This window comes from Polynucleobacter sp. KF022 (genome assembly GCF_027924105.1).
Lineage (GTDB): Bacteria > Pseudomonadota > Gammaproteobacteria > Burkholderiales > Burkholderiaceae > Polynucleobacter.
The window spans coordinates 910683-1026025 of the sequence record NZ_AP026972.1 but is presented as its reverse complement, the minus strand read 5'-3'; the positions used below and the strand labels follow the sequence as shown (position 1 = coordinate 1026025).

The 115343-nt window shown below is 45.2% G+C and carries 108 protein-coding genes and 7 tRNA genes (2 of these 115 cut by a window edge); 55 read left to right on the top strand and 60 right to left on the bottom strand.

The window, feature by feature from the left end:
• From PKF022_RS05340 to PKF022_RS05270, 15 genes are all read left to right on the top strand, one after another.
• A protein-coding gene (locus PKF022_RS05340) for an NADH-quinone oxidoreductase subunit B (protein ID WP_011902891.1) crosses the window boundary here: on the top strand, nucleotides 1-367 show its 3' portion. 116 nt of this gene lie to the left of the window's left edge; 367 of the gene's 483 nt are visible here — the last part of the coding sequence; the start codon falls outside the window, past its left edge; the stop codon is at nucleotides 365-367.
• Between the two features lie 3 nt (nucleotides 368-370).
• Nucleotides 371-970, top strand: coding sequence for an NADH-quinone oxidoreductase subunit C (locus PKF022_RS05335; RefSeq protein WP_281776101.1), 600 nt, complete (start codon nucleotides 371-373; stop codon nucleotides 968-970).
• 3 nt (nucleotides 971-973) lie between these two features.
• Entirely contained in the window at nucleotides 974-2227 is a 1254-nt protein-coding gene (locus PKF022_RS05330) for an NADH-quinone oxidoreductase subunit D (RefSeq protein WP_215350019.1), read from the top strand.
• 22 nt (nucleotides 2228-2249) lie between these two features.
• On the top strand, nucleotides 2250-2756 hold the full coding sequence (nuoE, locus tag PKF022_RS05325; RefSeq protein ID WP_216232018.1) for an NADH-quinone oxidoreductase subunit NuoE: 507 nt from the start codon (nucleotides 2250-2252) through the stop codon (nucleotides 2754-2756).
• Nucleotides 2753-4051: an NADH-quinone oxidoreductase subunit NuoF gene (nuoF, locus tag PKF022_RS05320; RefSeq protein ID WP_281776100.1), complete on the top strand. Its 1299-nt coding sequence runs from the start codon at nucleotides 2753-2755 to the stop codon at nucleotides 4049-4051. Before nuoE ends, nuoF begins: the two co-directional genes overlap by 4 nt.
• A gap of 32 nt (nucleotides 4052-4083) precedes the next feature.
• Nucleotides 4084-6399: an NADH-quinone oxidoreductase subunit NuoG gene (gene nuoG, locus PKF022_RS05315; protein ID WP_281776099.1), complete on the top strand. Its 2316-nt coding sequence runs from the start codon at nucleotides 4084-4086 to the stop codon at nucleotides 6397-6399.
• An 8-nt stretch (nucleotides 6400-6407) separates the two neighbouring features.
• Nucleotides 6408-7481, top strand: coding sequence for an NADH-quinone oxidoreductase subunit NuoH (nuoH, locus tag PKF022_RS05310; protein WP_216232021.1), 1074 nt, complete (start codon nucleotides 6408-6410; stop codon nucleotides 7479-7481).
• An 11-nt stretch (nucleotides 7482-7492) separates the two neighbouring features.
• Nucleotides 7493-7984: an NADH-quinone oxidoreductase subunit NuoI gene (nuoI, locus tag PKF022_RS05305; RefSeq protein ID WP_215350009.1), complete on the top strand. Its 492-nt coding sequence runs from the start codon at nucleotides 7493-7495 to the stop codon at nucleotides 7982-7984.
• A 21-nt stretch (nucleotides 7985-8005) separates the two neighbouring features.
• Nucleotides 8006-8653 (top strand): NADH-quinone oxidoreductase subunit J, encoded by a 648-nt coding sequence (locus PKF022_RS05300; RefSeq protein ID WP_281776098.1) that lies wholly within the window; start codon nucleotides 8006-8008, stop codon nucleotides 8651-8653.
• Nucleotides 8650-8958, top strand: a complete 309-nt coding sequence (nuoK, locus tag PKF022_RS05295; RefSeq protein WP_215358970.1) for an NADH-quinone oxidoreductase subunit NuoK — start codon at nucleotides 8650-8652, stop codon at nucleotides 8956-8958. Before PKF022_RS05300 ends, nuoK begins: the two co-directional genes overlap by 4 nt.
• 2 nt (nucleotides 8959-8960) lie before the next feature.
• Nucleotides 8961-11021 (top strand): NADH-quinone oxidoreductase subunit L, encoded by a 2061-nt coding sequence (gene nuoL, locus PKF022_RS05290; RefSeq protein ID WP_281776097.1) that lies wholly within the window; start codon nucleotides 8961-8963, stop codon nucleotides 11019-11021.
• A gap of 24 nt (nucleotides 11022-11045) precedes the next feature.
• On the top strand, nucleotides 11046-12512 hold the full coding sequence (locus PKF022_RS05285) for an NADH-quinone oxidoreductase subunit M (protein ID WP_216232025.1): 1467 nt from the start codon (nucleotides 11046-11048) through the stop codon (nucleotides 12510-12512).
• Between the two features lie 10 nt (nucleotides 12513-12522).
• Nucleotides 12523-14022, top strand: a complete 1500-nt coding sequence (nuoN, locus tag PKF022_RS05280; RefSeq protein WP_281776096.1) for an NADH-quinone oxidoreductase subunit NuoN — start codon at nucleotides 12523-12525, stop codon at nucleotides 14020-14022.
• 112 nt (nucleotides 14023-14134) lie between these two features.
• On the top strand, nucleotides 14135-14734 hold the full coding sequence (locus PKF022_RS05275; RefSeq protein ID WP_216232027.1) for an NUDIX hydrolase: 600 nt from the start codon (nucleotides 14135-14137) through the stop codon (nucleotides 14732-14734).
• Nucleotides 14735-14799: 65 nt separating this feature from the next.
• Complete coding sequence (locus tag PKF022_RS05270; protein ID WP_281776095.1) at nucleotides 14800-15285, top strand: DUF1178 family protein; 486 nt, start codon at nucleotides 14800-14802, stop codon at nucleotides 15283-15285.
• A 67-nt stretch (nucleotides 15286-15352) separates the two neighbouring features.
• Here PKF022_RS05270 and PKF022_RS05265 read toward each other — a convergent pair whose 3' ends face one another.
• Nucleotides 15353-16873, bottom strand: a complete 1521-nt coding sequence (locus PKF022_RS05265; RefSeq protein ID WP_281776094.1) for a CoA-acylating methylmalonate-semialdehyde dehydrogenase — start codon at nucleotides 16871-16873, stop codon at nucleotides 15353-15355.
• A gap of 163 nt (nucleotides 16874-17036) precedes the next feature.
• Between PKF022_RS05265 and PKF022_RS05260 the strand changes: the two genes are divergently transcribed.
• Together PKF022_RS05260 and PKF022_RS05255 are read left to right on the top strand one after the other, a co-directional pair.
• Nucleotides 17037-18158, top strand: a complete 1122-nt coding sequence (locus tag PKF022_RS05260; RefSeq protein ID WP_281776093.1) for an NADH:flavin oxidoreductase/NADH oxidase — start codon at nucleotides 17037-17039, stop codon at nucleotides 18156-18158.
• Between the two features lie 29 nt (nucleotides 18159-18187).
• The gene (locus PKF022_RS05255) at nucleotides 18188-19162 is read left to right on the top strand and encodes a tripartite tricarboxylate transporter substrate binding protein (RefSeq protein ID WP_281776092.1); all 975 of its coding nucleotides are present in this window, start codon (nucleotides 18188-18190) and stop codon (nucleotides 19160-19162) included.
• Between the two features lie 9 nt (nucleotides 19163-19171).
• Here the strand turns inward: PKF022_RS05255 and PKF022_RS05250 are convergent, their stop codons facing one another.
• Nucleotides 19172-20482, bottom strand: coding sequence for an amidase (locus tag PKF022_RS05250; RefSeq protein ID WP_281776091.1), 1311 nt, complete (start codon nucleotides 20480-20482; stop codon nucleotides 19172-19174).
• 77 nt (nucleotides 20483-20559) lie between these two features.
• Between PKF022_RS05250 and PKF022_RS05245 the strand changes: the two genes are divergently transcribed.
• Together PKF022_RS05245 and PKF022_RS05240 are read left to right on the top strand one after the other, a co-directional pair.
• A complete protein-coding gene (locus PKF022_RS05245) occupies nucleotides 20560-21222 on the top strand; it encodes a SprT family zinc-dependent metalloprotease (RefSeq protein ID WP_281776090.1) in 663 nt (220 codons plus the stop codon).
• A 50-nt stretch (nucleotides 21223-21272) separates the two neighbouring features.
• Complete coding sequence (locus PKF022_RS05240; RefSeq protein ID WP_281776089.1) at nucleotides 21273-22364, top strand: tartrate dehydrogenase; 1092 nt, start codon at nucleotides 21273-21275, stop codon at nucleotides 22362-22364.
• Between the two features lie 8 nt (nucleotides 22365-22372).
• Here the strand turns inward: PKF022_RS05240 and dnaQ are convergent, their stop codons facing one another.
• The 5 genes from dnaQ to PKF022_RS05215 form a co-directional block, all read right to left on the bottom strand.
• Nucleotides 22373-23083, bottom strand: a complete 711-nt coding sequence (dnaQ, locus tag PKF022_RS05235) for a DNA polymerase III subunit epsilon (RefSeq protein WP_281776088.1) — start codon at nucleotides 23081-23083, stop codon at nucleotides 22373-22375.
• On the bottom strand, nucleotides 23083-26181 hold the full coding sequence (locus tag PKF022_RS05230) for an efflux RND transporter permease subunit (RefSeq protein WP_281776087.1): 3099 nt from the start codon (nucleotides 26179-26181) through the stop codon (nucleotides 23083-23085). The genes dnaQ and PKF022_RS05230 overlap by 1 nt, the downstream gene beginning before the upstream one ends.
• Nucleotides 26178-27491, bottom strand: a complete 1314-nt coding sequence (locus tag PKF022_RS05225; RefSeq protein ID WP_281776086.1) for an efflux RND transporter periplasmic adaptor subunit — start codon at nucleotides 27489-27491, stop codon at nucleotides 26178-26180. Before PKF022_RS05225 ends, PKF022_RS05230 begins: the two co-directional genes overlap by 4 nt.
• Before the next feature lie 111 nt (nucleotides 27492-27602).
• Entirely contained in the window at nucleotides 27603-28055 is a 453-nt protein-coding gene (gene rnhA, locus PKF022_RS05220; protein ID WP_281776085.1) for a ribonuclease HI, read from the bottom strand.
• Nucleotides 28056-28064: 9 nt separating this feature from the next.
• Nucleotides 28065-28853, bottom strand: coding sequence for a class I SAM-dependent methyltransferase (locus tag PKF022_RS05215; protein WP_281776084.1), 789 nt, complete (start codon nucleotides 28851-28853; stop codon nucleotides 28065-28067).
• Between the two features lie 36 nt (nucleotides 28854-28889).
• Here PKF022_RS05215 and gloB point away from each other — a divergent pair, with 36 nt between their 5' ends.
• From gloB to PKF022_RS05180, 7 genes are all read left to right on the top strand, one after another.
• Nucleotides 28890-29699 carry a hydroxyacylglutathione hydrolase gene (gene gloB / locus PKF022_RS05210; protein WP_281776083.1) on the top strand — a complete coding sequence of 270 codons (810 nt, stop codon included), beginning with the start codon at nucleotides 28890-28892 and terminating at the stop codon, nucleotides 29697-29699.
• Entirely contained in the window at nucleotides 29699-31135 is a 1437-nt protein-coding gene (locus PKF022_RS05205; protein WP_281776082.1) for a transglycosylase SLT domain-containing protein, read from the top strand. Before gloB ends, PKF022_RS05205 begins: the two co-directional genes overlap by 1 nt.
• 33 nt (nucleotides 31136-31168) lie before the next feature.
• A complete protein-coding gene (locus PKF022_RS05200) occupies nucleotides 31169-33052 on the top strand; it encodes a propionate--CoA ligase (protein ID WP_281776081.1) in 1884 nt (627 codons plus the stop codon).
• 245 nt (nucleotides 33053-33297) lie between these two features.
• Nucleotides 33298-34485 (top strand): glutamine-hydrolyzing carbamoyl-phosphate synthase small subunit, encoded by a 1188-nt coding sequence (carA, locus tag PKF022_RS05195; RefSeq protein WP_281777476.1) that lies wholly within the window; start codon nucleotides 33298-33300, stop codon nucleotides 34483-34485.
• A complete protein-coding gene (gene carB, locus PKF022_RS05190) occupies nucleotides 34485-37748 on the top strand; it encodes a carbamoyl-phosphate synthase large subunit (RefSeq protein WP_281776080.1) in 3264 nt (1087 codons plus the stop codon). The genes carA and carB overlap by 1 nt, the downstream gene beginning before the upstream one ends.
• 58 nt (nucleotides 37749-37806) lie before the next feature.
• Nucleotides 37807-38283: a transcription elongation factor GreA gene (greA, locus tag PKF022_RS05185; RefSeq protein ID WP_281776079.1), complete on the top strand. Its 477-nt coding sequence runs from the start codon at nucleotides 37807-37809 to the stop codon at nucleotides 38281-38283.
• On the top strand, nucleotides 38283-38756 hold the full coding sequence (locus PKF022_RS05180) for a DUF4149 domain-containing protein (protein WP_281776078.1): 474 nt from the start codon (nucleotides 38283-38285) through the stop codon (nucleotides 38754-38756). Before greA ends, PKF022_RS05180 begins: the two co-directional genes overlap by 1 nt.
• 28 nt (nucleotides 38757-38784) lie before the next feature.
• On the opposite strand, the gene PKF022_RS05175 is transcribed toward PKF022_RS05180, so the two are convergent.
• Entirely contained in the window at nucleotides 38785-39411 is a 627-nt protein-coding gene (locus tag PKF022_RS05175) for a YhbY family RNA-binding protein (RefSeq protein WP_281776077.1), read from the bottom strand.
• 126 nt (nucleotides 39412-39537) lie between these two features.
• Between PKF022_RS05175 and PKF022_RS05170 the strand changes: the two genes are divergently transcribed.
• From PKF022_RS05170 to glmM, 4 genes are all read left to right on the top strand, one after another.
• Nucleotides 39538-40212 (top strand): RlmE family RNA methyltransferase, encoded by a 675-nt coding sequence (locus PKF022_RS05170; protein ID WP_216231854.1) that lies wholly within the window; start codon nucleotides 39538-39540, stop codon nucleotides 40210-40212.
• Nucleotides 40213-40347: 135 nt separating this feature from the next.
• The gene (ftsH, locus tag PKF022_RS05165; protein WP_281776076.1) at nucleotides 40348-42225 is read left to right on the top strand and encodes an ATP-dependent zinc metalloprotease FtsH; all 1878 of its coding nucleotides are present in this window, start codon (nucleotides 40348-40350) and stop codon (nucleotides 42223-42225) included.
• 22 nt (nucleotides 42226-42247) lie between these two features.
• Complete coding sequence (gene folP / locus PKF022_RS05160) at nucleotides 42248-43123, top strand: dihydropteroate synthase (protein ID WP_281777475.1); 876 nt, start codon at nucleotides 42248-42250, stop codon at nucleotides 43121-43123.
• A 17-nt stretch (nucleotides 43124-43140) separates the two neighbouring features.
• On the top strand, nucleotides 43141-44484 hold the full coding sequence (glmM, locus tag PKF022_RS05155; RefSeq protein ID WP_281776075.1) for a phosphoglucosamine mutase: 1344 nt from the start codon (nucleotides 43141-43143) through the stop codon (nucleotides 44482-44484).
• A gap of 14 nt (nucleotides 44485-44498) precedes the next feature.
• Here glmM and PKF022_RS05150 read toward each other — a convergent pair whose 3' ends face one another.
• Together PKF022_RS05150 and PKF022_RS05145 are read right to left on the bottom strand one after the other, a co-directional pair.
• Nucleotides 44499-46595, bottom strand: coding sequence for a TonB-dependent receptor (locus PKF022_RS05150; RefSeq protein WP_281776074.1), 2097 nt, complete (start codon nucleotides 46593-46595; stop codon nucleotides 44499-44501).
• 82 nt (nucleotides 46596-46677) lie between these two features.
• Nucleotides 46678-47046, bottom strand: a complete 369-nt coding sequence (locus tag PKF022_RS05145) for a hypothetical protein (RefSeq protein WP_281776073.1) — start codon at nucleotides 47044-47046, stop codon at nucleotides 46678-46680.
• A 60-nt stretch (nucleotides 47047-47106) separates the two neighbouring features.
• On the opposite strand from PKF022_RS05145, the gene PKF022_RS05140 reads away from it, so the two are divergent.
• A tRNA-Pro gene (locus tag PKF022_RS05140) sits at nucleotides 47107-47183 on the top strand.
• Between the two features lie 38 nt (nucleotides 47184-47221).
• Nucleotides 47222-47298, top strand: a tRNA-Arg gene (locus PKF022_RS05135).
• A gap of 247 nt (nucleotides 47299-47545) precedes the next feature.
• Here the strand turns inward: PKF022_RS05135 and PKF022_RS05130 are convergent.
• Entirely contained in the window at nucleotides 47546-47680 is a 135-nt protein-coding gene (locus tag PKF022_RS05130) for a hypothetical protein (RefSeq protein WP_281776072.1), read from the bottom strand.
• Nucleotides 47681-47797: 117 nt separating this feature from the next.
• Here PKF022_RS05130 and PKF022_RS05125 point away from each other — a divergent pair, with 117 nt between their 5' ends.
• Genes PKF022_RS05125 through PKF022_RS05115 form a run of 3 tightly spaced genes read left to right on the top strand, consistent with a single transcriptional unit; the run spans nucleotide 47798 to nucleotide 49698 of the window.
• Nucleotides 47798-48481, top strand: coding sequence for a DUF3313 domain-containing protein (locus PKF022_RS05125; protein ID WP_281776071.1), 684 nt, complete (start codon nucleotides 47798-47800; stop codon nucleotides 48479-48481).
• Nucleotides 48482-48490: 9 nt separating this feature from the next.
• Nucleotides 48491-48754: a hypothetical protein gene (locus PKF022_RS05120; protein WP_216231848.1), complete on the top strand. Its 264-nt coding sequence runs from the start codon at nucleotides 48491-48493 to the stop codon at nucleotides 48752-48754.
• A gap of 50 nt (nucleotides 48755-48804) precedes the next feature.
• The gene (locus PKF022_RS05115; protein ID WP_281777474.1) at nucleotides 48805-49698 is read left to right on the top strand and encodes an alpha/beta hydrolase; all 894 of its coding nucleotides are present in this window, start codon (nucleotides 48805-48807) and stop codon (nucleotides 49696-49698) included.
• A 60-nt stretch (nucleotides 49699-49758) separates the two neighbouring features.
• Here PKF022_RS05115 and PKF022_RS05110 read toward each other — a convergent pair whose 3' ends face one another.
• The 4 genes from PKF022_RS05110 to wrbA all read right to left on the bottom strand — a co-directional run bounded on the left by PKF022_RS05110 (nucleotide 49759) and on the right by wrbA (nucleotide 52461).
• Nucleotides 49759-49944: a hypothetical protein gene (locus tag PKF022_RS05110; protein ID WP_015420997.1), complete on the bottom strand. Its 186-nt coding sequence runs from the start codon at nucleotides 49942-49944 to the stop codon at nucleotides 49759-49761.
• A gap of 89 nt (nucleotides 49945-50033) precedes the next feature.
• Nucleotides 50034-51449, bottom strand: a complete 1416-nt coding sequence (locus tag PKF022_RS05105) for an FAD-binding oxidoreductase (protein WP_281776070.1) — start codon at nucleotides 51447-51449, stop codon at nucleotides 50034-50036.
• A 2-nt stretch (nucleotides 51450-51451) separates the two neighbouring features.
• Nucleotides 51452-51835, bottom strand: coding sequence for a DUF2069 domain-containing protein (locus PKF022_RS05100; protein WP_281776069.1), 384 nt, complete (start codon nucleotides 51833-51835; stop codon nucleotides 51452-51454).
• A gap of 17 nt (nucleotides 51836-51852) precedes the next feature.
• On the bottom strand, nucleotides 51853-52461 hold the full coding sequence (wrbA, locus tag PKF022_RS05095) for an NAD(P)H:quinone oxidoreductase (protein ID WP_281776068.1): 609 nt from the start codon (nucleotides 52459-52461) through the stop codon (nucleotides 51853-51855).
• A gap of 22 nt (nucleotides 52462-52483) precedes the next feature.
• On the opposite strand from wrbA, the gene PKF022_RS05090 reads away from it, so the two are divergent.
• The 4 genes from PKF022_RS05090 to PKF022_RS05075 all read left to right on the top strand — a co-directional run bounded on the left by PKF022_RS05090 (nucleotide 52484) and on the right by PKF022_RS05075 (nucleotide 56198).
• Nucleotides 52484-53332, top strand: a complete 849-nt coding sequence (locus PKF022_RS05090; RefSeq protein WP_281776067.1) for a YhjD/YihY/BrkB family envelope integrity protein — start codon at nucleotides 52484-52486, stop codon at nucleotides 53330-53332.
• Nucleotides 53333-53412: 80 nt separating this feature from the next.
• Entirely contained in the window at nucleotides 53413-53868 is a 456-nt protein-coding gene (locus PKF022_RS05085) for a CBS domain-containing protein (protein ID WP_216231843.1), read from the top strand.
• A 43-nt stretch (nucleotides 53869-53911) separates the two neighbouring features.
• The gene (aroC, locus tag PKF022_RS05080; protein ID WP_281776066.1) at nucleotides 53912-55027 is read left to right on the top strand and encodes a chorismate synthase; all 1116 of its coding nucleotides are present in this window, start codon (nucleotides 53912-53914) and stop codon (nucleotides 55025-55027) included.
• A gap of 13 nt (nucleotides 55028-55040) precedes the next feature.
• On the top strand, nucleotides 55041-56198 hold the full coding sequence (locus PKF022_RS05075) for an MFS transporter (protein ID WP_281776065.1): 1158 nt from the start codon (nucleotides 55041-55043) through the stop codon (nucleotides 56196-56198).
• Between the two features lie 15 nt (nucleotides 56199-56213).
• Here PKF022_RS05075 and PKF022_RS05070 read toward each other — a convergent pair whose 3' ends face one another.
• From PKF022_RS05070 to PKF022_RS05050, 5 genes are read right to left on the bottom strand one after another with little or no spacing between them, the layout of a single operon-like run.
• Nucleotides 56214-57008 carry a peptidylprolyl isomerase gene (locus tag PKF022_RS05070; RefSeq protein ID WP_281776064.1) on the bottom strand — a complete coding sequence of 265 codons (795 nt, stop codon included), beginning with the start codon at nucleotides 57006-57008 and terminating at the stop codon, nucleotides 56214-56216.
• Nucleotides 57009-57054: 46 nt separating this feature from the next.
• On the bottom strand, nucleotides 57055-57339 hold the full coding sequence (locus PKF022_RS05065) for a BolA family protein (protein ID WP_281776063.1): 285 nt from the start codon (nucleotides 57337-57339) through the stop codon (nucleotides 57055-57057).
• Nucleotides 57336-57884: a septation protein A gene (locus tag PKF022_RS05060; RefSeq protein WP_281776062.1), complete on the bottom strand. Its 549-nt coding sequence runs from the start codon at nucleotides 57882-57884 to the stop codon at nucleotides 57336-57338. Before PKF022_RS05060 ends, PKF022_RS05065 begins: the two co-directional genes overlap by 4 nt.
• A gap of 23 nt (nucleotides 57885-57907) precedes the next feature.
• Nucleotides 57908-58321: a peptide-methionine (R)-S-oxide reductase MsrB gene (gene msrB / locus PKF022_RS05055; RefSeq protein ID WP_216231837.1), complete on the bottom strand. Its 414-nt coding sequence runs from the start codon at nucleotides 58319-58321 to the stop codon at nucleotides 57908-57910.
• A 32-nt stretch (nucleotides 58322-58353) separates the two neighbouring features.
• Nucleotides 58354-59820: a protein adenylyltransferase SelO gene (locus tag PKF022_RS05050; protein WP_281776061.1), complete on the bottom strand. Its 1467-nt coding sequence runs from the start codon at nucleotides 59818-59820 to the stop codon at nucleotides 58354-58356.
• Nucleotides 59821-59875: 55 nt separating this feature from the next.
• Between PKF022_RS05050 and PKF022_RS05045 the strand changes: the two genes are divergently transcribed.
• The gene (locus PKF022_RS05045; RefSeq protein WP_216231835.1) at nucleotides 59876-60358 is read left to right on the top strand and encodes a PaaI family thioesterase; all 483 of its coding nucleotides are present in this window, start codon (nucleotides 59876-59878) and stop codon (nucleotides 60356-60358) included.
• 2 nt (nucleotides 60359-60360) lie between these two features.
• On the opposite strand, the gene PKF022_RS05040 is transcribed toward PKF022_RS05045, so the two are convergent.
• Both PKF022_RS05040 and PKF022_RS05035 read right to left on the bottom strand, forming a co-directional pair.
• Nucleotides 60361-61218 (bottom strand): NRDE family protein, encoded by an 858-nt coding sequence (locus PKF022_RS05040; protein ID WP_281776060.1) that lies wholly within the window; start codon nucleotides 61216-61218, stop codon nucleotides 60361-60363.
• Nucleotides 61219-61226: 8 nt separating this feature from the next.
• Nucleotides 61227-62234, bottom strand: coding sequence for a folate-binding protein (locus PKF022_RS05035; RefSeq protein WP_281776059.1), 1008 nt, complete (start codon nucleotides 62232-62234; stop codon nucleotides 61227-61229).
• A gap of 20 nt (nucleotides 62235-62254) precedes the next feature.
• On the opposite strand from PKF022_RS05035, the gene mltG reads away from it, so the two are divergent.
• The 6 genes from mltG to PKF022_RS05005 all read left to right on the top strand — a co-directional run bounded on the left by mltG (nucleotide 62255) and on the right by PKF022_RS05005 (nucleotide 67223).
• Entirely contained in the window at nucleotides 62255-63301 is a 1047-nt protein-coding gene (gene mltG, locus PKF022_RS05030; RefSeq protein ID WP_281776058.1) for an endolytic transglycosylase MltG, read from the top strand.
• Nucleotides 63302-63309: 8 nt separating this feature from the next.
• Nucleotides 63310-63951 (top strand): dTMP kinase, encoded by a 642-nt coding sequence (tmk, locus tag PKF022_RS05025; protein ID WP_281776057.1) that lies wholly within the window; start codon nucleotides 63310-63312, stop codon nucleotides 63949-63951.
• Nucleotides 63948-65069, top strand: coding sequence for a DNA polymerase III subunit delta' (locus PKF022_RS05020; protein WP_281776056.1), 1122 nt, complete (start codon nucleotides 63948-63950; stop codon nucleotides 65067-65069). The genes tmk and PKF022_RS05020 overlap by 4 nt, the downstream gene beginning before the upstream one ends.
• 30 nt (nucleotides 65070-65099) lie before the next feature.
• Entirely contained in the window at nucleotides 65100-65891 is a 792-nt protein-coding gene (locus tag PKF022_RS05015) for a TatD family hydrolase (protein ID WP_281776055.1), read from the top strand.
• Nucleotides 65888-66595: an ankyrin repeat domain-containing protein gene (locus PKF022_RS05010; RefSeq protein WP_281776054.1), complete on the top strand. Its 708-nt coding sequence runs from the start codon at nucleotides 65888-65890 to the stop codon at nucleotides 66593-66595. The genes PKF022_RS05015 and PKF022_RS05010 overlap by 4 nt, the downstream gene beginning before the upstream one ends.
• 70 nt (nucleotides 66596-66665) lie before the next feature.
• Entirely contained in the window at nucleotides 66666-67223 is a 558-nt protein-coding gene (locus tag PKF022_RS05005) for an ion channel (RefSeq protein WP_281776053.1), read from the top strand.
• Between the two features lie 2 nt (nucleotides 67224-67225).
• Here the strand turns inward: PKF022_RS05005 and PKF022_RS05000 are convergent, their stop codons facing one another.
• The 4 genes from PKF022_RS05000 to hyi form a co-directional block, all read right to left on the bottom strand.
• Nucleotides 67226-68023 (bottom strand): DUF3108 domain-containing protein, encoded by a 798-nt coding sequence (locus PKF022_RS05000; RefSeq protein ID WP_281776052.1) that lies wholly within the window; start codon nucleotides 68021-68023, stop codon nucleotides 67226-67228.
• Between the two features lie 206 nt (nucleotides 68024-68229).
• Nucleotides 68230-68799, bottom strand: coding sequence for an HNH endonuclease (locus tag PKF022_RS04995; protein ID WP_281776051.1), 570 nt, complete (start codon nucleotides 68797-68799; stop codon nucleotides 68230-68232).
• A gap of 83 nt (nucleotides 68800-68882) precedes the next feature.
• Nucleotides 68883-69470, bottom strand: coding sequence for a YqiA/YcfP family alpha/beta fold hydrolase (locus tag PKF022_RS04990; RefSeq protein ID WP_281776050.1), 588 nt, complete (start codon nucleotides 69468-69470; stop codon nucleotides 68883-68885).
• A gap of 9 nt (nucleotides 69471-69479) precedes the next feature.
• Nucleotides 69480-70262, bottom strand: a complete 783-nt coding sequence (hyi, locus tag PKF022_RS04985) for a hydroxypyruvate isomerase (protein WP_281776049.1) — start codon at nucleotides 70260-70262, stop codon at nucleotides 69480-69482.
• Between the two features lie 154 nt (nucleotides 70263-70416).
• Here hyi and PKF022_RS04980 point away from each other — a divergent pair, with 154 nt between their 5' ends.
• Complete coding sequence (locus PKF022_RS04980) at nucleotides 70417-71016, top strand: hypothetical protein (protein WP_281776048.1); 600 nt, start codon at nucleotides 70417-70419, stop codon at nucleotides 71014-71016.
• Nucleotides 71017-71105: 89 nt separating this feature from the next.
• Here the strand turns inward: PKF022_RS04980 and PKF022_RS04975 are convergent, their stop codons facing one another.
• The 5 genes from PKF022_RS04975 to gltX form a co-directional block, all read right to left on the bottom strand.
• Nucleotides 71106-71510: a hypothetical protein gene (locus PKF022_RS04975; protein ID WP_281776047.1), complete on the bottom strand. Its 405-nt coding sequence runs from the start codon at nucleotides 71508-71510 to the stop codon at nucleotides 71106-71108.
• A 235-nt stretch (nucleotides 71511-71745) separates the two neighbouring features.
• Nucleotides 71746-71822 (bottom strand) — tRNA-Asp (locus PKF022_RS04970).
• A 52-nt stretch (nucleotides 71823-71874) separates the two neighbouring features.
• Nucleotides 71875-71950, bottom strand: a tRNA-Glu gene (locus PKF022_RS04965).
• Nucleotides 71951-71982: 32 nt separating this feature from the next.
• Nucleotides 71983-72058 (bottom strand) — tRNA-Ala (locus PKF022_RS04960).
• 79 nt (nucleotides 72059-72137) lie between these two features.
• Entirely contained in the window at nucleotides 72138-73535 is a 1398-nt protein-coding gene (gene gltX / locus PKF022_RS04955; protein ID WP_281776046.1) for a glutamate--tRNA ligase, read from the bottom strand.
• 65 nt (nucleotides 73536-73600) lie between these two features.
• Between gltX and PKF022_RS04950 the strand changes: the two genes are divergently transcribed.
• On the top strand, nucleotides 73601-74566 hold the full coding sequence (locus PKF022_RS04950; RefSeq protein ID WP_281776045.1) for an Hsp33 family molecular chaperone HslO: 966 nt from the start codon (nucleotides 73601-73603) through the stop codon (nucleotides 74564-74566).
• Nucleotides 74567-74572: 6 nt separating this feature from the next.
• Here PKF022_RS04950 and ftsB read toward each other — a convergent pair whose 3' ends face one another.
• From ftsB to PKF022_RS04930, 4 genes are read right to left on the bottom strand one after another with little or no spacing between them, the layout of a single operon-like run.
• Nucleotides 74573-74878: a cell division protein FtsB gene (gene ftsB, locus PKF022_RS04945; protein WP_216231820.1), complete on the bottom strand. Its 306-nt coding sequence runs from the start codon at nucleotides 74876-74878 to the stop codon at nucleotides 74573-74575.
• An 18-nt stretch (nucleotides 74879-74896) separates the two neighbouring features.
• Nucleotides 74897-76183, bottom strand: coding sequence for a phosphopyruvate hydratase (eno, locus tag PKF022_RS04940; protein ID WP_216231819.1), 1287 nt, complete (start codon nucleotides 76181-76183; stop codon nucleotides 74897-74899).
• Nucleotides 76184-76224: 41 nt separating this feature from the next.
• Complete coding sequence (kdsA, locus tag PKF022_RS04935; protein WP_281776044.1) at nucleotides 76225-77088, bottom strand: 3-deoxy-8-phosphooctulonate synthase; 864 nt, start codon at nucleotides 77086-77088, stop codon at nucleotides 76225-76227.
• Between the two features lie 9 nt (nucleotides 77089-77097).
• A complete protein-coding gene (locus PKF022_RS04930) occupies nucleotides 77098-78759 on the bottom strand; it encodes a CTP synthase (protein ID WP_281776043.1) in 1662 nt (553 codons plus the stop codon).
• Between the two features lie 13 nt (nucleotides 78760-78772).
• Here PKF022_RS04930 and PKF022_RS04925 point away from each other — a divergent pair, with 13 nt between their 5' ends.
• On the top strand, nucleotides 78773-79060 hold the full coding sequence (locus PKF022_RS04925) for a superinfection immunity protein (protein ID WP_255532745.1): 288 nt from the start codon (nucleotides 78773-78775) through the stop codon (nucleotides 79058-79060).
• A gap of 209 nt (nucleotides 79061-79269) precedes the next feature.
• Nucleotides 79270-81855: a bifunctional aconitate hydratase 2/2-methylisocitrate dehydratase gene (locus PKF022_RS04920; protein WP_281776042.1), complete on the top strand. Its 2586-nt coding sequence runs from the start codon at nucleotides 79270-79272 to the stop codon at nucleotides 81853-81855.
• A 90-nt stretch (nucleotides 81856-81945) separates the two neighbouring features.
• Here the strand turns inward: PKF022_RS04920 and PKF022_RS04915 are convergent, their stop codons facing one another.
• The 3 genes from PKF022_RS04915 to PKF022_RS04905 are packed head-to-tail and all read right to left on the bottom strand — an operon-like array spanning nucleotide 81946 to nucleotide 87446.
• The gene (locus PKF022_RS04915) at nucleotides 81946-82701 is read right to left on the bottom strand and encodes a spermidine synthase (protein WP_281776041.1); all 756 of its coding nucleotides are present in this window, start codon (nucleotides 82699-82701) and stop codon (nucleotides 81946-81948) included.
• Between the two features lie 11 nt (nucleotides 82702-82712).
• Complete coding sequence (gene purL / locus PKF022_RS04910) at nucleotides 82713-86750, bottom strand: phosphoribosylformylglycinamidine synthase (protein ID WP_281776040.1); 4038 nt, start codon at nucleotides 86748-86750, stop codon at nucleotides 82713-82715.
• Nucleotides 86751-86771: 21 nt separating this feature from the next.
• A complete protein-coding gene (locus PKF022_RS04905; RefSeq protein ID WP_281776039.1) occupies nucleotides 86772-87446 on the bottom strand; it encodes an ATP-binding cassette domain-containing protein in 675 nt (224 codons plus the stop codon).
• A gap of 2 nt (nucleotides 87447-87448) precedes the next feature.
• Here PKF022_RS04905 and PKF022_RS04900 point away from each other — a divergent pair, with 2 nt between their 5' ends.
• Nucleotides 87449-88120 carry an arylesterase gene (locus PKF022_RS04900; protein ID WP_281776038.1) on the top strand — a complete coding sequence of 224 codons (672 nt, stop codon included), beginning with the start codon at nucleotides 87449-87451 and terminating at the stop codon, nucleotides 88118-88120.
• Nucleotide 88121: 1 nt separating this feature from the next.
• Here PKF022_RS04900 and PKF022_RS04895 read toward each other — a convergent pair whose 3' ends face one another.
• From PKF022_RS04895 to ispD, 9 genes are all read right to left on the bottom strand, one after another.
• Nucleotides 88122-89585 carry a peptidylprolyl isomerase gene (locus PKF022_RS04895; protein WP_281776037.1) on the bottom strand — a complete coding sequence of 488 codons (1464 nt, stop codon included), beginning with the start codon at nucleotides 89583-89585 and terminating at the stop codon, nucleotides 88122-88124.
• A gap of 107 nt (nucleotides 89586-89692) precedes the next feature.
• Nucleotides 89693-89768 (bottom strand) — tRNA-Val (locus PKF022_RS04890).
• A 107-nt stretch (nucleotides 89769-89875) separates the two neighbouring features.
• The gene (gene lon / locus PKF022_RS04885; RefSeq protein ID WP_281777441.1) at nucleotides 89876-92308 is read right to left on the bottom strand and encodes an endopeptidase La; all 2433 of its coding nucleotides are present in this window, start codon (nucleotides 92306-92308) and stop codon (nucleotides 89876-89878) included.
• Nucleotides 92309-92497: 189 nt separating this feature from the next.
• Nucleotides 92498-93859, bottom strand: coding sequence for an ATP-dependent Clp protease ATP-binding subunit ClpX (clpX, locus tag PKF022_RS04880; protein ID WP_281777440.1), 1362 nt, complete (start codon nucleotides 93857-93859; stop codon nucleotides 92498-92500).
• Nucleotides 93860-93889: 30 nt separating this feature from the next.
• Nucleotides 93890-94519, bottom strand: a complete 630-nt coding sequence (gene clpP, locus PKF022_RS04875) for an ATP-dependent Clp endopeptidase proteolytic subunit ClpP (protein WP_068322825.1) — start codon at nucleotides 94517-94519, stop codon at nucleotides 93890-93892.
• A gap of 42 nt (nucleotides 94520-94561) precedes the next feature.
• Nucleotides 94562-95899, bottom strand: coding sequence for a trigger factor (tig, locus tag PKF022_RS04870; protein ID WP_281777439.1), 1338 nt, complete (start codon nucleotides 95897-95899; stop codon nucleotides 94562-94564).
• Nucleotides 95900-95956: 57 nt separating this feature from the next.
• A tRNA-Leu gene (locus PKF022_RS04865) sits at nucleotides 95957-96043 on the bottom strand.
• 78 nt (nucleotides 96044-96121) lie between these two features.
• Entirely contained in the window at nucleotides 96122-96625 is a 504-nt protein-coding gene (ispF, locus tag PKF022_RS04860) for a 2-C-methyl-D-erythritol 2,4-cyclodiphosphate synthase (RefSeq protein WP_281777438.1), read from the bottom strand.
• Between the two features lie 9 nt (nucleotides 96626-96634).
• Nucleotides 96635-97384, bottom strand: coding sequence for a 2-C-methyl-D-erythritol 4-phosphate cytidylyltransferase (gene ispD, locus PKF022_RS04855; RefSeq protein ID WP_281777437.1), 750 nt, complete (start codon nucleotides 97382-97384; stop codon nucleotides 96635-96637).
• A gap of 23 nt (nucleotides 97385-97407) precedes the next feature.
• On the opposite strand from ispD, the gene mfd reads away from it, so the two are divergent.
• Together mfd and serB are read left to right on the top strand one after the other, a co-directional pair.
• Nucleotides 97408-100953, top strand: a complete 3546-nt coding sequence (gene mfd, locus PKF022_RS04850; RefSeq protein WP_281777436.1) for a transcription-repair coupling factor — start codon at nucleotides 97408-97410, stop codon at nucleotides 100951-100953.
• 18 nt (nucleotides 100954-100971) lie between these two features.
• On the top strand, nucleotides 100972-101859 hold the full coding sequence (gene serB, locus PKF022_RS04845) for a phosphoserine phosphatase SerB (protein ID WP_281777435.1): 888 nt from the start codon (nucleotides 100972-100974) through the stop codon (nucleotides 101857-101859).
• A gap of 28 nt (nucleotides 101860-101887) precedes the next feature.
• On the opposite strand, the gene PKF022_RS04840 is transcribed toward serB, so the two are convergent.
• From PKF022_RS04840 to PKF022_RS04810, 7 genes are all read right to left on the bottom strand, one after another.
• Nucleotides 101888-103072 carry an acetyl-CoA C-acyltransferase family protein gene (locus PKF022_RS04840; RefSeq protein ID WP_281777434.1) on the bottom strand — a complete coding sequence of 395 codons (1185 nt, stop codon included), beginning with the start codon at nucleotides 103070-103072 and terminating at the stop codon, nucleotides 101888-101890.
• A gap of 92 nt (nucleotides 103073-103164) precedes the next feature.
• Complete coding sequence (rimO, locus tag PKF022_RS04835) at nucleotides 103165-104523, bottom strand: 30S ribosomal protein S12 methylthiotransferase RimO (RefSeq protein ID WP_281777433.1); 1359 nt, start codon at nucleotides 104521-104523, stop codon at nucleotides 103165-103167.
• Nucleotides 104524-104525: 2 nt separating this feature from the next.
• Entirely contained in the window at nucleotides 104526-105086 is a 561-nt protein-coding gene (phaR, locus tag PKF022_RS04830) for a polyhydroxyalkanoate synthesis repressor PhaR (protein WP_216231801.1), read from the bottom strand.
• 118 nt (nucleotides 105087-105204) lie between these two features.
• Nucleotides 105205-105945, bottom strand: coding sequence for a 3-ketoacyl-ACP reductase (locus tag PKF022_RS04825; protein WP_281777432.1), 741 nt, complete (start codon nucleotides 105943-105945; stop codon nucleotides 105205-105207).
• 29 nt (nucleotides 105946-105974) lie between these two features.
• Nucleotides 105975-107612: a class I poly(R)-hydroxyalkanoic acid synthase gene (gene phaC, locus PKF022_RS04820; protein WP_281777431.1), complete on the bottom strand. Its 1638-nt coding sequence runs from the start codon at nucleotides 107610-107612 to the stop codon at nucleotides 105975-105977.
• Nucleotides 107613-107725: 113 nt separating this feature from the next.
• Entirely contained in the window at nucleotides 107726-108490 is a 765-nt protein-coding gene (gene pgeF / locus PKF022_RS04815; RefSeq protein ID WP_281777430.1) for a peptidoglycan editing factor PgeF, read from the bottom strand.
• Nucleotides 108487-109527, bottom strand: a complete 1041-nt coding sequence (locus PKF022_RS04810) for an RluA family pseudouridine synthase (protein WP_281777429.1) — start codon at nucleotides 109525-109527, stop codon at nucleotides 108487-108489. Before PKF022_RS04810 ends, pgeF begins: the two co-directional genes overlap by 4 nt.
• A gap of 20 nt (nucleotides 109528-109547) precedes the next feature.
• Between PKF022_RS04810 and PKF022_RS04805 the strand changes: the two genes are divergently transcribed.
• Nucleotides 109548-110435: an outer membrane protein assembly factor BamD gene (locus PKF022_RS04805; RefSeq protein WP_281777428.1), complete on the top strand. Its 888-nt coding sequence runs from the start codon at nucleotides 109548-109550 to the stop codon at nucleotides 110433-110435.
• A gap of 42 nt (nucleotides 110436-110477) precedes the next feature.
• Here the strand turns inward: PKF022_RS04805 and alr are convergent, their stop codons facing one another.
• Nucleotides 110478-111569 (bottom strand): alanine racemase, encoded by a 1092-nt coding sequence (alr, locus tag PKF022_RS04800; RefSeq protein WP_281777473.1) that lies wholly within the window; start codon nucleotides 111567-111569, stop codon nucleotides 110478-110480.
• A gap of 74 nt (nucleotides 111570-111643) precedes the next feature.
• Here alr and lplT point away from each other — a divergent pair, with 74 nt between their 5' ends.
• On the top strand, nucleotides 111644-112963 hold the full coding sequence (lplT, locus tag PKF022_RS04795) for a lysophospholipid transporter LplT (protein WP_216231796.1): 1320 nt from the start codon (nucleotides 111644-111646) through the stop codon (nucleotides 112961-112963).
• 5 nt (nucleotides 112964-112968) lie between these two features.
• Here the strand turns inward: lplT and PKF022_RS04790 are convergent, their stop codons facing one another.
• The 5 genes in view from PKF022_RS04790 to accC are tightly spaced (at most 33 nt apart) and all read right to left on the bottom strand, a layout consistent with a single transcriptional unit that may run on beyond the window.
• A complete protein-coding gene (locus tag PKF022_RS04790; protein WP_281777427.1) occupies nucleotides 112969-113493 on the bottom strand; it encodes a hypothetical protein in 525 nt (174 codons plus the stop codon).
• A complete protein-coding gene (gene rimI, locus PKF022_RS04785; protein WP_281777426.1) occupies nucleotides 113490-114017 on the bottom strand; it encodes a ribosomal protein S18-alanine N-acetyltransferase in 528 nt (175 codons plus the stop codon). Before rimI ends, PKF022_RS04790 begins: the two co-directional genes overlap by 4 nt.
• Entirely contained in the window at nucleotides 114017-114721 is a 705-nt protein-coding gene (gene tsaB, locus PKF022_RS04780) for a tRNA (adenosine(37)-N6)-threonylcarbamoyltransferase complex dimerization subunit type 1 TsaB (RefSeq protein WP_281777425.1), read from the bottom strand. The genes rimI and tsaB overlap by 1 nt, the downstream gene beginning before the upstream one ends.
• Before the next feature lie 33 nt (nucleotides 114722-114754).
• The gene (locus PKF022_RS04775; protein WP_281777424.1) at nucleotides 114755-115222 is read right to left on the bottom strand and encodes a VOC family protein; all 468 of its coding nucleotides are present in this window, start codon (nucleotides 115220-115222) and stop codon (nucleotides 114755-114757) included.
• A gap of 14 nt (nucleotides 115223-115236) precedes the next feature.
• On the bottom strand, nucleotides 115237-115343 hold the 3' end of the coding sequence (accC, locus tag PKF022_RS04770; RefSeq protein ID WP_281777472.1) for an acetyl-CoA carboxylase biotin carboxylase subunit. 1918 nt of this gene lie beyond the right edge of the window; the window shows 107 of its 2025 coding nt (coding positions 1919-2025); its start codon lies off the right edge, out of view; the stop codon is at nucleotides 115237-115239.

Below are 115343 nucleotides of genomic sequence, written 5' to 3'. Positions count from 1 at the left end.
GGTAGAAATGATGCATGCTGGCGCATCTCGTTATGACTTAGACCGTTTTGGCGTGGTATTTCGCCCATCACCACGTCAATCAGATTTAATGATTGTGGCCGGTACTTTATGTAACAAGATGGCTCCAGCTTTGCGTAAGGTTTACGACCAAATGCCTGAACCACGTTGGGTAATCTCAATGGGATCTTGTGCGAATGGCGGTGGCTACTACCACAACTCGTATTCAGTTGTTCGCGGTTGTGACCGTATCGTGCCAGTTGATATTTATGTTCCTGGTTGCCCTCCAACTGCGGAAGCATTGATCTATGGAATTATTCAGCTGCAATCCAAGATCGCACGTACCAGCACGATTGCGCGGAAGGCTTAAATCATGTCAGACCGTTTAAATCAATTAGCCGCCAATTTAGAAAAAGTTTTAGGTAAGCGCGTTCAATCAATTGAGATTGCATTAGGTGAAGTTACTGTTGTTGTTAACGAAGATACCTATTTTGAATCCGCCATGTTGTTGCGTGATGATCCATCTCTTGCCTTTGAGCAATTGATTGATTTGTGTGGCGTGGATTATCAAGACTTCCGTGAGGGTGCGTGGGGCGGTCAGCGCTTTGGTGTTGTAAGCCACTTATTATCTTTGGAGCATAACTGGCGCTTACGTTTGCGTGTGTTTGCACCAGACGATAGCTATCCAATGGTAGCCTCAGTTACTTCAGTATGGAATTCCGCCAACTGGTTTGAACGTGAGGCGTTCGATCTCTACGGTATTTTGTTTGATGGTCATGACGACTTACGTCGCATCTTGACTGACTATGGTTTTATTGGCCATCCATTTAGAAAAGATTTCCCAATTAGCGGTAATGTAGAAATGCGCTATGACCCAGAGCTAAAGCGTGTTGTTTACCAGCCTGTCACGATTGAGGCTCGCGAAATTACCCCACGCATTGTTCGTGAAGAGCAATACGGAGGTCCGGTTTAAGTTATGGCACAAATTAAGAACTACACCCTCAATTTCGGTCCTCAACATCCGGCAGCACACGGCGTATTGCGTTTAGTGCTTGAGCTTGATGGTGAAGTAATCCAACGCGCCGATCCCCATATTGGCTTATTGCATCGCGCTACAGAAAAATTAGCTGAGACGCGTACTTGGATTCAAAACGTTCCTTACATGGATCGCTTGGATTACGTTTCGATGATGTCCAATGAGCATGCCTATGTCATGGCCATTGAAAAGTTATTGCAAGTAGATGTTCCTTTGCGTGCTCAGTACATTCGTGTGATGTATGACGAGTTAACTCGCTTATTGAACCACTTACTTTGGATCGGTTGTCACGGTCTTGACGTTGGCGCGATGGCGGTATTCCTTTATGCTTTCCGTGATCGTGAAGATATCTTTGACATGTACGAAGCGGTTTCTGGTGCGCGTATGCACGCGGCTTACTACCGTCCGGGTGGGGTCTATCGTGATTTGCCAGATCAAATGGCTCAATACGATAAATCTAAGATTCGCAGCGCTTCCGCAGTAAAGCGGTTGAATGAAAACCGCAGCGGCACATTATTGGATTTCATTGAGCAATTTACCAATGGCTTTGATGCTAATGTTGATGAGTATTGCAACCTCCTTACAGATAACCGTATTTGGAAGCAACGCTTAGTGAACATCGGTATCGTAACGCCTGAGCGTGCATTGCAACTAGGCTTTACTGGCCCAATGTTGCGCGGCTCTGGTATCGAGTGGGATTTGCGTAAAAAGCAACCGTATGAAGTATATGATCGCCTCGACTTTGATATTCCAGTGGGCGTGAATGGCGATTCTTATGATCGTTATTTGGTGCGTATGGAAGAAATGCGTCAATCCAATCGCATCATCAAACAGTGCGTCGCTTGGTTAAAAGCAAATCCAGGTCCTGTCATGAGCGATAACCATAAGGTTTCTCCACCAAAGCGTGTGGATATGAAAACCAATATGGAAGAATTGATTCACCATTTCAAACTCTTTACTGAAGGTATCCACGTTCCTGATGGTGAGGCTTACTCTGCTGTTGAGCATCCAAAAGGTGAGTTTGGTATTTACTTGATTTCAGATGGTGCCAATAAACCATACCGCATGAAGATTCGTGCACCAGGTTTCGTGCATTTATCTGCAATGGATGAGATGTCACGTGGCCATATGTTGGCTGATGCGGTAACCATCATCGGTACCCAAGATATCGTGTTCGGGGAGATTGACCGCTAATTAGCGCGCCAAGGATTACTTAATGACTACTACCCTTCAACTATCCGATAAAACAATGGCTGATATTCGTCGCAATATCGCCAAGTATCCGCCAGAGCACAAACAATCTGCTGTGATGGCTTGTTTGATTGCCGCCCAAACTGAAGTGGGTTGGGTTTCGCCCGAAGTGATCGAGACTGTTGCACAAATTCTAGAGATGCCAAGCATTGCAGTTGATGAAGTGGCGACTTTCTACAACATGTACAACACCAAAAAGATTGGTAAATACAAATTAGTGATTTGCACAAATTTGCCTTGCCAATTAACACACGGTGAAACAGCAGCGACATACCTCAAAGAAACACTCGGTATCGGCTATAACGAAACTACTCCATGCGGAACCTTTACCTTGAAAGAGGGCGAGTGCATGGGTGCATGTGGCGATTCACCAGTCATGCTCGTGAATGACAAACGCATGTGCAGCTTCATGAGTAAAGAAAAGATTGATGCATTATTAAATGAATTGCGTGCAGAAGGGAAAGCAGCATGACCAGCTTGCACGATCGCCATATCAAGCCCTTGATCCTAGCTGGATTAAATGGTGATAACTGGCGTTTAAAAGATTACGAAAGCCGTGGCGGCTATCAGCAATTACGTCGTTTAATCAACGATAAAGTTGCACCAGATGCCATCATTGCTGAATTAAAAGCTTCATCACTGCGTGGACGTGGTGGTGCGGGCTTCCCAACGGGTTTGAAGTGGAGCTTTATGCCACGTCAATTCCCAGGACAAAAATATTTAGTTTGTAATAGCGACGAAGGCGAGCCTGGTACTTTTAAAGACCGCGACATCATGCGCTACAACCCGCATGCTTTGATTGAAGGCATGATTATTGGTGCGTACACCATGGGTATTACAACTGGCTACAACTATATCCATGGCGAGATCTGGGAAGTATATTTACGCTTTGAGGAAGCTTTGGAAGAAGCGCGCGCTGCAGGTTATTTAGGCGACAAAATTTTAGGTAGCGATTTTTCTTTCCAATTACATGCCTCTCCAGGTTGGGGTGCTTATATTTGTGGCGAAGAAACTGCTCTGCTTGAGTCATTAGAGGGCAAAAAAGGTCAGCCTCGCTTCAAGCCTCCTTTCCCTGCCAGTTTTGGTTTGTATGGCAAACCTACGACAATTAATAACACCGAAACATTTGCTGCTGTGCCATTCATTTTGGCAATTGGTGGTCAAGCCTACTTGGATCTCGGCAAGCCAAATAACGGTGGAACCAAAATCTTCTCCATCTCCGGCGACGTAGTACATCCGGGTAACTATGAGATTCCTTTAGGCACTCCATTTGCAGAGCTATTGAAGCTTGCTGGCGGTATGCGTGATGGCAAAGCATTGAAGGCTGTTATTCCTGGCGGTTCATCTTCTCCAGTTGTGCCTGGCGCGCAAATGATGGAGCTCACCATGGACTACGACAGCATTGCTAAAGCTGGTTCGATGTTGGGCTCTGGTGCCGTCATTGTGATGAATGAAACCCGATGCATGGTTCGTGCATTGGAGCGTTTGTCTTACTTCTATCACGAAGAGTCATGTGGTCAGTGCACCCCATGCCGTGAGGGTACTGGTTGGTTATGGCGCATTGTTCACCGTATTGAGCACGGTGAAGGCCGTCCAGAAGATTTGGATTTGCTCAATGACGTAGCAGCCAATATTCAGGGTCGTACGATTTGCGCTTTAGGTGATGCAGCGGCGATGCCGGTTCGCGGCATGTTGAAGCATTACATGGATGAGTTTGCGTATCACGTAGAGCATAAGCGCTGCTTAGATTCTGCGAAACCTTTATAAAGATTTAGAGCACGGGATATCTAAAAGTGAGCATGGTAGAAATCGAATTAGATGGTAAGGCCGTAGAAGTTCCGCAAGGTTCGATGGTGATGCACGCCGCGAATAAGCTCGGCACTTATGTTCCTCACTTCTGCTATCACAAGAAGTTATCAATTGCTGCTAACTGCCGTATGTGCTTAGTTGAAGTTGAAAAAGCACCAAAACCATTGCCAGCTTGTGCAACTCCTGTGACGCAGGGCATGAAGGTATTTACCCATTCTGCTAAAGCAGTAGAAGCTCAGCGCTCGGTAATGGAGTTCTTGCTGATTAATCACCCATTAGATTGCCCAATTTGCGATCAAGGTGGTGAGTGCCAGTTACAAGATTTAGCTGTAGGTTACGGTAAATCTAATTCTCGCTACGATGAAGAAAAGCGCGTTGTTTTCCATAAGAATGTTGGTCCACTAATCTCTATGCAGGAAATGACCCGTTGCATTCACTGCACACGTTGCGTTCGTTTCGGTCAAGAAGTAGCTGGTGTAATGGAATTGGGCATGGTGAATCGTGGTGAGCATTCAGAAATTACTACTTTCGTTGGCCAGACAGTCGATTCAGAACTTTCTGGAAACATGATTGATTTATGCCCAGTAGGTGCATTAACTAGCAAGCCATTCCGCTATGCAGCCCGTACGTGGGAATTGGGTCGCAAGCGTTCCGTAAGTCCTCATGACAGCTTGGGTGCGAACACTACCGTTCAAACTAAAGCCAATAAAGTGATGCGTGTTGTTGCGCTGGAAAATGAAGCAATTAATGAATGTTGGATTAGCGATCGCGATCGCTTCTCTTATGAGGGTTTAAATAGCGCTGACCGAGTCACAACACCAATGGTGAAGCAGGGTGGTCAGTGGCTAGAAACAGATTGGCAGTCAGCACTTGATTACGTTGCACATTCTTTAAAGACAATCTCGGCTGAAAGTGGCCCTGAAGCGATTGGCGCTTTGGCTCACCCAATTTCTAGCTCAGAAGAATTGCACCTCTTGCAAAAGATGGTGCGCGGATTAGGTTCTCAACAAGTGGAGACTCGTTTACGTCAAACTGATGTGAAGTCTTCGGCACCTGCACCATGGCTCGGTATGCCTATTGCAAAGGTCAGTGAATTAGATCGCGTTTTAGTTATTGGTAGCTTCTTGCGTAAAGATCAGCCGGTGTTGGCTGCTCGTATTCGCACTGCTAGTAAGCGTGGTTTACAAGTTGCTCGTATTGATGCGGGTGGCGATGATTGGCTAATTCCAAGTAGCGGAATTGCTGCAGCTCCAAGCGCATGGTTAAGCGCCTTAAGTGAAGTGGCTCAGGCAGTCGCTAAGGCCAAATCAGTTAGCGCACCAGCTGGAACAGCTAACTCAGCAGTTTCTCCTGCGGCACAAAAAATTGCAGACAGTCTTTTTTCTGGTGAATCAGCAGCGGTACTCCTTGGTTCTGCTGCCATCGCTCATCAACATGCATCTGATTTGCATGTGCTGGCCCAATTTATTGCTGACCAAACTGGTGCAACTTTAGGTTTCTTGCCCGAGGGAGGCAATGCAGTAGGCGCTTCCTTAGTAAACGCTAACGGCGTCGGTGTCGAATCTGTCCTATCCGGCGATCGTCGCGCTGTGATATTGATGAATATCGAACCTGATGCGGACCTGCCAAATCCTGCTGCGGCACGCGCTGCTTTGGCTAAAGCAAATACAGTGATTGCATTGAGCGCATACAAGAGTGCAGACTTGCTAGAGGTGGCTGATGTCATTCTGCCAATCTCCCCATTCACAGAAACAGTTTCTACATTCGTAAACCTAGAGGGTAGAGCGCAAACGGTTCAACCTTCAGTGAAGCCATTAGGTGATTCTCGTCCAGCATGGAAAGTAATCCGTGTGCTTGGTGGTCTTTTGGGTCTCGATGGTTTCTTATTTAATCTTCCTGAGGAAGTTCTCGGAGAGGCATTGCCAGAAAACTATTGCACTCATTTAAGCAACAAGACTGCATGTAGTTCCATATCTAACGGAAATGTAGCTCCTGTGAATGGTCTTGAGCGTTTGGCGGATGTCAATATTTATGCTGGCGATCCAATTGTTCGCCGTTCATCTGCATTGCAACTTACTCGCGATGCAAAACGTGGCAATCAAGTGGGCTTAAATCAAAAAACATTCACTGAATTGGGTTTGAAAGAGGGTGATGCTGTGCGCGTTACTCAAGCTAACCAGTCAGTAGATATGCCAGCAACTTTAGAAGTAAATCTAGCGCCAGGTGCCGTCAGAATTTCTGCTGGAACTATGGCTAGTGCGAAATTGGGTTCTATGTTTGGCCCTGTAACTGTTAGTAAGGCATAAGGTCAGAGATGGATAATTTCCTGAACCTCGTTACTACCCAAGGCGAAGCCATCTTTGGTTCTCTGTGGCCGCTCGTCTGGGCTTTAGTACGAATTGTGATTATCGTATTACCGATGTTCGGTTGCGTAGCTTACTTAACATTGTGGGAAAGAAAGCTGATTGGTTGGATGCATATTCGTCTTGGACCTAATCGTGTTGGTCCACTAGGTTTATTGCAGCCGATTGCTGATGCACTGAAGTTATTACTAAAAGAAATCATTGCTCCAGCGCAAGCTAGCAAGGTCCTTTATTTCATAGCGCCAGTGATGGTGATCATGCCGGCATTTGCTGCATGGGCTGTGATTCCATTCCAAGCCAAGATGGTGTTAGCGGATGTCAATGCTGGTCTTTTGTACATCATGGCTATTTCATCCATTGGTGTGTATGGCGTTATCTTGGCCGGCTGGTCTTCTAACTCTAAATATCCATTCCTTGGTGCAATGCGTGCATCTGCCCAGATGATTTCTTATGAAATTGCAATGGGCTTTGCTTTAGTTACTGTGTTGCTGACTTCCGGCTCTTTAAATTTAAGCGCAATTGTTGCCTCACAAGAACAAGGATTGTTTGCGGATATGGGTCTTAATTTCCTGTCTTGGAATTGGCTCCCATTACTGCCGATGTTCTTGATTTACTTTATTTCAGGCGTTGCCGAAACAAACCGCCATCCATTTGACGTTGTTGAGGGCGAGTCTGAGATCGTTGCCGGTCACATGGTTGAGTACTCAGGCATGTCATTTGCCATGTTCTTCTTGGCTGAATATGCCAATATGATTTTGATCGCTGCTGTTGCATCCATCATGTTCCTTGGTGGCTGGTTGCCCATTGTTGATTTACCAATCTTGCGTGATATTCCAGGCTTCTTCTGGTTGTTCGGTAAGACATTCTTCCTCTTGTCTTGTGTGATCTGGTTACGTGCAACATTGCCACGTTATCGCTATGACCAAATCATGCGTTTAGGCTGGAAAATTTTTATTCCCATCTCCGTGTTCTGGGTGGTTGTCATTGGCGCGTGGGTTGTATCCCCATGGAATATTTGGAAATAAGTTGATCGATCATGTTTAAGAAAATTTCCCAATTCCTCGATAGCTTGATGCTCAAAGACATCCTTACTGGCATGTCGATTACAGGCCGCTATCTTTTCAAGCCAAAAATTACTGTCCAGTATCCAGATGAGAAGACGCCATTGTCTAATCGCTTCCGTGGTTTGCATGCGTTGCGTCGTTATGAGAATGGTGAAGAGCGCTGTATTGGTTGCAAACTCTGTGAGGCCGTATGCCCAGCATATGCGATCACTATCGAAACTGCTGAGCGTGATGACGGTACCCGTCGTACCAGCCGTTATGACATTGACTTAACAAAGTGTATTTTCTGTGGCTTCTGTGAAGAAGCGTGTCCAGTAGATGCGATTGTTGAGACGAATATTTTTGAATACTTTGGCGATAAGCGTGGTGACTTGTACTTCACTAAAGACATGCTATTAGCTGTTGGCGATAAGTATGAAAAAGATATCGCCGCTAACCGTGCAGCTGATGCACCTTACCGTTAATCGAATCGAGCTGAACTAAATATGACATTCGATCCATCTACTTTATTTGCTGTTTTCTTCTACGGCTTTGCAGGCCTGCTAGTCATATCTGCTTTGCGTGTGATTACTGCCCGTAACCCAGTCCATGCTGCTTTATTCTTAGTATTGGCATTCTTCTGTGCTTCTGGCTTATGGATGCTACTCAAGGCCGAATTCTTGAGTTTGGCTTTGATTTTGGTTTACGTTGGTGCCGTAATGGTTTTATTCCTTTTCGTCGTCATGATGCTCGATTTGGATTTAGAACATCTGCGTCGTGATTTCAAAAAATTCCTACCCGTTGCCTTCTTAATGGGTGCTGTGATTGTTTTAGAACTTTCGATTGTGATTATTCGCAGCTTCATCGGTACTAATGCCCCAGTGCAGCCTATGCCAGAAGAGATGATGGCTAATAACACTCAAGCTTTAGGTATGTTGATCTTCGTTGATTACGTCTATGCATTTGAAGTGGCTGGAGTGATCTTATTGGTGGCGATTATTGCTGCTGTTGCATTGACACTGCGTAATCGCAAAGACTCTAAGTCACAGAATATTCACGAGCAAGTAAACGTAGTTGCCGCAGATCGTATGCGTGTGGTGAAAATGGGTTCAGATATGGCCGCAAAACAAGATACAAGAGGGGAGAAGAAATGACTATCACTCTCGCTCATTATTTAGTGCTTAGTGCAATTTTGTTTGCAACTAGCGTTATTGGAATTTTCTTAAACCGCAAGAATGTGATCGTATTGCTGATGGCAATTGAATTGATGCTTCTTGCGGTCAACATGAACTTTGTTGCCTTCTCTCATTACTTGGGTGATATGGCAGGTCAGGTATTCGTATTCTTTATTTTGACTGTGGCAGCTGCTGAAGCAGCTATCGGCTTGGCAATCTTGGTTGTGCTCTTCCGTAAGGTTGACACCATTAATGCCGAAGATCTTGACCACCTTAAAGGCTAGTCATGCAATTGACCTTAAATATCCCCGTACTCTGCGCAATTCCTTTGGCGCCATTGGTTGGCTCCATCATTGCCGGTTTTTTTGGTACTAAATTAGGCGGTAATCGCATTGGCCATGGCGCAAGTCAATTTGTCACTATCTTAGGCGTCGCAATTGCATTTGTTTTATCTTGTAATGTTTTGGTTCAAGTGATGGACGGTTTCTATTTCAATGGCACCGTTTACCGCTGGATGCAATTAGGTGAACTCAATTTAGACATCGGATTTTTAATTGATCCTCTAACTGCAACGATGATGTGCGTAGTGACCTTTGTGTCGCTAATGGTTCACATTTACACCATCGGCTATATGCATGGTGAAGAGGGTTACAACCGTTTCTTCTCCTATATTTCCTTATTTACCTTTGCCATGTTGATGTTGGTGATGAGTAATAACCTGTTACAGCTCTTTTTCGGTTGGGAAGCAGTGGGTGTTGTTTCCTATTTATTGATTGGCTTCTACTTTGAGCGCCAATCTGCAGTATTTGCCAACATGAAGGCTTTCTTGGTGAACCGCGTTGGTGACTTTGGCTTCATCCTTGGTATCGGTATTTTGTTGGCCAGCACTGGCTCGATGCAATACGACGTCATCTTTGCTCAAAACTCTGCATTGGCTGCGCAAACACTGCCAGGTACTAGCTGGAATTTGATGACAGTTGCCTGTATTTGTTTGTTTATTGGTGCGATGGGTAAATCCGCTCAATTTCCTTTGCACGTTTGGTTGCCAGATTCGATGGAAGGTCCAACCCCAATTTCTGCGTTGATTCACGCTGCAACGATGGTTACTGCTGGCATCTTCATGGTGTCACGTATGTCTCCATTGTTTGAGTTATCTGATGCTGCATTGAGCTTCATCTTAGTGATCGGTTCCATCACAGCACTCTTTATGGGCTTCCTTGGTATTGTCCAAAATGATATTAAGCGCGTAGTTGCATATTCCACTTTGTCTCAATTGGGTTATATGACTGTTGCTCTGGGTGTTTCTGCTTACCCGGTAGCCATCTTCCACTTGATGACACATGCTTTCTTTAAGGCCTTATTATTCCTTGCTGCTGGTAGTGTGATTCTTGGTATGCATCATGAACAAGATATGCGTAAGATGGGCGGTCTCTGGAAATATATGCCGATTACTTGCCTCATGATGTTGCTTGGCAACTTAGCACTGGTAGGTACGCCGTTCTTCTCTGGTTTCTACTCAAAAGATTCGATTATTGAAGCAGTAGCAGCAAGTCATATCCCTGGATCTGGGTTTGCATACTTCGCTGTCATGGCAAGCGTATTTGTAACCGCCTTGTATTCATTCCGTTTGTATTTCTATGTATTCCACGGTAAAGCTCGCTGGGGTCATGATGACGCACACGCACATGACCATCACCATGATCATGCAGAGCAGGGTGACGATCACGCGCATCACGGATTAGCACCTGGTCAAAAGCCGCATGAATCACCGTTTGTGGTGACATTGCCTTTGATTCTCTTGGCTATTCCATCAGTGATCATCGGTTTTTACACAATCTCACCATTGTTGTTTGGAACATTCTTTGGCGATTCCATCTTTATTGATTTGGCGCGTCATCCAGTGATGAAAGAATTAGAAGATGAATTCCATGGCCCTATCGCTATGGCGATTCATGCGTTCACTTCTCCAGTATTGCTCTTGGTGGTCTTGGGCGTATTAACTGCCGCAATTGGGTACTTGTGGGCACCAAAATTGCCTGGCAAAGTTGCTGAAACATTTGCACCAATCAAGAAATTGTTTGATAACAAATATTATCTCGATGAAATCAACCAAGCTGTATTTGCTAAGGGCCTCATTTGGATCGGTGGCTTCCTATGGCATCGCGGTGACCAAAAGGTTATCGATGGTTTCTTTGTTAACGGTAGTGCGCATGCAGTAGGGCGCTTTGCTGGAGTTATTCGCCATTTGCAATCCGGTTATCTGTATCACTATGCTTTCGCAATGATTGCGGGCCTGGCGGTATTGTTAGCTTGGGTTTTGTACGCTTATCTGCCTTTTGTTCGCTAGGCCTTTGTTACTTAAGTAGCCACTATGATTCTTTCTTACGCCATCTGGACCCCAATTGTCTTTGGACTCATCATTTTGTTTTATGGGTCTGAGAAGCCAACTGCAGGTGTACGCTGGTTAGCCCTTATTGGTGCTGTACTCGGCTTCATTGCGACCTTGCCTTTGATTCTGCAATTTGATATTGCAAATCCTGGTATGCAGTTTGTAGAGAAGATCAGCTGGATTCCGCGTTACGACATTAATTACTACCTCGGTATCGACGGTATTTCTGTTTGGTTCATTGTTCTCACAGCCTTCATCAATGTCATCGTGGTGATAGCAGCTTGGGAGGTGATTGAAACCAAGGTATCTCAATACATGGCTTCTTTCATGATCCTATCTGGATTAATGATTGGCGTCTTCTGCGCGCTGGATGCTTTACTGTTCTACGTCTTCTTTGAAGCAACGCTAATCCCGATGTACATCATTATTGGTGTGTGGGGTGGTCATAACCGTATTTACGCTGCTTTTAAGTTCTTCTTGTACACATTGCTTGGCTCATTGTTGACTTTGATTGCCATGCTTTATCTGTATAACGTAACCAATACGTTTGATATCTTGGCTTGGCAAAATGCGCGCTTAGATATCGTTGAACAAATCTTGTTATTTGCCGCTTTCTTCATGGCATTTGCTGTTAAGGTGCCAATGTGGCCACTGCATACTTGGTTGCCAGATGTGCACGTAGAGGCACCTACCGGCGGCTCCGTAGTATTGGCTGCAATTATGTTGAAACTTGGTGCTTACGGCTTCCTGCGTTTCTCATTACCAATTGCGCCAGACGCAAGTCAATATTTAGGGCCATTTGTCATCTTCTTATCTTTAGTTGCTGTGATCTATGTTGGCGCAGTCGCTTTGGTTCAGAAGGATATGAAAAAGCTGGTTGCTTATTCATCTGTAGCGCATATGGGTTTTGTAACCTTAGGTTTCTTCCTCTTTAGTCCTTTGGGCATTGAGGGCGGGATTGTGCAGATGATTTCTCACGGCTTTGTTGCCGGCGCAATGTTCCTGTCCATTGGCGTGCTCTATGACCGTATGCATACTCGTCAGATCGCTGATTACGGTGGCGTTGTACACCGTATGCCAGCATTCACTGCATTCGCAGTTTTAATGGCAATGGCTAACTGCGGTTTACCTGCAACCTCTGGTTTCGTGGGTGAGTTTATGGTGATTTTGGCTGCTGTGGATTACGACTTTGTGATTGGTATCTTGGCAGCAACTGCTTTGATATTAGGCGCTGCATATTCTTTATGGATGGTGAAGCGGGTATTTTTTGGCACCATCAATAATGCCCATGTAGAAGAGTTAAAGGACTTGAACGGTCGCGAGTATTTCTTGATGGCTGTTCTATCTATCTGCGTTATTGGTATGGGTGTTTATCCAAAACCATTTACCGACATTATTCATCCAGCTGTGATTAATCTGCTACAGCATGTTGCTGTTAGCAAACTCTGAGTAAGCACAAATGCAAGCATTCGACCTATACGCCATCCTGCCGGAACTTGTTTTACTAATTGCAACTTGTTTGCTACTAGTTGCAAGTGTTTATGTTCCTGAGAGAGTTACTTCTACACCAGGTGTAGAGCAAGATATTTTCCACACTCCACGTGGCGTAGGGTTTGTTTATTTCTTCACAATTATCTTATTGGTATACCTCGTTTTTGCTTTTGCTGGTCGCATGGCTGATCCAGCTCTAGTGGCAATGAATGGTCTATTCCAATCAGATCCTTTTTCAAACTTGCTTAAAGCGTGTTCTTGTATTGCTGTATTGGTGAGCTTGATTTATTCCAAGCAATATTTAACTGATCGAGCATTATTTCGCCCTGACTTTATTGTTTTAGCCTTGCTTGCTTTGCTTGGCCAATTCGTATTGATCTCTGGCGCAAATCTACTGACCTTATATCTTGGCTTGGAGTTAATGGCCTTGCCAACCTATGCTTTGGTTGCCATGCGTCACAACAGCGAAAAGAGTGTTGAGGCGGGTATTAAATACTTCATCTTAGGTGCTTTAGCCTCCGGCTTCTTGCTTTACGGCATGTCTATGTTGTACGGCGTCACTGGATCCTTGGATTTGATTGAAATCTTTAAGGTTGTAGCTGACCCACGTGTAAATCATTTGGTCATGGCCTTCGGATTAGTCTTTATTGTTGCTGGTTTGGCATTTAAATTAGGCGTGGTCCCATTCCACATGTGGGTGCCGGATGTTTACCAGGGCGCTCCAACTGCAGTCACATTGATGATTGCTGCCGCGCCTAAGTTAGCTGCCTTTGCTTTGTTATTCCGTCTATTGGTGAATACTTTGTTGCCATTGCTAGGTGACTGGCAGCCAATGTTGGTATTGCTTGCAGTGCTATCACTCGTTGTCGGTAACGTGACGGCGATCGCTCAAACTAACGTGAAGCGTATGCTGGCTTACTCGGCTATTGCGCAAATGGGCTTTGTTCTTTTAGGTATGTTGTCTGTATTTGATGACCATGCTTTTAGTGCTGCAATGTTCTATGCCATTACTTATGTCTTAACTACTCTTGGTACCTTCGGTCTATTGATGGTGCTGTCACGTAAGGGTTATGACTGCGAAACCTTGGATGGCTTAAAAGGTCTTAATAAGAAGCACCCATGGTTTGCCTTTATTGGCCTTGTGATGATGTTCTCCCTGGCTGGTATTCCGCCAACAGTAGGTTTTGCCGCTAAGTTAGGCGTTCTAGAAGCATTGGTTGATGCAGAACACACATTCTTGGCTGTGATTGCTGTGATTGCTTCATTAATTGGCGCTTTTTACTATCTCAGAGTTGTTAAGGTCATGTACTTTGATGAGCCTGAGCATGAGATCACTGTGAGCGGCTCTGGATTTGCTAAAGGTATCTTAGGCCTCAATAGCATTTTGGTATTGGCGATCGGTATTGTTCCAGCCGGCTTAATGAGTCTATGCTTAGATGCTATGCGTCGCACTTTGTTGGGCTCTTAATACAAGACCCAATGTAAATAAAGGCTCCTTAGGGAGCCTTTATTATTTATGACATTTATATGTCATGACTCTTTTGTATGATGAAGCAACTGAATGAAACAGGAATAAGCGCATGACTGAAAAATCATTTCAAGATTTACCACTAGGGGATGCTCATTTACGTGAAGAGTGGATCTCTGGCGAGGATATCTATGGTGGAATATTCCTGAAGATGAAGCGTGACAAAGTTGCTTTGCCAGATGGTGAAGAGGCTATACGTGAATACTTAACTCATCCGGGTGCTGTAGCCATTGTTGCTATCTTAGATGACGGTAGAGTGCTTTTAGAGCGACAGTATCGTTATCCAATTGCAAAAGCATGCATTGAAATTCCCGCTGGGAAACTTGATCCGAGCGAAGATCATTTGGTTTGTGCCAAGCGTGAACTAGAAGAAGAGACAGGCTACACGGCAAGAAAATGGAGTTACATCCGGCGTATTCATCCGGTGATTTCTTACTCAACGGAGTTTATTGATATTTACTTTGCTGAAGACTTGGTCCCTGGCAAGAGTCATCTAGATGATGAAGAATTTTTAGATGTCTTTGCAGCCCCTTTGGAGCAATTGTTAGGCTGGGTTGAGGAAGGCGAGATTACGGACGTCAAAACAACGATTTCAGCCTATTGGCTCGATCGTTATCGCAGAGGCTTAGTCAAGCCAACCCCGATCGAATAGGGCGCTCTCAAACCCGATTAAAATGGGGGTATTGAATTTATCGTTTTTGCCCCTATATACGTTTTATGAAAGTCTATAACTTAGCTTGCCCGTTAGATCACCGTTTTGAAGGGTGGTTCGCCTCGGAAGAGGATTGTCTTGCCCAACAAGACAAGGGTATGCTTGCTTGTCCGGTTTGTGACAGCACTGAAATTACCCGGATGCCATCAGCACCTTATATTAGTAAATCGTCCTCTACTGAGTTGGTGGCTCCCAAAACTGAATCTGAAAATCTGAGTGGAGGCGTGGTTGCGCTTACTGGTAGCGATCATTCCCACCTAGAGGCGCAAGTCCAAGCAGCCTTCTTGAAGGGTATGAGAGAGCTTATGGGCCGTTCCGAAGATGTAGGCGATTCTTTTGCTGATGAAGCTAGAAAGATTCACTACAAAGAATCTCCCGAGAGAAGTATTCGTGGTCAAACTACGTTGGATGAGGCTGAGGCCTTAAGAGAAGAGGGCATTGATGTCCTTTCAATGCCAGTGATTCCTGCGTTGAAAAATACCCTTCAGTAACAGCCTAATAAAATCCAGTCAATAAAAAAGCGATCCGAAGATCGCTTTTTGCTACCCACTTCCAGAATTACTTGGAGGTAGGCATGACAAACTCTGCACCCTTAGCAATACTCTCAGGCCAGCGTTGCATCACGCTCTTTTGCTTGGTATAGAACCGAACGCCTTCTTTGCCATATGCATGCATATCGCCAAAGATCGATTTCTTCCAACCACCAAAGCCATGCCACGCCATTGGTACTGGAATAGGTACGTTAATACCAACCATGCCCACCTGAACACGTCGTGCAAATTCACGAGCAATATTGCCATCACTAGTGAAGCAAGCAACACCATTGCCGAATTCGCAAGAATTCACTAGGTTGAGCGCATCTGTAAAGTTAGCAACGCGCAGGCAAGACAATACTGGTCCAAAGATTTCTTCTAAGTAGATCTTCATATCGGGGGTGACATTGTCAAATAATGTGCCGCCAATAAAGAAGCCATTTTCATTGCCAGGAACTTTGAGGCCGCGACCATCTACCAACAGCTTTGCTCCAGAAGCCACACCGCTTTCAATATAGCCAGTAATGCGCTCAAGAGCTGCCTTAGAGACGATTGGACCCATTTCGGCATCAAGCTCCATGCCGTTCTTCACTTTTAACGTCTTAGTGCGCTCGATCAGTTTTGGCATGATTTTTTCAGCAACATCACCAACCAAGACTGCCACTGAAATCGCCATGCAGCGTTCGCCAGCTGAGCCGTAAGCGGCGCCAACCAATGCATCAATTGCTTTTTCAATATCGGCGTCAGGCATGATGACCATATGATTCTTAGCCCCACCTAATGCTTGTGAACGTTTGCCGAAATGAGCGCAGCGCTCATAAATATAGTTCGCAATTGGGGTAGAGCCTACAAAGCTTACAGCCTTAACATCTGGGTTTTCAATCAAAGCATCAACGGCTTCTTTGTCGCCTTGAACCACGTTAAATACGCCATCGGGAAGTCCGGCTTCTTTGAGTAGCTTAGCCATGAATAATGAGGCAGATGGGTCTGTAGGGCTTGGCTTGAGAATAAAAGTGTTGCCACAAGCAATTGCCATAGGGAACATCCACATTGGCACCATGACAGGGAAGTTAAATGGCGTAATGCCGGCAACAACGCCTAATGGCTGACGCATTACCCAGTTATCAATATCGGTAGAAACTTGTTCGGTGTAATCGCCTTTGAGCAACTCTGGAATGCCAGTGGCAAATTCCACAATTTCAATTCCACGAGTAACTTCACCTTGCGCATCGGTAAATACTTTGCCATGCTCAGCTGTAATGATCGCAGCTAATTCATCGCGGTTAGCATTTAAGAGCTCGAGGTACTTAAACAGAATACGTGAGCGACGCAGGGGGCTGGTTTGGCTCCAGGTCTCAAAAGCCTTTTGAGCAACTGCGACTGCAGCGTCTACTTCCTTGCGACTAGCAAGGGCGACGCGGCGAGCTACAGACCCTTTGGTAGGGTTGTATACATCGGCAAAACGGCCATCTTTAGGGTTAACTACATTGCCGCCAACAAAGTGGCCAATATCTTCTTTTGATTCAAAGGCTTGAGTTGCGTTCATAGTCTCTTGTGGTGATTGTTTATAGGATTACTGGTAAAAAAAGACGCTTGGCTATATAGCCTGCACGACTTTACTATCTCGTTTATTCTGCTTTTTGAGTATTTTATAGCTTTACAGCAAATTTCGTATTTTTGACCCTTATTTGGGCTTTTTAAGGTATTCAATGAGTCTTTTATTCTCTAGTTACACCCTCAATTCGCCACGTGGACCTCTTGAGCTGGCTAATCGCATAGTAGTGGCCCCAATGTGCCAATACTCTGCTAGTAATGGCGAGGCAACAGACTGGCATCTAATGCACTGGGGTAATTTACTCAATAGCGGTGCCGCTTTATTCATTATTGAAGCCACGGGTGTTAGTCCAGAAGCTCGAATTACGCCGGCATGCCTAGGTCTTTGGGATGACCGCACCGAAGCAGCATTAAAAGATAAATTAAGTCGAGCACGTGCCTTAGCCCCAGCTATGCCAGTTTTTATTCAACTGGCTCATGCGGGCCGCAAGGCATCCAGTGCTACCCCATGGAATGGTGGCCAATTGCTTGGAAAAGATCAGGGTGGATGGGAAACATTAGCGCCTTCAGCTATCCCGCAGCTAGACGGAGAGCGTTTACCTCACGAATTAAGCAAGGATGAACTCCAGAATTTGATTGCTGATTTTGTTGCCTCCGCAAAACGTGCGGATCGCATTGGTATTGATGGCATTGAACTTCATGGCGCTCATGGCTATTTGTTACATCAATTTTTATCACCCATTGCCAATCAACGTAGCGATGAGTACGGCGGCTCTTTTGAAAATCGGATTCGTTTCCCGCTAGAACTATTTGCTGCTGTAAGAGCAGCCTATCAGGGCGTTCTCGGTATCCGAATTTCTGCTAGTGATTGGATAGAAGGGGGTTGGACCCCGCAAGAGACTGCAGTTTTTGCACAACGACTAAAGCCTTTAGGTTGTGATTTTGTTCATATCTCTTCTGGCGGCATTTCACCAAAACAGCAAATTGCCATTGGGCCAAATTATCAAGTGCCCTTTGCGAAGATTGTGAAAGATCAATCTGGCTCGCCTACCATGACAGTTGGCTTAATTACTGAGCCGCAACAGGCGGAGGATATTTTGCAGGCAGGCGATGCAGACTTGATAGCACTGGCAAGAGCTTTCTTATATAAACCCCGTTGGGGCTGGGAAGCAGCTGCTGCTTTAGGCGGAACAGTTACCGCCAATGAGCGTTACTGGCGTTGCTTGCCACGTGAGGCGCAAGCGGTATTTGGTAGTGTAAAAATAGGGCAAAGATAATTTTCAATAATAAAAATCTGGAGACACCGATGAAAAAGAATAAGGTTTTATTTTGTTTTTTAGCAGCATTGAGTTTGGGTTGGGCAGGCACAGTTTCTGCACAATCTTTTCCTGATCGTCCAATTACCCTAGTGGTGCCAAATCCACCGGGTGGCCTGGTTGATACCTCTGCGCGTTTGTTGAGCGAGCCTTTAACTAGAGTGATTGGCCAAACGGTAGTGGTAGATAATAAGCCGGGTGCCAGCGGTAATATCGCCTATCAATATGTTGCGAATGCAAAACCTGATGGGTATACCTTATTAATTTCTTATTCCGGTTATCACGTAGGCAACCCTGCGTTATTTGACAAGCTCTCCTGGGATCCAATCAAGGACTTTACGCCGGTAGCTTTGCTCACTGTTTCAACTAATGTGATTGCTGTACATCCTTCAGTACCCGTGAATAACTTGAAAGAGTTCATTGCGTATGCAAAGGCAAATCCAGGTAAATTAAATTACGCATCACAAGGTAACGGATCTGTTTCTCATATCGGTACCGAGATCTTCAAACAAACTACGGGTGTGGAAATGGTGCACGTTCCTTACAAGGGATCTGGTCCTGCTATTCAAGATGTATTGGCGGGGCAAGTTCAAGTATTTATTAGTACGCCACCTTCTTTGATGCAGCATGTGCAAAGTGGCAAGCTAAAAGGTTTGGCAGTAACAGGGAAAAATCGTCATCCAGGCATGCCCAATGTGCCAACCACTGCAGAAGCAGGGCTTCCTTCATTCCAGCTAGAGTCTTGGGTTGCTTTATATGCTCCAGCAGGTACACCAGCACCGGTCATTACAAAACTGACGAACTCTGTAAAACAGAGTCTGGCATTACCTGAAGTCAAAGAGCGTTCAGATGCCGCTGGAGTGGAGCTTCGTTATCTCAATCCGGCGCAAACTGATGCGCTCGTGAAAAAAGAGATTCCTTTCTGGGGTAAAGCGATTAAAGCGGCGAACATTACTTTAGATTAAATATGCGTTTTAAGCCTGATCTCTTAAAGTGGGATCAGGCAACGCAAGTACGAAAGCCCTTGCTGCGCTTAAAAGAAAATGATCCTTTCCTGGCCCAGCAATCAGTTGCACTCCGACAGGTAATCCATTGGGGCCGCTGCCCACATTGATATTGATGCAGGGTAGGCCTAATAGCGTCCATCCACGACCGAAGACCGGGTCTCCAGTCCCATCTTTAATGTTGGGTGCTTCTCCTAGTGCGCTAGGAGCAATCAATAAATCAACCTCATCTTGAAATAACTCCATGATGGATGCTTTTGCTTCATCGGCAAAAAGTAAATCTTTTGCATATTGCTCGTAACTAATTGCAGCACCATCACTAAGTTGTTTGCTCAAAATTAAACTTAGCTTCTTTGGGTAATGAGTTCGCTCGAATGCAAAGCTGCGTGACATCTCAGAGAGCATGATGCGCGTTTGTACTTGCGTAATACCATCACAAGAATGAGGAAGCTTAAGATCAGAAACGGTTGTTTTGGAGATAAGCTCTGCAGCATGGCGAGCCACAGCCATTGCAGTCACGGTTTCTTGCTGCGCAAGAGGCCAGTCAGATGTTTTACATATGGCTACACGAGGCTTATTGTGCAAAGCCTCTACTTTTGTAAAACGGTGATCGCCACTCATCGCTGCTACACCTAGTCCGACATCTTCAATAGTTCTGCCAAAGCATCCCAATGTATCTAGGGAAGTGGAGAGACTTTTTACCCCCGCAGTACTGATTTTTCCTAAGCTGGGTTTAAAGCCTACTACGCCACAATAAGACGCTGGACGAATGATGGAGCCTGCTGTTTGGCTGCCAGTTGCTAAGGGCGCCATGAAGTCAGCTACTGCTGCAGCAGAGCCGCTGGAAGATCCTCCCGGCGTGTGGTTTGAAAGATGGGGATTGGTGGTTGGCCCACTTTTAAAAGAGGCTAACTCTGTGGTGACTGTTTTACCAAGGATGATGCCGCCCGCTTGTCGGATTAATGCAATGGATACAGCATCTGCTGCCGGATAGTGATTGGCATAGATCGGTGATCCATAAGAAGTTGGCAAGTCATAAGTGTCATAAAGGTCTTTTACGCCAATAGGTAGCCCATGCAAAATACCTTTAAATGCACCCTTATCAAGCTCTTTAGCCTTGGCTAGGGCGCTCTCCTTGCCAAGGCTTGTCCAAGCTTTGACAACGCTCTCCCTCTGTCCTATGCGGTCCAGGCAGGAGAGTAGCAAATCGGTTGCCTTAATCTCTCTTCTAGAGAGGGCTTTAATGGCCTGGGTGGCGCTGAGACTTTCGAGATCTTTCATTACCCCATTCTACTTTTGGTGGCGTATGATCGCAATTTAAGGTTTTTGGACTAGAAATTCAATAAAAGAGAAGTTAGATGAAGCAACATACGGTACGTGAAGCATGGCTGGAAGACGCTGTAAGGCATCTAGAGCCAGTATTTTCAAAAGCAGGTTATGCGATCCCTCCAGTGAGGGTTTCTTGCGGATTTCCGGCTTCCAGCAGCCCTAGAACCACGCTTGGTCAATGTTGGCCTCGCGAGCGATCTGGTGGCGGTGTCAATGAGATATTTATCTCCCCAAAATTAGATGAACCAGTACAGCTTTTAGATACCTTGGTTCATGAGCTTTGTCATGCTGTGGATGATTGCTTTAGTGGCCATGGTGAAGATTTCAAGGGTATCGCTCAGACCGTAGGATTGGAAGGTCCCGCCAGAATGGCACATGCCACTGAGGAGTTGACCGTCAAGCTGATGATGATCAGCCAAGAACTGGGTCCATATCCGCATCAGGCAATTGTTTTCCCACCCCCTAGACCAAGCAATGCCAGTCGCAGCAAAGCCAAGTGCAGCCAATGTGGCTATGAAGTCACCTTACTCAAAAAATGGGCTAGTTATGGGGCGCCAATATGCCCTAAGGACAACATTCGCATGCTAGAGGCCGTACCAGAGACCATTGAAAATACAACTGATTACGATAGTGAGTCTATTGAAAAGGGTGGTAAAAAAGCGCCCGATGACATCCGCAGAGCCATTAGCTAGAAATTTGTAAAATGAATATTCACAAAAAAATATAAAGAGACTAATCACCCATGAACGCAAAGAAAATTTTTAAGAATCCAAAGATTGCCGTTATTCCTGGCGATGGTATTGGTAAAGAAGTCATGCCGGAGGGTGTTCGCGCACTCGAGGCCGCTAATCGTAAATTTAATCTTGGGATGCAGTTCGATCATTTCGACTTTGCAAGTTGTGATTACTACCTCAAGCACGGCAAGATGATGCCTGACGATTGGTTTGATACTTTGATGAAGTATGACGCCATTTTCTTCGGTGCCGTTGGAATGCCAGAAATTCTCCCCGATCACGTCTCTTTATGGGGAAGCTTGATTCAGTTCCGACGCGGCTTTGATCAATATGTTAATTTGCGCCCAGTGCGTTTGCTGCCAGGCGTTCCTTGCCCATTGGCAAATCGCAAGCCTGGCGACATTGATTTCTTTGTTGTACGTGAGAACACTGAAGGCGAGTACTCTAGTGTTGGTGGAAAAATGTTCCCCGATACAGACCGTGAAATTGTGATTCAAGAATCCGTATTTACAAGACAAGGCGTTGATCGCATTTTGAAATACGCCTTTGATCTAGCGCAATCTCGTCCTAAGAAGCACATTACATCTGCAACCAAATCAAATGGCATTGCGATTACCATGCCTTACTGGGATGAGCGTGTTGAAGCAATGTCAAAGAATTATGCTGACGTAAGAGCTGATAAATACCATATTGATATTCTTGCAGCGCAGTTTGTCATGAACCCCGATCGCTTCGATGTGGTTGTTGCAAGTAATTTATTTGGCGACATACTTTCTGACTTGGGACCTGCATGTACTGGAACAATTGCAGTGGCTCCATCTGGAAGTATTAATCCAGAAGGCAAGTTCCCTTCTTTATTTGAGCCAGTACATGGATCTGCACCTGATATTTTTGGCAAGATGATTGCAAACCCAATTGGTCAGATTTGGAGTGGGGCGATGATGTTAGATCACCTGGGTTACCCTGAAGCCGGCAAAGCCATCTTTAATGCTATTGAAAAGGTATTGGCCTCTGGTCCCGGAAACGCGCCTTTGACGCCAGATCTAGGCGGCAATGCAAAAACTGATGATTTAGGTAAGGCGATTGCTGACGCAATCTAATTGAATGCTTAACTGACTGTACGTAAAGGGCTCCATACGGAGTCCTTTTTACTTGCCTTAGCAATCTCAGCGAGAATTTTTTCATGACTTTGCAAGTCATCATCTGATGCTGATAGTATTTTTAAATTAGTTGGTAGAGCCTTCGTATGGCCAGAGGAATCTGCTCCAACAGTGTAATCAATGAGATCAATGGAAAGGTCTTCTTGACCTCTGGTCATTGCTACATATACTTCGGCCAATAGTTGGGCGTCTAAAAGCGCGCCGTGCAAAGTACGATGTTTATTGCTAATAGAGAAACGCTCGCATAAAGCATCTAAAGAGTTTCGTTTACCTGGAAACATTTGCCGAGCATCGAGCAAGGTGTCAGTAACCTTTGATGCTAGATTTCTGAACGGCGGACGTTTTAAGAGTGCGAACTCATTATCCAGAAAGCCTAAGTCAAAAGCTGCATTATGAATCACGATTTCAGCGCCATCGACAAACTCAATCAGTTGCTCAACAATATTTGCAAAGATTGGCTTATCAGATAAAAACTCTCTTGAGAGACCGTGAACCGCAAAGGCGCCCGCGTCAATATCGCGCTCCGGATTAATGTAGTAGTGAAAGGTTCGGTCCGTTAAACGGCGGCCAACCATCTCAACGCATCCAATTTCAATGATGCGGTCTCCTGTAGCAGGATTTAAACCGGTAGTTTCGGTATCGAGAATAACTTGACGCATTAGGTTCCCTCTAAAACAGAAGCTGGAATGTCCATAGGGCCATTACCCGCATATTTATCCAGATATAGATAAATGACTGGCGTAATAATTAGTGTCACAAACTGAGAAAAAATAAGTCCACCAGCAACGCTAATGCCAAGTGGTTGTCGCAATTCTGCGCCGGCACCAAGGCCAAGCGCAATTGGTAGTGCGCCCATCAAAGCAGCAATCGTTGTCATCATGATCGGCCTAAAGCGCAAAATACAAGCTTCGCGGATCGCTTTCTCGGGACTCATTCCTTGATTTCGTTGCGCATCCAAGGCAAAGTCAATCATCAAAATTGCATTCTTCTTAACAATACCAATTAAAAGCAGGATGCCAATTGACGCAACAATAGTAAGCTCAAAGCCAAAAATACGCAGAGCTAATATCGCACCAATAGCAGCAGAAGGTAGGCCGGCCAGAATAGTAAGTGGATGAATGTAGCTCTCATATAAAACACCGAGCAGAATATAAATGACACCTAATGCTGCTAACAGCAAGATGACTTGGCCGGACTGATTGTCTTTAAAGACCGCAGCATCGCCACCATAGCTGGTAATGATTGAGGGCGGTAAATCCACTTCTTTCACAAACTTATCGATTGCTTTAGTCGCATCGCCCAAGAAGACGTCTGGTGCGAGGTTAAAAGAAATTGTCACGGCAGGAATTTGGCCTTGGTGGTTTACCGCGGTTGGACCCACTGTTCTCACAAAGCTTGCTAGGCTGGATAAGGGTATGAGCTTGTCGGTTGCTCGACCCCGTACATACACTTTGTTCAAGTCTGTTTCAAATTGCCGATCATCCTCTGCCGTTTCTAGAATGACATAGTAAGTATTGACGGGTGTGTAGATGGTGGAAACTTGACGCTCACCAAATGAAGAGTAGAGTGCCGTTCTGATATCGGCAATCGATACACCAGCACTAGCAGCTTTTTCGCGATCGATTTCGATTTTGACGTTTAGGCCCTTTAATTGAGAGTCGCTTGTGACATCCCTAAAAATAGGGTCCGCACGCATTTTTTGCAATAACTTATCAGCCCACTCATTCACGCCCTCAAAGCCAACGCTTTGCAATGTAAATTGATAACGGCTCTTACTGCTTCGTCCACCCAACTGTAGATTCTGCACAGGACTCATATACACCTGGATGCCAGGAATTTCTCTGAACTTGGTCCGAAGACCTTCCATGACCTTACTCATTTTTTGACGCTCGCCTTTCGGCTTCAAAATAATGAAGAACCGCCCGGTATTGCGCCCTGAGCTTTGGCCGCCACCCAAAATAGAAATCGACGTTGCGACATTGGGATCGCTATCAACAATTTTGGCTGCTTGATCTTGCAAGGCAATCATTGTTTTAAATGATGTGTCCTCAGAAGCTTCAACGGTGACTCGCAATTGGCCAATATCTTCTTCAGGAAAGAATCCCTTTGGGCTATAGACGAATAGGGCAACTGTAATGACGCAGCTAGCAATCGCCCCCCAGAGTACCTTTTTACGATTTACTAAAGCTAAGTCCAAATAGTGAACGTATGACTTTAACGTCCAATCAAAGAGGCGATCAAATTTCTTAGTAATTTCATATTCTTTTGGCTTGTGATCCGGCTTAGGCAAAAAGCGACTACACAACATTGGCACAATTGTTAGGGATACAACTGCAGAGACCAAAATAGAAAGCGTAACTACAACTGCAAACTCTCTAAAGAGGAGGCCAATTGGACCGGCCATAAAGAACAGGGGTATGAATACAGCAACTAGAGACAAAGAAATGGAAACAATAGTGAAGCCCACCTCTTTACTTCCTTTGAGAGCAGCCTTGAGGGGATCCATGCCTTTTTCAACGTAACGCATGATGTTTTCAAGAACAACAATGGCATCGTCTACAACCAAACCAACGGCTAACGTAATACCCAGCAAGGAAATGTTATCTAGACTGTATCCAAGAAAGTAGAAAACAAAAAAAGCGCCAATCAAAGAAATTGGTAGGCTAATGGAGGGAATGACAGTGGCAGATATATGCTTTAAGAAGAGGAAAATTACTAAAACAACCAATGCAATAGTGAATAGCAGAGTGATATTCACATCATGAATAGATTCAATAATGGAGAGTGAGCGGTCATTGATAAGCGTTAGCTGAATCGAATCTGGCATTTGCGCTTTGAGCGAAGGCAGCAAGCGCTTTATAGAATCCACTACCTCAACCGTATTGGCATTAGGTTGTCTATTAATACCAATCGCAATTGATCTCTCACCTTTTGCAGAGGCAAAAGTTTTGACATCTTCGTAGCTTTCCTGAACATCCGCTACATCTTTAAGATAAATTGGGTAGCCATTGCGCTGCGCAATGATGAGATTGCCAAACTCCTCAGCCTTAACCAATTGAGGATTGGCATAAATAGTAATGAGTTGTCGCGGGCCATCCAGCGTACCAACAGGGCTATTAGTATTGGCTTTATTAATCGCAGCCGCCACTTCATCCATCGTGATGTTGCGATTGCCCAAGGCGTCTGGTCTTACGCTAACGCGAACGGCGTAACGTTTGGCGCCATAAACAGAAACTTGAGATACACCTGTAATAGTCGATAAATTAGGCGCCATTAAATTCTCGGCATAGGCATTCATTTCCGAGAGGCTAATTGATGGCGAACTCATTCTGACAATAAGTACTGGTGTATCTGCTGGATTAATTTTTCGATATGACGGAGGTATCGTCATTTCAATGGGTAGGCGTCTTTGCGCACGCAACAGTGCCGCTTGCACATCTACCGCGGCTTTATCAATGTCGCGGTCGTTATTAAATTCCAGAGTGATGCTGGTTGAACCAAGGGAGTTCGTAGAGCTAATAACCTTAATGCCATCGATTGTTGAGAATTCTTTCTCAAGCGGCAACGCAACTGCGGATGCCATATTTTCTGGCGCAGCTCCAGGCAGACTTGCCGTTACAGAAATAATTGGTGTATTAAAACTAGGTAGTGCAGCTACTGGAATTTTGAAATACGCTACGCTTCCGGCAATGACGGTTGCAATAGATAACAACACCGTCATGACGGGACGTCTAATGCATAACTCAGAAAGCGTCATTTTTGCTCTGCAGCGGGGGTGTTGTTAGCAGGGGCAGCAGGAGCAGGGCCTTTGCTGACTTTAGCCTCACGTACTTTGCTGCCAGTTCGTAAATTCTGCTTGCCTTCGACCACAATTCGATCCCCAGCCTGAATACCGGTAATCACAGAAGTGCCTTGATATTCATAAGTTACTTTGACTGGCTTAGCTACTGCTTTGTCATCTTTGTCTACTACGTAGACAAGTCGTCCTGATGGACTAATAACGATTGCTTGGGTTGGTACCGCTAAGGCATCTTTTAGAGTGTTGGCATTCAGAGAAATGCGTGCAAACTGACCAGGCAAGAGCTCCATCTTTTCATTAGGAATTTGTGCTTTCACTCTCACTGCTGCAATCGCCGGATCTACTTGGTTATCTATCACCAGCACCTGACCTTCGTAAACAGTTTTTCCGGTGTTGCCAACAGTAACTTTTACCTTTAGGGGTTCATCTGCCTTTTTGTTTTCCAAAATTATTGGAATATCTTTTTCAGGCACCACAAACTGAACGTTAATAGGATTCAGTTGTGTAATAGTCACCATAGATCCAGTGGTGGATGTAGCAGAAGCATTCGTTGAGCTAATTACTGCATTGCTTGCTTGCACGAATGAGCCTGGAAAGACATTAATGATGCCTGCACGACCATTAATAGGGGAGCGTATAGAGTCAAAGGAAAGTTGTACCTCAGCAGAACGGGCAGCTGCTTGTGCTGACTTAGCGTTGGCTAAAGAGGTTTCCAATCCCGCCTTGGAAATGAAATTTTTAGCAACCAATTCCTTGGCGCGCAAATATTGCTTCTGAGCATCATCGGCTAAAGCCTTGAGTTTTTCGTAGTTGGCTTTGTCATTGCGATCGTCTAGGCTGAACAGAAGTTGACCCTCTGTTACTTCTTGTCCATCTTTAATGTGAATTTTGGTAACGGTATTCGTAACCATAGGGCGAATATCAACAATGCTATTGGAGACAATAGTCCCGGTAGCCTCGATGATGAGAGGAACATCCTTTTTTTCCACCACAATACTGGTGATCGTTTGGGGGCCGCCGGCTTTCTTGCCTGCTGGGAAAAAATAATCGTATGTTTTTGAGCCTGCATATAGCAGAATCAAAACAATCAAAATGCGCCACTTAAACTGCTTTATGAATGATTTGGTAGAGCCGTAATTGATGCCTTTTAGCTTGCTGGACGGTGGCAAATATTTACTCCAAAGGCCACATAAGCGAGATTTAGCAGCGCCCTTCAGTTGCACGATCTTGACTAGCAATTTATCAAGGGAGGATTCTATTTTTGACACAGTCTCGTTTTTCTTGGTTTTCTGGGGTTTATATGCTGTTTTTAGGGCTTCTAGGGCAGAACCATTCTCTCATAAGATGCCTTTATTGGTGACTAGAGGCGGGCGCTAGTCCTAGGGCAAAAACTCCTCGACACCCTTATTGGCCAATTGGTCGGCCAATTCATTCCCAGGATGGCCGTTATGCCCTCTAACCCAATGCCAAGAGATGTCATGGTCTGGAAGTAGGGCATCTAATTCTTGCCATAAATCCGCGTTTTTAACGGGATCCTTGTTGGCCGTTTTCCACCCACGCTTTTTCCACCCTTCAAGCCATTCAGTTACCCCTTTTTGGACATACTGTGAGTCGGTCCATAGCTCGACAGTGCTTCGATGCTTTAGGGCTCTTAGAGCAAAAATCACCGCGCATATTTCCATGCGATTGTTGGTGGTGAGCTTTTCGCCGCCATGAATATGCTTTTCATGACCTCCTGAGCGCAGCACCGCTCCCCAGCCACCAGGGCCAGGGTTACCTTTACAGGCGCCATCGGTATAAATGACGATATGAGGGAGTTTGTTATGCGGCATAGCAATAATTTACTTGGTATTGCTACTGTTGAGTTGGTTTTGCAGATTACTGCGCTCCGCTGCGGGGCTCAATTGATTGATTGCTGGAATGCGGACTAGTGAAGCTGGGCCAATGAGACGCATGCCTTGTTGGCGCTTGATTGCGGAGACCAGAAAAACTGCTCCGAATATAGGCCACCATCGGTTGCCCATTTTTTCAAGGAAATTCATTTTCTTCATGACTGCTTCGCCCTGAAGTGGGAATTTGTAACAACCAAAATGACCGCGATCTAAAGAGAAATTAAGTAGCTCTAACCAATCTTTAATACGTATGAGGCTGATAAATTGACCATCTCTAGGGAGGTAGGGGCTGCCTATTAATCTACTGAGATATTGTCTGGCGCCCCATAGGCTTGCAGGGTTAAAGCCTGAAATGATCAGGCGACCCTCAGGTCGAAGGACTCTGTCTACTTCGCGCAATATCTGATGGGGATCTGAAGCAAACTCCAGTACATGAGGCAAAACAATTAAATCAAGACTCTCACTTGCAAAAGGGAGCTCAGTCGAGCTAGCCTCAATTAAATGCCAGTTGTGGCGGCTTGCAGTGGTGAGGCTATCGTTTGAATGAATGAGAACTGCATGTAATGGCATCCGATTTTCAGATAGTGTATTAATCTGAGGTAGCCCAATTTGGACAGCATGAAATCCAAAGACATCCGCAACGATTTGATCAAAGCATTGTTGCTCCCAATTAAGTACATAGCGCCCCGGCGGAGATTGCAGCCATTTTTCCCAGGAGCTCCAAGGGGGTGCAGGCATCTGAGAGGGGATGGGTGGGGTTGGTATCATGAGTCTATGGATAAGAATACTTTATTGCAGGTCTGGCCCATACCGGCCTTTGATGATAACTATATTTGGTGCATTCACGATGGCAGCTCTGCTTTAGTGGTGGATCCAGGGGATGCGCAACCCACTCTGGCTTACCTGAAGGCAAATAAATTAACCCTTAAGGGAATCTTAATTACCCATCACCATGCCGACCATACCGGTGGAATTCTTTCCCTGTTGGAAAGTTTAGGGGCTGATATTCCAGTTTATGGACCAGTGGGCGACAACATTCCAGGTCGAACTGTTGCAGTCATGCAGGACGATAAGGTTGAAATTACCGCCCCTCGAATTAGTCTTAAAGTTTTTGAGGTTCCAGGTCATACCCTCAGCCACATTGCCTATTTTGCAAACATGCAGGCCAATGTAGTAGAGCCAATGCTGTTCTGTGGCGATACGCTTTTTGCATCTGGCTGCGGCAGATTATTTGAGGGTACGCCAACGCAAATGAGTGAGTCGCTCGCTAAGTTTGCTGCTTTGCCAAAAAACACTTTGGTTTTCTGCACTCATGAGTACACCTTATCTAATATTCGCTTTGCTTTAGCAGTTGAGCCCAATAACTTCAATTTAGTTTCATGGGCAGAGCAAGCAAAATCTCTGCGCGAACAAGGCTTATCAACACTCCCCACAACAATTGGTCAGGAGCTACAAGTTAATCCTTTCATGCGCTGTGATCAGCCGGAAGTTATTGCAATGGCCAAAGAGGTCTCTGGGCAATCGGATTTACCATCCCCAGCCCATGTGCTAGCAGTAATTCGCGCCTGGAAAGATCGTTTCTGATGCGCATTTTGTATGCGGCGGTAGTCATTGCCGCTTTCTTGAGTGGCTGCGCGAGTACTGGGGATTGGTCTTCAAATACTCCGACCAAGGCTAACCCTAAGTCCTCTAAGGCCATCCGCGTTAATCTTAAAAATCAATCTGTCAGCAAGATTTATGCGCCTTCGGATAATTTATGGATCCGCATTCGTGACGGCTTTCAAATGGAGCCCATGAATACTCCGCTTGAAATTGAACAGGTACGCTGGCTGGCTGCGAGGCCAGATTACGTCAATCGCTCGATGACGCGTTCATCACGTTATTTGTTTTACATTGTTCAAGAAGTTAATGCGCGAAATATGCCTACAGAGATAGCGCTACTACCATTTGTAGAGAGTGCATTTGTAACTCATGCTAAGTCGAGTGCTAAAGCAGTAGGTTTATGGCAATTTATGCCAGCTACAGGTAAAGATTTTCGTTTAACGCAAAACGTGTTTAGAGATGAGCGTCGTGATGTCGTGCAATCTACTGATGCGGCTTTGGATTATCTGCAGCGTCTGCATAATCAATTCGGCAGCTGGGAGTTGGCCTTGGCTGCATATAACTGGGGGGCCGGGAATATTGCTAAAGCGCAGAAGCGCAATGTTGCTGCTGGCTTGCCAACTGACTATGAGAGTTTGACGTTGCCACGAGAGACTCGAAATTACGTTCCCAAACTAATGGCATATCGTCAAATCGTTTTGGATCCACAGGCCTATGGAATAGTTTTGCCAGAACTTGAAAATCACCCGTACTTTGTTGCCGTTGATGTCGGCAGTGATATTGACGTGTCTCTAGTAATTAAATTAGCAGAAATCCCCTCAGATGAATTTCATAGCTTAAATCCATCATTTAATAAGCCGGTTATCTTAAGTAATGCAAATCAGCAAATTCTGCTGCCATTTGCCCATGCAGAAATCTTTCAATCTAACTTGAAGCAATACGACAAACCACTTTCTTCATGGACTGCCGTTCAGGTATCCAAAACGGAAAGTGTTGACCAGGCAGCAAAAACCTTGGGTGTAGATGTTGATACTCTTAGAGAGGTCAATGGTATTCCGCGAGGAATGCGGATTCGCGCAGGTTCTACCGTGCTTATTCCTAAAAATAATCGCCGCCCTGGAGATGTATCTTCTTCTATGGCAGAAAATGCCAGCTTAAGCTTGGAAAAACCAGCGCCGCCAGCCCCCAAATGCCCTAAGCCGGCAAATGCAGGGAAGGGTGGCAAGACAGCAAAATGTGCCCCCGCTACAATTGCCAAATCAACAGGAAAACCGACTTCTAAGGGTAATTCTTCTCAAAAAGATGCTGCATCTCAGCATAAATCCGCATCGACAGGACTTGCAAAATCTGCGAAAAATGGTAGTTCAGCCGCCTCTAGCAGCAATAACAGCAGCAAAGGGGCGAGCAAAAGTCAGTAATTTCAGTAACTTTTTTAAGAAATCAGGTTGACCATGTCCTATAAAGCACACCACGAACGCTCAATTAAAGACCCAGATGGATTTTGGGGCGAGCAAGCGCAATTAATTCATTGGGAAAAACCATTTAATAAAGTTTTAAATTACGATAACCCTCCATTTGCAAAATGGTTTGAAGGTGGCCTAACGAATCTTTGCTTCAATGCTGTAGATCGCCATCTTAAGGATCGTCCAAATCAAATCGCTCTAGTTGCGGTCTCAACAGAAACCAATCAAGAGAAGACTTACACATTTAAAGAGCTATATGAAGAAGTTAATCGTATGGCTGCAATCTATAAAGCAAACGGCATTCAAAAGGGCGACCGAGTCCTAATTTATATGCCAATGATTGCTGAGGCTTGTTTTGCAATGCTAGCCTGTGCTCGTATTGGCGCTATCCATTCTGTTGTTTTTGGCGGCTTCGCATCCCATAGCCTCGCCTCACGTATTGATGATGCAAAACCAAAGCTCATCGTAACTGCAGAAGCCGGTGCACGCGGCGGTAAGGCTGTCCCATACAAGCCTTTGCTAGATGAGGCAATTACTTTGGCTGAATACAAGCCAGAGAAAGTATTGATTGTGAATCGCGGCTTAACTGAGTTCACAACTGTTGCTGGACGTGATCTTGACTATGCAACTGAGCGTCAGAAACACCTCAATGATGTTGTTCCTGTTGAGTGGGTTGATGCAACTCATCCATCCTATATTTTGTATACCTCTGGTACGACTGGTAAACCAAAAGGTGTGCAACGTGATACCGGCGGATATGCTGTAGCACTTGCTGCTTCCATGAAACATATTTTCACTGGCAATCCGGGCGAGACGATGTTCTGTACATCTGATATTGGATGGGTTGTTGGTCATAGCTACATTATTTATGCGCCATTACTTTCTGGAATGGCGACCATCATGTATGAAGGAACGCCTTTGCGTCCAGATGCGGGCATTTGGTGGGAGTTGGTTGATAAATACAAAGTTTCTGTCATGTTCTCTGCACCAACGGCTGTTCGCGTTCTGAAGAAACAAGATCCTGCGTTCCTAACAAAACATGATCTTTCTAAATTGCGTGCTTTGTTCTTGGCTGGTGAGCCTTTAGATGAACCAACTGCAAGTTGGATTCATGGCGCCATCAATAAGCCGATCGTGGACAATTACTGGCAAACGGAAACCGGTTGGCCAATGTTGGCAATCCAACGTGGTGTTGAAGTCATGCCGCATAAGTTTGGCTCACCTGGCGTGCCATCTTTTGGCTACAACATGAAGTTGCTTGATGACGCAACATCTGAAGAGTTGGGTCCAGATCAAAAAGGGGTGATTGCCATAGAAGGCCCATTGCCTCCAGGTTGTATGCAAACAGTTTGGGGTGATGACAAGCGCTTTATCAGCACCTACTGGGAAACTATTCCTGGCAAGTTGATCTATTCAACCTTTGACTGGGGTATTAAAGATAAAGACGGCTATTTCTTTATTCTAGGACGAACAGATGACGTTATTAACGTTGCTGGGCATCGTCTTGGCACTCGCGAGATTGAAGAGAGCATTTCTAGCCATCCAAATATTTCAGAAGTGGCTGTGGTTGGTATTGAAGATAAACTCAAAGGACAGGCTGCAATTGCTTTTGTTATTCCAAAGGATGCTTCAAATACAGCGACTTTGGAAGCTGAGTGCATGAAAACTGTGGACACCACTTTGGGGGCTATTGCTCGTCCAGGACGCGTGTACATCGTCACGGCTTTGCCAAAAACACGTTCAGGCAAGATTGTGCGCCGCGCGCTTCAGGCGGTTGCCGAAGGACGCGATCCTGGTGATATCAGCACCATGGATGATCAGTCTGTTTTAGCTCAAATTAAGACCATTATTGAGCAAAGCGCCAAGGCTTAAATCCCCTTAATTTAGGATAAAAAGCTCCTCCAGCCATTAGGTTGTAGGAGCTTTTTCCTTTCCGGGCCCCATCTCATTGGGTATTCAAGGGTTTACGAGCAGAAATGGTATGATTACAGGGTTCGAAACTAATTAAATACCCTAGCGCTTAAAGACACTCACCTCCCGCAAAAACATCCTCGGGTTGGTCTTTTTGAGGGTTTTGAGCGTCGGATGGAGCAGGGACTGGAGATGGTTTGTCACCCTTGCTTCCTTCTTTTCCCCCCGCCGTGTTGGCTCTAGCTGACGGCACCATTTTTCCCGGATTTAGTATTGGCGCCCCTGGCGAAACTACCGGCGAAGTTGTCTTTAATACTGCGTTGACTGGATATCAAGAGATCATCACTGATCCTAGTTACTCACGTCAAATCGTGACATTGACTTACCCACATATCGGTAATGTTGGCGTCAATACCCAAGATGCTGAATCTGATCAAGTACATGCAGCTGGCCTGGTTGTCAAAGATCTACCAAAGCGAGTATCTAATTTCCGCTCAGAAGGCTCTTTAGATAGCTATCTGACTAAAGCGCGTGTATTAGGCATCGCCGGTATTGATACGCGCAAACTCACCAGAATTCTTCGTGATAAAGGCGCTCAATCAGGCGCAATCGTTGCTGGCAAGCTGGGCGATGATTACGAAACTTTGAGCAAGAAAGCTCTTGAACTTGCTAAGGCTTTTCCAGGCATGTCGGGGTTAGATCTTGCTAAAGTAGTAACAACTAATAAGTCTTATGAGTGGCGTGAAGCCGAATGGGATCTTCATGGCCCTGAAGGTAAGCCAACGTACAGAGCCCTAGATACAAGCAAACCAGTTAAGAAGGTAGTTGCTTATGACTTTGGCGTCAAACGCAACATCCTACGCATGCTTACTGAGCGTGGCTGTCAATTAACTGTTGTGCCAGCTCAAACTAGTGCGGCAGAAGTCTTGGCTATGAATCCAGATGGCGTTTTCTTCTCGAATGGTCCTGGAGATCCTGGCCCTTGTGATTATGCAATTGCTGCAGCAAAAGAAATCATCGAAAAAGGTATCCCAACTTTTGGTATTTGCTTAGGCCATCAAATTATGGGCCTTGCTGCTGGTGCAAAAACTTTGAAGATGAAGTTTGGTCATCATGGCGCAAACCACCCAGTTAAAGATTTAGATACTGGTCGTGTGGCAATTACTTCTCAGAACCATGGTTTTGCTGTTGATGCCAATACATTGCCAGACAATATTCGTGTAACCCATGTTTCTTTGTTTGATGGTTCTTTACAAGGTTTGGCTTGGAGAGATAAGCCGGCCCTGTGTTTCCAAGGACATCCTGAGGCCTCACCTGGACCTCATGACATTGCCTATTTATTTGATCGTTTTGTGGAGCTCATGAATGCTGCCAGCAAGAAGGAGGGCAAATAATGCCTAAGCGTAGCGACATTAAGAGCATTCTGATTATTGGTGCAGGACCGATCGTAATTGGTCAGGCTTGTGAGTTTGACTATTCTGGCGCGCAAGCGTGTAAAGCGCTCCGTGACGAAGGCTACAAAGTCATATTGGTAAACAGCAATCCTGCAACCATCATGACTGATCCTGAGATGGCTGACGTAACTTACATTGAGCCGATTACTTGGGAAGTAGTAGAGCGCATTATTGCCACCGAAAAACCGGATGCGATATTGCCAACTATGGGCGGTCAAACTGCGCTGAACTGTGCGTTGGATCTGCATCGTCATGGCGTACTCGAGAAATACGGTTGTGAATTGATTGGAGCTTCTCCTGAAGCGATCGATAAAGCGGAAGATCGTCAAAAGTTTAAAGAGGCTATGACTAAGATTGGTCTTGGCTCCGCTAAATCCGGTATCGCGCATTCGATGGACGAAGCCCATGAAGTTCAGCAACGCATTCAACAAGAGACCGGTAGCTCTGGTTTCCCCGTGGTTATTCGTCCTTCATTCACCATGGGTGGATCAGGTGGTGGTATTGCCTATAACCGTGAAGAATTTGAAGAGATTTGCAAACGCGGTTTGGATTTATCGCCAACGCGTGAGCTCTTGATTGAAGAATCACTCTTGGGCTGGAAAGAGTTTGAAATGGAAGTAGTGCGTGATCGCAATGACAATTGCATCATCGTTTGCTCCATTGAGAACTTGGACCCGATGGGGGTTCACACAGGGGATTCGATTACCGTTGCTCCTGCGCAAACTTTGACTGATAAAGAGTATCAAATCATGCGTAATGCATCGATTGCAGTCTTGCGTGAAATCGGTGTGGATACTGGCGGATCAAATGTTCAGTTCTCTATTAATCCAGTTGATGGTCGCATGATTGTCATTGAGATGAACCCGCGTGTGTCACGCTCATCAGCTTTGGCCTCAAAGGCAACGGGTTTCCCTATTGCAAAGATTGCTGCCAAATTGGCAGTCGGCTATACATTGGATGAGCTCAAGAATGATATTACTGGCGGTGCTACACCAGCATCCTTTGAGCCATCAATCGATTACGTAGTGACCAAGATTCCACGCTTTGCATTTGAGAAGTTCCCGCAAGCGGATTCACGCTTAACTACCCAGATGAAATCTGTTGGTGAAGTTATGGCTATTGGCCGCACTTTCCAAGAGTCTTTTCAAAAGGCGCTGCGTGGTTTAGAAGTGGGTGTTGATGGTCTTGATGAAGTGTCTACAGACCTTGATGACATCATCAATGAAATCAATGAACCAGGTCCAGATCGCATTTGGTATTTAGCTGATGCATTCCGCATGGGCATGGGCCTCGATGAAATTTATTCCGAAACTAAAGTAGATCCTTGGTTTCTTGAACAAATCGAAGAGCTCATTACCATTGAGACCGAACTGAAGCAGCGTAAGATAGATAGCCTGACTGCACCAGAGCTTCGCTTTGTTAAGCAAAAAGGATTCTCTGATCGTCGTCTAGCAAAGCTGCTTGGAATTGATGCCGCTTCCGTTCGTGCTGCACGTCACCGCTTAAAAGTAGTCCCAGTCTACAAACGTGTGGATACCTGTGCTGCTGAGTTCTCTACCAATACAGCTTATTTGTACTCTACATACGAAGCTGAGCATGGCGAATGCGAATCCAATCCTACCAATAAAGAAAAGATTATGGTTTTGGGCGGTGGTCCCAACCGAATTGGTCAAGGCATTGAATTCGACTATTGCTGCGTTCACGCAGCCTTGGCAATGCGCGACGATGGTTATGAAACCATCATGGTCAATTGCAACCCTGAAACCGTTTCTACTGATTACGATACTTCCGACCGTTTGTACTTTGAGCCATTGACACTTGAGGATGTTCTCGAAATCGTTGCAAAGGAAAAGCCAAAAGGTGTCATTGTTCAGTACGGCGGCCAAACACCTTTGAAACTGGCATTAGATCTCGAGCGCAATGGAGTACCAATTATTGGTACATCACCAGACATGATTGATGCAGCAGAAGATCGTGAACGTTTTCAAAAATTACTGCAAGATTTAGGTTTACGCCAACCTCCTAACCGCACTGCGCGTACTGAGGAAGAGGCTCTTAAGCTTGCTGAAGAAATTGGTTATCCATTGGTTGTTCGTCCATCTTATGTTTTAGGTGGTCGCGCCATGGAAATTGTTCATGACGGTCGCGATCTTGAGCGTTATATGCGTGAAGCCGTTAAAGTTTCACATGATTCTCCAGTTTTATTAGATCGCTTTTTAAATGATGCGATTGAGTGCGATGTTGACTGCATCAGTGATGGTGAAAAAGTCTTCATCGGCGGTGTCATGGAGCATATTGAGCAAGCCGGCGTCCACTCTGGTGACTCAGCCTGTTCTTTGCCGCCATATTCTTTATCCGACAACACGGTAGAAGAAATCAAACGTCAAACTGCAGCAATGGCTAAAGGCCTAAATGTGGTTGGCTTGATGAACGTCCAATTTGCCATTCAGAATGTTGATGGCAAAGATGTTATCTACGTTCTTGAGGTCAATCCTCGCGCTTCTCGTACCGTGCCTTTTGTATCTAAAGCTACTGGCCTGCAGCTCGCTAAGATTGCTGCTCGTTGTATGGTGGGTCAGACTCTTGCTCAACAGGGTATTACCGCTGAAGTGAAGCCTCCATACTTCTCAGTCAAAGAAGCGGTATTTCCGTTTAATAAATTCCCAGGTATCGATCCTATCCTTGGGCCTGAGATGCGCTCTACTGGTGAAGTCATGGGCGTTGGTAAAACCTTTGGCGAAGCCTTATTTAAGTCTCAGCTAGGTGCAGGTATTAAATTGCCAAAGAGTGGCACAGTGCTTCTAACTGTAAAAGATAGTGATAAACCAAAAGCGATTGAGGTTGCTAAGTTATTGCATCAATTGGGCTTCCCCATGGTGGCTACCAAGGGTACGGCTGCAGCAATTGAAGCGGCCGGCTTACCTGTGAAAGTTGTGAATAAGGTTAAGGATGGACGTCCGCATATTGTGGATTTCATCAAAAACGGTGAAATTTCACTGGTATTTACGACTGTCGATGAAACCCGCACTGCAATTGCGGATTCTAGATCGATTCGTACTAGCGCTCAGGCTAACGGTGTGACCTATTACACAACAATTAGTGCAGCACGTGCGGTAATGGACGGCTTGTTGGCATCTCAAAATGGCAAGTTGGAGTCACTTGAGGTCTATTCATTGCAAAACTTACATCAGACGCTTATTTAATCTAAAATCAACTCTTGTATGCGTAATTTTGCGCAAGAATTTAGGTTAGGTTAGTAGCATGAGCACAATTCCAATTACCAAACGCGGTGCAGAGCTTCTCAAAGAAGAGCTGCACCGTTTAAAGCATATTGAGCGTCCAGCAGTTATCATCGCCATCTCTGAGGCAAGAGCTCAAGGTGATCTTTCTGAGAATGCTGAATATGATGCCGCTAAAGAAAAGCAAGGCTTTATTGAAGGGCGTATTCAAGAGTTAGAGGGCAAGCTATCTGCTGCACAGGTAATCGATCCTGCTTCTCTTGATGTCTCTGGTCGTGTGGTCTTTGGCGCTACTGTTGATCTGGAAGATCTTGAAGATGGCACTAAGCTGACATATCAAATTGTTGGCGATGATGAGGCTGATATTGCCTTAAACAAAATTTCTATTAGCTCTCCAATTGCCCGAGCTTTAATTAGCAAAGAAGAGGGCGATGTTGTTGCTGTGCAGGCTCCTGGCGGCAATCGTGAAGTAGAAATATTGGCAGTGCGTTACGTCTGATGCTTTCTTTGGCAACTCAGAGAATTTTTAGTTTAATTGCAGGTCTCTGGGTTGGTGGTTTATTGACCATTGGATTCTTGGTTGTTCCCATTCTCTTTTCCAGCTTGGGAGATCGACAAGTGGCAGGAATGGTTGCTGCCAACTTATTTAAATCAACTGCTTATATTAGCGTTCTCACCAGTATTATTTTGATGCTGATGGCCAATCATTTTGTACGCCTTGGCCGATCCTATTATCGAGTTTCACGCTGGATATTGTTGGGTATGCTGGCGTGTGCCATTAGTGCGGCATTCATCATTATTCCCTGGATGAATTCCCTAAGAGATCAAGCTCTATATTTAGGCTTATCAGTCCGTGAATCTACCTATGCCGTTCTTTTTAGCCGGTTGCACGGTGTTTCAAGTGCGATCTATATGCTCCAAGCTATATTGGGTATTGCCTTGGTGTGGCGAGCAACAAAAAACGCCGACTAGCGGCGTTTTTAATCAATTAAAAGAATTCTTATGAGCCCAAAGATTTTTTCTTGGCACTACTCATGCGGACTTTACGCTTCTTAATTGGTGCTGGAGCAGCAGCAGCCTTTCTATAGCCTGGTGAAGACCAGCCAATCTTTGACTCTGCAGCTTCGGAGCGCAAAACTCTTTTCTTCGGTGTTGCTTTCTTCACAGCAGCGGCTCGTTCAAAAGGTGATTTATTTGAAGCAGAGCGACGATCAGACCGTTCTGATGTGCTAGTACGAACACCTGTTTTAGTGACAGTGCGATTTGGCTGGCGCTTAGTGCGTGGTGCTTGTAATGATTTTTTGGTTTGCTTGCTGGAGCGACCTAGATTGCTAAAGGCTTCATCAATAGCATCCTTTGGTTTCCAAAGTACGAGCAATTTGCCGATATGTTGAACTGGTGCAGCATCCAATTTATCGCAAAGCTCTTCATAAATCGCAGCACGCGCATCACGGTCATCTCCAAAAACACGAATCTTGATAAGGCCATGGTGATTAATGGCGAGTTTTGCTTCTTTAATCACAGCAGGAGTTAAGCCATCGCCGCCGATCATCACCACTGGATTGAGGTCATGTGCGTCAGCTTTGAGAGATTTACGTTGTGCGGGGGTAAGGATGAGTGCAGTCATGGCCTCGATGATAGAGCATTCATTATAAAAATCGGCTTATTACAGCTAATTTGTGGCTATTTTTCTTAATTCCTTTTGCTTTAGACGACAGAAACTAGGAAAATAGCAGGCGAAAGTGGGTAAGTTGTGGCAAAGAATAAATTTAATAAAAGTTGGTTGCAGGATCACCTAACCGATCCCTACGTGAAGATGGCTCAGAAAGAGGGCTATCGCGCTAGAGCGGTTTATAAGCTTAGTGAAATTGACGAGCAAGATCACCTCATCAAAGCAGGCATGACCATTGTCGACTTGGGGAGCGCTCCAGGGAGCTGGTCTCAGTACGCTCGCAATCGTCTAACTGAATTGGGTAAAAGCAATCCAAGCATTGAATCTGGCAAACCAGATGGACAGATTATTGCTATTGATATTTTGCCTATGGAGGATATAGCTGACGTCAGCTTTATTCAGGGCGATTTTCGTGAAGATGAGGGGCTCGCAGCCCTAGAGGCCTTACTACCAAAGGACGCCCAAGGCAAGGTTGATTTGGTTCTATCAGATATGGCTCCCAACTTATCAGGTGTTGGTGTGGCTGATGCCGCCAGAATGGCCTTTTTAGCTGAAATAGCCTTGGATTTTGCTGTGTCTCATTTGAAGCCAGAAGGTGCGTTATTGATTAAGTGCTTTAACGGTAGTGGCTATAGTCAAATTGTAGAGTCTTTTAAAAAGGTCTTTAAAACAGTGGCCTCCCGCAAGCCCAAGGCCTCAAGAGCCCGCTCTTCGGAGATATTCCTTTTGGGTAGAAACCTCAAGCAGCCAAAATAAGCTCTAAAAACCCCAATTTATAGGGGGTTTATTAAATAAATATGCCAATAGCTCTTGAAAAAGGCTGGTAGTAGAATCAAATACTTAGGAAGCGATTTGCTTTAACTCCTGGTTCAACCCAGAAAAGGACTCATTTTGAACAGCAATATGTTCCAAAAAATCGGTGTGTGGCTCATTGTGGGCTTAGTGCTTTTTACTGTTTTTAAGCAGTTTGATAAGCCTAAGGACCAGAATCAGGTTACGTATTCCCAATTCATGGATGACGCAAAAGCAGGAAAAGTTAAGCGCGTTGATGTGCAAGGTCGCACATTGCAAGTGACGCCTGCTGATGGCGCTAAATATTCCATCATCTCTCCAGGTGATATCTGGATGGTTGGCGATCTGATGAAATACGGCGTTCAGGTTACCGGTAAAGCTGATGATGAACCCAATATGTTGGTTTCGGCTTTGTACTATTTAGGACCAACACTCTTAATCATTGGCTTCTGGTTTTTCATGATGCGCCAAATGCAGGGTGGTGGCAAAGGTGGAGCATTCTCTTTTGGTAAATCAAAAGCTCGCTTGATTGATGAAAATAGCAACACAGTCACTTTTGCAGATGTTGCCGGATGTGATGAAGCCAAAGAAGAAGTCTTTGAGTTGGTTGACTTCTTAAAAGATCCTCAGAAATTTCAAAAACTGGGTGGACGTATTCCGCATGGTGTATTGCTGGTAGGCCCTCCGGGTACTGGTAAGACCCTTTTAGCGCGTGCTATTGCGGGCGAAGCAAAAGTTCCATTCTTCTCTATTTCTGGATCTGATTTCGTTGAAATGTTCGTTGGTGTTGGTGCATCTCGTGTACGCGATATGTTCGAAAACGCTAAGAAAAATTCTCCTTGCATCATCTTTATTGATGAGATTGATGCGGTAGGGCGTCATCGCGGCGCCGGTATGGGCGGTGGCAATGATGAGCGCGAACAAACATTGAATCAAATGTTGGTTGAGATGGATGGCTTTGAAAGCAATAGCGGTGTGATCGTAGTTGCTGCTACCAACCGCTCGGACGTATTGGATAAAGCATTGTTGCGTCCTGGCCGTTTCGATCGTCAAGTGCATGTTGGCTTACCTGACATTCGTGGTCGTGAGCAGATCTTGCAAGTGCACATGCGCAAGGTTCCTATTGATCCGGATGTGAATGCAGCTGTCTTAGCTCGTGGCACCCCTGGTTTCTCTGGAGCTGATTTAGCAAACTTAGTTAATGAAGCCGCATTGTTTGCTGCGCGTCGCAATAAACGTTCTGTCGACATGAAGGACTTTGAAGACGCTAAAGATAAGATTTATATGGGTCCGGAGCGCAAGTCTGCCGTTATGCGCGAAGAAGAGCGTCGCAATACTGCTTATCACGAGTCCGGCCACGCTGTTGTTGCCAAGGTATTGCCTAAAGCGGACCCCGTTCATAAGGTCACCATCATGCCTCGCGGTATGGCTTTGGGCGTCACTTGGCAGTTACCTGAATTTGATCGTGTGAACCTATATAAGGATCGCATGTTGGAGGAGTTGGCTATTCTGTTTGGTGGTCGTGCTGCTGAGGAGGTATTTCTCAATTCCATGAGTACTGGCGCATCCAATGACTTTGAACGTGCCACTAAGATGGCGCGGGACATGGTTACGCGTTATGGCATGAGTGATAGCTTAGGCACGATGGTTTATGTTGATACTGAATCTGAAAGTATTTTTGGTCGCAATAGCACTAAGACTGTTTCTGAATTAACTCAACAAAAAGTGGATGCAGAAATTCGTACATTAATTGACAGTCAATACGCTTTAGCAAGATCGATCCTAGAGCAAAACCGTGACAAGGTTGAAGCTATGGTTGCAGCATTGCTTGAGTGGGAGACTCTTGATGCTGAGCAGATCACTGACATCATGGAAGGCCGTCCGCCACGGTCACCTAAACCTCCACCAGCGACCCAATTTGGCAATTCCGCAGGTACGCCTGGCCCTGCTACTGGCAGCGCACCGGCAACTGCATAATTAGGAATAGCTTTAGCCTTTGATGTCACATCAAAGTCATCAATCTCTGCCCACAACATGGCGTTGTGGGCGTTTTCTTTTTGACTTTACTAAACGTCAGCGCCCGGTCGTGATGGGCATTCTGAATGCCACTCCTGATTCATTCTCAGATGGTGGTCAATTTCGAACCCCCAAGGATGCAGTGGCGAAAGCGGAGCGCATGCTTGCCGACGGAGTTGATCTAATTGATATTGGTGGTGAATCGACCAGGCCTGGCGCTGAACCAGTTGGACTGCAAGAAGAGTTGGATCGAGTGCTGCCGGTCATTGAGGCCCTCAAAGATTGCGGTGTCCCACTATCGATTGATACCTACAAGTCAGAAACCATGCGCCAAGCGCTCCATGCTGGCGTTGATTGCGTCAATGATATTTGGGCACTCAGACAAGCTGGTGCTGTAGAAGCCGTTTTAGAGAGTGAATGCTGCGGCATTGTATTGATGCATATGCAACGTGATCCTCTCACGATGCAATTTAATCCAGAATACAAAGATGTGATCGCAGAGGTAAAAAAGTTCTTACTGGATCAAGTCAATGTATTGGCATCCTCAGGAATTCAGAGGGATCGCATTGCCATTGACCCCGGCTTTGGTTTTGGCAAAAGCTTAGGGCACAACCTTAATATGTTGGCAAACTTTGCTGATTTTTCAACATTGGGTCTACCTGTGCTGGCAGGCATTTCTCGTAAATCCATGATCGGGAAAATTACTGGCAAAGATACCAATGAGCGGGTGGCCCCAAGCGTTGTAGCAGCAATTATAGCGGCAGATCGAGGCGCCAAAATTGTGAGAGTTCACGATGTCGCTGAGACGGTGGATGCTTTAAAGCTCTGGGAAGCGGTTCAACTGGGTATATCGATCTAAGTTTTATAATTACTCTCATGAAAAAACAATACTTTGGAACCGATGGCATCCGTGGAGAGGTGGGACAATTTCCTATCGTTCCAGAATTCATGACTCGTCTTGGATATGCAGCTGGCAAAGTATTAACTCGCAATGCAAAGCCTGGTGAACGTTGCAAGGTTCTCATTGGCAAAGATACCCGAGTATCTGGTTATTTATTAGAGGCAGCACTAGAGGCTGGCTTCGCTGCTGCTGGTGTGGATGTGATGCTTTGCGGCCCTATACCAACACCTGGTGTTGCTTATCTAACAAGAGCATTGCGATTAACCGCTGGTTTAGTTATTTCAGCCTCGCACAATCCTTATCAAGATAACGGCATTAAATTTTTCTCTGCAGATGGAGATAAATTTTCGGACGATTTTGAGTTCGCTATCGAGAAAGAGTTGGAAAGTCCAATAGGCTGCGTTAGTTCCCAAGATTTAGGCAAAGCCTTTCGCTTAGATGATGCTGCAGGTCGATATATCGAGTTTTGTAAATCTACCGTTCCGAGCGATCTCAATCTCAAGGGAATCAGAATCGTGGTGGATTGCGCCAATGGTGCGGCATACCATACAGCCCCTCATGTGTTCCATGAGCTAGGCGCTGAAGTCATCTCAATTGGCGTTCATCCAGATGGACGCAACATCAATGATGGCTGTGGCGCCACAGCACCAGCCGCCTTAATTGCCAAAGTACAGGAAGTCAAAGCGGACATTGGAATTGCATTAGATGGAGATGCTGATCGCCTGCAAATGGTTGATGCAACCGGCAGATTATTCAATGGCGATGAATTGCTTTATGTACTTGCAAAAGACCGAGCAGATCGTGGAGAGCAAATTGGCGGAGTAGTTGGGACATTGATGACCAATCTTGCTATTGAAAATGCAATTATAGATCTTGGCATTGGCTTTGAACGTGCTAATGTGGGTGATCGTTATGTATTAGAGCTGCTTAAAAAGAATGGCTGGCATGTAGGGGGTGAGGGCTCAGGCCACTTGCTCTGCCTGGATCGTCATTCGACAGGGGACGGCACCATTGCTGCTTTACAAATATTAACTGTAATGAGTCAGTCCCAAAAAAGTCTCGCGCAATTGTTAGCGGCGGTCTCTATTTTCCCGCAGGTTCTTTTAAATGTGAAATTTATGCCTGGTTATGACTGGAAATCTGATGAGTCCCTCAAAAAACAAATCGCTCAGGTAGAAAATAATCTTAAAGACATTGGCAGAGTCTTGATTCGCGCCTCTGGCACCGAGCCACTTTTGAGGGTGATGGTAGAGACTAAGGACGGCGCTGTTGCCATGAGCGCTGCCAAGAGCATTGCAGACTTAGTACCTACGGCTTAATACGCCACACATATTTAGAACGTACCCCTTAGTCCAACCATGAAACTTCTTCCTGGTTGAGGGGCATAAAGCCTCACAGCCATTGGAGTGGTTGCATAGCGTATTTGTTCATTGAGCAGATTTTTCATATTCAGATATACAGTCCAATTTACTTGTTGAATCTTTTCTGTGTAAGAGATTCCAGCATTTAATAGGTTGTAACTTGGCGCAGGCCCCTGTTCCCAACTTGCCAACCGATTTTGTTGATAGCTGTAGATGTAGCTAGCATTCGTTAGCCAACCATTTTTTTGATGAGCGATCTCGGCGCCTAGGCGAGGTGCTGGCTGCAGCGGCAAGTTTCCACCAGCATCAAAGGTACCCTGAGAGGCATCACCAAAGACTCTTCCACCAAGCCCTTGTTCACGCCAGTTATAGGTCAATTCACCCTCAATGCCTTTAATAGTCGCTGCAGCTTGCTGGGCGGTGACAACACTAAATCCATCTCCTTCCTGACCGCCATTGTTAATAGCGTTGCCAGTGTAGTAGCCATAGATATAGTTATTAAAGCGATTAGCGTAAACGCTCACTTTGCTACGAAGTATTCCAATACTCTTTTGAAAATTGAACTCGAGATTATGAGAGACTTCTTTGCTTAAATTAGGATTACCAATATCAAATGTTGCCGTAGATTCATGAGCACCGTATGAATATAGTTCCTGAGCGCTAGGTGCACGTTGCGACACTGTATAGGCGACACCCAAACCATGGCCTTGAATAAAATTCCACAAGCCACCTGCGGAATAGGACATCAAATTGAAGTTACGGTTTTGTAATGTAATTTGTGGGGTAAGGGTGCCAGCAGTCGTATCTTGTGCCTCTAGTGCCGTTCCGGTATTCGGGTTTTGAGCGACGTTGTTATAACGCAGACCTAAGCTGCCTTGTAGGCTATTCCATTTGCCTTCCTCAATCCAAAATAGGGCATTCGAATTGGTTTTGGTAGGCGGAACAATCGCATAGCTTCCAGTGCCGACTTCGGATGCGTTCAAAGATGCAGCGGTAACTTGTGCGCCAAATGTGCCTTTCCAACCAAAGATAGGATTATGAGTTAACTCAACCCGGGCTTCATTGGCAATGTTTTTCCAAAGTGAAGCAGCTTCACCAGTATTAGTAAATTCTGTATGGTTGTAATTAGTATTAGCCGCACTAAATTTAAAGGAAGAAAATCCGCTAAAGGGGTCGCGTGTTTCGTGTTGCAAATCATAGCGATTTTGCGACTGATTGATTGATCCACCCTCAGGAGTGGGTATGCCGTAGTTATTATTTAGCCGCTCAACAGATACGCCGGTATATCCGGATTTGCCGATATATGAAACACCAAAACCTAGATTGTTTTGATTGCTATAAGTATTGGGTAGCTTGCCTGTGTAGTTATTCCCGCCATTGCCTTCTGGGGGAACTGTCCACCCACCAGGAGGTTCGCCTTGTGATTGCGTTGAGCTACCAGGTATTGAATAGTTATTAGCGTTATTAATGGCCGTATCTACATGAATAGCGACTGATCCAATTGCGCCATCAACCTCCAAAGATCCAGCTCTACCATTATTAACGGTCTCATAACTGGTATTAATTGCTCCAGTTGGGCGATCTGGGAGGTTGGTCAAAATGCGATCATTCACCACATTAACTAAACCACCGCTCGATCCAGAGCCGTAGAGGAGGGCGGCGGCACCGCGCAAAATTTCAACCTGATGCGCGTTTTGCATATTGTTACCAACGGCATGATCTTGAGAGATATTAGATACATCACCTACGGACAATCCATTTTGCAGAATTTGCACACGGGAACCTTCGAGACCTCGAATCACTGGTCTAGATGAGCCAGCCCCGTAGCCAGTAGCAGAAACGCCAAGCTCATTTGCGAGGGTTGCACCCAAAGTGCTACCCAATTTATTCGCCAGCTCGTCCCCCTGAAGAATCTTAGTTGGGGTCAAAATACTTTGCGTTGCTTCCTGGCTGCCAGTAGCAGTTATCTCAAGGCTTGGTGTTTGATTTTGAGCAAACGCAAAAGAGCTGCATAGACTAGAAATTAAGACGCAAATTACTCGCGGCTTAAATATTTTTTTACACTTCATTTGAAATCCTTCAATGCTTGCAGCCAAATCAATGGCGCAAATAAATCCTTGACTAGCTATTAAAACTAGACGCTATATTGATTTATGAAAGAAGGATGGGTGGCGCTCTCGATTGATAGTTTTCAATGCGAGCTATAGAAATGAATGCGCTATTGAATGTGCTTGATTGCTCAGAAACATTGTTATAGACAATCGAGGAAGCTGGATCAGATCCAATGAATCCAGCTAGCGTTAGGGCATCAAATAAATGACACACATCTGAGCTATGATTTGCTGATGAAAAGGCATCCACAGCAACTGAGCTTGCTTCAGTTTGGCTGTGCACATGAGCATGAGAAATGTGATGTGCAAGGCCAACCCAGCGAGTGCCAAGCAAGCAAAGAACCAGCAAGGCTACGCTTAGCGCAACTTGTATTTGCTTTGTAAATTTGCTTGAAAAATAGGCACTCATGGCACGAATCTTACAGGATTTGCCTGCAATAGCCCTCTCGGTGTAGAATATCGATTCCGTCGGAGTGTAGCGCAGCCTGGTAGCGCACCTGCTTTGGGAGCAGGGGGTCCAAGGTTCGAATCCTTGTACTCCGACCACTTTCTCTTAGTTTTACGATTTTCAGTCCCAGTACTCACTGCCTATAGCTCAGCTGGATAGAGCAACGCCCTTCTAAGGCGTAGGTCGCACGTTCGAATCGTGCTGGGCAGGCCAATTCTTCATTTCACGGTATGCCCTAGATTGCGGCCTATCACGCTTTTAAAGCGTAAGTCGTAACTTAGAATGTACTAATGAAGATACCTTTAGTCGGCTCCAGCTTAGCCCTAATTATTGCTATGATCCTTTCAGCTTGCTCTGCCGCTAAATTAGAGGCAAGACTTGAAGCGAATCCCCATTGCAAGGATGTTATAAATCCAAAGACAGGTGCTCTAATGCCGTGCCCTGGATCGGACAATGCCTTTTATAGGGCGGCAGGTATAGTTCCAGCTGCGCCATCTACTGCTGTAAATAATTCATCTAATAAGCCGCCATTACCCGTTGATTCCAGTGCACCTGCCACCGCATCTAAGCTAGCCCCATCAGCAACGGATTGCAAACCCCGGATTCATAAAAAAACGGGCGGTGCTTTGCCTTGTCCTTCGCCTGACTGATTTGAAATAGGTATGATGTTTCTTATTGCCAGTCACCATTTACTTAATACCCGGGAACTACTATGAAAAAACTGAATTTAGCGTTGGCCTCTTTGGTCGCAGCAATTGCTTTGGTAGCTTGCAGCAATGCACCCAAATTAGCTACAGAGTCAATGCCAAGATCCGGTTTCTTGCCTGACTACAATTTATTAGTGCCGATGGCGACAAGTGAAAAAGATACTCGCATATGGAGATATCGCGTTTCTGGTGCTAACCCAGGCGTCTATACAGCAGTGATTTTGGACCCCATTTATTTGAACCAAAACGCCACTAAGGACGTAAGCCTCGAAGTTATCAACAAAGCAAAAGCAGCTTTACAAGACTCTATGGTTGAAGCAGTCAATGCACGCGGTAATATTCGTATCGTGACTAAACCTGGCCCTGGTGTTGCTCGTATCTCCGTTGGTATTACGGGGGCGGAAAGTTCGGCAGATAGTTTGCAACCTTGGAATCTCACGCCGATTGGTTTGGCCATGAATGCAGCAGCTTATGCTGGCGGCGTCAATTCTAAAACGCCAGCACTATTAGTCGAGAGCAAGATTACTGATAGTCAAACAAAGCAATTATTGGGTGAGGGCTTAATCACCGTCCAAGGTGAATCATTCCGTACAAGCTCTGGATCAGTGGATTCATTTATTGCGATGGCAAAAAAGGTGGTTCGTTCAGCGCTTGAGACATCAGCCAATCCAACCCCAACGGGTCAGTAAGGCGATCCGATGATGAGGCTTTTTAAGACATCTATTTTTATTGGCTTTTGTTCATTGATAACATTATCTTCATTGGCCGTGGCGGATGAAGCATCTCGCAATAAGGAAATTGCGGCACGCTTTGCAAAGTGCGATACCAATAAAGATGGGAAGTTAACTCCCGAAGAGGCTAAAGGTTGCATGCCTCGCGTTTATAGTCATTTCAGTTACATTGATTCGTCAAAAAAGGGTTACGTAACGGTCGCTGAAATTCAAGCAATGGCTGATAGGTAAGTCGATAGTGATAAGAGCCTCTTTGAAGGCTCTTTTTTATTAGGTGAATGATGTCTATTTCTTTTCCGGGGTTTACTGAAAATATAGTAACCGTTCAGTCTGATGATGGGCCAATTGAAATTGCTTATTTAATTGGTGGGAGTGGCCCGCCATTATTGCTTCTGCATGGTTTCCCGCAAACTAAAGCAATCTGGAGTCAGGTCGCTCCCGAATTAGCAAAAAACTTTACAGTGATTGCTGCGGATCTTAGGGGGTACGGTGCCTCATCTAAGCCCCATGGAAAAGCTGATCACTCTACTTATTCAAAAAGATCTATGGCAGCTGATCAGCATGCCTTAATGAAGTCGCTAGGATTCAATCAATTTTTCTTGCTTGGTCACGATAGGGGTGGACGTGTTTCTCATCGATTGGCAATGGATTACCCAGAAAGCGTGCTTCGTCTAATGGTTTTAGATATTTCCCCTACGCTGGCAATGTATGAGAAAACCACTATGGCATTTGCCAAGGGGTACTGGCACTGGTTTTTCTTAATACAGCCGGAGCCAATTCCTGAAGCTATGATCAGGGCAAATCCAGAATTTTGGTTAAAAAATCATATGGGTCGCCATGCTGGAACGGGTATCTTTTCTGTAGATCACTGGGCTGAATATTTAGCTGGTGCAAGCAATTCAGAGAGCATGCATGCTATGTGTGAAGACTATCGAGCAGCAGCTTCAATTGACCTTGTGCACGATCGTGCAGATCGAGCTGCAGGTAGTCAATTAACAATACCGATAAGGGTTCTTTGGGGGGAGTACGGATTGGTCAATCAGTGCTTTAAGCCGTTGGATGATTGGATGCAAGTAGCATCTGACGTAACTGGAAAAGCGGTCCCCAGTGGCCACTACATTCCTGAGGAGGTCCCAGACCAGCTGCTGGCTGAAACCAGGAAATTCTTTGCTTAATGCACTAGAAGCACTACTACAAAAAACCCTAAGTAAATCAACTATTTAGGGTTTTTTTAATCACTCTGGGTGAAAATTATTACTAGCCATGAAGCTGATAGTGCGTTCAAAGCCTAGGATGCGGATATAACGCCAAGCAATATCGCGGTATTTGCTATCCAAATAGCCTATAGCGACTTCAGGCGTCCTTTTGGACAAGTCTATCTGCTGAATTGCGCGGGCCCAACGTTTGAGTCTTGTTGACATATTTGTCACCTCCATGACCATACAACGCATTGAAAAGGCGGCGAGATGACAGGAATTACAAAATATTTAACAGAAAAGAGGTAATTTCTTTAAATGGACACCACTTTGTGTGGATTGAGGATATTTTGAGGGTCTAAAGCGGTTTTAAGGGCCCTCATCAGCTCGTGGGCAACTTCTCCCTTATGTGCCCTTAGACCGTCCAATTTAAGCTGACCAACCCCGTGCTCAGCAGAAATAGAGCCCTTACAGCGCTCTACTTGGCCATAAACCAGTTCGTGTATCTGTCTTTCGTTCGTTTCATTGAAGATTTTAGGATCTACTCCCAAAGGCGGGGCGATGTTGTAGTGAAGATTGCCATCGCCTAAATGTCCAAAATTAATGATTCTGACACCAGGAAACTTGTCCCGCATTAAGGCGTCCGTCTGCTGAATAAAACTATCCAATGAGGAAAGAGGGATGGTGATGTCATGCTTCAAATTAGCACCTTCCTCAGCTTGCGCTAATGTAATGTGTTCGCGCATGTGCCAAAAGGTGTTTGCTTGAGTTAGATTGCTGGCAATGACAGCATTGCTGATGAGCTTCACCTCAAATGCTTCTTCCAAAATAGTTTCAAGGAGTTGTCTTACATGCTCCTCACTTTCGTGATCTGATAATTCAATCAAGACGGTAAACGGCGAATTACCTTGAAGTGGATTTGCCATGTGCGGAAAATGTTTTTCATTTAAATCTAACGATTCACGGGTCATCATCTCAAAGCCTGTCAGCAAAGAGCTTGCCCTTTTTTGGAATAGGTTTAGCAGCGTAATAGTGGAGGCAATATTTTCGCATGCAACCAACGTTGTCCACTGAGAAACGGGCAGGGGATACAACTTCATTACGGCGGCCGTAATGATGCCTAAAGTGCCTTCGGAGCCAATGAATAAGTCACGCAAGTCATAGCCAGTGTTATCTTTACGTAGGCCTTTAATGCCATTCCAAATTTCACCCTTAGCTGTTACCACTTCAAGCCCTAGGCAGAGGTCTCGTGCATTGCCATATCGCAGCACATTAGTGCCACCTGCATTAGTTGCTAAGTTGCCACCAATCATGCAACTCCCCTCGGCACCAAGACTGAGTGGAAATAAAAAACCATGTTCAAGAGCTTTTTCTTGGAGCGCCCGCAAGATACATCCTGCTTCAATCGTGATTGTTTGGTTGGCAATATCAATCTCACGGATTTGATTCATCCGTTTAAGATTAAGGACGACTTGCTTCCCGCTATTGTCAGGAGTGGCGCCGCCACAGAAGCCGGTGTTACCGCCTTGTGGGACAAGTGCAACTTGGTTCTGTGCGCATAATTTGACGATAGCTGCAACTTCATCGCTAGTGCTTGGCAACAGAACTGCTAAAGCCTTGCCTATATAGCGCTTGCGCCAATCGGTGAGATAAGGCGCCTTATCTTCATCCTGAGTCAGGATGTATCTTTGTTCAAGAATCTTAGATAGGTGTTCGATGAAGGCTTGCATTTTTATTCTGCATTACGCTTTTTCAGTGCTTTAGCCTCTTTTTTGATTGGCTTTAGATACATCAATAAGCAAACAAAGCCAGTTGTAGCAAGAGCGGTTTCAAGAACAGCAAGCCAAAAGTTAGCGCCTGTTTCTAAAATACGAACTAAGCCTTCGGTGACATAGAGCAAGATCAACATCGAGGCCCATTGCATCGTATAAACCTTGCCGTTCCAAAGGCCTGGAATAGCAAACAACAAGGGGATGCCCTTCAGAATCAACCAAGAGCCGCCAGGTCTCAAGGGAGAGATAAACCACTCCCAACTCACACAAAGAATAAATAGGTCAACAAAGGCAGCAGTGGCTATCAGTTGATAGGGGTTTTTATCGAGAATCTTTTGGATCATGATGCGCTTTGCATGCCTTACTTTTTATTGAGATGGAGCATTAATGCGGTTTCAGCCAATCGCTTACCTTGTGCTTTAGCGAGACGCTGTTCTTCAGAGCTAATGGGTGCTCGACCGTCGGCATGGGCAAGGTGAGTAACACCATATGGACTGCCACCCGTACTTGAAGACATGAGATCAGGCTCGCTATATGGAATACCCATCAACATCATGCCGTGATGCAGAAGCGGAATCATCATCGTTAAAAGAGTACTTTCTTGTCCGCCGTGCATGCTACCAGTACTTGTAAATACACAGGCTGGTTTACCAATTAAGGCGCCGTTCATCCATTCGGATGAGCTGCCATCCCAAAAGTATTTCATGGGTGCTGCCATGTTGCCAAAACGGGTAGGTGAGCCTAAGGCAAGGCCTATACATTCCTGCAAATCTGAATATTCCGCGTAAGGAGCGCCATCTTGGGGCACGGCCGCATCCGTTGCTTCGCAAACAGTGGAGACAGGGGGTACGGTTCTTAGCCGGGCATTTACGCCTGGAACGCTTTCAATGCCCTCAGCAATTAGGCGCGCCAAGTCCTTGGTTGCACCATAACGGGAGTAGTACAAAACTAAAATATCGGGTTGGCTCATATTGATCTCTTATGATACGGCGATGCGCTTCATTCGTAACCCCCAATTATGGCTCTCTCTTGGAAAAGAGATCTGGGAGCGCAATCGCGGTCAAAATTTAAAGCAAATTGCCGCAAGCCTAGCCTTTACCACCACATTATCAATGGTTCCCATGGTGACCATAGCGACCATGCTTATTGGCTATTTGCCAAGCGTTATTCAAATAAAGAATGCTTTTAAATCCTGGCTTCTGGATACCTATATGCCAGGTGGTATCAATCAACAAGTTTTTGTGTACTTGGATCAATTCTCATCTCAGGCAAAAGGCTTAACTTTTGTCGGTTTAGCGGGCCTCATCATTACAACAATTATGACCCTAGCTGTGATAGAAAGTGCCTTTAATCAAATTTTTAAAGTCACTACTAGTCGACCTCTTCATAAAAAAATTGCGATCTATAGTGCAGCAACAATTCTGGGCCCAATACTGTTGGGCTTTGGCATCTACCTCAGCGGCGTCTTGTTTAGCGCATCAGAAGGTTGGATCAGTGCAATTTCTTTTGGCTTTCAATTAGTTGCAACCATAGCACCCATCTTCCTGGCCGTTCTAGTTTATGCAGTGGTCTACAAAGTCCTCCCATATGCCAAAATTTTATGGCGGGATGCCTTCACCGGCGCTTTTGTAGCAGCGTTGGCTTTTGAGTTAATGAAATTTGGCTTTGCTATCTTCTTAAGTCATACCGCCTTCTATAAGACGGTATATGGGGCTTTTGCCATTTTCCCTTTGGGGCTGATGTGGATTTATATGACCTGGTGGATTACCTTGACTGGAGCGGTGCTCGTGGCTAATTTGCCAGAGATCCGCAGCGGCGTCATTAGGGTTATTCGTTACTAAAAGCAATTACTTAACCCTTGATTCAGAGTGGTCTTGAGTCTATATTGAGCCTATAACAGCATCGTTTTTTTGGAGATCAAATGAAAGTTCGTGACATATTGCGCGTTAAGGGAAGCACCCTTTTTACGGTAGCTCCAGATACAGCCCTGCAAACTGCGGTTCTGGTCATGAGTGAACACGATATTGGTTCCTTAGTGGTAATGGAATACGACAAGCTGGTTGGAATTCTGACTTTCCGTGAAGTTATTGCTGCCTTGGCAAAACATCATGGCAAGCTTGAGGGATTACAAGTGAGCTCGGTAATGAATCAGAAGCCTTTGACCTGCAATATGGAAACCGAAATAGATGAAGTGCGTCGCATGATGTTGGTAGACCACGCTCGGTATCTGCCGGTAGTGGATCAAAAGATGTTGATGGGCGTGATTTCTTTCTATGACGTTGCAAAATCCGTAGTGGAAGCCCAGGATTTTGAAAACACCATGCTCAAGGCTTATATCCGCGACTGGCCTGAAGATACTGAAAAAGCTGCTCCCTAGGCTATTCTGACCATGATTTTCTGACAAATGACATAATGTCGGTATGTCAGGAAATACTTTAGGCCTCCTTTTTACTGTCACTACTTTTGGTGAATCCCACGGTCCGGCTATCGGAGCTGTTGTTGATGGCTGTCCTCCAGGTTTGCAGCTATCTGAAGCGGATATTCAGTTGGATTTGGATCGTCGCAAACCGGGCACCTCAAGACACGTTACTCAGCGCAAAGAAGAAGATAGGGTGGAGATTCTTTCTGGAGTATTTGAGGGCAAAACTACAGGCACTCCCATTGCTTTGTTAATACGTAACACCGATCAACGTAGCCAAGACTACGGCGATATTTTGCAAACCTTTAGGCCAGGTCATGCAGATTACGCATATCAATCTAAGTACGGAATTCGTGACCCCCGCGGTGGCGGCAGATCTTCAGCACGCTTGACAGCCCCAGTTGTGGCTGCGGCTGCAATTGCCAAAAAATGGCTGCATGAAAAATATGGCACCGTGTTCTATGGTTATATGAGTCAACTGGGAGAGCTTGAAATCCCATTTAAAGACGCTGCAGAGATCGAAAAGAATCCGTTTTTTGCCGCAAATGCCGAAATGATTCCTCAGCTTGAAACTTACATGGATGCATTACGCAAAGCAGGGGACTCTTGCGGGGCTCGCATTGAAGTTCGCGCACGTAATGTTCCCGTAGGTTTAGGTGAGCCTTTATTTGATAAGTTGGATGCGGATATTGCGCATGCCATGATGGGAATTAATGCGGTGAAAGGTGTAGAAATCGGCGCCGGCTTTAAATGTGTTGCTCAACGTGGTAGCGAGCATGGTGATGAGCTGCATCCAGATGGTTTTGCATCGAATAATTCCGGCGGCACTCTTGGTGGCATTAGCACAGGTCAAGATTTGCGTGTTTCTATCGCAATTAAACCTACCTCAAGCATCATGAGTCCAAAGCAATCTGTGGATTTAAATGGAAATCCGATTACGGTTCAAACTAAGGGGCGTCATGATCCCTGTGTTGGTATTCGTGCAACCCCCATTGCTGAAGCAATGTTGGCTCTCGTATTAATGGATCACTCCTTGCGTCATCGCGCTCAGTGCGCCGATGTTCCCGCATCTGCAGCATCCATTCCAGCATCGCAGCCCGGATCTTTTCGCGATTGATTTGGCTTTTTAAATGACGCCATCACTTCGCTGGGCCTTCGGGTCCTTTTTCTTTTTATATTTCGCCTATGTTGGTCTGGTATCGCCTTATGCGAGCCTCTTCTTTTTTGATCGTGGATTTAGTGTCATCGAGATTGCGGCATTAATGTCCATGCTACAGATCACCAGAATCGTCGGCCCATTTTCTTGGGGTTGGTTATCAGACTATCTATCAAATCGTATTGGCATTATTCGTTTTTGCGCTTGTTTAGCTGCTCTCGTTTTTCTTTGCATCTATTTTTTAGATGGCTACATTGGCTTTTTCATATGGATGTTTGTTCTGCACACCATCTTAAGCAGCCTCATGCCTCTTGGCGAATCCGCTACCATCCATGCTTTATACAAAGACAATTCATTCGATAAGCGCTACGGAAGGCTACGTCTTTGGGGCTCTATCGGCTTTATCGTTATGGTACTTGCTGCAGGAGAGTTATTTCAGCGCAAGTCGATTGAGCTATACCCCATTGTGGGCACCATTGTTCTGTTTGCCTTAGCCATCATTACTTTTTGCCTGCACGAGCCAAAAATGGAGCGCCGCAAGATGGTGAAGGGAGAGCTATTAGTAGTGCTATTTAATCCTGATGTTCGCTGGTTTTTGCTGTCTGGGTTCTTTATGATTTTTGCCCATGCTGCTTTATATGTTTTTTACTCTCTCTATCTTGCTGATCTGGGTTACAACAAACTACAAATAGGTCTTTTTTGGGCGCTCGGGGTTGCTGCTGAAGTTCTCTTCTTTTACTTCCAAAGTAAAGTACTTAGCAGATTAGATGCAGAGGTCATTTTGCAAGCTGCATTTGGGATAGGTGTTATTAGATTTGTCTTGATTGCATTTCTACCCGTTACATCTGTCCTGATTGCGGCGCAAATCATGCATGCCGGCACATTTGCTGCACACCATAGCGCTGCTACCAAATTATTGCAACGCTGGTTTACAGGCCCTCTACAGGCAAGAGGTCAAGCTTTGATGGCCACAATCTCCTATGGCTTGGGAGGCACTTTAGGTGGGTTGTGTGCTGGCTGGATTTGGGAGACTTCTCAGCCCAGAGATGTATTTGTCATGTCCGCATTTGCATGTGGACTGGCGGGCATGGCGATCCAGAAACTCAGGCCGCGACGTTATCCCGCCAGATAAAACCTTAAGACTACTTTATTGAATCTTTGCTTTAGTACGCAGTTTTTGCATCAACTCCGCGAACTTAGCCTTCTGCCAGTTCTTATCTGACATGATCATTTGCTTTAATTGATCCTTTAATTCATCCATACTTGGTGCTTTTACATCACGTGAATCAATCATCTTAATAACGTGCCATCCAAATTGAGATTTAACGGGCTTATCTGTAATTTGGCCATTCTTTAGCTGAACCATTGCTTTAGAAAATTCTGGAACCAAGGCTTTATCGCTTACCCAGCCTAGATCACCACCATTCTTGGCAGAGCCGGGATCTAATGACTTTGCCTTGGCGATATCTTCAAAATTTGCGCCAGCTTTTAGTTGCGCAATGATTGCTTTTGCATCTGATTCTTTTTCAACAAGGATGTGCTCAACGTGATATTCCTTGCCAGTGTATTGCGCCTTGACTGAATCGTAAGCAGCTTTCAGCTCGGTATCGGCCACACCTTCTTTTTCGATAAAGTCTTCAAATACTGCGGATACCAATACGCCCATGCGCGCCTGCTCAAGCTGTTCACGAACGATTTCTTTTTGAAGGACGCCACGTTTATCCGCTTCTTGCAAAATAAGTTCACGAGTTACAAGCATCTCACGTGCTTGGTCGCGTACTTGAGGATTATCTGGTTGGCCTGAGCGTTGAACCAGCTTATCAAGCTGCGCTTTTGGGATCGATTTGCCATTCACGATGACTGCATTTTGTGCACTAGCATTACCTGCAAGAAAGAGTGCTCCGAGAAGGCTGATTGAGAATAATTGACGTTTATTGAACATGGTATTTAAGGAATTGAATGAAGAATGGAGCTATTTTAAGGTAGGCTCAGTCAAGAACCTCATCAGGAGCCAAGGCGGAAATGGTTAAAGCATGAATTTCCTTGGGAATGTGTTGATTTAGAGCGGCATAAATAGCCCTGTGCCGAGCCACTAGGTTTAAACCCTTAAACTCCGGGGCGACAATTTCCAGCTTAAAGTGTCCACCACCGCTTGCAGCACCAGCATGTCCAGCATGAAGGTGGCTTTCATCCTCAATCTTGAGAGACTGAACTTGAAAGGCTCTGCGAAGATCATCGTCAAAGACTGCAATACGTTGTTGATTGATATTCATTCGTTAGGTTGCACTATATGTTTAGCAAGCCACAGGCCCTGAAGGATAACAAAAACCACTAACAAGCCAGTACTACCAAACAATTTAAAGTTAACCCAGGTTTCCTCAGAATACTCAAAGGCAATATACAAATTAAGAGCGCCCATTGCAAAAAAGAAGGTAGCCCAGGCCATATTTAGACGATGCCAAACAGAATGGGCACTTTTTTCTTTCAGTGTTACCTGTTTGCCCATCAGCACCTGTATCCAATTCCTTTGAAAAAACTGTGCACTAATAAAAAGTGCTCCGGAAAATAGCCAGTAAAGAGCAGTGGGCTTAAGCTGAATAAAAGTCTTGTCGTGCAAAAAGATCGTTAAGCTGCCAAAGACGATGATCATCACCAGGCTGATCCATTGCATGGCATCAATTTTGCGATGGCGGTAATAGACCCAAAGAATCTGAACAATAGTCGCTACCATCGCAACAATAGTGGCCGTATAAATATCACCGAATTTAAAGGCCACAAAAAACAGAATTATGGGGAAGAGGTCGAATAAGAATTTCATTGGTCGATTATCCAGCTATTTAACTATTCACCTGACTTTACGGGTGTCGCGTTAGAGCTAGGCTCAAAGCTCAAGGAAGCTGAATTGATGCAATAACGCAACCCCGTAGGCATAGGCCCGTCTTCAAATACGTGACCTAAATGAGCATCGCAATGAGCGCAACGGACCTCAGTGCGAATCATTCCATGGGTCGTGTCGCGAATTTCTTTGATTGATGATGGAACTTCAGGGGCGTTATAGCTGGGCCAACCGCAACCAGCGTCAAATTTTGTTTCAGATAGAAAGAGGGGGGTGTCGCAGCAGATGCACTTATACCGGCCCTGATCCCAGTGATCCCAATACTTACCGGTAAATGGTCGTTCAGTTGCAGCTTCACGTGTAACGCGATACTCAATGTCGCTGAGCGCTTGTTTATATTCTTGATCTGTTTTTTTCATGTTGACTCCTGATATATCAGTTTTCTTATGCTCTAGGATGAACAGCTAACTTCAACTGATTGGGCATTTGGGGGTGGCGCTAATGAGTATGAGTGATACTCATCTTGCTCTTCATAAGGATGGCTCAAAATTTTTAGAAGCTTGATGACTTCAGAGAAATCTTTATTCTGAGCCATTTCAATTGCAGATTGTGCCAAGTGATTTCGCAATACATATTTAGGATTAATTCGATCCATTTCTTTCTGGCGCGCAATGTCAGAGCTTGATTCCAGCTGCAATCGCTCTGCGTAATCGACAAACCAGCGATCGATAGACTCTCTATCCAAAAACTCATCACGCAATGGATTTTTAGAAATAGCTGAATTGACCTGTAGCTTGCCAAGATTTCTAAAGAAACTCGTGAAGTCTACTTTTGAATCATGCATTGCCTGCAATAGTCTTTCGATGAGGGGGATATCTCCCTCTTGAACAGTGAAAAGGCCTAGCTTTTTCCTAAAGAGGGATTGCCATTTATGTGCGTACACCACTGGAAATTGCTCAAGAGCGCCGCGCAGTTGTTCTTGCGCTTTTTCTTTCCCTGAATCATTTGCTAGCAATGGAATCATCGCGCTGGCAAGGCAAGCCATATTCCAATGCATGATCTGAGGCTGGCGATGATAGGCATATCGTCCGCCTTGATCGCTATGGTTGCAAATATGATCGATTTGAAATTGATCCAAGAACCCAAATGGCCCGTAATCTATTGTTAAGCCAAGTACGCTGATGTTGTCACTATTGAGAACACCATGACAGAAGCCAACTGACTGCCATTGCGCCACAAGATTTGCATTACGAGAACAAATTTCTTTAAAAAGGCTTAAGTAAGGATTCTCTGTATTTTGAGACTCTGGGTAATGGTTCTGAATTAAGTAATCGGCAAATTCCTTCAGACGCCCCACATCATCCAATGAAGCGAAGTGTTCAAAATGACCAACCCTCATAAAGCTAGGCGCGAGCCTTGCGCAGACTGCGGCGGTTTCCAGGGTTTCCCTTCTAATCGGCAAGTCAGAACCAATAATCGATAATGCTCGAGTAGTGGGAATGCCTAATGCATGCATTGCTTCGCTGCAGAGAAACTCTCTAATGGAAGAACGTAGTACCGCTCTCCCATCCCCCATTCGTGAAAACCGAGTAATGCCAGCACCTTTCAGCTGTAATTCTTGCCCTGCTATATCACCCAATAAAATTGCACGTCCGTCCCCCAGTTGTCCAGCCCAAACGCCAAATTGATGGCCGCTATAGGCTGTTGCAATTGGGTTAGGAAACTGGTGGGTTCCTGTACTTAATTGATTTCCAGATAAAACTGCCAACCAAGTCGTATCAGTAGGTAGCTGGTTTTTATCCAGCTCAATACCGATTAACTTAGCAGAGGAAGGCGAAAATGCAACCCAATAGGGTTCGGGCAAGGGAGTGGGTTGGGTCGCTTGGCAAACATCATCGCCGCTGAAGGTAAAGGCCATGAGTCCTATTCTAGGGGGATTTACCAAAACACGTACATGGCTCTAAAATTATTCCATGAATAAACAAGTTCAAATAAATCCACAAACCCAACTAGCCAATTTAGGCGAGGAATTGAATGTCCCTTTTTTAAAGCTTCTTGGCGTACGTTGCTTAAGTGCAGAAATGGGTAAGGGGGAGATTTTGCTAGCTCTGAAACCTGAGCACAACAATACTTGGGAAGTGGCTCATGGCGGCGTCTTATTGACACTCATGGATGTTGCCATGGCAGTTGCAGCAAGATCGGGTGACCCCAGCGACAGAAGTGTCGTGACTATTGAAATGAAAAATAATTTTATGCAGGCCGCAACTGGAGTACTCAGGGTCAAGGCTGATACCGTCCGAAGGACTGCAACCATGGCTTTTTGCGAAGCAAAGCTATTTAATGATCAGGGTGAGATTTGCTGCATGTCGACCGGGACCTTTAAGTACCTGAAGCGCTTAGCTACTAAAAATGCTGACGGAATTCGTGTAGTGAATGACGATGGTCGCGTCGAATAATATTAGACAGATAAATTAGAGTCTGATGATGAACTAAGGGCACCTGTTACAACATCGTGGCCAACGGTTCCGGATACATCAAAGCGACGTTCAACCAATTCAAAATGCCCATCTTTACGAACCCTTAGAACCGTACTGGAACGTGTACCGTAGGCAGGGGTTTTAATAAAAGCAGAGGAGAGCGCCTTCTCCCATTCTTTGCTTACACCCGTATTCGGCAGCTCATGATCGCTTGCATGATGACTATCTGCGAGCAATTTTAGATATTGATCTGCATTTTTAAGTTGCCCTTGATCCATAGCCAAGGCTTGAGCAAAGGCAGCTACGCGGTGGTTTACTTTGGGCCAAGGGGTGTCCAACATCGCATTGGAGAGTCCATAGACGCCTGGCTCTAGGGGTTGTTGGGGAAATACCTTGCGGGGGCGAATACTTTGACCCAACATCATTCGATTGCTAACCCAATGCATTTCTCCATTAGCTGGATCACTAAGATCGGCCATCAGCAAATTAAAGCCGTTGTATTGTGTAAAGCGTTTTGAATGACTTTGAATAAATTGTGTTGGGCGATCTTTGCTGGTGAGATACATCAAAGATAGCTCGCCACGCGTTCTTGCATCTGGATTTTTTTCGCTCGGCGCTCTTACGTTAGTCAAGGCCGCAAATTTTCCAGTTTTAGTAAATCCTAACCATGTACCAGGACTTCCCAAAACATCAGCGCGATCTCTGCCGGCCAAAACATGTGGATGTTCTGACCACCAAGAGACTCCTTCGGTATCGCGCTCATAAAATTCATCGCGATTGGCTGCAACCACCAGAGAGTAGTCTGGATGGGAGTTCCATGCGAAAAGAATGAGGCACATAAAAGGCGTTAAATTTCAATTAAAGGGTATGGCAATGAATCTATTTGTAACACAGGTCCAGTAGGGTTACCCAAGTGAATCTCCCCATTTTCAAGAGCCTCGAGCTTGCACTCAATTTGAAGAGTAGTACGCGCTGGATCTGAGTGATCTTGGGAGGATAAAACAACCATTCCAGCTGGCTGATCCGAATCCTTGCTATGAAAAATTTCGGTGCCTGGCATGATGAGATTTTGATCTAACTCAGAACCAATTACATTGGCCAGTTGAAGTCTTCGCTTGATGGCGCCGCGATATTGACTGCGGGCTACTATTTCCTGACCTGGATAACATCCTTTTTTAAAATCCACGCCAGCAACGGATTCAAAATTAATCATCTGCGGCACAAATTGCTCTTGTGTTGCTGCAACAATTCGAGGAATGGCACTTAGCACCTCAAGCTCGTTCCAGATATTTAATGCTGTTACAGAGTTTTGAGTTTCGATAGGGGATTGATTTGGAAACGCTAACAAAAGGCGTGCAATTGATTGAGATCCAACTAATACATCGGGCATCCTTAAGGCAATAGACTGTTCGGAAGTTTGGTAGCTACTGATAGCTTGATCAGTTCCATAAAGTCCTGCTACTGACCAACTCGCAGAAAGATCTGTCACCTTCACTTTTGAACGCAACACATACATTGATAATCGTTTCGCTGTACTTGCCGCGATATCTTTTGAGATAAATAGGGCAAAGCGGTCTTCAGATTCATTAGTGGATGGGAATAAGCCAAGCCAAGCGCTCGCCAATAATCGACCTTTTGGGCTACAGTAGCCAACGAGACGAGCTCCTGAGAAACCATAAGCCTTGGATCCTGGCAGGGTGCGATTGAGCCCCAAAACAGAATTTGTTAATTGATTTTGCAAAAAGCCTGCAGCATCAGCACCCTCAATTTGAATACAACCCCAATCAGGAAGAATGGAGGGTAGAGATGAATGGTTATTAAGCCAATTTTGCTGATTTTGAGTGTTATTTGTCATGACCCTTTTATCATAGCCCGATGAGCAGAAAAATTCAGAAGAAGGTCTTTTTTTTAAAAAGGTGGCTTGCAGTAGCTGCGGCTCTCTTGTGCTTACTTTATGGCGTCATTTTTTTACTTCCAGTTGTACCAAATCAATCAAATGGTGCAGATGGCTTAGTCTATAAGGTCAAAATCAACCCAAATTCTGGCCTAACAAGCATTGCTGCCCAGTTCAGCACCCAAGGTTTGACTGCTAACCCCATTGCTTTACATATTGCTGCAAGAAGTTTATTTATTGGCTCAAAATTAAAGCCAGGGACATATTTATTCCCCAATGGTGCCAGTCTTGGAAAAGTACTTTTACAAATGGCTCGCGGAGATCGTGTCAGAGAAAGTATTGCCATCATTCCAGGCATGACTATCTGGCAGTTGAGGGCGTTGATGAATTCTCACCCATCAATCGTTCACAGAACCAAGGGAATTGGCAATAAAGAGTTGCTACAGCTTTTAAATCTCAACTATCCAAGTGATGAGGGATTATTTCTACCCGATACTTACGTTTTTGACCCGGATGAGCTTGACCTGAATATTTATCGGAGAGCGGCACAAGCAATGCAAAAGCAACTAGCCCAAATTTGGGACCAAAGAGCCGAGGGATTACCGCTTAAAACGTCTTATGATCTTTTGATACTGGCATCCATAGTTGAAAAGGAAACTGGGCGTCAGAGCGATAGAGCTATGGTGTCGACTGTTTTTATCAATCGCCTAAACAAAGGTATGCCACTCCAGACGGATCCGACGGTAATCTATGGAATAGGGCCTAAATTTGACGGAAATTTACGGAAAGCAGATTTGCGCAAAGACACTGCCTACAATACCTATATGCATAAAGGTTTACCGCCAACCCCTATAGCCATGCCAAGTAAAGAATCAATCATGGCAGCCGCACATCCAGCTAAAAGTAATGCTTTATTCTTTGTTGCTAAAGGCGATGGTAGTAGCCATTTTTCACAATCCCTAAAAGAGCATGAAGCAGCGGTAGATCAATATCAACGCAAAATTACATCTAAAACTAGCGCAAACTAATTTTTTATATGACATCAGCACACACAGGATTTTTTATCAGCTTTGAGGGAATTGATGGGGCAGGTAAAAGTACGCATGTCGATGCTTTTCGCAATCTGATGCAAGAACGCTATCCCAATAAAGAAGTGGTTATGACTCGTGAACCTGGGGGCACAGCCCTTGGTGAACAGCTTCGTAACTTGTTGCTTGATGCTCCCATGAATCTTGAAACGGAAGCATTGCTCATGTTTGCGGCACGTCGTGAGCACATTGCTCAAATTATCGAGCCAGCGCTCGCCGCCGGTAAGATAGTGATCTCGGATCGCTTTACTGATGCGAGCTTTGCCTACCAAGGCGGAGGTCGCGGTTTGAGCTTAACTAAATTGAATGATTTAGAGCGCTGGGTTCAGGGTAGGGTTGATGGCTCTCTTTTGCAGCCTAACTTAACCATCCTATTTGACTTGCCTGGTGAAATCGCTGAATCACGCCGCTCAAAAGTGAGGGCACCAGATAAATTCGAAAAGATGGACTTATCCTTTTTCGAAAGAGTTCGCCAAGAATACTTACGTCGGGCAAAGGAAGATCCCAAACGCTTTCATTTGGTAGACGCTACACAAACACCTGAAGCCATCTGGGATGGCTTAAAACAAATTCAGATTGTGGTTCAGTGAGACAAAAGACTCAAATAGCGCCTTGGCTTCAACCTCTTTGGGAGGGCTTGGACTTTGGACAGTTTCCCAATGCGATATTGCTACATGGTCAATCCGGTATTGGCAAATTCGCCTTTTCAATTGAGCTGGCCAAAGCATTGCTTTGTGAGACCACTAATGGATCTGCAAAGCCTTGCAATCAATGCGAAGCTTGCCATTGGTTCGACACCGGCAATCATCCCGATTTTATTTCCCTTGTGCCGGAGACTCACCGCAAGCTAATGCCTCATGCTGATTACGATAGTGATGAGTCCCCGAAAAAAGGGAAGGCCGTGCGCGACGATGAAAGCGAATCAAGTGAGAAAAAAGAAAAGAGGAATATCTCCATTGAGGAAACTCGAAGTGCAATAGAAAATCTGGCTATTGGCTCTCACCGTGGCGGGAATCGCGTGATCTTGATCTACCCATTAGAGATGCTACGGTCAGATTCTGCTAATACATTGCTGAAATCTTTAGAAGAGCCGCCAGCAAATACTATTTTCATATTACTGGCTGATCGAGTTGATCGTGTATTGCCGACGATTCGCTCTCGTTGTCGCCTCTTAACGGCTCCACGCCCCAATCGCGAGGAAGGTATTGCTTGGCTAAAGGCTCAAGCAAATGAAATTACGGGGTTAAAGGCTAGTGATGCTGATATTGAGAGCATCTATGACGAGCAGGGTGGGGCACCTTTTTCTGTTCTCAGCTCGCTAATTGCTAGGCACAATAAAGATGAAAAGGATGAGCTAACGATAGCCATTCAGGCATCGCGTTTTTTACTTCAATCGATGGCTCAAGGAGTCAGAATCAACTGGCTTGAAACGGCTGAGAAAACACATAAGGCTCAATACGGATTTCTTTTGGCAAGCATGCAGCGATGGGTCTCGGATTTACAAGCAGTGGCCCAAGGTGGACATCCACGTTATTACCCCAAACATTTATCTTCACTAGAAGGATTATCTAAATTAGCGAATATTCAAAAGTTGCATCAATTTTGGAAATCTCTAGTACAGGCTCGTCGACATGAAAATCACCCTCTTGCCACCAGAATTCAATTAGAGGGGCTACTTTCACAATATCAGCAGATATTTGGGCCATAAACAACTCGCAGGCAGACTAAAATACGAGTCATGTTCATAGACTCACATTGCCACCTCGATTTCCCAGAATTTCAAATGAGATTGCCCGAGGTTCTTGCTAATATGCAGGCGGCCAAGGTCAGTCATGCTTTATGCATTTCAGTAGATTTGCCAGATTTCCCCAATGTATTGAAATTAGCACAGGATCATCCAAATCTTTATGCCTCAGTAGGCGTTCACCCAGATTACGAAGATACGCCCGAACCAAGCCTTGAGTTTCTAGTTGATACCGCCCAAAAGCATTCCAAAATTGTCGCTATTGGTGAAACAGGTCTTGATTACTACCGTATGGGCGATCGTAGTTATGAATCCATGGAATGGCAGCGAGAGCGCTTCAGAACTCATATTAGGGCATCTATAGCCTCCAAGAAGCCCCTAATCATTCATACACGCTCAGCTTCTGAAGACACCATCAAAATCCTTAAAGAGGAGGGCGCTCAGAACATTGGCGGGGTTATGCACTGTTTTACGGAATCCTATGACGTGGCGAAGGCGGCTATGGAGATGGGGTTTTTCATCTCCTTCTCCGGAATTGTGACCTTTAAGAGCGCCAAGGAACTGCAAGAGACTTGCAAACAAGTACCTTTGGATCGAATGTTGATTGAGACAGATTCACCATACTTAGCCCCAATTCCATATCGCGGCAAGACCAATGAACCTGCCTGGGTATCTAAGGTAGGTGAATTTATTGCTGACTTGAAGGGGGTTTCTATTGAAGAATTAGCGCGCCAAACCTCTAGCAATTTTTATGAATGTTTTCAGATAGATAGAGAATTAAGATGAGATTTAAGTTTAAATTATTTGCTGCTTTTATGACCATTTCTGCAGCTATTTGTACATCATCTTTTGCCCAAACAGAGACGCAAATTCTAGACTTTACTAAGGCAGCTAAGTTTAACGATGTGGCAACAGTGAAAAGCCTGCTTGCTAAAGGTGTCAGCCCCAATACAACCGACTCTAAGGGCGACCCTATGCTAAATATAGCGATTAGAGACAAATCTGATGATGTGATTGCCCTGTTGCTGGCCAATAAAACTACTGACGTTGATCTCTCCAATAAGTTTGGTGAGACGCCCTTAATGATTGCTTCTATTGACGGCAATCTGCCCGTGGTAAAGGCCTTGGTTGAGCAAAGAAATGCACAGATAAACCATATTGGCTGGACGCCGTTGCATTACGCCTGCGCCAGAGGTCAATTAGATGTAGCCAAATATCTCATTGCCAAAGGAGCCACAATTGATGCATTAAGTGTTGGTGATAACACGCCATTGATGATGGCAGTTCAAGCCGGCAATGAAGATCTGATTAACCTGCTTTTGTCTAAGGGTGCAGATTTGAGATTAAAGAATTCTCAAGGCTTTACTGCAATTGATATAGCCGTCATCTACGAGAAGCCATGGATTGCAGAAGGCCTAAGTTCACGTTGGTTAAAGCTTTATAAGCAGCCTTATGTATACCCAAAGGCCCTTACACAGCCTAAGCCATAATACACATATCTGCGTATAATCATTATTATGTCAAATAAGATATTTTTGTAATATTCGCTACAGACCCCAAATGGCAATCAACTTCCTCCACGACCATAAACTCCCTATCTTGGATCTTTTCCAGAATGCCGATCTGCCCAGCTTCACCACTCTTTTTTCAGAGATCAATACTGATATGGGCAATAGTCAGATCTGGGTTGTGCTGTTACTAGCATGTTTAATGTTAACGCTGCATGGTGTTGCCGTTCTGATGATCGCAGGAGCATTCCACTGGATTGATCACAAGTTAGAAAACAAGAAAATTTACGGCGCAAACTTTTTTTCATACTTCGTGGCTATTCTTTTGATTATTGCGAGCCACTTCATCGAAATTATTGCCTGGGCATATATCTGTGTGGCGCTCAAGGTATTTGCCACTAATCCTCAGACTTTTTACTTTGCTGGCGAAATGTATACAACCGTTGGATATGGTGATTACACGCTTTCTGAGCACTGGAGAATCCTGCCGATCATCATTTCTTTTTCGGGAATTTTTGCAGTCTCCATGTCTGGGGCTGCTTTATATTCCATGATGGGTGCATTACTAGGACGGTCTAATCAAAATCCAAAATCTGGGTCAGGGTTCTAGTTTCAGGGCTGAATTGCTTTAGGCACAGGGTTCTTTTGCTTGAAAACAAGTTCAAGCACCCTACCATTTGACTCTAGAGAGCGTATGCGGCCAGGCAGCCAATCCAAGTCCTTCGCAAGCCAAATATCAACTTGACGCTTGTAAGGGCTACTCTCAAGCTGCATCAAGGCATAGTGACGATTGATCGTTTTACCCATGCTTGGAATGTCTTCAGAGACATTTTCTCCATAGCTTTTAAAGTTCCACATCTCCAGGGTGTTGTAGTCAACCACCGGAATGCTGCGTATTGTGCCAGCCTCATCCATTTTGCTATTGCCATTTAACAGCGAAGCTAGCTGGAAAATTAGGCTAAAGCGATCTTGAGTGCCAGGTAATATTGCGGGCGTGTATTCAGGTTTTTCAGAAAAGAACATCTGCCCTTCCCCTTTTTCATTTCGATCAAATCGAGAGTAGCGCGGTGTTCTTGTTCCGCGTTGCGACCAATAAATACTGGGAGCAATCCCATAGGCGTCTACCGAGCCGCGTGATTCAAATACAAAAGGGCCGACAAAAGCATAGGGAATATTGATATAGAGACGATAGCTATTGCCGTCGACAATCCAGTCAATTTCTCCGGTTTGATACTGCTGGCCATCGACATAAGCATCGTAATAAATAATCCCAGATTCCGGTAATTTGAATGCCGCCCCAGATTGATCTCCTATAGCGCCGTTTGCTCCAGCCCCGTCAGACTTGACCCCTGTCTGCGCATTTGATGATGAGGTCTGTTTGTCAGCTACCTTTTTAGCAGACTTAGTCATCTGGATTTTCTTAGGCGGTTCCGCTTTTAACTCAGTCCTGATGATGAGATCTTCAGCAATTGGTGGCAGCTCATTAAATGAAAAAAAAGGAAGGCCAAAAAATAATAGGAGATGCCCAACCACTGAAAGTAGTAAAGCAGCAAAAATTATTCGCAGCGATTTCAACTTGGGGCAACCAAAATAACTACCCCACCCTGTCTTTACATTCAGGAGAAACCCTCCAAAAGGCGGCTATTTTTGGGGAGATTGGCAGCCAAGAAATCCATCTGGTCTGACAAAATATTACGTCCTTTAAGAATCATGTCCTCATAAAGGCTTGGTAAATAAGGCGTGTATAACAAACCCATACCAGCTTGCTCAGGTGTACGGTTACCTTTGCGTTGATTGCAGGGCCTACAAGAGATCACTAAATTCATCCAACTATATTGACCGCCGCGACTGTTGGGGATGATGTGTTCTGCCTCTGCGTGATTTTCATGAATTGCATCGCCACAATAGGCGCATAAACCTCTATCGCGTTTATAAAGCTTGTGCTTCGTGATGACGGGCACAACATCAAAAAGATTGATTTTGGCGCTACCCTTTACTGCGATGATGGAGTGAAGCTCAATAACAGATTGCTTGCCGGTGGCACGAGAAATGCCACCACGCATTTTGAATATGGGATCACCTAGAGTCCATATGACGCTGCTATCAGCATATTGCTTTGCAGCTTCTTCTGGATTAACCCAACCCTGGGGAATTCCACCTGCGTCTAATTTCAAGATGCTCAGCACAAACCCTCCTTTCTAGGCTTCATCATGCAGATGAAAGTCGTTTGGATCATCTTACAGAAGAAGATGTCGGCAATCAATTGACCCTACCGTGAGATGAACTGTATTACCTTAGGTAAGTGCTCTGGATACTCAGCAATGCCATGGTCGCTGCCTTCTAGCACTAGTTGCTCTGCACCTTTGTAAAACTCCACCATCTCACGCCAATCTAACAATTCATCGCCTTTTGCAGCCATTAAAAAATAACGAGAGGGCTTGGTTATTGACTCCACTTGAAGCGCATTTAGTTCATCGATATATTCTGGACGAAAATCAAACGGCTCATCTGAGTCATAGGAAGTCAACATGCCAACATGGGGAGCTAGCTCTCTTGGGGCTCTTACGGCAGGATTTAAGGCTACCGCTTTGCAGCCATACTTCTCGGCAAGATAATTGGCGTAGAAGCCACCTAATGAGGATCCGACAACCACCAAACGATCATGTTTTGAGTCATGGATATGTTTTTCTACTAGATCCATACTCGCCTTAGGAGATGCTAAAAGCTGTGGGCAAAACCACTCAATGGGATTTTCTGGTGTTGCTAAAGCTTGAATTGCCTCACCTGTAATAACGGCCTTACTAGATCGAGGCGATGATCGAAAGCCATGAAGATATACAAGCAATGTTGAAGGCATATGAAAATCCTAAAGTCTATTGAGTGATTTGATCCAATCCAACCCTGATTGGGTTTGGGTAGCCGGCTTGTATTCACAGCCAATCCAGCCTTGGTAGCCTATCCGATCGATCAGTTTAAAAAGATATGCGTAATTAATTTCTCCAGTACCGGGCTCATGTCGACCCGGATTATCAGCCAATTGAATGTGGGCAATCCTAGAGATATTTTTCTCTAATGTTTTAGAAAGCTCACCCTCCATGCGTTGGGCATGATAAATATCGTATTGAATATACACATTATCAACGCCAACTTCATTCAGAATTTCTAAAGCTTGCTGGGTTTTTGATAAATAGAATCCGGGAATATCAAATGTATTGATTGGCTCAATCAGTAATTTAATATTGACCTTTTTGAGCTCAGCTGCCGCATATCGTAAGTTTGCAATCAATGTTGCTTGCAACAGCTCTTGACTCAATCCAGCAGGTGCTTTTCCTGCTAAGCAATTGAGTTGACCCACCCCTAGCACTTTTGCATATTCAATTGCTTTGGCAACACTTGCTTTAAATTCATCCATGCGATCTGGAAGACAGGCAATCCCTCGCTCCCCCTCATCCCAATCTCCAGCAGGCAAATTGTGAAGCACCAGACGTAAGTTATTTTGATCCAGTTTTTGACGAATTTCACCTGCCTTATAGGCATAGGGGAAAAGAAATTCAACGGCCTTGAATCCAGATTCTGCTGCTTTTTCAAATCGATCCATAAAGGAATGCTCATTAAATAGCATGGTGAGATTTGCTGCAAACTGGGGCATTTCACATCCTTTAGAGTGAATCAATGTATTGGTTGATCTTAACAAACCCCGAGCAGCTCAGTCTTACAGGGGCCTATACCTCTTAATAGGTCTAATTGACCTTCAAAATAGGCTAAGATTGAATTTAGTAGTTATTTAAATAAGGAAAACTAATATGAAATTTGCCCCGATTGCTATGATGCTTGCTGTGCTTTTCGCAGGTACGACGGCGGTTAATGCCCAAACACCCTCCACAGCTGGTGCCGCTAAGCCAGTTGTAATCGATGCAGCTGTTACTGACAACGTCTATCAGCTCTATGAAGGTGAAGTTGTTAAGGTCGATAAAAAAACCCGCACAATTACATTTAAAAACAAAGAAGGCGAATCTAAATTTGTGGCTGGTCCAGATATTAAGAACTTTGACCAAATCAAAAAAGGTGATCGCGTTAACGTTAACTATGAATTGGCTGTAGCTATTGAGTTGATTAAAACCAAGAGTGATGGCGTTCGTACAAAAGTAGAAACCAATACAGTGACAAAATCAAAGGCAAATGAAAAGCCTTCTGAAACAATCACCAATCAGACAACCATCATTGCCGATATTGTTGAGGTAAATCGTGAGAAGAAATTGGTTTCCGTTAAGGGCCCCAGCGGCAAAATCACCACTGTTACTGTAAAAAACCCCGCCCTTTTGGCTGACGTTAAAGTCGGTGAGCAGGTAAAAGTCATTTACTTTGATGCAATGGCAGCCTCTATTACCAGCCCTAAGAAGTAATCTTTTCAACTAACTCTGCGATATGTAGAGCTAGTTAGTCATTAAATAAAAAGCCACCCACAGGTGGCTTTTTATTTAGCAATACTAATTTACTTGATCAGATCCAAAAATTGGACATTATTGTTGATATTCCCGAAAGAGGATGAGTCATAGGCGAAGTTACCATTAGTGGTGAACAAGAACATATAGGTCTTCATTGGGCCATCGCCACCTGACCGTTCTTTTGCGTTGACATCACAGACCACCATCCAACCAAACTTTGGAGTCTCAAAAGCCAGCGCTCTTGCCCAGGCCTTACGTGGAGGCGAACATTCTTTTTTTGCCATATCTGGGTTATTCACGGCAGACTTAAGATAAGCATTCACTTCTTTATCTACTGCTGCCTGATTAGGTTGAGGCGGGAATTTGGCTTGCGCAATTTCTTGTTGGGTCACAGGAGCGGCGCAAGCAAATAATGACACTGCTGCAACGAGACCTAATAATTTGGTTTTCATAAATGATCCTATTGGGAGAAAAGTGAATTTGAGAGTAATTCTTGCTTGATTCATTATATTTGCTCGGCTTTGTATCTGTAGTGACTCAATCCTGAGACGATGGGAACCTCATTAAAAAATCTATAGAACAAAATTAGTAAGGATAAAAAAAGCCACCCCGCAGGATGGCTTTTTGGTAACGCTTTTGGTAACAAGGTAGATTATTTGTCACAAACCCTTGTGATACCTGTTGTCTTGGCGGAACGGACGGGACTCGAACCCGCGACCCTCGGCGTGACAGGCCGATATTCTAACCAACTGAACTACCGCTCCAAATACATCGAGTAACGCAACATCATACCTCTTTACTACTACCAGAAGAATCTGGCGTCCCCAGGGGGATTCGAACCCCCGTACTCACCGTGAAAGGGTGATGTCCTAGGCCTCTAGACGATGGGGACCTGGACTACAACAAACTGCTATTTTAAATGCTTGGTGGAGATAAGCGGGATCGAACCGCTGACCTCTTGCATGCCATGCAAGCGCTCTCCCAGCTGAGCTATACCCCCCGAAATCTCGCGATAAAACTACAAGACATTCAAAACAATCCAAGATTTTATCCTATTTTTGTGCAGGTGCGCAAATTCCCTAACGGACCACCTTAGAGAGCCTTTGTATAGCCTCTTCTTTGCCCAATACCACCAAGACAGAATCAATGGCTGGGGTTTGTGTTGTGGCAAATAATGCGTATCTGACAGGCATTGCTAGAGCTGGCATTTTGAGTTGATGCTTGGCCAATACTTGCTTAAATACCGCGCCATAGGCCTCTTTTGTTGGCTCAGACTGTGAAATGGCATCAATCAAATCTTTTAATGCCGGCACAATATTCTCAGGAATATTTTCTTGGATTTGATCAGGGCTTAAGCTTGGTGCAGGCAAATAGAAAAGCTTTGCCCCTTCGGCAATTTCTATCAATGTATTAGCGCGGTCTTTTAGTAACCCAACCACTTGAATAAAGTCTGGTCCAGATTCGGTATCAATACCAAGTTCATGAGCAAAAGGTTTTGTGGATTCAGCTAACTTCGCTGGATCTGCATTTTGAATGTATTGATGGTTGAGCCAAAGCAATTTTTCTGGATTATGTTGTGCTGGAGAACGCCCTAAACTTTCCAAATCAAACCAACCAACAAATTGCTCTTTGGTGAAAACTTCAGCATCGCCATGAGACCAGCCCAGGCGCGCTAAATAATTCAGAATTGCTTCAGGCAGATAGCCTGCCTTTTGGTAATCGCGCACGCTCATAGCGCCATTACGCTTACTCATCTTCTCGCCTAAATCATTCAAAACTGTTGGCAGGTGGGCATATACGGGTGGGGTACCGCCAAGCGCTTTCATGATGTTGATTTGTCTGGGGGTGTTATTGACATGATCATCGCCGCGGATGACATGGGTAATCTTCATATCCATATCATCGATCACAACGCAGAAATTGTAAGTAGGCGTACCGTCCGGCCTTGCAATGACTAGATCATCCAGCTCATCATTGCTAATCTCAATCTGCCCTTTTACTGCATCATTCCAGATGACTGAACCGCCAATGGGGTTCTTAAAGCGAATAACCGGATTAACTCCCTCGGGAATGTGTGGCAATGTTTTTCCAGGCTCCGGTCTCCAGAGTCCGTTGTAGCGCGGCTTTTCTTTATTAGCCATTTGTTGATCGCGCAATTGATTGAGCTCTTCCTCGCTCATATAGCATGGATAAGCCAATCCGGCATCAAGCATCTGCTTTACCACTTCTCGGTAGCGATCAATCCTCTGCATTTGATAAATAGGGCCCTCATCTAAATCTAAGCCCAGCCAAGACATGCCTTCGATAATGACGTCCACTGCTTCTTGAGTGGAGCGCTCAAGGTCAGTATCTTCAATGCGAAGAATGAAGTCACCCTTATTGTGACGCGCAAATGCCCATGGATAGAGCGCGCTGCGAAGATTTCCCAGATGAATAAAGCCCGTGGGACTAGGGGCGAAACGTGTACGAATATGCATAAATCACATTATCTCAGGTCGGCAATCCCGGGACTAAATCTCAAAAAAAGTGGATACTTTGCCTTATGAATGAATTGCTTGTATTTATGTGTGATGGCGCTCCAGTTAGGGGTGAAATAGTCTCAATTGGAAGTGCCTGGCAGGCCGTTTTAGAGCGCCGTAATGACCCCCCGGCTGTGCGCCGAATTCTGGGTGATTTTGTGGGAGCTGCCACCCTATTAAGCGCCAGTCTCAAGTTTGATGGAACTTTGATTATTCAGGCGCAAAGCAAAGGACCGATTCAGCTGCTGGTAGTGGAATGTAAATCTGATCTATCCATGCGAGCAACTGTCAAATTATCGGTAGATCCTTCTGAAATTGCAGTCGATGCAACGCTTGCTGAGCTTCTCGATGTCACCCAAAGCGGAAGACTTGTCATCACCTTAGATCCATCTGATCGCGAACCAGGCCAAGCCCCCTACCAAGGCATTGTAGCCTTGCAAGATCATCAGGGCTCTGTGATTAAGCCGGTCTCAAGCGCGGCTGAAGCTATTGCCTTATATATGCAGAACTCCGAGCAATTAGATACACGAATTTGGCTTGCATCTAGTGATACGCATGTCGGTGGATTATTGCTGCAGCGCTTGCCTAATTCAGGGGGACATGCCCACCTTGATCCGCAGGTGGCAGCCGAAGGTTGGTCCCGCATTCAAACACTTGGTGAAACCATTACTGACGAAGAGCTACTAACCCTTCCACCTGAGACAATTTTGAGGCGCTTATTCCTGGAAGAGTCTGCTGAAAACGGCGTACGCAGCTTCCCTGCTCGTCCTATTCGGTTTTCCTGCAGATGCTCACGTAGTAAGGTAGCAGATATCTTGCGCATGCTTGGTGAGGAAGAAGTTCAAAGTATTCTTGCTGAACAAGGCGCTGTTGAAACTGTTTGTGATTTTTGCGCAAAACCCTATCGCTTTGATGCGGTTGATTGCCTGCAAGTGTTCAAAACAGATTTACTTAGTGATGCTACTCGTCCGCCCTCTAGCGGCCACTAATCAGTATTACTGCTTAGTAGCTTTTGCATCACCTGTTTTATCCGCAGGCAAAATTTGCACGAAGAACTCACCCTCTTTAATGAGACCATGCTCAACACGGGCACGCTCTTCAATTGCTCGGGTTCCATCTTTGAGATCTTTGACATCGCCAGCTAGCTTGGCATTGCGCAGAGCTAAGAGGCTATTTTTAGCCTCTTGAAGCTCTACCTGACGTTCCATCTCATATACCTTGAGCCATCCACCCTTACCCAGCCAAAGCGGGTACTGGATTGCTATTAGCAATACCAGCATGGAGTAGATGACAATCCGCATCGCTATAAAGTCTTAAAATTAGCGCTTCAGGTTATAAAAAACAGACTTACCCGGGTAGGTTGCTACATCACCCAAGTCTTCTTCAATACGCAACAATTGATTGTATTTAGCAATACGATCAGAGCGCGATAAAGAACCGGTCTTAATTTGACCTGCATTGGTTCCTACTGCAATATCAGCGATAGTGCTGTCCTCAGTTTCACCAGAGCGATGTGAAATCACAGCAGTGTAATTTGCACGCTTAGCCATCTCAATAGCTGCAAATGTTTCTGTCAGGGTACCAATTTGATTAATCTTAATCAAGATTGAATTAGCAATACCCTTTTCAATACCTTCTTTCAGAATGCGTGTATTGGTAACGAATAAATCATCACCAACTAATTGAATTTTCTTGCCAAGTTTTTGGGTGATATCAGCCCAGCCGTCCCAGTCGCTTTCATGCATACCATCCTCAATCGATACGATTGGGAATTGATCAGCCAAGTTACCAAGGTAGTCGGAGAACTCACTTGAGCTCAATTGCAGGCCTTCCCCAGCCAAATGGTATTTGCCATCCTTGTAGAATTCGCTGGCAGCGCAATCAAGAGCTAATAAAACATCTTCACCTGCTTGATAGCCTGCGCCTTCAATAGCTTTCATAATGGTTTGGAGACATTCATGATTACTCTTAAAGTTTGGAGCAAAACCGCCTTCATCACCTACAGTAGTTGGCATCCCTTGTGCCCCCAAAATCTTTTTGAGCTCATGGAAAATTTCTGCGCCACAACGTAATGCATCACGGAAATTTTCAGCGCCAACTGGCATCACCATAAATTCTTGAATATCCAAACTGTTATTGGCATGTGCGCCACCATTGACGATATTCATCATTGGGACAGGCAATTGCATACCGCCAGAACCGCCAAAATAACGATACAAAGGCAGGCCAGCCTCTTCAGCGGCTGCTCTCGCAACAGCCATCGAAACAGCTAATGTTGCATTGGCACCTAAACGCGCCTTGTTATGAGTACCATCCAATTCAATCAGAGTGCGATCTAAGAAGGCCTGCTCGCTTGCGTCAAGACCAAGAATCGATTCAGCGATTTCAATATTGATATTTTGGACGGCTTTGAGAACACCCTTGCCTAAGTAGCGAGCTTTGTCTCCATCACGCAATTCAATCGCTTCGCGTGAGCCTGTAGATGCCCCTGAAGGAACAGCTGCGCGACCCATAACACCAGACTCAAGTAAAACATCGCATTCAACTGTTGGGTTTCCGCGTGAATCTAGAACTTCTCTACCGATGATGTCAACAATGGCGCTCATGCACCTTCTCCTTAAAACAATATGAAATGGGTTTGAATAACTTACTTAAAGCTATCTTCTAAAAACGTTCCGGTTGATTTAACAACATCGTCAATTGCAAGTAATGATTGCAGCAGGTCTTTCATGCGGTCTAACGGCACCGCATTAGGGCCATCAGATAATGCTTTCGCAGGATCGGGATGGGTCTCCATGAAGAGGCCGCTGATACCTACAGCCACTGCTGCACGAGCTAAAACGGGCACAAACTCACGCTGCCCACCACTAGAGCTACCTTGACCGCCAGGCAATTGAACCGAATGAGTGGCATCAAAAACCACAGGTGCCTTGGACTCACGCAAAATTGCCAAGCTACGCATATCAGAAACAAGATTGTTGTAACCAAAGGAAGCGCCGCGCTCACAAACCATAAATTGATCCGGAAGATTCATTTCCGCCGCTGCAACACGAGCTTTTTCAATCACATTGAGCATCTCGTGTGGAGAAAGGAACTGACCCTTCTTAAAATTCACAGGCTTACCGCTTTGGGCACAGGCCCCTATGAAATCGGTTTGTCTGCAAAGAAAAGCGGGTGTCTGCAAAACATCCACAACGCTAGCTACATCTGCAATCTCGCTGATGTCATGTACATCTGTGAGAACCGATACACCGACTTGTTTTTTGACTTTAGCCAGAATCTCCAATCCCTTTTCCATTCCTAAACCACGGAACGATGTGCCCGACGAACGGTTGGCTTTATCAAACGAAGATTTATAGATAAAAGGAATTTTTAAGGTCGAGGTAATTTCTTTTAACTGGCCGGCAATATCAATCGCAGACTGCTCGGACTCAATGACGCAAGGTCCAGCAATTAAAAAGAAGCGACGATCTAAACCAACGTCATACCCGCATAGCTTAAATGTGCTCATATTTTTCCTTTATGCAGCCTGCTTTTCAGCAACATTTTGATGCTCCAGTGCAGCCGTAATAAATGCCGAGAACAAAGGATGTCCATCACGCGGGGTGGAAGTGAATTCTGGATGAAACTGAACACCAAAGAACCATGGGTGGATAGATGCCGGTAATTCCATCATCTCCGGCAATTCTTCATTAGGTGTTCTGGCAGAAATAATCAGGCCAGACTGCTCAAGCTGAGGAACGTAGGTGTTATTTACTTCGTAGCGATGGCGATGACGCTCATTGACTTCAGATCCATAAATGCGGTGGGCCAAAGTGCCTGCTTTAACAGGGCAACGTTGCGAACCAAGGCGCATCGTGCCGCCTAGGTCGGAATCATTTGTGCGTTTCTCTACTCGCCCTTCTCTATCTAGCCACTCTGTAATAAGAGCAACCACAGGCTGCTCTGCCTGTTGATCAAACTCGGTACTATTCGCCTTACTGAGATTTGCAACATGGCGGGCAAATTCAATAACAGCTAATTGCATTCCAAGACAAATACCTAAATATGGCACATTATTTTCTCGAGCATAACGAATTGCTGCAATCTTGCCCTCTGTACCGCGCTTACCAAAGCCGCCAGGAACCAAAATAGCGTCTAGCTGCTTCAAGCAATCTACACCATCTTTTTCAATTACTTCTGAATCAATATAGTTGATATTGACACGCGTATGCGTGTGAATACCTGCATGACGCAACGCTTCAATTAATGACTTATAGGATTCAGTTAACTCAACATATTTACCGACCATGCCAATAGTCACTTCATGCTGAGGGTTGGCCATTTCGTAAACCAGATTAGCCCATACAGAAAGATCTGCCGGTTTTGCTTTAAGGTCAAGTTGTCTGCATATCAACTCATCCATGCCCTGTGCGTGCAGCATTTCAGGAATCTTATATATCGTATCCACATCCCAAACTGAAATAACAGCTTCTTCACGGACATTAGAGAAGAGAGAAATCTTTGCACGTTCATCTTCGGGGATCGGACGATCTGCGCGGCAAAGCAATACGGTTGGCATGATGCCAATCTCGCGTAACTTTTGCACTGAATGTTGGGTAGGTTTAGTTTTTAACTCGCCGGCGCTGTTGATATAGGGCACGAGGGTCAAATGAACAAAGGCGCAGTCGTTGATCGGCAAGCGTAAGCTCATTTGCCTTGCTGCTTCTAAAAACGGAAGAGATTCAATGTCACCGACAGTCCCGCCAATCTCGCAAATAGCCACATCTGCTTTGCCATCGTGACTTGCTTTAGCGCCGCGCTCTACAAATGCTTGAATCTCATTAGTAATGTGCGGAATGACTTGAACTGTTTTTCCTAAGTATTCACCACGACGTTCTTTGCTAATGACAGATTCATAAATCTGTCCAGTAGTGAAGTTATTGCTTTTACGCATCTTGGCTGATACGAAGCGCTCGTAGTGACCTAAGTCCAAGTCGGTTTCTGCACCATCCTCAGTAACAAAAACCTCTCCGTGTTGGAGTGGGCTCATAGTGCCCGGGTCAACGTTGATATATGGGTCTAATTTTAGGAGGGTGACTTTCAGGCCGCGGGATTCGAGAATCGCGGCAAGCGAGGCAGCTGCGATTCCTTTCCCTAAAGAAGAAACCACACCACCAGTGACAAAAACGTATTTGGTCATCGCTTAAGCTCTGTTGGAAAAAGTAATTATAACGACAGAGGATCAATCCACGACAAAACTGGAAATCAGTAATATGGGCTTTCTTACTTCAATTTGGCTATTTTTTGACCCTATGCGCCTTCTATTTACCGTTCTCTTAACCCTCCTTTCCCTCTTTTATTTCCTCCCATTTGCCATCGCTTTTAATAAGAAAAGAGCCAATTCAGGCGCTATCTTTGCCTTAAATCTATTCCTAGGCTGGTCGCTGGTTGGTTGGGTTGTCGCCTTGGTTTGGGCCATGAAGGATGAGAAAGTCCTTTAAAGCGGGTCCGAATAACCCTATCCCGAGCCTATGGAATATAGGATTTATTGCGGAAAAACCCTTATTTTTTTAACAATTTAACCCTTTGAGAGCAATTTAGCCTTTCAAAGTCTTATATAAGACTTAAATAAGTAACTATAATCACCCTAATCGGGAGAAAATTCCCTTTTGGCCTTTCTATTGACCACTTTTACCTCATAGGAAACACAATGTTAGAAGCCTATAACGCCCAAGTAGCCGAACGTGCCGCCCTTGGCATCCCCGCCCTTCCTTTAACCAAAGATCAAACCGCTGAATTGGTTAAATTGTTAATTAATCCACCAGCCGGCAAAGAGGCTGAGCTTTTAGAGTTAATTACAAACCGCGTTCCCGCTGGCGTTGACGAAGCGGCAAAAGTAAAAGCTGAGTTTTTAGATACGGTCGCTAAAGGAACAGTCAAATCCCCTTTAATTACACGAGTCAAAGCTACTGAATTGTTGGGTACTATGCTAGGCGGATACAACATTAAACCGCTAGTTGAGTTATTAAGTGATGCTGAATGTGGCGCCGCTGCAGCTGCTGCACTCAAGAAAACTTTATTGATGTTTGACTACTTCCATGACGTTCAAGAGTTGGCGGAAAAAGGCAATGCTAATGCCAAGTCAGTATTGCAAAGCTGGGCTGATGCCGAATGGTTTACTAGCCGTCCAGCCGTTCCAGAAAGCATGAAGCTCACTGTATTTAAAGTAACCGGTGAAACCAATACTGACGATCTATCACCCGCTCCTGATGCGTGGAGTCGTCCCGATATTCCTTTGCATGCAACAGTGATGTTGAAGAACCCACGTCCAGGTATTGAGCCGGATGAAACTGGTGTTCGTGGTCCGATGAAACAAATTGCTGAGTTGCAGAAAAAAGGAAACCAAATTGCTTATGTAGGTGACGTTGTTGGTACTGGCTCATCCCGTAAATCAGCTACCAACTCTGTGTTGTGGTGGACAGGTGTAGATATTCCTTTTGTTCCAAATAAGCGCTTTGGTGGTGTTTGCTTAGGCACAAAAATTGCACCGATCTTCTTCAACACCATGGAAGATGCTGGCGCATTACCGATTGAGCTTAATGTCTCTGATATGAATATGGGCGATGAGATTGAACTCCGCCCTTATGAAGGTAAAGCCTTTAAAAACGGTAAAGAAATTGCTTCTTTCTCACTCAAGTCACCAGTAATTCTGGATGAGGTTCGTGCAGGTGGGCGTATTCCTTTAATCGTAGGTCGTGGTCTAACAGCTAAAGCACGCGCAGCCCTTGGTTTGCCAGCTTCTACTGAATTCCGTGTTCCTGTTAGCCCTCCTGACAACAAAAAAGGTTTCAGCTTGGCTCAGAAGATGGTTGGCCGTGCATGTGGATTACCAGAAGGTCAAGGTGTTCGCCCAGATACATATTGCGAGCCACACATGACTACAGTGGGCTCACAAGATACTACTGGTCCAATGACCCGTGATGAGTTGAAAGACTTGGCTTGCCTAGGATTCTCTGCAGACTTGGTAATGCAATCTTTCTGTCACACATCCGCATATCCAAAACCAGTAGACATTCGTACGCACCATGAGTTACCAGCATTTATGACTAACCGCGGCGGTGTTTCATTGCGTCCAGGTGATGGCGTGATTCACAGCTGGTTAAATCGTTTGCTCTTGCCTGATAATTGCGGTACTGGTGGCGATAGCCATACTCGCTTCCCAATTGGTATCTCCTTCCCTGCCGGCTCAGGACTGGTGGCGTTTGCTGCTGCTACTGGCGTGATGCCTTTAGATATGCCTGAGTCTGTATTGGTTCGCTTCAAAGGAAAAATGCAGCCCGGCATCACATTGCGTGACTTGGTTAATGCGATTCCTTTGTATGCCATTAAAAAAGGCTTGTTAACTGTTGAAAAACAGAATAAGAAGAACGTTTTCTCTGGCCGCATTTTGGAAATCGAGGGCTTGCCTGATCTGAAGGTTGAGCAAGCATTTGAGTTATCTGATGCTTCGGCTGAACGTTCTGCCGCAGGTTGCGCTATTCAACTAAGCAAAGAACCGATCATCGAGTACATGCGCTCTAACATCACATTGATGAAGTGGATGATTGCAAATGGCTACGAAGATAAGCGTACTTTAGGTCGTCGTATTAAAGCAATGGAAGCTTGGATCGCTAAGCCAGATTTACTCAAGGCCGATGCAAATGCAGACTATGCCGAAGTAATTGAAATCGACATGAGCGAAATCAAAGAGCCAATCTTGGCCTGCCCAAATGATCCTGATGATGTGAAATTCTTATCTGAAGTTTCTGGCGAGAAAATTGATGAAGTATTTATCGGCTCTTGTATGACAAACATTGGGCACTTCCGCGCAGCAGGTCAAGTTCTCCAAGGCAAAAAGGATATGCCTACTCGTTTATGGGTAGCTCCTCCTACCAAGATGGACCAAATGATTCTGACCGAAGAAGGATATTACGGCATTCTGGGTGCTACAGGAGCTCGCATGGAAACTCCAGGCTGCTCACTCTGTATGGGTAACCAGGCGCAGATCCGTAAAGGCTCTACTGCAGTCTCTACATCAACACGTAACTTCCCGAATCGTTTGGGTATCGATACTCGCGTGTACCTGGCTTCTGCTGAGCTTTCAGCTGTTGCAGCACTCTTAGGTCGTTTACCAACGCCGCAAGAGTATTTCGAGCAAGTTGAATCCTTGAATGCTAAATCTGGTGAAGTTTATAAATACATGAACTTTGACAAGATCAAATCATTTAGTGATGTTGCTGATACTGTAACTATTTAAGTCAGGCATGTCAGCCTCTTTTTGAGGGGCTTACTAAGCAAAAAGGCGATCTGATGATCGCCTTTTTTGTTGCCCTAGATTTCAGGCTTTTTAAATAGAAAGTTTTGAATCTTGACGTGCATTCTCGCGGCTTAAGCCAGAAACCCACTTATTGGTAGGCAATCCAGTCTTCTCGAGAATTAATTTTGCTCTTTTAGAGACGTCTTTCCATTCAGCCTCAAGCCTAGGCCCCTTAAAAGCGATGGCAACAACGTTGCAATCATGAGACTCAGGAAATAGCAGTACCCTGTTATCAAATGCTTCGCAGATGTTCTTTAAATTCACTTCAAAACTTTTATGACGTGAAAATAAATTCACGGTCAATACGCCTGGACCTTTCAGAATATCAAAGCAGCCTTTGTAGAAGTCTAAAGAACTCGCAGCAGGACCATCGCAGATAGCGTCATATAAATCCACCTGAACAGCATCAAACTGACCGCGGTACTTTTTATCCTTAACAAACTTTTTCGCATCCGTTTGGAGAGTTTCTAATTTACGGTCGTCATCGGGCGTAAAAAACATGGATCTAGCCGATACGATTACTGCAGGATTGAGTTCTACTACAGCTGTCTTCACGGCTGGGCAATAACGATGCTGAAATTTGGTCAATGCACCAGTACCTAAACCTAATTGAGCAATCCGCATCCCAGGCTTGGTTTCCAAAAACAATAACCAGGCCATCATCTGCTGGTTGTACTCAAGATAAATCTCATCGGGGTCGCGTAAACGCATTGCCCCTTGAATTAACTCAGTGCCAAAGTGCAAATAGCGTATGCCACCACTTTCAGAAAATGTAACCGGTTCCATCTGTAACGAGATTATTTCGCCCAATTGCGGGCATTACGGAATAGACGCAACCAAGGGCTAGCGCCGTCTGGCGTGTTCAACCAGTCAGGCGGACACCAACTCATCTGCGCCGCTCTAAATACGCGCTCTGGATGAGGCATCATCACCATAAAGCGACCATCAGGAGTAGTAACACCTGTTAACCCGCCTGGGGATCCATTAGGATTCATTGGATAAGTTTCCGTAGGAATACCTTGATGATCTACAAATCGGAAAGAGGCTAATCCCTGCTTTTGAATCTGCTCTAAATTACCTTGCTGGCTAAAGTTGGCGTAGCCTTCACCGTGAGCGATTGCAATCGGAATTTGACTGCCTTCCATGCCTTGAGTAAAGATCGACGGAGAAGACATAACTTCCGCCATAACCAAACGCGCTTCGTACTGCTCTGATTGATTGCGGGTAAATTTAGGCCAAGCCTCTGCGCCCGGAATGATTCCCGAAAGATTGCTCATCATTTGACAACCATTACAGACTCCTAATGCAAAGCTGTCCTGGCGATTAAAAAATGTAGAAAATTGATCACGCAGCTGTTGATTAAAGAGGATGGTTTTGGCCCAACCCTCACCAGCACCTAACACGTCGCCATAACTAAATCCGCCACAAGCGATTAAGCCTCTGAAATCTTCGAGCTTGGCCTTGCCGCTGAGCAAGTCAGACATATGGACGTCATAGCTATCAAAGCCAGCCCAGTTTACGGAGTAAGCCATTTCTACATGAGAGTTCACACCCTGCTCTCGCAAAATAGCAACTTTGGGGCGAGCATTTTTAGCTATGAAAGGGGCTGCTATGTCATCGGCGACATCAAACGTGAGCTTTGGACTCATGCCTGGATCAGAGATGTTATCTAAGAGTGCAAATTCACTATCAGCACAAGCTGGGTTATCGCGCAAGCGAGCTATTTGATAGCTGGTATTAGCCCACATCTTTTGGAGCACTTCACGCGGCTCTGCAAAAATATTCTTTGCATCACGCCAAATTTCAATACGGCCATTCGTGTTTGGCTTACCAATGACGTGACTGTAAGCACTCAAACCTAACTTCCTGAGCACTGCAAATACGGCATCACGATCTTCTTTTCGGACTTGAATAACAGCACCAAGCTCTTCGTTGAACAAAGCACGCATAGTTTGCTCATGACGACGCCCTGAAACTTGTTGAGCCCAGTTCTTAGCATCTCCGTAGTCGGGCTCTTGCCCTGCATCCATGGCAATCATGTCTACGTTCATAGAAATGCCGCAATGTGAGGCAAATGCCATTTCCGCAACGCATGCTAACAATCCGCCATCAGATCGATCGTGATAAGCCAACAGCTTGCCTTCTTTACGAAGTTCAATGATTGCAGACGCTAAGGATTTGAGATCTTCTGGATGATCGACATCAGGAGCAGATTTTCCAGATTGATCTAAAACTTGAGCCAAAATACTGCCGGCCATGCGATTTTGTCCACGGCCCAAATCAATTAATATGAGCTCAGTCTCCATGGGAGATCCTGCTTGATTCTTCAATTGCAGAAGCGGTGTTAATGTCTTACGTACATCTTGCACAGATGCAAATGCGGAAATAATTAATGAAACCGGGGCAACCACTTTTTTAGATTCATTACCGTCTTGCCAAGCAGTAGACATAGATAAAGAATCTTTGCCCACCGGAATAGAAATTCCGAGCGCAGGACATAACTCCATACCAACCGCTTTCACAGAGTCATACAGCTTGGCATCTTCACCGGGCGCTCCACAGGCAGCCATCCAGTTTGCTGAAAGTTTTACGCCTTGAAGACTGGTGATATCTGCAGCCAATAAATTAGTAATGGCCTCACCAACAGCCATACGAGCTGCAGCAGGTGCATCGATAACGGCCAATGGGGTTCTTTCGCCCATAGACATCGCTTCACCACGATAGCCCTTGTAGTCCATCATGGTGACTGCACAGTCAGCGACAGGAACCTGCCATGGTCCAACAAATTGATCACGGGCATTTAGACCGCCCACAGTTCGATCGCCAATCGTAATTAAGAATGATTTGCTAGCGACAGTTGGCTGTTGCAAAACCCAAGCTATTGATTGCGCTAAATCCGCATCAGTTACATTTAATTCTTTAAATTCTTGTGGGACCCGTTTGACATCCCGATGCATCTTGGGAGGCTTACCCAAAAGGACCTCCATCGGCATATCAATAGGCGATGCTGCATCAGTACCAGCAGCTTGCTTAGTATCACTTAATGTCAGTTGACGTTCCGCAGTAGCTTCCCCAACAACTGCGAATGGGCAACGCTCACGCTCACAGAAAGATTTAAACAAATCTAAATCTTTTACATCAATTGCTAGAACATAGCGTTCTTGAGATTCGTTGCACCAAATTTCCGCAGGACTCATGCCGCTTTCTTCTAGCGGCACACTACGAAGCTTAAAAGCAGCCCCTAGCCCGGCACCATCAGCAAGCTCTGGAAATGCATTGGAAAGACCACCTGCACCAACGTCATGAATAGAGACGATCGGATTATTCTCGCCAAGCGCACGGCAAGCATTAATGACTTCTTGCGCCCTGCGCTCCATCTCTGGGTTACCGCGTTGTACTGAATCGAAATCCAGATCCGCAGTATTGGTACCAGTAGAAACTGAGCTACCCGTAGCACCGCCCATACCAATTCGCATTCCAGGGCCGCCAAGTTGAATTAGGAGGTGACCTGCTTGTATTGATTTTTTAGCAGTGTGAATCGAATCAATGCTGCCTATACCGCCAGCAATCATGATGGGCTTGTGATAACCGCGACGAGTACCATCTAAAGTTTGCTCAAAAACTCGGAAGTAACCACCCAAGATCGGCCTACCAAACTCATTATTGAATGCAGCTCCGCCTAGTGGGCCTTCAATCATGATTTGCAAAGGTGTGGCGATGCGCTCTGGCTTACCGTATTGCTCAGCTTCCCATGGCAAAGCTGTGCCCGGGATATTTAAGTTGGATACGGAGAAGCCAGTAAGACCTGCTTTAGGTCGGCCGCCAACACCCGTTGCGCCCTCATCTCGAATCTCACCGCCGGCACCGGTAGATGCGCCAGGAAATGGTGCAATCGCTGTGGGATGGTTATGAGTTTCTACCTTCATTAGGGTGTGAACTAAACGCGTATCTTTTTCATAGCGATGATCTGCCCCCTGCGGAATCCAAGTTTCTGCTTCGCATCCGGCCATCACGGCTGAATTATCAGAGTATGCAACTATGGTTCCTTCTGGTTGCAATTGATGCGTATTGCGAATCATGGCGAATAAAGAACGCTCTTGATCGTCACCATCAATTGTCCAACTGGAATTAAAGATCTTATGACGGCAGTGTTCGCTGTTTGCCTGAGCAAACATAATCAACTCAACATCAGATGGATTACGTTGAAGACGAGTAAAGCTTTCGGCGAGGTAAACCACCTCATCATCCGATAAAGCAAGACCTAATTCTTGGTTTGCCTTATCAAGCGCCGCCCTACCTTCAGTCATCACAGGTATACGTGCTAATGGCTTATCTTCTAATGATTGGTATAAAGCATTTGCTGCTTCTGTTGAATCAATGACTGTTTCAGTCATCCTGTCATGAACTGCAGCAAGCACCAATGCTTTTTGTTCTGGAGTTAGCGTCTTTTTGCTCTTCCAAGAAAACTGTACGCCACGCTCAAGACGCAGAACATCTAAACCACATTGACGAGCAATATCGGTTGCCTTACTTGCCCATGGCGAAACAGTTCCGAATCTAGGAATAACAATCGCACACTGATCTTCTGATTTGCCTGCTCCGAACCAAGACTTACCAGGATTAATTTTTGAATGAAATGGTTGACCATAGGTCAATAGACTGGCCATGACCTCTTGGTTTTTGGCATCCAACTCCGCTGGAGACCAAATAAAATGAAGGTATTGAGCTTCAATAGACTCAAGATCAACCCCTTGGGTGGCCAAAGAAGCTAAAAGGCGCTGTTGGCGGAAGGGGGAAAGCGCATCTGCGCCAGGCAAAAAGTGGAAAAAAGACATCCCTAGATTATAAGGTTTTGCCTACAGTAATCGGCCACCCTGAAGGTGTAACTGCCGTTGGCACCGATCCGCCAAGGCCTGGTCATGGGTAACCAAAATTAGGGTCGATTTATTGGCCCGATTTAGCTCAAAAAGGAGCTCAATAACCCGGTTTCCACTAAGTTCATCCAAGCTCCCAGTTGGCTCATCGGCAAACAAAATGGAAGGCTTCATGATGAAAGCCCTTGCTAGGGCTACGCGTTGCTGCTCTCCACCAGAGAGGGTTTTGGGGAAATGGTTGGCTCGCTCCTCCAGGCCTACCTGCCCAAGCCAATGCAGAGCATTCTCTTTGGGCAATTCTAGTCCGTTGAGTTCGGCAGGGAGCATCACATTTTCTAACGCAGTGAGGTGCGGCAAGAGTTGAAAGGATTGAAAAACAAAGCCTACATTTTTCCCCCTTAAGAGCGCCCTTCCATCTTCGTCTAAATCATTGAGGTTTTGAGAGACTAAATCCACATGTCCGCTAGTAGGTGTCTCCAAACCAGCTAGCAGACTCAGTAAGGTGCTTTTACCGGAGCCAGATGCTCCCGTAATGGCAACGCTCTCGCCTCGAAAGACATCAAAGCTAATGTCGTGCAAAATAGTTAACGATCCGTCACTAGATAAAACTTGTTTACCTAGGCCAATCGAACTAAGGACCTTTGTTGGAATACTCATAAATGAATCAATATATTGGGTTGAGCTTCTTGAGTAAAAAAATGAGAGCGCTAATATATGCTGTTGCTCTATTTTGCCTGTTTATTTCCTTTGGCACAGTAGCCCAGACAAAGCAGACCATTCTGGTGATGGGTGATAGCCTTTCAGCCGAATATGGTCTCGCACGTGGGACTGGCTGGGTCAAATTACTGGAAGGGCAATTACAGAATCAAGGCAGTCCTTGGACTGTTTTCAATGCCAGCATTAGCGGCGAAACAAGCTCTGGTGGCCTCTCTAGATTACCAAAACTACTAGAGCAAAAGAAGCCGGGTATTGTGTTTCTGGAGCTTGGAGGAAATGATGCATTACGCGGACTATCGATCCAGGAGTCTGAAAGGAATTTGCGCAAGATGATTGCACTTAGCAAGCAATCTGGCGCAAAAGTATTGCTTTTTGGAATGCAGATTCCACCCAACTATGGGCAGGACTACGCAAAGCAATTTAAGGATATTTATACAAAACTGTCACAACAAGAGAATGTGGAATTACTGCCCTTCTTTTTAAATGGTGTTGCCTCAGACTTGAGTCTGTTTCAAGCTGATCGGATTCATCCGAATGAAAAAGCCCAATCCATTCTATTTAAAAACGTATGGGGCGCTATGGCCTCATATCAAATATTGCTTAAAAGTAACTAACTTAGCTGCCCGATCCTGAAGACATTGGCTTGAGCGGATTGATCACCTTAACGCCAGCAACGTCACGCCAGTAGGACATAAATCCTGCGAATTCAGACTGAGCTGCTAGGGCCTGAATTTGCTGGGCTTGAGCTTTATGTGCCTTTGCATCCACGCCTGTAGGTTGACGGACTTGATCCACTCGATACAAGGTAGTTCCAACGCCTGGATTGCTTACAGATACAAGGGCTGGAAATTTATCGGGATTAATTGACATCACTTGATCTAGTGCGCCGCCCACTAAATTGCCAGGTTTATTTCTGGAAACCCAAGTTGGACTAGCAAAACCAGAAGCGCCCTTAGGATCTTTTTCAATAGCAGCATAACGATCGGCAGCTGCTTTAATTGCTAACTTTTCTGCTAAACGCTGACTTACTTGACGCTTCACTTCTGCAGCAACATCTTTATACGGCAAAGTTTGTGCCGGATGGAAAGTCACCACTCGAGCAGAAACAAATACACCTGGAGAGATTTGTACAGCTTCAATATTGCGTTTGTTCTTAACGGCCTCATCACCAAACAAAGATTGAACTATCTTAGGATTGGCTAGAGGATGGTTTCTGGCAACCCCTGGAGCACCTGAACGCGTTACACCCTTTTGTGTCTGAACACTCAGCTTTAATTTATCCGCCGCCGGTTTAAGGCTATCGGATTGGTCATAAGTCATGTTGGCAAACTGATCGGCCTTCTCGCTAAATACTTTGGCATCTTCCTTAGGGTCAGCCTTAAGGACGATGTACTCGACATCCACAAACTCTGGAGTCTCAAATAATTTAGCATTTGCGGTATAGAAGGCTTGCAGCTCTTCTTCTGTAGGACTTACCTTGGATAAGTAATCTTTGGCATCAAATGACATGGCCTGTACTTGACGTTCAGTCTCATACAAAGTCGAGATAATTTCAGCTAATTTGGGATTGGCAATTTCAGTACGCGCCACTGAGTTAACTAATTGGCTAATTTTTAAATCAAAGGCTTGGCTGGCATAAAACTGCTCTTCATTTAAACCGTTACTTGCTAATAATTGCTTGAAACGAACATCATCAAAGCTGCCGTCTTGTTTATAGAGAGCGCGAATCTGAGGAATATTTTGCAAGCTTTTAATTAAAGCCTCTTTACCAACTTGCAAACGAAGGTCGCCCACTGCATAACCCAAAATACGTTGCTGTAAAAGTTCATTCAAGATTGCCTGTCTAAACTGCAAGCTTTGTGCGATCTGCGCATTGCCACCGACGCGCTCAGCCTGACGTTTAGCTGCTGATTCGACCTCTTGTGCAGTAATCGGCTTGCCATTAATTTTGACGAGATCAGTTTCTTTATCGAGAAAACTGGAATAGCTGGAGATGCCAAAAAAAGCAAAAGAAGGAACAATCAACAGCATCAGTACAAATTGCAGTAATCGTTGGTGCTTACGGACGGTATCAAACATGTAAAAGATCGCTAGTAAAAAAGATGAATACTAGGAGTGTACTAGGGTAAAGCGGCTTGGTATTGAAATGCCTGAGTAGGCTTAGGTAGGAAAAACAGGCAATAATTTGGTGGGCGCTGAGAGGCTCGAACTCCCGACATTCTGCGTGTAAGGCAGACGCTCTACCAACTGAGCTAAGCGCCCCAAAATATTACAAGGTGAGATTGTAACCTAAGCGAGGCTTTGGGGTGGATTTTCCGCTAGCCCAACCTCAATAAATGAAGTCAAACTAGCGAAAAATCGCCCTATTTTCAGTGCTTAAGAACGTCTGGAGCAGCACTTTTTTCGCTAGCCTTACTTGCTTCAGCAGCTTTTTTTGCCAACTCTTCAGGGGTGGGATCAGGCAATGCTTCTGGCATACGTTCTAATGCCAACTCCAGAACCTTATCAATCCAACGAACCGGAATAATCTCAATTGCATTTTTGACGTTATCTGGAATGTCAATCAGATCCTTCACATTCTCTTCTGGGATCAAGGCCAACTTAATGCCACCGCGATGTGCTGCAAGAAGTTTTTCCTTCAAGCCTCCAATAGGTAAAACCTCGCCGCGCAGGGTAATTTCACCTGTCATCGCTACGTCGGATCGAATTGGAATCCCAGTAAACACAGATACCAAAGCAGTTGTAATCGCGATGCCAGCCGATGGGCCATCTTTAGGAGTAGCGCCATCTGGGAAGTGAATATGGATATCCTTCTTCTCAAAAGATTCATCCGCAATGCCAAGACGTTTAGCTCTAGATCGAACCACTGTGCGAGCTGCTTCAACCGACTCTTTCATGACGTCACCAATAGAACCGGTGCGAGTGATAACGCCCTTGCCAGGCATCACAGCAGCTTCAATAGTGAGCAAATCACCACCTACCTCAGTCCATGCCAAACCAGTGACTTGTCCAACTTGGTTTTCTTTACCAGCCAAACCAAAGTCGTACATACGCACGGAGAGGAACTTCTCTAAGTTATCTGCATTGACAACCACTGGAGCTGCCTCTTTCTTCAAGAGCAAAAGCTTGACTACCTTACGGCAGATTTTGCTGATTTCACGTTCTAGAGAACGCACACCAGCCTCACGCGTGTAGTAACGGATTATGTTCCGTACAGCGCTATCTTCAATCTTGAGTTCGTCTTTTTTCAGGCCATTATTTTTGATTTGTTTAGGAATCAAATAATTAACGGCAATACTGGTTTTTTCATCCTCTGTATAGCCAGCTAGACGAATGATCTCAAGGCGATCTAAGAGAGGGCCTGGAATATTTAACGAATTCGAAGTCGCCACGAACATCACATCCGATAAATCAAAATCCACTTCGACATAGTGATCTTGGAAAGTGTGATTTTGCTCCGGATCCAACACCTCCAACAAGGCGCTAGCTGGGTCTCCGCGGAAATCCATACCCATCTTATCAACCTCATCCAAGAGGAATAAAGGATTACGCACGCCAACCTTAGTAAGACTTGTCAAAATCTTGCCTGGCATTGAGCCAATATAAGTCCTACGATGACCGCGAATCTCAGACTCGTCGCGCACACCACCTAAGGCCATGCGCACAAATTTTCGATTGGTGGCACGCGCAATGGATTGACCAAGTGATGTCTTGCCAACACCAGGAGGACCTACTAAACAAAGAATCGGTGCCTTCACACGATCAACGCGTTGCTGGACTGCGAGGTACTCCAAGATACGTTCTTTCACCTTATCCAAGCCATAGTGATCTTCGTCTAACACTTTTTCAGCATTGGTGAGGTCGTTGTTAATCTTGGTTTTTTTCTTCCAAGGTAAATTCACGAGCGTATCAATAAAGTTGCGAATAACCGTAGCCTCTGCTGACATTGGTGACATCAGCTTGAGTTTCTTGAGCTCTGAATCGGCTTTCTTCAAAGCTTCTTTAGGCATGCGCGCAGCTTTGATGCGCTTCTCAAGCTCCTCAAGATCAGCACCCTCTTCGCCCTCGCCTAATTCTTTTTGAATCGCTTTAACTTGCTCATTTAAGTAGTATTCGCGTTGGCTCTTTTCCATCTGACGCTTCACACGTCCACGAATGCGCTTCTCCACTTGCAAAATATCAATCTCACTTTCGAGATCAGCCAATAAGCTTTCTAAGCGCTGAACAACATCAGTCATTTCAAGCAAGCGCTGTTTCTGCTCAAGCTTTACTGGCAAATGCGCGCATATAGTGTCAGCCAAGCGACTTGGATCATCAATTCCACCTAATGAAGACAGGATCTCCTGAGGTACCTTTTTGTTTAGCTTTACGTATTGATCAAACTGCGCCATGATGGCTCGACGCAATGCCTCTGTTTCATGTGCATCAATGGCGTTAATAGCGGTTGGTGTTGCCTCACAATTGAAGTAACCAAGGCTATCTTCAATTTGACTTACTTCAGCGCGCTGCACACCCTCTACCAACACTTTTACAGTTCCATCGGGCAATTTCAACATTTGCAAAATATTGGCAATACAACCAACCTCGTAGAGGTCTTCAATAACAGGCTCATCCTTAGCGGCCGCTTTTTGGGCCACTAAAAGTACATTTTTGCCAGTTTCCATAGCCGCTTCAAGGGCTTTAATAGATTTGGGGCGACCCACGAATAATGGGATCACCATATGGGGAAACACAACTACATCCCTTAAAGGGAGTAAAGGTAGTTGAATGGGTTCAGAGGGTAGTAATAAGTGGCCAGGCATGGGGCAAATCCTCCAAAGTAATCAAACCTCAAAAGTCCTCTTTAGTAGCAGTCAAACCGCTAGCCACTAAATACAGACATTATTCATGAGTAGCATACTACCTATATGGGTAGGCTTTAGAGAAAAACAAGGGGTAAAAAGACAAAAAAGGGGCAAAATTGCCCCAAAAATAGCGAAAACCCTAAGAATTTAGGCTTTTTTGCTCAAATCTGCCTGTTCAGCGTCTTGCTTGTAGACCAAAAGTGGTTTTCCACCCTCAGCAATGCTGCTTTCATCAATGACGACTTTTTGGACATTCTTGAGTGATGGCAGGTCATACATGACATCCATCAACGAGCCTTCAAGGATGGATCTGAGGCCACGAGCGCCTGTTTTGCGCGCAATTGCCTTTTTGGCTATAGCCGATAGAGCCTCATGACGCACTTCGAGCTCAGAGCCTTCCATGGTCAACAGAGCCTGATATTGCTTAACCAAAGCATTTTTAGGCTCAGTTAGGATCTGTATTAAAGCCTCTTCATCCAATTGGGCCAAAGTAGCTACAACCGGCAGACGACCAATTAACTCTGGAATCAAGCCAAACTTAATCAAGTCTTCTGGCTCCACTTCGATCAAGAGGTCGCTTACGCCGCGATCATCTTTACCTGGAACGGTTGCATTAAAACCGATGCCGGTTTTAGCGGTGCGTTGTTGAATGACCTTTTCAAGCCCATCAAATGCGCCACCGCAAATAAAGAGAATATTAGTTGTATCTACTTGCAAGAAATCTTGATTCGGATGTTTACGGCCACCCTGTGGCGGCACAGAAGCCATAGTCCCTTCAACCAGCTTTAAAAGTGCCTGCTGAACACCTTCACCTGAAACATCACGAGTAATCGATGGATTATCTGACTTGCGTGAAATCTTATCGATCTCATCAATATAGACAATCCCGCGCTGTGCTTTTTCTACGTTGTAGTCGCAAGCTTGCAATAACTTTTGAATAATATTTTCAACGTCCTCACCAACATAACCCGCTTCAGTTAATGTCGTTGCATCAGCCATCACAAATGGGACGTCTAACATACGGGCTAGTGTTTGCGCTAAAAGTGTCTTACCTGAACCAGTAGGACCAATTAAAAGAATATTGCTCTTAGCCAACTCAACGCCATCAACCATTGCTTTAGCGGGAAGCTTAGATTCTTTCTTGTCGGCAGTCTCTACTGGCTTACCGTCTTTGTCCAACTTCTCTTTTTTAGGCTTAGGTAAATACTGCAAGCGTTTGTAGTGGTTGTATACCGCTACAGCTAGAGTCTTTTTAGCGTGATCTTGTCCGATGACATACTGATCTAAATTCTCACGAATCTGATGCGGTGTTGGCAAGGAGTCATCACCATCTTCCTTGGGGAGCTTGGCAATCTCTTCTTGAATAATATCGGTGCAAAGGTCTATGCACTCATCACAGATAAATACAGATGGGCCAGCAATGAGTTTTTTTACTTCATGCTGACTCTTGCCGCAAAAAGAACAATACAGAACTTTATCTGATGAATTAGTTGTGTTTGTATCACTCAAAATGGGCTCGTTAAATATTGGATAAGAAAATTAAGGGCGCTTCTCGATAACTTTGTCGATCAAACCATAATCACGGGCTTGGTCAGCAGACATAAAGTTATCGCGATCAGTGTCTTTAGCAATAGTTTCGATAGATTGACCGGTACGATCAGCCAAAATTTTATTTAAGCGTTCACGTAGGTACAGAATTTCACGAGCTTGAATTTCGATATCAGAGGCTTGACCGCGCGCACCACCCAAAGGCTGATGAATCATTACACGGGAATTTGGCAAGGCATAACGCTTACCTTTTTCGCCGGCGCACAAGAGGAACGCACCCATGCTTGCAGCCATACCCATGCACAATGTGCTGACATGAGGCTTAATAAATTGCATCGTGTCATAAATTGCTAAGCCAGCTGATACAGAACCGCCAGGAGAATTAATGTACAAAGAAATTTCTTTATCTGGGTTTTCACTCTCAAGAAACAACAACTGAGCAATCACTAAGTTAGCAGTTTGATCATTTACTTCGCCAACCAAAAAGACAACGCGCTCACGCAGTAATCTGGAGTAGATGTCGTAAGCACGCTCACCTCTACCAGAGGTTTCAATCACCATTGGAACCAAGCCCAAGCCTTTTGGTTCTAGATTTTCAGACTGAGAATGGTTATGGATCATTTTGAAACCTCTTATGGGTAAATGGATGACTTAATTTATAACTTAGTTTAGCTTGCTGAGTTCTTCAAAGGTAACGGCCTTATCGCTTACCTTGGCTTGAGACGTGAAATATTTAATCACGTTATCTTCAAGCACTAGGTTTTCGATGTCCTTTAAACGGCTTGGATTGCTGTAGAACCAACGAACTACCTCTTTAGGATCTTCGTAAGTTGCTGCTTGCTCATCAATTTCCGCCTTAATTTGGTCAGCGGTAGCGGCCAAATTTTGCTTCTTAACGAGTTCACTCAAGATCAATCCAAGACGAACGCGCTTTGTAGCTTGCTCCGCAAAGATCTCTACTGGAATTGGGGCATCCTTTGCATTAGGAACGCCGCGCTGCATCAAGTCTTGACGAGCATTCTCAACCAAACGCTCTTGCTCTGAGGCAACGAGAGATTTAGGAACATCCAACTCACATAAGTCATTGAGCTTATCCATGACTTCATTTTTCATTAGAGAAGTAATACGACGCTTTACTTCGCGATCTAAATTCTCTTTTACTTCAGCACGCATTTTTGCAACGCCACCTTCAGTAACACCTAATGACAATGCAAATGCGTCATCAACGGCTGGTAGATGGGCCCAATTAACGGCCTTAACAGTGATAGTGAATTCCGCAGTCTTACCAGCAACATCTTTACCGTGGTAGTCAGCGGGAAAGCTTAAGGGGAACGATTTGCTCTCGCCAACTTTTAGACCTAAGGTAGCTGCTTCAAATTCAGGAAGCATGCGACCTTCGCCCAATACATATTCAAAGTTTTCGGCTTTGCCACCAGCGAATTCAACGCCATCAATCTTGCCAACAAAATCGATCACAACTTGGTCGCCTGCTTGTGCCGCAGTATTAGAGCCGCCGTCGCCATGGGCACCAGCCTCGCCGCGCGCGTGGTAATGGACTTGCTGTTTACGCAATACATCTAAAGCGCGGTCAATTTCGGCTTCGCCAATATCTGTTGTGTACTTAGTTACTTCAGCTTTACTGAAGTCGCCAATCTTTACTTCTGGCAATACTTCAAAGAAGGCATCAAACACAACCTTCTCTGCTTCGAGCTCACTCTTAGGCTCTAGACGAGGTTGGCCAGCTAAAGCCACACCTTCTTTTTGCGCCATCTCGTAAAAGAGCTCAGCTGCTTTATCGAATTGCAATTCGAAATCAATTTGCATGCCGTGTTGTTTTTCAATAATGTTCTTTGGAACCTTGCCTGGACGGAAGCCGGCCATCTTCATGGTCTTACCAACTTTAGCCAAGCGGGCCTCGCGCGCTTTTGCCAAATCGGCACGAGCGAATTCCAAAGTCATTTTGCGGTCTAGTGAACCTAAATTTTCTATCTGCACAGCCATTCTCGTCTCTTAATTGAAGATCTGGAAATGTGAAGTCCAAGCCAAGTAGCAATCTTGTGGTGCGAGGAGGGGGACTCGAACCCCCACACCATTTCTGGCGTCAGGACCTAAACCTGGTGCGTCTACCAATTTCGCCATCCTCGCGAATATCCGCAAACTGCCAAGCCTAGACTTCACTCTAAAGACCGTAATTCTACAATGCCTAGGGTTTTAGAGATTGTTTTAGGCCTTGTAGAGCAAAGCTACTGCATGTACAGCGATGCCCTCTCCCCTGCCCAGGTGCCCAAGGGATTCGTTGGTCTTGGCTTTAAGGTTGACATGGCTTGGGGTAACGGCCAAATCGGCCGCAATATTACGGACCATTTCTGGCAAAAAATCGGCCAATTTTGGCTTTTGGCAGATGATGGTGGCATCGACATTGCCTATTTGAAACCCTGCCGCCTGAACCTTCTGAAGGGCTGCTCTGAGCAAGATTCGGCTGTCCATATCCTTGAACTGAGGATCCGTATCAGGAAATAACTGCCCAATATCATTTAATCCAGCAGCGCCTAATAAGGCATCCGTTAGAGCATGCAAAAGAGCATCTGCATCAGAATGTCCCAATAAACCCTTTTCAAAAGGAATATGAACACCCCCTAGGATGAGTTTGCGATCAGGAACTAAGGCATGAACGTCATAACCCTGGCCAATGCGAAACTGTGGAATATGGTGATTGCTTTGGGTCATATTTGATCTTTACTTAGCGCGTGCATTTAACAGTAGCTGCATCAGCTCCCAGTCTGCAGGATGGGTTACCTTGAAATTGCGGGCGGCACCTTCAATTAATAATGGTTTAACACCGACTAACTCTATTGCACTGGCCTCATCTGTTACATCAGCTTCAAGACGAATGGCGCTTTCGAGCGCATCGTGTAACTGCTTCAAACCAAACATCTGCGGGGTTTGTGCTTGCCAGAGATGTTCGCGGGGAATCGTTCTTTCCGAGTGCGGGATGTTTCCAGCTACTACTGAATCCAGATCTGCTTGCTTAAGAGTGTCCGCTAAAGGCACGGCCAATATGCCGCCAGCATTTGCTGCTTCAACCGTGTGAATTAACTTCTCTATGAGTGCCGGTGTTATCCCTGGCCTAGCCGCATCGTGAACCAAGATCCAATCATCATCAGGGACGCCTGCTTTGAGCATTGCAGCTAATGTATTTCTAACCGTCTCTTGCCTGGTTGGTCCACCCGTTGGCAAAAATTGAATCTGATGAGCGCCATTAGAAATTAATTGCAAAATGGGGTTATCAATAAACCCAGGGTTCACGCCAATCCAGATTGACTCCACTTGAGGGGTGTTTAAAAAAGCTTCTAGCGCATAGCAAAGCATTGGCTTTCCTGCCAACTGCTGAAATTGCTTAGGGAGCCCTCCACCGAAACGTGAGCCTGTGCCCGCTGTTGGCAAAAGCGCATGACATTTCTTTTTTGAAGGATTTCCTGGAGCCATACCTGATTCTATAATGAGCCTAGATGTCTGATGCATTAAATCTAGCACCCCCTATACCCGCTCCCCGGGCTGGGCAGCGCTTTACCTTTTCCGGGTTAGTTGGGTCGTCAGATGCCGCTTTAATAGCGCAAACCGCCCTTCGCTACCGCGCCAATTTTTCGGTGATGGTGATTTTTTGTGCACAAGCTCAGGAGGCCCAGCGCCTATTAGAAGAAATCCCCGCATTTGCGCCACAGCTAAAAACCAGGCTTTTGCCGGATTGGGAAATTCTTCCCTACGACCATTTTTCGCCACATCAGGATTTAGTTTCTGAACGGCTTGCCACTCTTTACGAATTACTCAATGGTAGCTGTGACATTGTTTTGGTACCTGTTACCACCGCACTCCAAAGACTCGGCCCTCCTAATTTTTTATCGGGCCACACTTTTTTCTTTAGCCAAGGCGACAAGCTCAATGAGGCTGCATTAAAGCTACAACTACAACAAGCTGGTTACGATCCTGTCAGCGCAGTAATGCGTCCCGGGGAATACAGTATTCGCGGGGGCTTGTTTGATTTATTTCCGATGGGATCTAATCTACCTTATCGATTGGATTTATTTGGCGATGAGATTGAACAAATCCGCGCATTTGACCCTGACACACAACGCAGCCTCTATCCAGTAAAAGAAATACGATTACTTCCAGGGCATGAGTTTCCATTTGATGATGCCTCACGTACCGCATTCAGAGGTCGCTGGAGAGAGGTCTTTGAAGGTGATCCTAGTCGCTGCTCTATTTATAAAGACGCCAACCTAGGTATACCCAGCGCCGGTATTGAATCCTACTTGCCGCTCTTTTTCGAAGAGCAATCCAATGTTTTCGACTATTTCCCTAGGTCGGGGGACCCTGTTTGGCTGGTCAGTATTGGCGATGTAGAGGAAACGATTAAGGGTTTTTGGAAAGATACGCTATCTCGTTATGAATTTCTCAAGCACGATTTAGATCGCCCCATTCTTCCACCCAAAGAATTATTTTTAGATGTTGATGAATTTTTCACAACTTCTAAACCATATGCTCGCCTAGCATTTGAAAAAGACGGTTCTGATAAGAGTGAGTTTTATGCAGTCCCCGATATTGCAGTTCATCGTCGTGACGCCGACCCTATTAGCAACCTTCGGAAGATCGTTGCCACTAAAAAAGTACGTGTACTGGTTTGTAGTGATAGCGCCGGTCGTAAAGAATCGATTCGACAGCTTTTTGAAGAAAGCAATTCAGTTGCTGGCTCAGATGGCAAGCCCCTTTACCCATTAAAGCCAGAAGGCTTTGAGGGCATTGCCGATTTTATTAAGAGCGATTCACTATTTGGTCTGGTAACCGCACCACTCTTTAATGGATTTTCTTGGTCCTCAGAAAATCTTATTGTTATTACTGAGGCGGAATTATTTACTACTACCGCAAGACAACGCCGCAAAGGAAAGGCGAATGAGAATGCTGATCCTGATATGTTGTTTAAGGATCTATCCGAACTCAAGATTGGTGATCCGGTAGTACACGCAGAGCATGGCATTGGGCGTTATCAAGGTTTAGTCCTTCTGAATCTTGCGCCACCTAAAGAAGCGCCTATTTTTGAAGAGTTCTTGCATTTGCAATATGCAGGCCAAGCCACCTTGTATGTTCCAGTACAGCAACTAGAAATGGTGACTCGTTACGCCGGGTCCGATCCTGATTCAGCGCCCTTGCATCAGCTAGGCTCAGGCCAGTGGGATAAGGCCAAAAGAAAAGCTGCTCAGCAAATTCGCGATACAGCTGCAGAGTTGCTCGGTTTATATGCTGCCAGAGCGATACGAAAAGGACATGCCTTTGAGTTTTCAGCACATGACTATGCCGCTTTTGCAGAAAGCTTTGGCTTTGAAGAAACACCTGACCAAGCCAATGCGATTGCAGCGGTCATCGGGGATATGACTAGTGGCACCCCAATGGATCGCTTAGTTTGTGGCGACGTTGGCTTTGGAAAAACAGAAGTGGCCCTACGCGCTAGCTTTGTTGCCGTGATGGGTGGAAAGCAAGTCGCTATTTTGGCACCAACCACCCTACTTGCTGAACAGCACGTCGCTACCTGGAAGGATCGCTTTGCAGATTGGCCGGTACGTATTGTTGAGCTCTCCCGCTTTAAAACTACCAAAGAGATTAATGCAGCACTCGAAGCGATCGCCAAGGGTGAGGCAGACATCATTATTGGAACGCACAAACTGCTTTCAAAAGAAACTCAGTTTGCCAATTTAGGATTGGTGATTGTTGATGAGGAGCATCGCTTTGGTGTGCGCCAAAAAGATGCTCTTAAAGCACTTCGAGCTGAGGTTGATATCTTGACCCTAACAGCCACACCTATCCCACGAACATTGGGTATGGCAATGGAAGGTTTAAGAGAATTTTCCATCATCGCTACTGCCCCTCAGAAACGTTTAGCTATTAAGACCTTCGTCCGTCGCGAAGGTGATGGCGTTATTCGTGAAGCAGTATTGCGTGAAATCAAACGTGGTGGTCAGGTTTATTTCTTGCACAATGAAGTGGAGACTATTCAGAATCGTAAACATGCATTACAAGAATTGATTCCTGAGGCACGTATTAGCGTGGCTCACGGCCAAATGCATGAGCGCGAACTTGAATCCGTCATGCGTGAGTTTGTAACTCAACGAACCAATATCTTGTTATGCACCACTATCATTGAAACGGGCATTGATGTACCCACAGCCAATACCATCATCATGCACCGTGCAGATAAGTTTGGATTAGCCCAGCTCCACCAGTTGCGTGGTCGTGTGGGCCGCTCCCATCACCAAGCCTATGCCTATTTACTAGTTCCCGATCCTGAGGCGCTGAGTAAACAAGCGCAGCTAAGATTAAATGCTATTCAAGCTATGGAAGAGTTGGGCTCTGGGTTCTATTTGGCGATGCACGATTTAGAAATTCGTGGCGCTGGTGAAGTATTGGGCGATAAACAATCTGGAGAGATTCATGAGATTGGATTTCAGCTCTACACCGAGATGCTGAATCGCGCCGTGAAATCCTTGCGCAGCGGTAAAGAGCCAGATCTTCTCTCGCCACTGCAGGCAACTACCGATGTGAATCTCGGTGTACCCGCCCTACTACCAGAGGATTACTGTCCTGATGTACATGAGCGTCTCTCGCTATATAAACGATTTGCAAGTACCCACGACTTCTCTGAATTAATGGGCTTGCGTGAAGAGTTGGTAGATCGCTTTGGAGATCTGCCCGATCAAGCGAAGTCCTTTTATGAAACTCACCGCCTGCGCCTTGAAATGACTGGCTTTGGTATTAAGAAGATTGATGCAACCCCTGCTTCCATCCAGATTCAATTTATACCGAATCCTCCGATTGACCCAATGAAAATCATTCAACTGATTCAGTCTTCAAAGCACATTCAACTCAATGGGCAGGATAAGCTCAAAGTATTGCCACAGAAAGACCGAGAATTTGAGAAGCTAGGGCAACGCCTGGATGCCATTAGGCAAGTCCTCAGACGCCTGAATGAATCTGCTGTTTTAAGCCCAATGAAGACGGGTCAATAATCCGATTATTATTAAGCCATGAGAAATCAAGTACTTGTAGCGATATCCAGAGACCCCTTATCTGAAAAGCTGATCTTTTCACTAAAAGATCAAGCCTTACAGTATGGTGTCTCGCTGCACTTGATTGGCGGTCAACTTAGTAATGGCACTTATTATTCTGAGCGTTTTGAATCCAGCGCACCTCTTGAGATACCTCAACGTGAGCAACTTCGCTCTCTTGCAGGAGGCTTTAATACTGATCTCTGCTTCTTAAAGCCAGATCTTGTTTCGCAGGATATACGTGTTCTTGCCATGGACATGGACTCGACGCTCATTAACATTGAGTGTATCGATGAGATCGCAGATTTTACCGGCAAGAAATCGGCTGTAGCTGAAATTACCGAAGCCACCATGCGTGGAGAAATTAAAGACTTTCAAGAGAGTCTCAAAAGACGTGTTGCTTTGCTAGAGGGCGTGCACGCCGATGCACTGGAGTCTGTCTATCGTGAACGTTTACGCCCTAACCCCGGCGCAGCTGAACTCCTAGCTGGAGCACATGAGCGCGGCATTTATACACTCTTGGTTTCGGGTGGATTCACCTTCTTTACCGAAAAGCTGCGTGAGCAATTAGGCTTTAAACAAACTCAAGCAAATACTCTTGAGATTATTGATGGCAAACTGACTGGCAAGGTGCTTGGCGATATTGTTGATGGTGCAGCTAAAGCAGCCCATCTAGATGCTGCATGCTCCCGCCTTGGTTGCACTAAAGCAAATTCCATCACAATGGGTGATGGAGCGAATGATCTCATCATGATGAATGGCTCAGGTATCAGCGTGGCCTACCAAGCAAAGCCTGTAGTCAAAGAAAAAGCCGACGCGGCTTTTGACCGAGTCGGCTTAGATGCTGCTTTACTACTGATCTCTTAAGATTTACCTAAGGGATCAGGGTAATTTTTTAGAGGCGCTCAAAAATGGTCGCAATACCTTGACCACCACCGATACACATCGTTACTAGGGCGTATTTACCTTGAACGCGGTGTAGTTCATGGATTGCCTTAGTAGCAATAGCGGCTCCAGAACAACCAATTGGATGACCTAAAGCAATCGCACCACCATTCACGTTTGTTTTGGCAGGATCTAAACCCAAACCTTTAGTAACTGCTAAGGCTTGCGCTGCAAAAGCTTCATTAGATTCAATCACATCGATTTGATCTAATTTGAGACCTGCACGCTCCAGGGCTAACTTAGTCGCAGGAATAGGACCTTCACCCATGATATGGTTTGGAACACCGGCAACCGCATAAGAAACTAAACGTGCGATAGGCTTATGACCAGCCTTCTTAGCAGTATCGGCATCAGCCAATACAAAGAATGCTGCACCATCGTTAATGCCTGAAGCATTACCAGCAGTAACAGAGCCACCTTCTTTTTTGAACACTGCCTTCATCTTGCCCAATGTTTCCATTGTGGTATCTGGTTTGCAATGCTCATCGGTATCAAACACGATATCGCCCTTACGGGTTTTGATAGTAATAGGAACGATTTGAGATTTGAAGCGGCCTTCTTTAATTGCGTTTGCCGCACGGCGGTGTGACTCAACTGCCAATGCATCTTGCTCTTCACGAGTAAGCTTCCATTTTTCTACTAGGTTTTCTGCAGTAACACCCATGTGACCAACACCAAATGGGTCAGTGAGAACAGCAACCATGAGGTCAAGCATCTTGGTGTCGCCCATGCGTGCGCCGCTACGCATTGCAGGTGAACCATACATACCTCGAGACATAACTTCAACACCGCCGCCGACTCCGTAATCACAATCACCCAACATGATTTGCTGAGCTGTGGTCACAATCGCTTGTAAGCCTGAGCTGCATAAACGATTGAGGGCCATTGCTACAGATTCCATTGGCAAACCAGCCTGAATCGAAGCAACACGTGCAACATAGGCATAGCGGCTATCAGTCGGAATCGTATTCCCAACAGTGACGTAATTAATTAATGCTGGATCTACACCAGAGCGTGCAACCGCCTCTTTCATCACAATGCCGCCGAGCTCTGAAGGCTCAAAGCTACTGAGGGAACCATTAAAGGTGCCAATTGCGGAACGAACTGCACTTAAGACAACGACATCACGACTCATATCAATCCCCTTTACTAAGCCTAATTATTAGGCTGATACTGCACTCAATAATTACTAAATAAGCAACCCAGCTGACAGTTTTATTCGATTCGTCAAGTTTCGGCTATTAGGTCATGCCCTTGGGAGCTAATGACCGTGGCCCGGATGATTTCGCCTGCGCGATAGCGTTTTGAGGGCTTATTAGCAGGCAAAACCCTCACCAAACCATCAATCTCAGGGGCATCGCCAATAGTTCTGCCAATTCCGCCGGATTCATCGACGCGGTCAATAATGACCTGAACGCGTTTGCCTATTTTTTTAGCAAGTCGTTTTACAGAGATTTCCTCTGCTTTTGCCATAAAGCGAGCACGTCGCTCCTCGCGAATTGCATCTGGGACGGGGTTATCCAATTGATTTGCTGTAGCACCCTCTACTGGCGAATAAGCAAAACAGCCTGCTCTATCAATTTGTGCCTCATCCAAGAAGTTGAGTAAATATTCAAATTCTTCTTCGGTCTCGCCAGGAAAGCCAGCAATGAAAGTGCTTCTAATTACTAAATCAGGACAAGCTTCACGCCATGACAAGATGCGTTCTATATTTTTCTCACCACTAGCAGGACGTTTCATGCGCTTCAGCACGTCGGGATGCGCATGTTGCAATGGAATATCTAAGTAAGGCAGAACGCCATAGCCATGTTCTGCAAACTCAGCCATCAACGGTAAAACATCATCAACGTGCGGGTATGGATAAACATAATGCAAGCGAACCCAGGCTTGATGTTCGCGCGCAATTTGATTTAAGGCATTTACCAAATCAAACATCTTGGTTTTAACTGGTTTGCCATCCCAAAAGCCAGTGCGATACTGAATATCTACACCATAGGCACTCGTATCCTGGGAGACAACCAACAGTTCTTTTACGCCTGACTCAAATAAGCGTTTAGCTTCTAGCAATACCTCGCCGATGGGACGTGAAACCAAATCTCCACGCATATTAGGAATGATGCAAAAAGTACAGCGGTGATTACAACCCTCGCTAATTTTGAGATAAGCGTAATGTTTTGGAGTCAGCTTTACACCTGCTGGCGGCACTAAATCGATAAAGGGATCATGCGGCTTGGGAAGGTGGAAATGAATGGCTTGCATTACTTCATCAGTTGCGTGTGGCCCTGTAACGGCAAGCACTTTAGGGTGGATACTCTGAATGAGATCAGAGCCATCTGCATTTTTACGGGCGCCAAGGCAACCAGTCACAATGACTTTGCCATTTTCAGCTAATGCTTCACCAATGGCCGAGAGACTTTCTTCAACAGCAGAATCTATGAAGCCGCAGGTATTAACAACTACTAGGTCAGCTCCGGAATAATCCTTAGCAGTCTCATACCCCTCAGCGCTGAGTTGTGTGAGGATGAGCTCTGAATCAACCAGTGCCTTAGGGCACCCTAAGGATACAAATCCAATTTTTCCAGCCACAACTATTCTTTTTCAGTTTTGTTGGGCTGAGGCGTAAATGGAAAATTTCCAAAAATATTTTGTGAGCCCTGCATCTGTTCTTGCATTTTGATGAAGAGATCTTTGCTCTGTTCCATGTAGTTGCCCATCAAGCCTTGCATGAGGGGGTTCTGGAGATTCATCATCTGAGACCAGGCCTCTGGAGTGCTTCCAGCTCCCAAACCTTTAGTTTGATCGCCAAGCTTGTTGTGAATATCCACAAAAGATTGCATGGTCTTTTCAAGGTAGTTACCCATTAAGCCTTGCATGGAGTTTCCATAGAAGCGAATGATTTGGGAGAGCATTTGCGAAGAGAACACGGGTGCACCACCAGCCTCTTCTTCGAGAATAATTTGCAACAAAATGTTGCGCGTTAAATCTTCTTCTGTTTTGGCATCTACGACTTTAAAGACTTCACTACCCATGACCAAGTTCTTAATGTCTGACAGCGTGACATAGGTACTTGTTTGGGTATCGTAGAGACGACGATTTGGGTACTTCTTAATGAGCCGATCTTCGCCTGCTCGTTTAGCGCGGGTTACCATTTTTATCCTTACTCTTTACTGCATCGCAACATCAGCGTAGTTTATCCCTAGTTTGACTAAAAGGTAAATACGCTGTGTTGCGTACTGCACATACTCTCATAATTGCTGCAGTGCAATATTAGCCAGTATGAATACCGCCATTTAATGAGAAGTCTGCGCCAGTGGCATAACCACCATCTTCTGATGCAATCCAGCAGCAAATAGAGGCAATTTCATCTGGAGTACCTAAACGCTTCACTGGAATACCAGAAACAATTTTCTCCAAAACATCTTCACGGATTGCCTTAACCATATCGGTACCAATGTAACCAGGAGATACAGTATTAACAGTAACACCCTTGGTAGCTACTTCTTGCGCTAAAGCCATCGTAAAGCCGTGCAAACCTGCTTTGGCAGTGGAATAGTTACATTGACCAAATTGGCCTTTTTGACCGTTTACAGAAGAAATATTGATAATGCGGCCCCAGTTGTTATCAACCATGCCATCAATCACTTGCTTGGTAACGTTAAATAAGGAATTGAGGTTGGTATCAATCACTGCCTTCCATGCATCTGGAGTCATCTTGCGGAAAACGCTATCACGTGTAATACCAGCGTTGTTTACCAAAACATCTACGCGCCCTACTTCAGCCTTGACCTTTTCAAAGGCAGCAACAGTACTGTCCCAGTCAGAAACGTTACCTTCTGACGCGATGAAATCGTAGCCGAGCGCCTTTTGCTCTCCAAGCCATCGGTCTTTACGTGGAGAATTTGGTCCGCAGCCGGCAATTACTTTGAAGCCATCTTTAGCAAGACGTTGACAAATAGCGGTACCAATACCACCCATACCACCAGTTACATATGCGACTTTTTGAGACATTACTTTCCCCTTTTAAAAACCTTCGTTAATTATTGATTGATCTCTGGTGTTGCTTTTTCTTTGACGTACACACCAGGCGCTGCTTCCATTTTTTTGTACTTGGCGTTACCAAAAGTTGTGCTTGCTGGCTTTTGCTCACCACCAAATTGTTCGAGCCATTTGGTGTAGTCAGGCCACCAGCTACCAGGAATTTGTTTTGCACCCTCTAGCCATTCGTTAGCCGTTGCCGCAATCTTGTTATTTTCAAAGTAGTAACGTTTATTTTTAGCGGGCGGATTAATCACGCCGGCAATGTGGCCTGAAGCACCCAATACAAAACGATTCTTCCCTTTTAGGATATGGGTTGATTCATAAGCAGACTGCCAAGGAACAATATGATCTTCTTGTGACGCATACAAATAGGCTGGGCATTTGATTTTGCCTAGATCAATTTTTTCGCCGCAAATTTTGAGCTTGCCTGGTTTTACTAAATCATTTTGCAAATAGGTATGGCGTAAGTACCAGCAGTACATGGCACCAGGTAAATTGGTTGAATCGCCATTCCAATACAGCAAATCAAATGGGGGCGGTGAATTGCCTTTTAGATAATTTTCTACAACGTAATTCCAAACTAAATCATTCGGGCGCAAGAAAGAGAATGTATTACCCAAATCTAAGCCCGACATCATGCCAAACTTGCCGCCCTTACCACCAATGGTGTTCTCGCGCATCTCAACCATACCCTCGTCAATAAAGACGTCCAGAATGCCGGTATTGGTGAAATCCAATAAGGTGGTGAATAGCGTTAAGCTTGCGGCCGGATGTTCATCACGCGCCGCTAACACAGCCAATGCAGAGGTAGTTAAGGTGCCGCCGACGCAGAATCCTAAAATATTAATTTGCTTGGTATCGCCGATTTCTTTGACTACATCAATTGCCTTGATTACGCCCTTACCAACGTAGTCATCCCAGCTCACCTCAGCCATAGCAGCATTTGGATTCTTCCAAGATACTAAGAACACGGTATGGCCCTGGCTCACCATATGACGAACGACAGAGTTATCTGGCTGCAAATCCAGAATGTAATATTTATTGATGCATGGGGGCACCATCAAATAAGGTCGCTCAAATACTTTTTCAGTCAGCGGTGTGTATTGAATTAATTCAAAGAGCTCATTACGAAAAACTACATGTCCTTCAGTAGTGGCAATATTTTTTCCCACCTCAAAGGCAGACTCATCCGTTTGAGAGACCTTACCTTTTTTCATATCCCCCAATAAGTTCACAATTCCCTTTTGAATGGACTGACCTTGGGAGCTGATGATGCTCTCTAATACTTCTGGATTAGTGGCAATAAAGTTCGATGGAGAAAGCGCATCAATCATCTGCTCTGTTGTGAACAAAATCTTCTGCTTAGACTTTTCGTCTGTTTCTACTGCTTTGGCTAATGCCATGAGGTGCTTGGAATTCAGTAAATAAGTTGCCGCAATCACTTTGCTCCATGAGGAGTGCCAGGCTTTACCAGCAAAACGACGATCTTTAACTTCAATCGCTTCAGGATTGGTTGCAATGTGCGCTAGCTCAGTGAAATATTCTTTTTGAATTTCAGATAAACGCTCTGGCGGAATTAACGCCATATGATGCGGCGCCAAAGATGGCGTTGCACCGGTAGTCATGCCTGCAAACATAGTAGTCTCTTCAATTAATTAGAGACATTCTCCGCCCTTAAGGGCTATTGAGTTATACGCAATAACCCTAGCCTAAGAGCTAAGCTAGTAGTTACCCTCATAAAATGAAGCACTCATGATTTAGCAATCCAGATAGCAGAAGCAAATCTACCAGTTATGCCATCGCGTCGATATGAGAAAAACTGCTTACTGTCTTTTACAGTGCAATATTCACCGCCAAATATTGATTTAATGCCATATGCCTCTAGTCGATCTTTAGCCAAACGATAAATATCAGCCAAGAACTTTCCAGATTTGCCAGGAATAGGCTTGAACGCATCCTCTGAAAAAGGTAAGCCTGAATCTCTAAAAGCATTCACTACATCCTCACCCACTTCAAATGAGTTCGGTCCAATGGCAGGACCCAGCCACACCAATAGATCAGACGCTGTAGATTCTTTAGATAAACGCAGCATTTCAGCGACGGTGTTTTCCAAAACTCCAGCACATAGTCCCCTCCATCCTGCATGTGCTGCACCAATGATAGTTCCCTTTGAATTGGTAAATAAAGCCGGCAAGCAATCTGCTGTCATGATGACTAAGACTTCGCTCGCAATATTGGTGACTGAGGCATCTGCTTCAATCACAGCGCCATTCTTTGCTTTACGAGTTTCAGGAGTGCTCACCACAACACTATGAGTCTGCTTGAGCCACAAAGGGTTACTAGGCAAAGCTTGAGTGAAGATTGCTCTATTAGTTAGTACGTCTTCAATATCATCGCCAACATGATCGCCCAGGTTTAGAGAATCATATGGTGATTTGCTCGCCCCGCTTGAGCGCGTACTCAGTAGTGCATGAATATTGGGTGGTCTGGGCCACTGAGGCTCTATCACAATCATACTTGAGACTCATTTTGAATTGAAGCCAAAACGACTGCTTCTTTAGGCAGCGCCTCTTCAGTCATACCCAATTGCGGCAACAACTCCAATATGTCCTGTGGCGGAAGGCGGAACCAAGTCATGTTTTCATTTTTTACTGGGTGCTGAAGGCTAAGTGCAAATGCATGTAAGGCTTGACGATTAAAAGTAAGATTTTTAGAGGCACCAGGTGTCTTTTTACGATAAACAGGATCGCCCACTAATGGAAAGCCCAGTGATTCAAGGTGGACTCGAATTTGATGGGTGCGCCCAGTTTCAAGTCGGCATTCCAAAAGAGTTACAGCAGATTCTTGAACAAGACCTTTGGCTAAACGTCGAAATACGGTAGCCGCAGGCTTGCCTTGGGGGCTACCAGCAGCCATCTTAAGGCGATCACGCTGATCTCGACCCACTGAAGCTAAAACCTTGCCTTGGCTTGGAGCCTCACCCCAGACCCATGCTAGGTAGCGACGTCCAACCGTTCTATCCTGCAATTGGCGTACCAAGGATGTCTGCGCATGAGCAGTTCTAGCAACCACCATGAGGCCAGAGGTATCTTTGTCTAAACGATGAACAATGCCTGCCCTAGGGAGCATTTTTAGCTCCGGATACCGAAACAGAAGCCCATTGAGAAGAGTGCCCGACCAATTGCCAGCTGCTGGGTGCACCACCAAGCCAGGGGGCTTATTAATGACAATTACGTCCTCATCCTCATAAACCACGTCCAGGGGAATCTCTTCGGGGCTAAAGGCGAATTGCTCAGGCATTTCTTGAGGAAATACCTTAATACTCTCTCCCCCTCGCAGAAGATAGCGGGCTTTGGTGACTTTTCCGTCGACCATTACTGCCCCAGCCTCTACCCAAGCCTTTAAACGATTGCGGGAATAATCAGGCAAAGACCCTGCTAGCACCTTGTCCAAGCGCTCGCCAGCCATCTCCAAGGGTATTTCTAGGGAGATGAAATCCTCATCATCGATATAATCAATGGGATTCGAATCAGGAGTTTGCGGCAATGCCACGCTTAGAGAGCCTTTCAGTTATGTCCGACGTAATATCAGACGCCAGTTTAAGGCTTGCCGGGAATTCTTCCGCACAAAATAAGACTCGCAATTTAAATAGCCTGCCTATTGCACTACTGTTAGCACTGCTTTTTGCCCTGACGCTATTAAGTGGGTGTGCAGGCAGCGATGGCAGCAAAGATGACACTGATATCTGGTCAGAAGCCAAACTCTATTCAGAAGCAACAGAAAAACTCAATGATGCCGACTTTGCTAAGTGCGGCAAGTACTTCGAGAAACTGGAAGCTCGCTTTCCTTTTGGTCCGTATTCTCAGCAAGCTCAAATTAATGCTGCTTATTGTTATTGGAAGGCTCAAGAGCAAACTCAAGCACTTATTGCAATCGACCGTTTTATTAAGTTACACCAAGGCAGCCCAAACCTGGACTACGCTTACTACCTAAAAGGTCTCATTACTTTTAACGATGATTTAGGTTGGCTCGGTAAATTCACAGGTCAAGATCTAAGTGAGCGCGATCCTAAAGCAGCAAGGGAAGCCTTTGAATCTTTTAAGGTAGTTGTTGAGCGTTTCCCCAACAGTAAATATGCGCCTGACGCCTTAGATCGTATGCGCTATATCGTGAACTCATTAGCAGAAGCGGATGTCATCGTAGCGCGCTATTACTATCAGCGTGGCGCCTATTTGGCTTCGGCAAATCGTGCTCAGCTAGTTATTCGCGATTACGACCGCGCACCTGCGGTTGAAGAGGCTTTATACCTTCTGACCAAGTCTTATGAAAAGCTTGGCATGACACAATTAAGCAACGATTCTGCCCGTGTTTTTAAGTTGAACTTTCCAGATAGCGACATGCTAGAAACTGGTCAACGCGTTAAAAAACAACGTCAATGGTGGCAGTTCTGGAATAAATAAACAGCGTGTACTCATTAAAAATCCTCCAGCACGGAGGATTTTTTATTTGATCGCTACTGGCACTCTAGGTGCTACTGCGCAAAGCAATTCATAACCTATCGTGTCGCTCATCTGCGCCACATCATCTACTGCGACCTTATCGCCCCAGAGTTGAACAGTAGCTCCTACCTTTGCATTGGGAGCATTACGTAAATCCACCGCCAACATATCCATAGAGACTCTTCCTACCAAAGGACATATGGCACCTGTATCACCATCAGCAACCCAAACTGGGGTGCCATCTTTAGCGTGACGCGGATATCCATCCGCATAACCACAAGCAACAATACCAATGCGCATCGATTCCGATGCTTGATATCGACCACCGTAGCCAATACGATCACCTTTTTGTAAATCCTGTGTATCAATAATTTCACTATGCAGTTGCATTACCGGTTGAAGATTGGCGTGCTCGATATCAGCATGAAGGCCTGTTGGTGATGCGCCATAAAGCATGATGCCGGGTCGTACCCAATCTCCCAATGCATTGCGATGCCACATTATAGCGGCTGAATTTGCTAATGAGGTCGGAGCATCTAAGCCCTCAATGGTTTGATTAAATAGCTCTTGTTGAGAGCCTACCGTAGGTAATCGATCTACTTGATCCGCATTGGCAAAATGGGTCATGTGATGCATGTGATAGCCAGCAGCGTGCAAACGATGAAAAGCAATCCGATACGCATGTGGCTTTAAACCCAGTCGATTCATGCCGGAATTCATCTTCAGAAAGACATTGAATGGTTTATGGTTTTTGCCTTTAAATCGCTCAAGCCAACCTACCTGATCTTCACAGTGAACTACCAAATCGCACGCCAACTCTTCAGCAAGAGTTAGCTCATTTTCATGAAAAAAGCCCTCTAAAAGCAGGATTCGACCCTTCCAGCCATGATCACGTAACCATGCCGCATCTTGGATATCTAACAAGGCAAATCCGTCGGTAGATGCCAAACCTTTGAGGGCCGCATCAAAACAATGGCCATAGGCTCTAGCCTTAATGACAGACCATATTTTGGACTCCGGCGCCAATTCCCGAACTCGGTTTAAATTATGTTGAAAGGCGGCTGTATGAATAGATGCCAAAATTGGTCTATTAATCAGGCCGTTAGCTGAATCACCCATAATCACCCCTCCTTTCATGTTTTAATTGTAGTAATGACTAGATTGTACGAATGAACCGTAGCTTTTACATCATTATGGCGGCGCAATTTTTTTCGTCGCTTGCTGATAATGCTCTCCTGATAGCGGCAATTGCCCTCCTGGCCCAGCTTCACGCTCCGGCCTGGATGACCCCTTTACTGAAATTATTCTTCGTATTGTCCTACGTAATACTGGCAGCCTTTGTTGGAGCTTTTGCTGATTCCCGCCCCAAGGGCAATGTCATGTTCATCACAAATACGATTAAGTTCGTTGGTTGCGTGGCGATGCTTTTCGGAAGCCACCCTTTATTGTCTTATGCGATCGTCGGTTTAGGTGCAGCCGCATACTCACCTGCGAAATACGGAATCCTAACTGAACTGTTGCCCCCTGAAAAATTAGTTGCTGCCAATGGTTGGATTGAAGGCCTTACCGTGGGTTCCATTATTTTGGGCACCGTTTTAGGCGGCGTACTCATTAGCAGTACTGTTTCGCAAAGTCTGCTGGCATTAGATATGCCGACTTTTGACACCGGCATTGATACCCCGGCTGAGTCGGCAATTATGATCATCATGATGATTTATGTCGTTGCTGCAATCATTAACCTGAAAATTCCAGATACTGGCGCACGTTACGTTTCCCAGAAAACCAATCCTATTGAATTGGTTAAAGATTTTGCTATTTGCTTCAAAACCCTTTGGAATGATCGCTTAGGTCAAATCTCTCTGGCAGTTACCACTCTATTCTGGGGCGCCGGCGCCACCTTGCAATTTATTGTGATTAAGTGGGCTCAAGTTGCCCTTCACATGAATCTTTCTCAAGGCGCAATTTTGCAAGCCATTTCTGCAGTAGGTGTAGCTGGTGGTGCCGTATATGCCGCTTGGCGTATACCTCTGCGCAAATCCTTGAATGTACTACCCTACGGAATTGCCATGGGTCTAGTGGTCTGCGTGATGGCCGTGTATAACTCAGACCTGCTACCAAATACCAGCGTGTTTAGCTTTGGCAAGTTTGACGTTACCCTGAACTTATTGCCAGCTTACTTCTTATTAATTTTGGTTGGCTGGCTCGCGGGCTACTTTGTAGTTCCGATGAATGCCCTCTTGCAACATCGCGGGCACGTTCTCATGTCTGCGGGACACTCTATTGCCGTGCAAAACTTTAATGAAAATATATCTGTGTTGATGATGCTATTAATCTACTCATTGCTGATTTGGTTGGATGTACCCATTCAAATCGTGATCATTGGATTTGGTGTGGCCGTCAGCCTGATTATGTGGTTAGTCATTAAACGTCACGCAAGAAACCAGGCGGAATATGACTCAATGCATCTGATCGGCGAACACAAGCACTAAGCTGGTCAGCTGTTTTGCAGTACCGATCTCGCCATCAACAAATCCTGCCAAAGTAAAGCCTTCTCTTGGGGCCTGGTCAGCACTTGATTTAACTCAAAAGAAGCAATCACCGGAATCTCTTCGTCATTGCCTGTGTTTAAGGCAAGGATCGTCTCACGCAACTGCGGCAAAGGATCTCTCTCGCCTGTAATTTTTTGCGCCACTGGCCCACCAAAGGCAAGTGCCACTACTGGGAGCCCAGGATTTTCAAGCTGGCCTAGATTTGTTGATGGACTCTTCCATGACCACTCATTTGTAGCCAAACCCAGCACACGAATGAGATTTTGAAACAAAATCTGGGCATCGCCTTGAGGCTCATTACCAAAAAACCACCAGATGCCGTTACTTGCTCTTGGTGATGCTTGCTTCTCTTGAGTATTGGGTTCAGAAGTGACGGCGGAAGACACTTCAGCTTGAGCTGAAATTGCATCCCGAGAAGTCCACTCGGTGATCCCCATTTCTTTCAAAAAGCTTGAATGTGTATTGCTCATGCCTCTAGCTTAATCGATTTGGCTAATACAAGCGCATCCTCGCGGCCACCCGTCTCAGGAATTGCGGGGTAGTAGTTCTTACGTACGCCAATTTGCTCGTAACCCAACTTTTGGTAAAGCGCTATAGCAGCTGAATTGGTTGGTCTTACTTCTAGGATGATGCGTGGCATTTTTTGCTGGAAAGCCACACCCTCAATGGCTGCCATCATTCTTTGCCCAAGTCCCAACTTGCGCAAATGAGGCGAAACGGTGATGTTGAGGAGATGCAATTCATCAACAGCAGGAAATAGGATGCAATATGCCCAAAGAATTGCTGGATCCAAATAGGAACCCTTCACTACTTGATCTGCTTGAGGTCGTATGCAATATGCCCAGTGACCAGCTGCCAATGAATCTGAAAAGTTACCCTTAGTCCAAGGATGTATATGAGAAACAGATTCAATTTTGAGGACTTCATCTAAATCTGCCTGCTGCATTGGCAAGAAAGAAAGTTCTGCGGCGCTTTCTGCTGAGTGATCTGACATTACTGCTTGCCCTCTGCACGCTCGGCAGTAGTAAAAGCGACTTTATCGCGAACGTACATGGGTTCAAGCTGCCGCACTTCGCAATAAACTCCATCGAGTAGAGATTGCTGCGCGCATTTCAAAACACCCAATGCAGAGATTGAGATATCTGGATCCTTCATGCCTGAAAATTGCGGCAAACGTTGACTATAAGCATTCAGAGCGCTGCCAGCCAAAAGTTGAATTCCATTCAGCTTAAGCTCTTCGGGCTTGGTTAGCTGGATATCGCTGATGCGTTTTGGCAATCGCCCAACTTGAGTTTCATACGAAGCCCAGTAAACCTCTTCCATCCGGGCATCAATTGCAATCATCAATCGCTGAGGATGAGAGGATTGGAATACTGCTGAATCTAAAAGTTGGGCGGCGATAGCATCTAAGCTGCATACTGGCACCACAGAAATGTTTTGCGACACAGCCAATCCTTGCACAGCAGCTACGCCTAAACGCACACCTGTAAATGCACCGGGACCAATTCCTACGGCAATAGCATTGAGTTGATCGAGGGTTATCTTCGCCTCATTTAAGAGCGACTCAATCCATGGCAATAACAACTGACTAGCGCCGGCTGTGACGGCCTCATGTCTGAACTGCACTGCCTGACCCTCTAACGATAAAGCCACCGAACACCATGCTGAGGAGGTGTCGATGGCCAATATATTTGCCAATTTAAGTCCTGTTAATTTACTTACAAAATCAAATTATCTACTTAATTCAGCAATCACTTCGGGAGGGGCTTGAACCAGCTCAATAAGCACGCCTTCGCCACTGATTGGAAACTCGTCATTTCCTTTTGGGTGTACGAAAGTGATGTCATAGCCAGCCGCACCCTTGCGGATTCCACCAGGCGCGAAACGCAAGCCATTGGCAGACAGCCATTCAACCGCCTTAGGTAGGTCATCCACCCATAAACCAATGTGATTCAACGGGGTTTGATGTACCGCTGGCTTCTTTTCAATATCAAATGGCTGCATCAGATCCACTTCAATCTCATAGGCACCCTTACCGATTGCACAGATATCTTCATCAACGTTTTCACGCTCAGAGATAAAAGTGCTCTTGTATTCAAAGCCCAGCATATCAACCCATAATTTCTTGAGTCGATCTTTGTTCTCACCACCAATAGCAATTTGCTGAATGCCTAAAATTTTGAATGGCTTAGCGCTCATAGTCATCAACCTTTTTATTCGAAGCGAATGATTAACTGATCAACCGCTAAGCTATCACCCTCTTTTGCGCAAATTTCAGCAACCACACCATCTTGAACAGCTGATAGTGTATTTTCCATTT

Bases quoted from the DNA above. Each gene is read 5' to 3' on its own strand.
- PKF022_RS05240 (WP_281776089.1), top strand. From the start codon at position 21,273: ATGAACGCAAAGAAAATTTTTAAGAATCCAAAGATTGCCGTTATTCCT.
- PKF022_RS05215 (WP_281776084.1), bottom strand. From the start codon at position 28,853: ATGCCTGCACCCCCTTGGAGCTCCTGGGAAAAATGGCTGCAATCTCCG.
- clpP (WP_068322825.1), bottom strand. From the start codon at position 94,519: ATGATCCATAACCATTCTCAGTCTGAAAATCTAGAACCAAAAGGCTTG.
- PKF022_RS04825 (WP_281777432.1), bottom strand. From the start codon at position 105,945: ATGTCTCAAAAAGTCGCATATGTAACTGGTGGTATGGGTGGTATTGGT.
- tig (WP_281777439.1), bottom strand. From the start codon at position 95,899: ATGGCTGTGCAGATAGAAAATTTAGGTTCACTAGACCGCAAAATGACT.
- nuoE (WP_216232018.1), top strand. From the start codon at position 2,250: ATGACTACTACCCTTCAACTATCCGATAAAACAATGGCTGATATTCGT.
- PKF022_RS05180 (WP_281776078.1), top strand. From the start codon at position 38,283: ATGCTTTCTTTGGCAACTCAGAGAATTTTTAGTTTAATTGCAGGTCTC.
- PKF022_RS04900 (WP_281776038.1), top strand. From the start codon at position 87,449: ATGAATCAATATATTGGGTTGAGCTTCTTGAGTAAAAAAATGAGAGCG.
- PKF022_RS05250 (WP_281776091.1), bottom strand. From the start codon at position 20,482: ATGAAAGATCTCGAAAGTCTCAGCGCCACCCAGGCCATTAAAGCCCTC.
- PKF022_RS05260 (WP_281776093.1), top strand. From the start codon at position 17,037: ATGAGTCTTTTATTCTCTAGTTACACCCTCAATTCGCCACGTGGACCT.
- rnhA (WP_281776085.1), bottom strand. From the start codon at position 28,055: ATGCCGCATAACAAACTCCCTCATATCGTCATTTATACCGATGGCGCC.
- kdsA (WP_281776044.1), bottom strand. From the start codon at position 77,088: ATGAGCACATTTAAGCTATGCGGGTATGACGTTGGTTTAGATCGTCGC.
- eno (WP_216231819.1), bottom strand. From the start codon at position 76,183: ATGAGCGCCATTGTTGACATCATCGGTAGAGAAGTTCTAGATTCACGC.
- PKF022_RS05300 (WP_281776098.1), top strand. From the start codon at position 8,006: ATGACATTCGATCCATCTACTTTATTTGCTGTTTTCTTCTACGGCTTT.
- PKF022_RS04905 (WP_281776039.1), bottom strand. From the start codon at position 87,446: ATGAGTATTCCAACAAAGGTCCTTAGTTCGATTGGCCTAGGTAAACAA.
- ftsB (WP_216231820.1), bottom strand. From the start codon at position 74,878: ATGCGGATTGTCATCTACTCCATGCTGGTATTGCTAATAGCAATCCAG.
- PKF022_RS05065 (WP_281776063.1), bottom strand. From the start codon at position 57,339: ATGAATATCAATCAACAACGTATTGCAGTCTTTGACGATGATCTTCGC.
- PKF022_RS05100 (WP_281776069.1), bottom strand. From the start codon at position 51,835: ATGATCCAAAAGATTCTCGATAAAAACCCCTATCAACTGATAGCCACT.
- serB (WP_281777435.1), top strand. From the start codon at position 100,972: ATGAGAAATCAAGTACTTGTAGCGATATCCAGAGACCCCTTATCTGAA.
- PKF022_RS05330 (WP_215350019.1), top strand. From the start codon at position 974: ATGGCACAAATTAAGAACTACACCCTCAATTTCGGTCCTCAACATCCG.
- PKF022_RS05150 (WP_281776074.1), bottom strand. From the start codon at position 46,595: ATGAAGTGTAAAAAAATATTTAAGCCGCGAGTAATTTGCGTCTTAATT.
- PKF022_RS05105 (WP_281776070.1), bottom strand. From the start codon at position 51,449: ATGCAAGCCTTCATCGAACACCTATCTAAGATTCTTGAACAAAGATAC.
- PKF022_RS05075 (WP_281776065.1), top strand. From the start codon at position 55,041: ATGACGCCATCACTTCGCTGGGCCTTCGGGTCCTTTTTCTTTTTATAT.
- gltX (WP_281776046.1), bottom strand. From the start codon at position 73,535: ATGCATATTCGTACACGTTTCGCCCCTAGTCCCACGGGCTTTATTCAT.
- ispF (WP_281777438.1), bottom strand. From the start codon at position 96,625: ATGACCCAAAGCAATCACCATATTCCACAGTTTCGCATTGGCCAGGGT.
- PKF022_RS05245 (WP_281776090.1), top strand. From the start codon at position 20,560: ATGAAGCAACATACGGTACGTGAAGCATGGCTGGAAGACGCTGTAAGG.
- tmk (WP_281776057.1), top strand. From the start codon at position 63,310: ATGACATCAGCACACACAGGATTTTTTATCAGCTTTGAGGGAATTGAT.
- carB (WP_281776080.1), top strand. From the start codon at position 34,485: ATGCCTAAGCGTAGCGACATTAAGAGCATTCTGATTATTGGTGCAGGA.
- pgeF (WP_281777430.1), bottom strand. From the start codon at position 108,490: ATGATTGTGATAGAGCCTCAGTGGCCCAGACCACCCAATATTCATGCA.
- PKF022_RS05125 (WP_281776071.1), top strand. From the start codon at position 47,798: ATGAAAAAACTGAATTTAGCGTTGGCCTCTTTGGTCGCAGCAATTGCT.
- PKF022_RS05085 (WP_216231843.1), top strand. From the start codon at position 53,413: ATGAAAGTTCGTGACATATTGCGCGTTAAGGGAAGCACCCTTTTTACG.
- phaR (WP_216231801.1), bottom strand. From the start codon at position 105,086: ATGGTAACCCGCGCTAAACGAGCAGGCGAAGATCGGCTCATTAAGAAG.
- PKF022_RS05230 (WP_281776087.1), bottom strand. From the start codon at position 26,181: ATGACGCTTTCTGAGTTATGCATTAGACGTCCCGTCATGACGGTGTTG.
- PKF022_RS04775 (WP_281777424.1), bottom strand. From the start codon at position 115,222: ATGAGCGCTAAGCCATTCAAAATTTTAGGCATTCAGCAAATTGCTATT.
- PKF022_RS05110 (WP_015420997.1), bottom strand. From the start codon at position 49,944: ATGTCAACAAGACTCAAACGTTGGGCCCGCGCAATTCAGCAGATAGAC.
- msrB (WP_216231837.1), bottom strand. From the start codon at position 58,321: ATGAAAAAAACAGATCAAGAATATAAACAAGCGCTCAGCGACATTGAG.
- PKF022_RS05050 (WP_281776061.1), bottom strand. From the start codon at position 59,820: ATGGCCTTTACCTTCAGCGGCGATGATGTTTGCCAAGCGACCCAACCC.
- nuoL (WP_281776097.1), top strand. From the start codon at position 8,961: ATGCAATTGACCTTAAATATCCCCGTACTCTGCGCAATTCCTTTGGCG.
- dnaQ (WP_281776088.1), bottom strand. From the start codon at position 23,083: ATGCGTCAAGTTATTCTCGATACCGAAACTACCGGTTTAAATCCTGCT.
- PKF022_RS05120 (WP_216231848.1), top strand. From the start codon at position 48,491: ATGATGAGGCTTTTTAAGACATCTATTTTTATTGGCTTTTGTTCATTG.
- PKF022_RS04920 (WP_281776042.1), top strand. From the start codon at position 79,270: ATGTTAGAAGCCTATAACGCCCAAGTAGCCGAACGTGCCGCCCTTGGC.
- greA (WP_281776079.1), top strand. From the start codon at position 37,807: ATGAGCACAATTCCAATTACCAAACGCGGTGCAGAGCTTCTCAAAGAA.
- PKF022_RS04950 (WP_281776045.1), top strand. From the start codon at position 73,601: ATGAATGAATTGCTTGTATTTATGTGTGATGGCGCTCCAGTTAGGGGT.
- PKF022_RS04930 (WP_281776043.1), bottom strand. From the start codon at position 78,759: ATGACCAAATACGTTTTTGTCACTGGTGGTGTGGTTTCTTCTTTAGGG.
- PKF022_RS05335 (WP_281776101.1), top strand. From the start codon at position 371: ATGTCAGACCGTTTAAATCAATTAGCCGCCAATTTAGAAAAAGTTTTA.
- PKF022_RS05000 (WP_281776052.1), bottom strand. From the start codon at position 68,023: ATGACTAAGTCTGCTAAAAAGGTAGCTGACAAACAGACCTCATCATCA.
- wrbA (WP_281776068.1), bottom strand. From the start codon at position 52,461: ATGAGCCAACCCGATATTTTAGTTTTGTACTACTCCCGTTATGGTGCA.
- PKF022_RS05035 (WP_281776059.1), bottom strand. From the start codon at position 62,234: ATGACAAATAACACTCAAAATCAGCAAAATTGGCTTAATAACCATTCA.
- PKF022_RS05010 (WP_281776054.1), top strand. From the start codon at position 65,888: ATGAGATTTAAGTTTAAATTATTTGCTGCTTTTATGACCATTTCTGCA.
- hyi (WP_281776049.1), bottom strand. From the start codon at position 70,262: ATGCCCCAGTTTGCAGCAAATCTCACCATGCTATTTAATGAGCATTCC.
- PKF022_RS04915 (WP_281776041.1), bottom strand. From the start codon at position 82,701: ATGGAACCGGTTACATTTTCTGAAAGTGGTGGCATACGCTATTTGCAC.
- PKF022_RS05265 (WP_281776094.1), bottom strand. From the start codon at position 16,873: ATGAACGCAACTCAAGCCTTTGAATCAAAAGAAGATATTGGCCACTTT.
- PKF022_RS05060 (WP_281776062.1), bottom strand. From the start codon at position 57,884: ATGAAATTCTTATTCGACCTCTTCCCCATAATTCTGTTTTTTGTGGCC.
- PKF022_RS05270 (WP_281776095.1), top strand. From the start codon at position 14,800: ATGAAAGTCTATAACTTAGCTTGCCCGTTAGATCACCGTTTTGAAGGG.
- phaC (WP_281777431.1), bottom strand. From the start codon at position 107,612: ATGTTTGCAGGCATGACTACCGGTGCAACGCCATCTTTGGCGCCGCAT.
- PKF022_RS05285 (WP_216232025.1), top strand. From the start codon at position 11,046: ATGATTCTTTCTTACGCCATCTGGACCCCAATTGTCTTTGGACTCATC.
- PKF022_RS05090 (WP_281776067.1), top strand. From the start codon at position 52,484: ATGCGCTTCATTCGTAACCCCCAATTATGGCTCTCTCTTGGAAAAGAG.
- PKF022_RS04990 (WP_281776050.1), bottom strand. From the start codon at position 69,470: ATGCCTTCAACATTGCTTGTATATCTTCATGGCTTTCGATCATCGCCT.
- mfd (WP_281777436.1), top strand. From the start codon at position 97,408: ATGTCTGATGCATTAAATCTAGCACCCCCTATACCCGCTCCCCGGGCT.
- nuoG (WP_281776099.1), top strand. From the start codon at position 4,084: ATGGTAGAAATCGAATTAGATGGTAAGGCCGTAGAAGTTCCGCAAGGT.
- PKF022_RS04840 (WP_281777434.1), bottom strand. From the start codon at position 103,072: ATGAGTCGTGATGTCGTTGTCTTAAGTGCAGTTCGTTCCGCAATTGGC.
- nuoI (WP_215350009.1), top strand. From the start codon at position 7,493: ATGTTTAAGAAAATTTCCCAATTCCTCGATAGCTTGATGCTCAAAGAC.
- PKF022_RS05045 (WP_216231835.1), top strand. From the start codon at position 59,876: ATGAATAAACAAGTTCAAATAAATCCACAAACCCAACTAGCCAATTTA.
- PKF022_RS04790 (WP_281777427.1), bottom strand. From the start codon at position 113,493: ATGAGCAATACACATTCAAGCTTTTTGAAAGAAATGGGGATCACCGAG.
- nuoN (WP_281776096.1), top strand. From the start codon at position 12,523: ATGCAAGCATTCGACCTATACGCCATCCTGCCGGAACTTGTTTTACTA.
- lon (WP_281777441.1), bottom strand. From the start codon at position 92,308: ATGCCTGGCCACTTATTACTACCCTCTGAACCCATTCAACTACCTTTA.
- nuoF (WP_281776100.1), top strand. From the start codon at position 2,753: ATGACCAGCTTGCACGATCGCCATATCAAGCCCTTGATCCTAGCTGGA.
- lplT (WP_216231796.1), top strand. From the start codon at position 111,644: ATGAACCGTAGCTTTTACATCATTATGGCGGCGCAATTTTTTTCGTCG.
- PKF022_RS05275 (WP_216232027.1), top strand. From the start codon at position 14,135: ATGACTGAAAAATCATTTCAAGATTTACCACTAGGGGATGCTCATTTA.
- PKF022_RS05115 (WP_281777474.1), top strand. From the start codon at position 48,805: ATGTCTATTTCTTTTCCGGGGTTTACTGAAAATATAGTAACCGTTCAG.
- PKF022_RS05145 (WP_281776073.1), bottom strand. From the start codon at position 47,046: ATGAGTGCCTATTTTTCAAGCAAATTTACAAAGCAAATACAAGTTGCG.
- aroC (WP_281776066.1), top strand. From the start codon at position 53,912: ATGTCAGGAAATACTTTAGGCCTCCTTTTTACTGTCACTACTTTTGGT.
- purL (WP_281776040.1), bottom strand. From the start codon at position 86,750: ATGTCTTTTTTCCACTTTTTGCCTGGCGCAGATGCGCTTTCCCCCTTC.
- ispD (WP_281777437.1), bottom strand. From the start codon at position 97,384: ATGGCTCCAGGAAATCCTTCAAAAAAGAAATGTCATGCGCTTTTGCCA.
- nuoH (WP_216232021.1), top strand. From the start codon at position 6,408: ATGGATAATTTCCTGAACCTCGTTACTACCCAAGGCGAAGCCATCTTT.
- PKF022_RS04895 (WP_281776037.1), bottom strand. From the start codon at position 89,585: ATGTTTGATACCGTCCGTAAGCACCAACGATTACTGCAATTTGTACTG.
- PKF022_RS05040 (WP_281776060.1), bottom strand. From the start codon at position 61,218: ATGTGCCTCATTCTTTTCGCATGGAACTCCCATCCAGACTACTCTCTG.
- PKF022_RS05005 (WP_281776053.1), top strand. From the start codon at position 66,666: ATGGCAATCAACTTCCTCCACGACCATAAACTCCCTATCTTGGATCTT.
- PKF022_RS05200 (WP_281776081.1), top strand. From the start codon at position 31,169: ATGTCCTATAAAGCACACCACGAACGCTCAATTAAAGACCCAGATGGA.
- PKF022_RS04975 (WP_281776047.1), bottom strand. From the start codon at position 71,510: ATGAAAACCAAATTATTAGGTCTCGTTGCAGCAGTGTCATTATTTGCT.
- glmM (WP_281776075.1), top strand. From the start codon at position 43,141: ATGAAAAAACAATACTTTGGAACCGATGGCATCCGTGGAGAGGTGGGA.
- PKF022_RS05015 (WP_281776055.1), top strand. From the start codon at position 65,100: ATGTTCATAGACTCACATTGCCACCTCGATTTCCCAGAATTTCAAATG.
- PKF022_RS04980 (WP_281776048.1), top strand. From the start codon at position 70,417: ATGAAATTTGCCCCGATTGCTATGATGCTTGCTGTGCTTTTCGCAGGT.
- gloB (WP_281776083.1), top strand. From the start codon at position 28,890: ATGGATAAGAATACTTTATTGCAGGTCTGGCCCATACCGGCCTTTGAT.
- PKF022_RS04805 (WP_281777428.1), top strand. From the start codon at position 109,548: ATGTCCGACGTAATATCAGACGCCAGTTTAAGGCTTGCCGGGAATTCT.
- folP (WP_281777475.1), top strand. From the start codon at position 42,248: ATGTCACATCAAAGTCATCAATCTCTGCCCACAACATGGCGTTGTGGG.
- mltG (WP_281776058.1), top strand. From the start codon at position 62,255: ATGAGCAGAAAAATTCAGAAGAAGGTCTTTTTTTTAAAAAGGTGGCTT.
- PKF022_RS05205 (WP_281776082.1), top strand. From the start codon at position 29,699: ATGCGCATTTTGTATGCGGCGGTAGTCATTGCCGCTTTCTTGAGTGGC.
- PKF022_RS05070 (WP_281776064.1), bottom strand. From the start codon at position 57,008: ATGTTCAATAAACGTCAATTATTCTCAATCAGCCTTCTCGGAGCACTC.
- nuoK (WP_215358970.1), top strand. From the start codon at position 8,650: ATGACTATCACTCTCGCTCATTATTTAGTGCTTAGTGCAATTTTGTTT.
- rimI (WP_281777426.1), bottom strand. From the start codon at position 114,017: ATGTCAGATCACTCAGCAGAAAGCGCCGCAGAACTTTCTTTCTTGCCA.
- PKF022_RS05255 (WP_281776092.1), top strand. From the start codon at position 18,188: ATGAAAAAGAATAAGGTTTTATTTTGTTTTTTAGCAGCATTGAGTTTG.
- PKF022_RS05175 (WP_281776077.1), bottom strand. From the start codon at position 39,411: ATGACTGCACTCATCCTTACCCCCGCACAACGTAAATCTCTCAAAGCT.